This is a genomic window from Thiocapsa rosea (assembly GCF_003634315.1).
Lineage (GTDB): Bacteria > Pseudomonadota > Gammaproteobacteria > Chromatiales > Chromatiaceae > Thiocapsa > Thiocapsa rosea.
Genome location: NZ_RBXL01000002.1, coordinates 112217 through 221345, shown reverse-complemented (window position 1 = coordinate 221345; position 109129 = coordinate 112217). Strand labels below are relative to the sequence as shown.

Below are 109129 nucleotides of genomic sequence, written 5' to 3'. Positions count from 1 at the left end.
GCATCACGGATCTGCAGCATGGCGGCCAGGCCGATCAGACGCCGCATCCAGCCGTTGTTGTCCGTGTTCACCCGCACGAGCGTGCAGAGGTCCAGGGTGCGGCGCGCCGGGTCATAGACCGGGGCGGCCATCCCCGCCGTGCGTAGCGTGACCGCCTGGAGCACCGCCAAGACCTCCTCGCCAAGATCCAGGTCGCGCAGCAGCTCGGTGCGCACCAGCACCAGAGCCGCCGGCGCGCCGTCCGGCCCGGCCTCTCGGCCGATGACCTCCAGCGTCTGCGCCTGCCGATGCGGCCACCAGCGGAACCCGCGCGGGGTCTCCTCCGACCATGCCTCCTCGACCTGGAACAGCTCGGTGCGCAGCCAATTCAGCGTGTTCTGTCCAATGTTCATGCGGATGATCCCACCGTCTGATGTCAACCAACCGCAGCCCGAGCACCGGATGCTTCAGATACTCAAGACTGACGGCATCAGGGACTCGATGCCTTCCAGGCAGTCGCTGTCGCGCTGACTATTCCCGGAAATCACCTTATTCTCGACACTCTTCTACCCTTCTTCCTGTCGCCTGGTATAGGGTAAACGTCAGCCGGTCAGGTCTATGCCGGGTCTTTCAAGATTTCGGCGAGGATTTCGGAAATCTCCTCGTCTGATGCCGGGGATGAAAGGCGCCCGCGGTGCTGCAAGCTCCGCGCTCCTGCGCGATACTGCCGCGATCCATCGGTAACCGAGTTCGGCGCTCGCCACCCGAGAGCGTCGCGACGGAGGGCGATGCCGAGTCCTGTCTACTCTATCCCGACGTGATCCGACATCCGACACCCATGTCCCTACTCAAGCGAAAAACACCAAACAGAAGAAGATCTCCGCCACCTTCCTGGCGTTTGTGACCCCCACCCTCAATCCGATGGGCCTGTCGCCGGAAGACCCCGAAAGCGAGACCCTGATCAGGGCCTGCTGGACGACCTGGAATGCCGTGGTCTTCGCCGATTTCGTCGGCAGGACCGATTTCCTCGACGCCTTGCTTGATCCGACACGCTCGAGCCCTGCCTCGGTGATCCTCGTCAAGACATTGGTCGAGCGCAAACGATCACGCCGCTTCGCGGCGGACGACCGAGTGATCGGCGACTACAAGATCAGACTCGTCGATGGCGAGGTACGACTCTGGGCCGAAGCGCGCAATCCTTACCCCAAGGATCAGACGGCATCGTGACCGGCATGGGGGGCGGTACACCGGAATCCGGCCCACGTGGAACGAGGTTCGCAGTGGCTGAGCAGCATCGGGCAGTCCCTTTCGCGAAACGATTCCAGGTTACAATCCGCCTCCACGAAAACTCCACCGTCCCTCGGGAAACCACGCATGACCGATCTACTCGATACCATCCTCCCGGCGATCCCCGAGACCTTCTTCCGCAGCCTCGAGGAGCGGATGAACGACGGCGCCGCCATCGCCCACCGCCAGGCATTGCGCACCCCGCCGCACCTGCCGGCGCACCGCATGCGTCTGGGCACCACCCGCTATTTCGAGCGCGGCGAAGCGCTGCGCCTGAGTGCGGAGGACGTCGGCCTGAGCCATCGCTTCGTGATGGTCAACACCCACGCCGAGATCCTGGTGACGAGCGGGCCGGTACTGATCTCGCACGCCAAGGCCGACCACTGGGGCGATCCGATCGAGGACAAGGAGTACAAGCTGGAGCTGGCGTGCCACAACCCCGGCGACGGCGAGCAGCTCACCCTGTGGGACGAGCCCGCCGAATCCGGCATCCTCGCGGTCGTCGTGGTGCAGTACGCACGCCCCGGAACCGAACAGGACGAAACCGTGCCGACGCGGATCGGCTTCGGCGTGCCGACGCGTGATCTGAGGGGCTGGCATCTGCTCAAGCCGCTCGACCAGATCTATGCCGCCTATGCCGACCGCACGGGACGCGTGCTCGACCAGGCCAGGCCCGTCCTCAAGCGGAACCGCGACCGACGCGGGACCACGGGTCAGGGCTGAGGCGGACGACAGAGCGACGATCATGACCGCACGCACCCCGGGCTTTCAGGCCCTCCAACTGACCCGCGCGCGTCTCGCCCGCGGTCTGACGCGCATCGCCCTGGGCGAGGCGGTACAGCGCTCGGCGCCGACCCTCAGCAAGTGGGAGAGCGGACAGCAGACACCCGACCCCGCCGCGCTCGCCGCCCTGGCCGAGGTGCTGCGCGTGCCCCGGGACTATTTTCTCGACACCCCGTTCGAGCCCGGCACGCGCCCGCGCTTCTTCCGTTCCATGGCCAACGCCACCAAGCGGGCGCGCGAGCGGATCGAACAGCACCTGCTGTGGCTGCAACACATCGGCCACGCCCTGCAGGAGTGGGTGGACCTGCCGGCGCCGGACGTCCCGGACCTCGGCGCGGACGATTTCCGCCTGCTGCGCGAGTGCGACATCGAGGAGGCTGCCTTTCGTGTGCGCGCGCACTGGGGTCTGGGCCGAGCGCCGATCCCGGACATGCTGCTGGTCCTGGAGAACGCCGGCATCGTCTGCGGCCGCTGCCTCTTCGGGGCGCCGTCCATCGACGGCGTCTCGCACTGGTCGCGCGCCGACGACCGTCCCTACGTGCTGATCGCCTCGGACAAGCGCACCGCGGTGCGCTCGCGCTTCGACGCCGCCCACGAGCTCGGCCACCTGGTCCTGCATCGCCACGTCGACCCGACCGCGCTGACGCACCGCGACGAGTTCAAGGCGCTGGAGAACCAGGCCCATCGCTTCGCCGGCGCCTTCCTGATGCCCGCCGACGGCTTCACCGACGAGCTGCCGGAGGCCTCCCTGGACGCCTTCCGCGTTCTGAAGCCGCGCTGGAAGACCTCCATCGGCGCCATGATCTATCGCTGCAAGGATCTGGGGCTGATCTCCGAGACGCACGCCGGGCGCATGTTCAAATCCAGCAGCGCACGCGGCTGGGTTCGCGGCGAGCCCGACGACGAGGTGCTGCCGATCGAGCAGCCCCGCCTGATGGAGCGCTCCATCCGCTTGCTGCTGACGCAGGGCGGCTTCGGCGTCGAGCGCCTGCTCGCGGAGCTGCGACTGGCGCCCGCCGACATTGAGGCTCTGGCCGGACTGCCCGCCGGGATGCTCTCCAATCGCGGCGCACGGATCGCCCTGCTGCCCACACCCAGGCTCAAGACCGCCAAGCTGCGGGACACGCTCGCCGAAGTGATCCCGATCTAGGGCAAGAGCCATGACGAGCATGCTCACGGATGACCCGACCCTCGCCTACTACGAAGACCAGGCCAAGAGCTTCTTCGCCGAAACCGTCGACGTCGACATGGCCCCGTTGTACGCCCGGTTCCTCGCCCGCGTCACGCCAGGCGGACATATCCTCGACGCGGGCTGTGGGTCGGGGCGCGATGCGCTGGCGTTTCGGCGGCTCGGCTATGCGGTGACTGCGTTCGAGGCATCACCCGCGTTGGCGCTGTTGGCCTCCGAGCACTGCGGCTTACCGGTCGAGGTGCGGCGCTTCCAGGAGATCGACTGGGAGGACGCATTCGATGGGATTTGGGCCTGCGCGAGCCTGCTGCATATACCGATGGTGGAGCTGCCGGAGGTGCTCGGGCGTCTCGGGCGGGCGCTCAAGGCTGGCGGAGTGCTGTATGCCTCGTTCAAGTACGGGGCGGGGGAGCGCGAGCATGGGGGGCGGCGGTTTACGGATCTGGACGAGATGGGGCTCGCGGCGCTGGTTGAGGCGGTGCCGGCGCTCGCGGTGATCGAGACCTGGATCACCGGGGATCGGCGGGAGGGGAGGGAAGGGGAGCGGTGGTTGAACGCTGTTGTCGCGATGGGATCGGCGACACACGCGGTTCCAGGGATGTCCGGACACCCGCATGAGTCGTCGGGGCCAGGCGAGTGGGACCTGAAAACGCGGATTGCCGCCAGTCAAGCCACCGCGCCCAGTGCCGGATTTGCTCATGACTGGTCCATCAAGTCTGGAGGCTATCAGCAAGAACTCGGCTGAATCCCAACGCTCAGCCGAGTCGCCCTTACGGCAGCAAAACACGCCTTGCTTACAGTCGCGTTAGATTTGGCGAGGGGCTCCAACCCGCCGTTCCCCTAAATCGGCATACAGCACCCGGTCGAGTGCTGTCAGTCTACTGCAACTTGTCGATCTCCAGTTCCTGATACCATTCGCCGTATAATGCGACGAACCGCATCACGATGGCCATGACCACGGCTTTGTGATAATCGCGATACTCCCCCATTACCAAGTAACGCCGTTGCTCAACGCGGTTGTCGTTGCCTATCGGAACACTTTTCTCCCACTTTGACCACTGTTTCGTTTCTTCAACGAAGGAGGCGGATCTTATTTCGCTAGCTACTCTCATCCCATAGCGATCTTCTTCCTGAGACACCTCAGAAAGTTTTTGACTGGGGCTAGTATCGCTATCTGAACGATTCGCTTCCAATGGCCAAGCACGCAAATTTCCAATCGACAAGACCCAATCTCTGATTACGCTCGGGAGGTTATGAAGTACCCCTCCGTTGCTACCCCGCAAAAAACTTTGTGGCAAGATGTGGTCGTAGTCCCAAGGCCGATCTTTATCCTCCATGAAGTCTGGTTGTGACGGGTCAAAGTCTGGATACCATGTTCTCAGCCACTTGCGCTGTGCATAGAGCAGCACTGAGCGCGAGTCATACAACGTATCGAGAAAGTAGCGGACGGCTTGCAGCGTCAATGCGGACAGGTCAGGCTTTTCTTCATCTTCCGCATGTTCTTGGGGCATTAGCACCTTAGCCCACCTATTCCTTGCCTCTGAATCTTTAACCAGAAAATCTGTAAATTCGTACCAATCCCACGCCGTCCAGATGGCGCTGTCGCTGCTACTGATGGTCTTTGTGCATCCCTTATGACCAGTCACGCCCCGATCGCAGGCCAACTTAAGATCGTCCACTGACGGCAGAGGGACCATGCGCATATTCAAGCGATTATCCAATCGACAAGCTTCACTGAAGCGCTTTTTATTGAAATAGTTAATAATTCTATTAGGCTCAGTTTCCGCCTGCAATTCCGCCCAGATCGCCGAGCAGGATCGAGCCCTATCCGGGGCGAACCAAGCTAACGCAGTGAGAAATCCAAGGGTACGTCGATGGATCGTTTCGCTGATTTTGTCAGTAACCCCCACATCTCGAAGCCGGTCCATCCAGCGCAACAACAAAAAATAGACGTCAGACGCCTTTCGCGCCAGATCCACTGCCAACACCGGCAGCAAGGCAAATTCTCGCTCCGTCAGAAACTTCCATGTCTCCGTAAATAATACATCGGCATCCTGCTCGATGAACTTTGTGAGGTCTGAATAGAAATTTGGATGTGCTGGATTCTGATCGCGCACCAGCCGCCGAAACTCATTGATACCAGGGATAGATGGCATCGACGGCCTCTTTTGACCATCTGTAGGTATCTGCTGACGAGCCAGAATCAGTCTCGTGCAAAGCGTCGCGATACGAGACGCCTGCGCGGGCTTATGCTTTAGGTTGTCGATGAATTTTGCAGCGTCTGGCCATGCGGCCTTGAGTAAAGAGTATGTAAGTTCCTCACCGCCAAGTGGTTCACCAGCGCTGTTAATACGCACGAATAGGAGTTCGATCGGATCGCGTGCAGGCGTATCGCCAGCCGGACTCAATGTGCCGTGGCCAATCTCGCCGGGATTAGGCTTCTCGGGCACTTCCGCAAGGGTCAACGGCAACGCTGGCACCAAGCAGTTCGTTTCTGGTGCAATTAGACCTCCCAATCGCGTTAAGGCATTATCAAGCGAGGCACTAAGTTGCGAATCATCCCTGCTGAATGCCTCGTGCACCCCTGCGCGCTGCCTCTTGAGACCTATGCGCGCATCGTTTTCGACTTTACCTGCGTCTTCACTGCTCGAATCATCAATTGTGCCCAAAAGCATCGGCAGCCTTTTCACACGCGTCCATGCGTGAGTGCGTGCCCCCTGAAGGTCACCGGGAAATGCGACTACGGCTTCAATGAGCAGAGCGACGGGCACTGGTGCCTCTGCATCCCAAGGCCAGGTCTGCGTGAGTGTGAATTCGGCCGGCCTAGCGCTCCCCATCCCATCATTAACGTTCTGGAAGGCCCATAGCGCCGCACGAATCTGACTGGCAGCGAGCGTGTCACTTGGATTGGTGCGCTTGTACCCCCACGGATGGGATCGCGTGACTACACGAAAGACATGCGCCGAGTCGCTGTTTTCCGGCGGTGCAGCCAAATCGAGCCACAGTGCGCTCGGCGCTTCGGCGATTGGGTGCTGCCAGATGTCAAAGAAGCCAAGTGCAATGCCGGTCGCTCGCTGTTGACCGTCCAGCAAGAGATGGGTGTGATCTTGCGCCATTTCCGCACCGGGCGGAAGCTTATAATCTTTCTGTTTCAATCGGTTGTCGGGCTGCGTAATGACAAATGAGCCGATTGGGAATCGACGCAACAGTGAGTCCCAGAGATCCTCGATCTGCTTCACGTTCCAGACAGCCCCTCGCTGCAACGCAGGCAGTGCGGCAACGATCTTGCCGCGCTTTGCTGGGGGGTATGCGACTTGCCAAGCGGCAATCTCTTGGAGGGTTAGGAGGGCTGCGGGTCCGAACACGTTAGATTCCATTTCTCACTCCTGCGAATAGCGAATCCCGGTGCTGCTTTTTAAATTCAGTACGGCAGCAATCATCAACTCATGGTGAAATAGCAGTGGTATGTCAACTTGTTCTGTAAAGAGGTCAAATGCCGCTTATAGGTTTTGAGGGACCTGCTTACTTCAGACCAATTCGATTAGTCACCCGCAGGCTGTCAAACTCAACTCTGACTCGCCCCCAAGTGGTTAGGATCGCGCGTCTGCATCACAAAAAATGTGACGGGCAGCTCAAGGACGCAGGAGACCCGAAGTGTCTCGTGGTATGTGCTTGCGGAAGAGATCTACGCTGTGCCTGAGCCGCCTAATCCTAGCGACTGCTCATGGCGTGAGTGCGTCACCGAGCCGAACCGGCTCCGGGTCCAGGGGCCGGTTTTTCCTTTCGATTGCATGGACCGACCAGCCCAGTCTCGACGTCTGCTGACATCAGCATAGCGGGCACTCACTTGTACGATGTCACTAATGGCTCTGGATCGACTCCGCAATTTTTCCCCCACCTATCAGCCGAGGTCGTATCGTGAAAAAAAAACCAGCAGCCAGATAGATGTGCGAATCACCAATCCGCATCTTTCTCAAGCCCTCGCCGCATTCGGCCGCACAAGCATCGGGATCTCCTTCGGGTCGATCAAGAGCTGGAAGGAGCGCGCCTTCCCCGGCGTGCGGCTGATCAACCCCTTCTCCGAGAGTGTCACGAGCATCTGATGGATGGTGGGAGGTGAAGTCCCGAAGAAACGCTGCAGATCGGCCTCAGCCGGAGCTTGGCCGAACATCACCGAGTAGTTGTAGATGAAGGCCAGGTACTGGCCCTGTTTCTCGGTGAATTGCTCGGCCATATCGCCCACCTAACGCAGACGCGTGCCTTCCAAGGATGCGCGGCCGATCGACCAGCGCGCCGTCCCCGTCGGGCAGCAACGCGGATCGTCTGGTTTTGGCATAGTCGTCGTCAGCTCGATGCGGTCCGGCAGAAACGCAACGTCGCGCGGCTCCATCCCGTAGACATCACGCACGCGCCCCGCCAGACGATAGTCCGCCCCCGAACGGCTGAAATGGCCCATCTCGATCGTGACGTTGCCGGCCGCCCCTTCGATCTCCCGGTACAGAACCCCGATGGCTTCGGTCGCCCGCGCCGGAGTAGTGCTGTCCGGAAGCCAATAGGCGGAGATGGATTCGCCCCCCAGTGCGTCCTCGAGGAACCTCACGCGCTCGGGATCGAGCTGATCGTCTGCACTGAGCTCACCGCCCACACCAACCATGACGAGGAGCATGAGGACTGCGCCGACGATAGGTTGATTCTTCATGGATACCGGTCTCCTCTAAAAATGAAGGTCGCGGGCCATGCCCATCGATGGCCTGACCATGATGATGACTGAAATGATGGTTGTCTCCCGATCGAGAACCACGATGGGTCGGTGACCTACAAATCCTCCGTGTACTTGCAATCGCTCCCGTAGTAGTTGGTGCAGCCCAGGAAGGGGCCCTTCTTCCCACTCCTCTCGACCAGACGTCCGGTCCCGCAGCGTGGACAAGACCGCTCGCTGTAACCACAGAGCGCATTGTTGCAGGTATGCAGCTCCCCGTAGGGATCGGGCAGGAGAAACCCCCTTTGACAGCGTCGGCAAGCCTGTTCCGTTCGTGTGCACCGTGGATAGTGCGAGCATCCGTAGAAGTTGCCGGATGGGCCGCTGCGCAGCAGCATGATCCCGGTCTTGCATTGGCGGCACTTCACGGGGGCGACCGAAGCCCCGCCGCGCGTCTCGACGTCGACCCCGAAGGCCTGGATCTCCGAGACGAAGACCGACGGAAGCCCTTCGTCGACGATCAGGTGAACCGAGTGCCGGGCTCGCGTCAGGGCCACATAGAACAGACGCCGCTCTTCGGCATGAGGCGCCTCTTCGGGCGCCGCCAGCACCAATCCAAGCAGGGGGTCGTCGGCAATCTGCGACGGAAATCCATACCGTCCGGCCTGCATGCCCAGCACGATGACATGATCGGCTTCCAGTCCCTTCGCGCCATGAGCGGTTTTGAACGACGCGGAGAGGTTCGGATAAGCGCGTCCGATCGTACTCAAAGGCAGACCGTCGCTCTGGAAACCGTAGCGCCCGAGAAGCAAGACGCTGCGTTTCGCTCCATCGGCCCGTCGCGCGATCTCCGAAAACGCGTCGCCGACCGGATCGATGCCGTTCTCCCCCGAGCGATGAACCAGGACACTGGCGCCGGTCGAGGGCCTTTCGGCGGCGACGGTCTTTTTGATCTGCGCCGGATTGGCGAGCACGAAGCGGGTCGCCACCGCGTTGATGCCGGCGTTGCACCGGAAGGTGCGGTCGAGGGGCACAGTCTCCGATGGACCGAAATGCTCCTCGAAGTCGCGCATCAAGGCAATGTCGCTGCCGGCGAAGCGGTAGATCGCCTGCCAGTCATCGCCCACGCAGAAGAGCCGGTGGCCCTGACCCTGATCCTTGAGTGCCTTGATCAGCTTCGCACGACCCGCCGAGATGTCCTGGAACTCGTCGACCAGGATGCACCGGTACTCGGACCGGTAACGACCCGAGGCGACGTGATCCGCCGCGCGCAGGATCATGTCGTTGAAGTCGATCTCGTTCGTTGCTCGCAAGCGGCGCTCGTAGCGATTGTAGACCGCCTCGAACAGATCCAGGAAGGCCGCGACCCGTTGATTCTTGTCGCCTTGTCGGCGAGCCTTAAGGCGCAGATCATCGAGCCGGTAGCCGCCCCCTTTGAAGTGGTTGAGAAAGGTGGCGGCGAGTTTGGTCATCACCCCGATGCGATGCCCCGAATTGAGCCGCTCCAGCGCCTGCTCCGACGAGATCGGATTGAACACGACGCCAGCGGCGCGTAGCTGCCGCTCCAACTCGGTCAGGAGCGTCCCCTCGCTCTTCTGGTAGCTGTAGGTCTCGATCAGGCGGGTGCCGTGCTTGCGGTGGAGCTCGCGTTTCCAATCGATGCCCGCGTGATACTCGGCCCGATCGACATAAGGCGCGGTCGACCAATCCCTCGCGATTCCGAAGTGCTCGATGTATAGATCCGCGTCGGTCAGATAGAAATCAGGCATGTACTGGCGATGTTCCGCATCCGCGGTCGGATGCTTGTAATCCGCCTCGTAGAGGTAAGGGACGCCCGCCAAGCACAGGAAATTCGCGATCTCCGCTTCCTCGAAACTCTTCACCGTCTCGCCGTTGAGGCTCACCATGTCGACGGATCTGAGGTAATCGTAGTACTCGCCTTCGCTCTTGAACTCGAACGGGCTGTGGTACGGCGCAAAGTGACTCTGCGCGTAGGCGCGGGCTGCATCCGAGGTTGCCGGGTCGCAGATCGTCTCGGTCAGCAGCGATTGCAGATGCTCCGTAAACTCACGTTCGTTGCCGGCCCAGGACGCCAACGACGGTTTCGCGCCGGTGGCGCGGGCAATGATGTCGAGACCCAAGGCGTGGAAGGTGCTGACCCGCAGGTCGAGGCCGAAGCGTTCCTTGAGGCGTGTTCTCAGCTCTTCGGCCGCGTCCCGGTTGAAGGCCAGCAACAGCAACTCGCGAGGCTTGCACAGCTCCTTATGGAGGAGGTATCCGGCCTTGGCGACCATGACGCTGGTCTTGCCCGAGCCGGCGCCTGCGATGACACGGGTGTTGTCCTCGTGGACGACCACCGCCCGTCGCTGCGCGCGGGTCAGAGGTCTCGACTCGACCGTGTTGAAGTAACCGTCGTAGCGTTTCAGCTCCGCATCGACAAAGGTCTGGTTCGCCCGGACTCTGAAACCCGATGGGTCGCTCGCAAAGTCCTGCAGGATACTCAACGCCTCTACGAGTCCCGAACTCGAGGTGATCTCTTCAGCAGGAATGCGCAGCACGGGTGCCAGGATCGCCGTGTCCGACTTCGCGCGTGCGACGCGATGGTGGGCAACCCAGAACTCGCCGGCCTCCGCGCGTTGGACCCACTCGGCAACCACGGTGGCGCGGGTCGCTTCGCGCTTGAGCAAACCGACAGACTCTTTGTAGACCTGTCCGGCCCCCGCGAAAGCCTCGACGAAGCGTTTTGCGGCGCTCTTGGGCACGCCGGCGAGACGCAACTCCACCCCCGTTCGAGGCTGAACGATCAAGGTCGACCAGAACAGGCCGGGGTCCACACGGACACCCTCGATCTGAGCGTAAAGGAGTCGATGGGTCCCGGATCGACCGTAGACGGTCAGGGCGCCGGGGCCGATTTCGGCCAATGGCTGCTTGTCGACGCCGCGGGCAAAGAGCCGAGCGAGAAGGCTCGGATGCAGCGTGAGGTTGGTCATCATGCGTTCCCGGATCTGCGGAATGAGTCCGGGGTTCTTCGGAGAAGCGCCGCTGGGCATTCCATGGCAAAAGGCTGACTGACGAGCACGGATGCTCTGCGCAGTCCTGGGTTGGTCCTTGCGGCCGGGAGTGTGCCACGGACAACATCATTCGCCTATGCCGCCCGGATCTGAGGGGTAGTTTCGCAGGCCAACGCCCGCATTGGTCCAGGCGTTACATCCACACTCGGATGCCCGCACCAACGGGAGAACGCCTCGATGAGCCGCCGAAGATCAATCCTTCTCCTCGTCGTCTTGTGCCTGCTCGCAGCCGTGCCGGCGCTTGCGCAATCCGAACCCGTCACCGATAGCCTCTACACCTTCCATGCACCAAGCCGCGACGGGATCGGCAAGACCTATTTCGGCCGCGAGATCTCACAGGTCATGGGTCACCAAGGCGCCGCCTGGCTCGAGCGACGAACCCGTGTCGTCGAGGAGCGGCCCGACCGAGTCGTGGAGGGCATGGGGCTCGCGCCCGATGCGCAGGTCGCCGACATCGGCGCCGGGACCGGGTACTTCACCTTCCGCATCGCCGAGGCCATCCCGACCGGTCGCGTCTACGCGGTCGACGTGCAACCCGAGATGCTCGAGGTCATGCAGAAGCGCATCGAGCGGCGTGCGATTACCAACGTGACCCCGGTCCTCGGCGCCGAGGACGATCCCAAGCTGCCGTCGGAGAGCCTCGATGCCGTGCTGCTCGTGGATGCCTATCACGAGTTCGCCTATCCCTACGAGATGATGCGGGGCATCCGCAGCGCGCTGCGACCGGGCGGACGGGTGTTCCTGATCGAGTACCGCGGCGAGGATCCACGGATCCCCATCAAACCACTGCACAAGATGACCCAAGCGCAGGCGATCACCGAACTCGAAGCCGTCGGACTGCGCTGGGTCGAGGCCCTCGACATCCTGCCCACGCAGCACTTCATGGTGTTCGAGAAACCCGCCGAGGGCTGACCCCGTGCACAAGGTCGACCGCATCATCGAAGCCCCCGCCGGCGTTGCCTGGCGGATCTTGACCGACACGCGTGAGTGGCCGTGCTGGGGGCCGAGCGTGCGCGCGGTGGAGGCACCAGCGGATCTGATCGGCCCGGGCATGCGCGGGCGGATCCAGACCCCGGTCGGACTCTGGCTCCCGTTCGAGGTCACCCGCTGGGAGCCCGAGCGCGCATGGGCTTGGAGCGTCGCCGGCGTCGAGGCAACCGGGCATCGCGTCGATCCGCTCGGACCCGCGCGCTGTCGCGTCACCTTCGAGATCCCGCGCTGGGCACCCTTCTATCGCTTGGTTTGCGATGCGGCCTTGCGCCGGATCGAGGAGCGGGCACGGACTTGAGCTGGAAACGATACTACGCGGAACCGTTGACGGCGTATGAGTTCTCGGAGAAGCGACTCAACCCCAAAAACGGCATCAGCCCACTCCGCGAAACCGGTCCGCGAACGGCGCCAGAAACCGCCGCTCCGGCGACCAATCGGCGACAGCGAAGACCACCTGCGCGAAGGCGCCGGCATGCAGCATCAAGGCGTCGTGGAAATCACCCGCGGTGCGGCGCGGCTCGTTGCCGAATGCACCGCAGCCCCAGGCCCCGAGCACCAGCGCGGTGTAGCCGTGCGCTCGAGCGATGGTCAGGACCCGCCCGATGCGCTGCAGCAGCAGATCGCCGGCCAGCGGTTGGCCGACTCCAGGTGCATAGGGCGCGGCGCAGGTGATGAAGCTCAGCGGCCAGTGCGCATCGAGGGGCGTTCCGTCGTCCGTGCGGAACACCGGAACATCCGGAGAGAGAATCGCCCAGTCGGTGGAGTCCGGTAGAGGCCGTTGGCGATGGGCCTCATACATCGGATCACCGCGCAGAGTCGCGAACAGCGCGCTCGAACGACACAGTACTTCCTCCTGTGCACGGGCGCCGTGCAGGAATCCGCCGCCGGGCTCGATGCCGTTGGCGAAGTTCAGCGCAAGGACCCGCTCGCCGGTCTCGGTCAGGCGCTTGGCTGCGACGAGCGTGGTCTCGTTGGCCACCTGCACGCCGGTCTGGCTCCAGCGCGGCTCGGTCGCGGGTGCCAAGGCCGCATCGGGCGGCAAGCTGCGCTTGGCGGAGACAGCCGCGGCGACCGCCTCGCCCCAGTGGACCGGTTGGCCTGCGCGGTCGATATAGACACCTCGCTCGATGGCCTCCAGTGCGCTGCGTCCGAGTCGGGCGGCAGACTCCCTCGAAACGGCAAGGTCGGCGCGGCAGCGCTGTGCGCGTGCCTCGGAATCGAGATACGGCAGAGCGACCAGGCGGACCGCGGTGACATCCAGATCGGGGTGGTGCCCGACCCCGCCGTGCAGCGACCTTCCAAACTCGTCAGCGAACGGCCCGAAGAACCCCCGCTCCGGTGACCCGTCGGTCACGGAGAACACGACCTCGGCGAAGGCGCCTGCCTGCTCGCGCAGTGCCGCGTGGAAGATCGCGGCGATGCGCGCCGGGTCATTGCCGTAGGTACCGCACCCCCAGGCCCCCAAGACCAGCGCCTCATACCCGAAGGCACGCGCGACGGCCAACACCCGACGGATCCGGCTCTCCATCAGCCTCGCCGAGACCTCGACCCCCAGCGTGGGCGCGTAGGGTGCCGCGCAGGTGATGACGCTCAAGAGCCAGGGCTTCTCCAGCGGCGTACCGTCATCCGTTCGGAACACCGGTACATCCGGGGAGAGGATCGCCCAGTCGGTGGAATCCGGCTGTGATCGGGTCTTGTGGTGCGCGTACATCGCATCCCCCTGGAGGGTCGCGAGAAGCGCGCTGGAGCGGCAGAGCACGCTCTCCTGGCCGCGGTTGCCCTGGAGGAACCCACCGCCCGGCTCGATACCGTTGCCGAAGTTCAGCGCCAGCACCCGCCGGCCCGGCACGCTCAGCCGCCGGGCCGCGGCCAGCGTGGTCTCGTTGGCGACCTGGATCCGCGTGGCCGAAAAGACCGGCGACAGCGGACCGGGCAAAGGCGCATCGGGCGGCAAACTGAGCTTTGCGGCGACGGCCGCTTGGACGGCACCCCGCCAATCGACCGCGCGACCAGCGGCATCGGTATAGAGACCGGTGCCGAGTGCCGTCACCGTCGCCTTGCCCCACATCGCGGTCTGCTGACGCGGGATCGCCCGCAGCCGCGCGCTCGTCTCGGCGCGTTCCGGGCTGTCCACGGCCGGCAGCACCTGAAGACGCGGCGACGGTCGCGACGGCTCGCTACGGAGCCTGCCGCCGTCTTCGGCACGGCCGGACTGCCGGTTCCTGTCGTGATAGAGGCGCTCCTTCAGGGCGCGCGGGGACTGCCGCGTGCGATGCTGCTCGCACTCCCCCTCAAGTGCCTCGGCCAACGCCCGGAGCGCGGGATTGTCCGCCCCGTAGTCGCGAATCGCCGCGGCGCCTTTACGCAGATGCGCCCGTGCTTGCTTGAGATCGCCCGCGCGGTTGGCGGTGGTCGCCGCAAGGCGAGCCCGGCTCGCGAGCATCTCCCCGACCCGCTGCTCGACGGCACCATCGTGCGGCTGTGCCTTGCGTCTGGCACTGTCGACCCAGGTCCAATCGAAGCGGGTCTGCGCCAAAATCGCCTCGCCGTCGCTGACCCGCACCTGGACCGCGCAGTCGGTGTCTTGCGCGCCGGCGGGGAAACGCACCGCCACCAGCAGATCGAGCACCTGATCGCTGACCAGATCGCCGGGCTGGATGGTCAGGGTCCGTTTCCCGGACGTGCTGCGCCAAGGTCCGAGCACCTCCACCTGCAGATCGGCCTCCCAGCCGAGCTGGATCTGCGGCGCGACGCAGACGACCTCGAGCGCATCGCCCAACTCGCGGTTAAGGACCGGCACGATCGTCTCGGCCTGGGCAATGTCGTGGAAGGCGCCGCCCCCGGCATCGGCCAGTGCGCCGAGGAGGGCCTCGTCGTAGTCGTCGCCGACCCCGAAGGTACCGGTGACGACACCGAGCTGGCGCAGTGCTCCAGCATGCCGTGCAAGCTCCGCGGGATCGACGATGCCGTGGTTCGCATGACCACCGGTCAGCAGGAAACAACGGTGCAGGCGCTCGGCTGTGTCCGTGCGCCCGATCAGCCCGCACCCGGTGAGCCACCCCCCGGCCAGATCGGTACCGCCGCGCGGCCCGATCCCGTCCAAGACCTGTGCCGCCGCGGCCTGCGCCTCGTGCGCCCGACACAACGGCAGCAGGGTGTCGACCTGCTCGTCGAACACCACCAGCGCGACCCGGTCTTCGGACCCGAGACGCGCGATGGCCGTCTGCGCCGCCGTGCGGGCTTGCGCCCATTTGCCGCCGCCCATCGATCCCGAGCGGTCGAGCACCAGCGCCAGATCGAGCGGCAGCCGGGTGCCGACCGTACGCGGGACGCGCAGACGCAGATGCAGGTACCGTCGGCTGCCCCCGAGGCGCCGGATCAGGCGTCGATCGGTCGCCATCTCCAGGCCGAGCCGTCCGGGGCGCGCCGCGCCCTCGCCGGGCTCGGCCGTGTCCTCGTCATCCTGATCGACGGCAAAGACACACAGATGCACCGAACGTCCATACTTAACCAGCGCACCGCCCGCCAGACCGCGACCGAAGAGCCGCCAGTCCTCGCCCTCGCCGAGGGCCGCGAAGTGCTCGACATCGGCCGCGGCGATCGCATCGAGCCAGGCCCGCGGCGCGTCCGGCGCCGGATCTGCGATGGCGTCGTTGTCCACATCGAGCGCATCGAGTGCGTAGCTTTCCACGAGAGTGCCCAGGGCCGCGGCGAGGGTCACGGGACTGTCGAACAGATCGAGACCGACCAAGCGGCCGTTGACGGCAAAGAGCGCCCCGCATTGGCTCGGCTGCGGCGTGAAGGCGTTGCGATAGGCTTCGAGCGACGCGCGACGAGACGCATAGATGTCCGCCGCCGCCCCGGTGGCGGAGGCGACCCCGAAGCGCCGCGACTTCTCGGCGATGTCGCGCCAGACCGCACCCTGATCGCTCTCGCGCGATCCACTCCGACGCATTGAACCGGTGACGTCGGCCGCCTTGCGGGCACGTCCGGTCGCAAAATGCGCGCGGCGCGCACTGGTGAAATCGGTCGACTGGGCCTGCCAACGACCCTGCTCGACACAGGAGACCGGAATCACGATGCTCTTGTGAGCCGGGGCCAGGATCGTCAGGTTGAGGATGCGGTTCTGTTTGGCGCCGATCAGCTCCTCGCCATCGAGCAGCAGCACGGGACGATCGCCGTCGTTGACGAAGCACAGCTCCGGCACCGAGCCCGATTCGGAGACCTCGGTCACTCGGGCACTGTCGTCGGCCAGGGCGGCATCGAGCAATCGATAGCCCGGCTCGGCCAGGCCGTCGGCCAAGAGCGGGAACAGGGTCAGACGACCGTGCTGCATCGGCGATCCGATGGTCACGCGGGACAGGTCTTCGGCGATGACGGACATCGTGATATCTCCTTGAGGTGTCGCGGCCGGCGCACGCCATTGATCGCGCGCCGGTGTCCCGGGGTCCCGGTTCAGTCGTTGCCGACGAACAGCCGCTTGGCCTGTTCCAGCAATGCCTCGAGCCGGCGTTGATCGGCGCGGGCCAAGGGCCGGCGCACGTGTAATTCGATGTCGGGATGCAGGGTGATCCGCTCCCAGGTACTGCGGGTCGGCGTCTTGGAAGCCGCCGCCTCATCGGCCCCGTGAGTGGGCGGCGTCTCCGGGATCGTCTCGCCTTGGCTCGACCGAGCCATCACCCGGCGCACATAGTCGGCGGCCGAGCGCGGCTCGTTGGAGACCGCGCCCTCTACCTCGGCGAGCGCTTGCGCCACGCCGGCAGGATCGAGTCCGGCCAGCCGCGACTTGATCAGGGCCAGCGGCTGGTGGGCATCCTGCAGGCGGCGGATCAGCCGGAGCCGATCGAGATGCTCCCGGCTGTAGCTCGCCGCCGGGCCCCGACCGTTGGGCGACGGCAGCAGCCCTTCGGCGAGGTAGTAGCGGATCGTCCGCACCGGGACGTCGGCGGTGCGGCTCAGGCTGTTGATGTCCAGGGTCTCGTTCATGGGAGCTAGTATAGACAGTGACAGCGTCACTGTCTATACAGCGATACGGAGAAGGGAAGCCGCGCAGGTTGAAATGTCGGAGGTCTCTCACCCATACCCCGGCGGAGCATAGTTCGCTCCGGCGCACTTGGCGGATACTTCGGCCGTTGTAACGTATGCTGCCCACCCGCCAAGGCGCCCGCCCGCGGGCAGCCCCATGATGCCGACATCCTCACCATGCATCGTCAGTCGTCGAAGTCACGCACACACCGACTCCTCATCCTGCTGCTCCTCGGGAGCCTTTGGACCTTGGTCTGGAGCCTGGCCTCGGTATTGGCGCCCTCGCTCGCACGCGAGACACTACCGTCGTTGCAGGCACGTTTGAAGCCGATCGGCATCGGCTTGGGCGATGTCGCCTTCTCGGACCTGCGGATCACCGGAGAGTCGTGTGTCGCTCGTGAATCCGTCCGGGGGCTCCTGCGGCCGGACGGACTCGCTCCTTGGCGACGACCTGTTTTGATGCCTACCGGGGGCCGCTCCGCTCTCCTTGCCTCGCGGGAGCGTGCGCGCCGGTCGCTGCCGACACGTCGCACCCGCCGCAAAAGCGTAACCGAACGCGATGAGCCGCCCGGTTGCTATTGAAATTCGCCGGAGCGAGCGCCCCCTGCTCCCGCGCAAACACCCCCTCGCTTCATTCCAGTTTCAATAGCCATTCTTATACGTCCTCCGGCGTCCCATGAATACGCCATGCGGGCCGTACCAATACGCCGAGCCCGTGCTGACGCTCCCGAAACGGTCTCGAGAGTTGCACAACCCGAGCGGGCCTCCCAGAAAACGGTCTCGAGAGTTGCACAACCCGAGCAGGCCTCCCAGAAAACGGTCTCGAGAGTTGCACAACCCGAGCAGGCCTCCCAGAAAACGGTCTCGAGAGTTGCACAACCCGAGCAGGCCTCCCAGAAAACGGTCTCGAGAGTTGCACAACCCGAGCAGGCCTCCCAGAAAACGGTCTCGAGAGTTGCACAACTGGATCCGGCCGGAGGCGCGCTCGGCGCTATATGGACCGATGGCCCTCGCGGTCCATATAGCGCGCGAAACGGAGGGGTGCGGTCCATATAGATAGATTATGGGACGATGCCCCCTGGCGGTCCATATAGACTGCGTTTGCGCATGCGCCCGCAACATCGCGACGCCCCCCCGGGGGCCTGCCCGGCGGCGCCCGCGCCGACCTCCGGCGCTGCGCCGTCGCCGGAGGTCGGCGCGCCCCCGAATGAACGGCGCGCCGGCCGAAATGATAGATGCGCGCATCCCCTATACGCATCCGCCCGCCGGCGTGCCGCCCCGCGGACCCTCCGCGCATTCGGCTTTTCATTCACCTAGAGCTATAGATCGCGCCTCTATTAAATAGCGAGGTCAGCGCTGCCGTCATCGCCGTATTCACCCCTTGCGCACACCCGCACGCTATGCGAATAGCGTCCACAAGCTGTGGATCAGCGCCCGCGCGTCGCCCGACGCGCTTCCCAGACCGCCACGGTGCGAGCCCCGCCTGACAGATCGCTCTCTCCGTGCGCGCCGACCCTCAACGACGAGCCGGACCTTCAAATGGCCGGCTACGCGGCGGCGCTGAAGGTCTTGACCGGCTACACCAGTCTCGGCGGCGAGGACGTGACCGCCTTTGCCCTGCGTCCGCGCCGCAAGGGCGAGACCACGGTGGTCGACGAGATCGTCGAGCAGGAGGCCGAGACCGCCAACGGTTTGCTGGTCCCCGAGGGACTCGAGCGCGAGACCTGCCAGGCCATCGGCGGTATCCAGCGCTTCTATCTGCGCATGCTCGACATGGAGACCACCGGGGCGTCCAAGCTCGACAACTACCAGAACTTCGCCAAGGCGTTTCGGGTCGACGACGATGCGGCGGTGATGGCGAGCACCAAGCCCAATGCGGCGCGGCTCAAAGCGGTCACCGAGTTCAAGCCGCGCGATCTCACCGACCGCACGGAGCTGGGCGCCACCCCGCTTGCGGCCCTGTTCATCGCCATCCAGGAGTTCCTGGCCGACAAGGATCCCGAGATCGTCATGGCCAACCTGCGCGACGCGATCCCGGATGATCTGCACCGCCGCCCGCTGCTGATCGACATGACCGCCTTCATGGCCGCCAAGGCCCGCGGACTCGGGATCCGCCGCGCCGCGGAGGCCATCGCCAAGCCGATGCGCAATCAGCGGTTGCAGTAGATCGGCTCGAACCCGAACCGGCGGAGCACACCCCATGAGCGAGAGTTTCAGCAGTGCGCGATTCGGTAAACGGGTCTGGTTGACCAATCACGCCATCGAGTCGATGGCAAAGCGGCAGGTCACCCTGGTCGAGGTCAAACGCCTCGTCGAGGAAGGACAGTACGAGGTCAAAGCGGGATCCCACGGTTGGATCTTCCATCACTTCACGTCACGATCGGATCATCTCGTCTGTGCGGCCGTGGCGACGGATCAGGCCATCATCATCAAGACCGTCACGGTCAACTGGACACGCCGGGAGGAAGGTTCATGAAGATCGTCTACTACGAAGAGGACGACACCCTGTTCATCGAGTTCTCGAAGGATCCCATCGTGCGTGACGAGACCCTGAGCTGGAACGTGAACATCGGCTACTCGGCGGCCGGTATCGGCGAGATGACCATCCTGGATGCACAGAAAAGCGGGTTTTACCCGTTGCAGATCGAGCGGGTGATCTCCGAAGCCGCCTGAGTGTCGTGATCAACCGCTGCTCCTCGCGCACGCATCGTCTCGACCGGAGCTTTCTGGCCAAGCAACTCCAAGGCGTGCGCAGTTACCGGCGCATTGCCGGCTACTTCACCAGCTCGCTGTTCGAGATCGCCCATGAATGGCTGGAGTCGGTGGCGGACGTGCGCATCGTCTACAACGTCGATCTGCGGGTCGCGCAACTGCGCGAGGCGCGCATGCCGGGACGCTGGAACGAGCGCTCGATCGAGGCCGAATCGCTGCTCAACCGCGAGCGTTATCGGAGTCTCGATGCCTTTCTGGCCCGGCGCGGCCAAGTGATCCTGGTTGCACCCGACAGCCTCTGCGGCTTTCTGCACGGCAAGGCCGGCGTGATCGAGCAGGCCGACGGGCGCAAGGTCGGCTTCATCGGCTCGATGAACGAGACCCGACACGGCTGGCAGAAGCACTACGAGATCCTCCAGGAGGACGATACGCCCGAGGACGTGGCCTGGATCGAGGCCGAGTCGAGCGCTTGTGGAACGCGGCGAGGCCGCTGCCCGAGGCGGTCTGCCAGGAGGTTCGCCGGCGCGGGCGACGCTTCGAGGACGAGCTCGGCGAGATCACGACCGAGGAGACCCTCACCCCGGCGGCGCTGATCGAGTCCCCGCGGTACCGCGAGGCCTGTCGCTGCAACCCTGGCAGCAGGGTTTCGTCACCGAGTGTTGAGTACGGCCACCTTCCCTGATGGTTTCTTCCCCTTAAATCGTCATCTTTCATGAGGGAGAGCGGAGGGCCTCCCTCGGGGTGCTTGAAAAACGGCCCCCGTCGGGAGAGTCTCTTGTTTGCGAAGACAAAGAGACTCCATCAGTGTGCCACGCCTTACTTGAAAGCCCCACGCTTTTCGCCTTGCTGCTGCACAGCGACGAGGACCTCGCCGAGGCCACCCGAGAGGGCGGTTGCCCCGCCTGCGGCGGCACGCTGCATCAGGCCGACTACCCCCGTAACCCCCACGGCTGTCCGGAGCCATGGCGCGAGGCGTTCGCCACGCGTCGCAGCTTTTGCTGTGCGCAGTGTCGGCGACGCCTGACGCCGCGCTCGGTGCGGTTCTTGGGCCGGCGGGTCTATCTGGGCGTGATCGTCGTGGTGGCCTGCCTGCGTCATACCGGGGCAACACCCCAAAGCGCACGCCTTGGCCGCGACGTTGGCGGTCCCGATCCGCACCCTGCGACGCTGGCAGACCTGGTGACGGGAGCAGTTGGCGCAGACCCCGCTCTGGTGCGGTGCGCAGGGCCGCTTTGTCCCGCCGGTGGATCTGCAGCAGGCGCCGGGGAGTCTGCTCGAGCGCTTCCTCGGCGATGCCGCGGCCGCCCTGGCGGGGGTGCTGCGCTTTTTGAGTCCCTTGACGAGTCGTTCGTGCAGGCTGCACGAGGGCGGCTGACGCCACGCAGAGGATGCAACTCGAAGGCATCCGGGTCCCCTGCTAGGCTGATCGCGACGGTGCCGGAACCCCCCGGCACCGTCGCCGGGAGACCCGGATGCCGATTCCCATCGAGGTTCCGCAACGCGAGCGGTGGGCCCGCGTGCGCTTTGCGATCATCGGACCCTTGCTCGCCGCCCCGCCGCCCCGCCGCCGGACGGCGACCTGCAGGCGGCACTCGCCGCCTTGGCAGCCAAGACCTGGCGCCATCCCGTCACCGGCCTGGATGTTCGGTTCGGTGTGTCGACCCTCGAGCGCTGGTATTACGCCGCCCGCGCCGCCCCCGATCCGGTGGCGGTGCTGCGCAATCGCGTGCGCGCCTACCGCGGGGCCTTCCCAAGTGTGCTGCCCGCCGCACGCGAGGCCCTGCAGGCACAGTACCGCGATCATCCCGGCCTGCTGGACCGCCCAGCTGCATCGCGACAACCTGGTCGCGACCCTCGCCGGCACCGTCACCCCGGTGCCGTCCTATCCGAGCGTACGGCGCTACTTGAAGGCCCACGGGATGGTGCGTCGCGCCACCCCCAAGCGCGATACCGCCGGCGCGCTGGCCGCGCGCGATCGCCTGGAACAGCGCGAGGTGCGCAGCTTCGAGGTCGAACATGTCTCGGCGCTGTGGCGTATGCGCAGTACCGCATTATGCGCAGTCGGATTTCATGTGGTCGGACAGGGTACTTGAATACCCTGGGGATTTCGCTAGGGCGGCGCGTCTATCGCAGCACATAACATGACTACTCCACCCCTAGCCCATCTTTAACACGGTCGGGGCCGATTTCGTGCCCGCAGGCGATCTATGCCATTAATTTATATGTACACGGTCGCCAAAATCTGAAAAGTAGTGCCATATTATTTCGGCCTGGCCCTAGGCACCCGGCAGCGCATGGGCTAGCGTACGGGCATGTACATCCGTCGCACCCACACCCGCAACAGCGCCACCGGCGAGCGCTATCACACCCACCGGCTGGTGTGCTCCACGCGGGTCGGCGGCAAGGTCCGGCAGATCACGCTGCTGAACCTCGGGCGCCATTTCGCGGTGCCGCCCCCCGAGTGGCCGACGCTGTGCGTGCGCCTGGAGGAGTTGCTCGGCGGGCAGGGCGTGCTGCTGAAGGTCGAGATCTCGGCGGAATTGGAGCGCACGGCGCAACGCCTGGGCGCCCAACTGCTGGCGCGGCAGCCGGTCACGACCCCCGCGCCGTCGCCGACACCCGAAGCGCCGACACCGGACGCATCGCCGACTCCGGCGGCACCGCCCGAACTCGACACCATCGAGGTGGACTCGCTGATTTTCAGCCGTCCGCGCTCGGTCGGGGTGGAGTCGGTGGGGCTGTGGGCGATGGCGCAGCTGGAGTTTGCCACCCTGCTCGAGACCTTGGGCCTGAACGCGCCCGATCGCACGGCGATCCTCGGGGCGATCATCGCCCGCATGGCCGCGCCGGGCTCCGAGCGGGCCACCCGGCGCTGGTTGGTCGAGACCAGCGGGTTGGGCGAACTGCTGGACGTCGACTTCGAGGCCATGAACCTGATGCGCTTCTACCGCGCTTCCGATGCCCTGCTGCGCCACCGCGCCACCATCGAGAAGACGCTGTTCGCCCGGGTCAGTGAATTCTTCGGGCTGGATTGGACGGTTACGCTCTACGATCTGACCAACACCTTTTTCGAAGGCGAGGCGGCGGGTAATCCCCGAGCCAAGCACGGCCATTCCAAGGAGAAACGCAGCGACTGCCCGCTGGTGACCCTGGGATTGGTGCTCGACAGCAGCGGCTTTGTGCGCCGCTCCGAGGTCTTCGACGGCAACGTGGTCGAGGGCACGACCTTGGAGGGCATGCTCGCCGGGTTGGGCGCCCCCGCCGGCGCTCTGGTGGTGATGGATCGCGGCATCGCCACCGAGGAGAACGTGGTGTGGCTGCGCGCGCAGGGGTATCGCTATCTGGTGGTGAGCCGGGAGCGGCAGCGCCAATTCGATGCGGACGCGGCGATCTCGATCCAGACCGCCGGCGGGGATCCCGTCGCCGTGCAGCGTGTCCTCGACGCCGCGGGCGAGGAGGTTCGCCTCTACTGCTATTCCGAGCGCCGGGCCCACAAGGAAGAAGGCATCGCCGAGCGGTTTTGCACGCGCTTCGAGGCGGCCCTGCAGGCCCTGCACGAGGGACTGGCCCGCCCGCGCACCACCAAGCGCATCACCAAGCTGTGGGAGCGCATCGGGCGGTTGAAGGAGAAGAGTCACGGCGTCGGGCAGCACTACAACATCACCGTCGAGCCGGATGCCGGCGGGGTCAACGCCCAAGCCATCCGCTGGGAGCGCCGGCCGGTCGACGGCACCTTGGTCACGCACCCCGGGGTCTATTGCCTGCGCACCAACGAGCTGACGTGGGATTCGGAGCAGCTGTGGCGGACCTACGTCATGCTCACCGACCTGGAGGCGGTGTTCCGCTCCTTAAAATCGGAGCTGGGTCTGCGCCCGGTCTACCATCAGACGGCGGAGCGCGCCGAGGGACACCTGTTCATCACCGTGCTCGCCTACCAGTTCGTCCAGATCATCCGGCGGCGCCTACAGGCGCACGGCATCACCGACCGGTGGTCCAGCCTGCGCGCGATCCTCGCCGGTCAATGCCGGGTCACCGCCACCTTCCGCCGTCCCGACGGGCGTGCCCTGCATGTGCGCAAGGCCACCCAGCCCGAACCGGCGCAGCTGGCCATCATCCGAGCCCTCGGCAGCGACCCCGTCCCGGGAGGTGTGCACAAAATGATTGTCTGATCCCTCATCCCGAAGAATGGCATGTTTGTAGTGCCACTCGCCCACTTCGTTTGGCGTAAGCCAATGAAAGACAAGGGCGCTTTGGATGGGGTGTTAAACTTGGGCTAACAATTTGGAGTACGTCATGCTCAACGACTACGTCGTCGATCCCAGTGCGCAGGAGCGGCTTCGCCGGGGAAGCGCTTGCAGCCCACCAATACACCGACATGACGATCCGCAGCTATATCGGGGCTGCCGATCGGTTCATGACGTGGTGGGCTGACGTCTCCGCAGGGGCAGCCTTACCCGGACCGGACCATGCGTGCTTGGCCGGGTATCGGGAGCATCTGTCCGCCGCTGAGCACCCAGGCGCGCGAACTCATGAGCGGGGCAACGCCTATTGCGGGGCCCGGCGCTTCTTGGTGTTTCTTCAGCACACCGGCATCATCCCGACGATGCCTCCGGCCGGCCGCCCACGGCAGGAGCTGGAGATCCGGTTTTGCAGTTGGATGCTCCAGCACCGGGGGGTATGCCAGAGCACACTTGACGGCTACGCTCGGGTCGTCGACCGGTTGCTGACAGCCATCGGCACTAAGCCGCGCCTCTACACGGCCGAGCAATTGCGCGCCTTTGTCCTCTCGCAGACGCAGGGTTGGAGCCACAGCAAAGCCGACACGCTGAACCTTGAACTCGCGGAGGTGGAGCGGATCATCGACGCATGCGACCCGAGTACCCCGCTGGGGGCCCGCGATCACGCAATCGTGCTCCTGCTTGCCCGTCTGGGCTTACGCGCCGGCGATGTCGCCGGCTTGCGCTTGAGTGACATCGACTGGATACAGGGTCGCATTCGGGTATCAGGCAAGTCGCGACGCATGACATGGCTCCCATTGCCTGGGAGGCGTGCACAAAATGATTGCCTGATCCCTCATCCCGAAGAATGGCATGTTTGTAGTGCTACTCGCCCACTTCGTTTGTCGTAATCCAATGAAAGACAAGGGCACTTTGGATGGGGTGTTAAACTTGGGCTAACAGATCCTGCAGCGCTATCCAAGCGCGTCTATCGTCGGAACATTATGCCAATATGCCTCGGCCCCGATCCCCCACTGCGGTAGGCAAAGTAGTTCGGCGATTTGGGAGGGCGGCAGTTCTCTCAGCCGCTCAAAAGCGCTGGGATCACCGAACTCACCATTGCGTATGCTCTCAAGCTTGTTCAACATTTTCGTTCGAAGTCGCGCATGTTCCGGGGCGAAACCACCTGAGCGTCCGTGGATCTCTCCCGCCAGGGCGCGTGCGCTGTAGTAGGTCTGCGCCGTGGTTACGCCGAGCGAGAGGTGTTCCAAGAGAGTATCTAGTGCCGAGATCAGGCGGGGGTGAGGTTCCGTCTTCAACGCGAAGCGGCGCTGGCACCAGGTTAGGGCGGCCACGGCCTCGGCGAGGGCGACCTCGCGCCACACAGCCACGATCTCTTCCTTTGGATTCGTGTCATTCCGGTGGTCGATGAGGTCGCTCAACTGCTTTAGATAGCGGAAGTTTTCATCGGCCGTGCGTCCGAGAGCAAGACGCCACTCGATTTCCACCAGGTTTTGCTCGATATAGCTGAGGACGTCTGTCTCCGGAACATCAAGCAGCTGGTCGGGATCAGGCGCGACGAGATCGCTGCGGTAGAGCGCCAGAAGCATCTCCGTTGCATACCGGATGGTTGGTGCGATCGTGGTTCCGATGTTCAGCGGCGCCTGAATCTTAGTTCCGGTGTCATCGAGCCCCGCGATGGACGCCGCGAGATATAGTGCTTGACGGAGGTTAAGCTCCTTTGGCTTTGGGCAGCGGTTGAGAGAATCCTCCCAAGCGCGGCGCAACGACTGCTCGCGAGCAACCACCGTTGGCGACAAATAGCTTGGGGTGGCACCACGTTTCTTCCCTGCCCTGCAGGTATCGCATCGGCAATTCCCCGAATCATTGTGGCCGCAGTTCGGACACTGAGCGACCTTCCGCCTGCCGAGCCGTGTCGCCGGACGCGCACACAACGGCACCCGGCAGTGCGGGCACAGGCGTTGATGATCGGGCTGGGGTGGATAACGCGCGAGGAACGAGGCGGCCGTTCCGGCGATCCCGAACTCCGCCATGATGTCCTTGATCTTGTCCCCGGCGTAGTACCGGGATAGCGCCTCCTTCTGTTCGTGCGGCAACAGGTCGGCGGGCTCGCGCGGCGGCTTGGCTTCGGCTCTCATGCCCTGAATGCTACGATATTCGTAGTATCCGGGGCAACCCATTTGTAAAGATTCTCTTGGCCCATTTGAACATGAGGTTCGAGCGTGGGCGCGCACGAGAGTCCCAACTGTCCGGTAGCCCGCCGGCTCAAAGAAGCCAGGCTGGGTGCAGGGCTGTCCCAACGACGATTGGGAATCGCTGCCGGCATCGATCCCGGCACCGCCAGTACGCGGATCAACCGATACGAACGTGGCGCGCACATCCCGGACTATTCGACGTTGACGGCCATCGCCCATGTGCTCAATGTTCCGGTCGCCTGGTTCTATGCCGACCGGGACGACCTCGCTTCCTGGATCCTTGCCTTCGACTCATCCTTGTCCCCCCGAAACTGAGCATCAAAGAGGCCACGGTGGCGATTTGAGGCTCCGGCGACGAGGCTCGTGTAGATGTAGCAACCTGCAAACATCCGGCGCTCGGCCTGCAAACATCGCCGATTTTGGCCCAGATTCACTGCCAATATCGGGGCATCCGAGCCTACATTAGTTGCCGATAAGCCCACGCTCTTTGCCAACAGCCTGCAAACATCCAGGTGGACTCAGATTGTTTGCCAATGCTTCCGCCCCCCCGGATCTGCGGTGTCGTCACACCGGCAGGCCTGCAGCTGCGCATGCAGCTCCCGGGTCCGACCGGGAGCCAGATAGCCATGGAGAAAGGGGCGGATCTCGGTCGGGCGAACGTTGATCGTGGGCTGGAGACCCGGTCAACCGATTTCACCCTTCGCGAGGGCTTCAAGCGTCTCACCCACTGAGTTCGCTCACGGCGCCCAAGCATTCGGCAACGGCGTCGGGGACATCGCCCTGATGAAGGAGGTTACGAACAAGTATCAGGCTTCGCTGCACCTGTGCGAGGTTGCGGACGGATTCCCAGCTCATGGCATCGTCGATGTGGAACAGAGCGCGCTCCCGGCCCTCGAAGCCCGGGTGCTCGGCGACTTCTTCACGGAGGTACTGCCACGCACCCTGAAGATCGGACAGGATGGCTTTCTCGTAGAAGGTCGGCTCAGTATCGAATCCCATCTTCTCGGTCGGCCGTTTGCAGATAATCCGGGCTGGTTCGGATGTTTGCAGGCTGTTGGCAAAGAGCGTGGGCTTATCGGCAACGAATGTGGGCATGAGCCCCCGGATATTGGCAGTTAATCTGGGCTGAAATTTGCCATGTCTGCAGGCTGGGCGCCCGATGTTTGCAGGTCGCTACAACTACCAGATGACGGAAGCGATCGAGAACCTCTCGGATCGCATCCACGTACGCACGGCCCGCTGTTCGTAGCGGTGCCGGCCGGTGTCGGCCGCTTTGCGGGCGATGTCGAGGGGGCGAAGAACGCCGACATCGAGGGCCGGACCGAGGAGGCAGTCCGTCAGGCGGTGAAACGGGAGTTCGATCCGGTCGAGGGCAGCGCCTTCGTGCGGGAGGATGTGCTCAGTTCCTTCATCCGGGTGCCGGAGGCCCTGCCGATCGAGCTGCCCTCGGCGCGGCTTGCGGAAATCGCGGACGCGGCGAAGACGCTGCACCGGATCATGGGGGACCGGGCCGAGCTCACGGGGATCAGGACCGAGGAGTAGGGCGAAGGACGCCATTCCGAACGCCCTCGAGGCCGCGGCGGGTTGTCCTGATCCTCCCGGAGGGATTGCACCGGAGCCGGGATCTTCATGGAACTAAAAAAATCACAGGAAAATCATAGGAAAAACGTGTAAGACTGGTTAAGTGTCCGGGGGGGAGAGGCCGTGGAACATAAAATGGAATACAAACTCAAGATCGATGCCTACACGCCGGACACGATTCCGATGGCACGGTTGGCCGAATACATGCTCGATCTCGCCGTACTACTCGGCGAGAAAGAACATGTGCACTTCGCGCGCCTGGAAACAGGAAGCACGATGCTTGTGCAAAGGATCGACAAGGAGTCGGTTCCCAAGGTTCGTGCCCGTATCGGCACCTTGAACGTGGCCAAGGGCGAGGGGGCGGAGGATGCTTTGCGCGCCTTCAAAGCCCTGGATCGCCGATTGGCCGAGGACAACGCCGTGGGTCGCCTCTACCGCGAGGACGGTGCGGAGATCATCTTCTTTCCGGGTTGCGAGAAGGTCGGGCCCCTGACTTTCGGGGCCTTTAGCCAGGCGGGTAGCCTGGACGGTATGCTCATCAAGATCGGTGGCAAGGACGATACCGTACCCGTGCATCTTCAGGAGGGTGGCGTTACGCATATCTGCAACGCTACTCGTGATCTGGCTTGCCGCCTCGCTCCCTATCTGTTCACGGCCACGCTGCGAGTGCGCGGCACCGGACGATGGGAACGTGATGCCGAAGGGGTCTGGATTCTCAGGCGCTTCAATATCGCTGATTTCGAGGTTCTGGACGATATGCCGTTACCTGCCGTTGTCGCGCGTCTGCGCGGCCTCCCCGGCAACGGCTGGAAAGCCATGGATGATCCCTATGCCGAGCTGCAACGTCTCCGCCATGGACCGGACGAGGCGCATTGATCGTTGTCTTCGATGCAACGACGCTGCTCTTTCTGTTGGACCCCGAGGCGAAAGTTCCACCGACCCCAAGACCGGCGAGACCGTTGCCGGAGTCAACGAACGAATGGCCTTGCTGGTCTCCGAGCTCGAGAAGCGCAAGGAGAGGACTTTCTGAAGGAGTTGCAGACGTGACATCAGTGACAGTCGTCTTGCCCGACGAGACCTACCGTCGTCTGGACGAGATCGCGCGCTTGCGCGGCACCAGTATCGACCGGCTCTTCGACGATATGGCGGCCCTGATGGTCGCGGAGTCGGACGCCGAGACCCGCTTTCGTGCTCGGACTCGGCGGGGACACGGCAAAGCCGAGAGGGGGCTCGGGTTGCTGAGTATGGCGGCGCCGGACAGAGTGGCGAGGGCTAGTCTCCCTCCGACACGCTGACGGATGATCTGAGGTGACCGGTGTCGCCGTGGCGTGGGCTATCGGATAGCGCCGAAGAGGCGATCCGCGATCGACGCTGCCCGAGGGTTATTCCACATCGTCTTCGGACGCTTCAATCCTTCAGCCCGAAAGCTGCTCCTTGATGTCGGGATTCCCGCCGAGCGCCTGTCACACCAACGCCCGACCCATCCCTTTGCGTGCCGTACAATAAACGACGGGTTAAGTGACGGATTTTGTGCACCCACCAGCGCTCGCCGAAACTGTCACTTATTCGAACGTTTAGGTGACAGGGGAAAGATATGCTGCTCGGGTACACGCGCGTCTCCAAGGCCGACGGCTCGCAAGTCCTGGACCTTCAGAACGATGCTCTAATCGCCGCCGGGGTCGCTCCGGGGAGCCTCTACGAAGACCGTGCTTCGGGGCGGCGCGACGACCGCCCGGGGTTGGCCGCCTGTCTGAAGGCGCTGCGCGAGGGCGACACCCTGGTGCTGTGGAAACTCGACCGTCTGGGACGGGATCTGCGCCACTTGGTCAACACGGTCCATGACCTCACGGCCCGCGGCGTGGGGCTCAAGGTGCTCACCGGCCAGGGCGCGGCTATCGACACCACTACACCGGCCGGTAAGCTCGTCTTCGGGATCTTTGCGGCGCTCGCCGAATTCGAGCGCGAGCTGATCTCCGAGCGCACCTTGGCCGGGCTCGCCTCGGCCCGGGCACGCGGACGCAAAGGCGGGCGGCCCTTCAAAATGACGGCGGCAAAGCTGCGGCTGGCGATGGCCGCAATGGGGCAGCCGGAGACGCAGGTCGGACGACTCTGCGATGAGCTGGGCGTCACCAGGCAGACACTCTACCGGCATGTCTCTCCTCAGGGGGAGCTACGGCCCGACGGGAAGAAGCTCCTGTCTGGGGGGCAGCCGGCAATGGCGGCCCGGCCGTGACTCCAATCGGCCAGTTGCAGACGCTAGCGCTTCGTAGGTCGGCGTCCGCAGTGGCCTGCTCAGCCGGCAGCCGCCGCTTTCATTAGTTACGTGTACTTTCCACAGAAATTTTCTCAGAATTTCGAATCATCGATTATCGCTCGATGCTGGATCCTCAATGATCGTCGAGAGGTTCATAGAATCCATTTCTTACGGAATTTTCGGGAGATGGTTCCGGGTATTCTAATGTTATTGGCGCACCTTTGATGCGAAGCGAACACCTTCGACTACGACATGACCCCCATTTGCTATCCAAAACGACTGAGAACCGCCTCAGCAGGCTGAAAGCAATCCTGCAGGAGGATCTAACATCCGGGGCGTTTGAGAAACTGACGGCGGCGTTGCTCAGCGAACTACTGGGACTGACGATCGCCGTTGCCAAGTCTGGCTTCCAACATGGAGGGGACGCAGGACCAAGCGGTCGTCAAGGACGGCGATTCCGTATCGAGACCAAACGTTACGCCGACACAACCAGCCTCAGCGACCGCGAGTTACTCGGCGAAATCGACCACGCCGTGAAGAGTGATCCCGCTATTGAGGCATGGTTTCTCACAGCCACCCGATCAGTACCGGAACAACTTGAGCAGGATCTGCTATGGAAAAGTGACGCACTCGGTCTTCCCATCGCAGTCATCGACTGGAAATCGGACGGGTTTCCAGCTCTCGCTGCGCTCTGCACCTCCGCTCCCCATGTTATCAAGACGATGGTTTCCAAGGAGGCAGGAGACCTCGCCCAAAGCTTGGCGTCGGAGGGGGAGGACGCCCTCTCATCGCTGAGACGCGATCTCGAGAGCTGGAATCTCGGCTTTGAACGCCTGCGCGCCTTGTCGCTCGAACGGCTGACCACAGTCTGGACCACGCCAAGGACCTCGATGGCGGCGCTCGGTCAGGACGCGGCCGGCGGCCACCATCCCGGGACCATCCGGCGGCAACGGCCCTTCGCCGCCCTTTCCGCATGGTGGAGCGGTCGAGAGATGATCGATGCACCGTCTGCGGTGGTCGGTTGGGAAGGGGTCGGCAAGACTTGGGCGGCACTGGATTGGCTGACCGATCGGCAGGCAGAGATGCCTATCGTCCTGGTGGTTCCATCCAGTGCAGTTGCTGAGATTGCGAGTGTCTCACTTCCCGCCGTCAAACGTTTTGTCGGTGAGCGCTTATACGAGCTGACCGAAGCGCGGGACTCCAGGCATTGGCAGATGCGCTTCGATCGACTCTTGCAACGGCCCCTCGACGAGGGGCCTGTTCTTACCTTCCTGTTCGATGGCATGAACCAGGAGCCGCTTGTGCCCTGGCATGATCTCATTCGGATTTTTCAAGGCACGGTATTCTCGGGTCGAGTCCGACTCATCCTGACGACCCGTCACCTGCACTTCACGGACAAGTTGTCGTCGCTACGTGGCCTGATCACAGCGCCCGAGGTCATCGCCGTCGATCCCTACGACGATGGGGAACTCGACCAGCGCCTTAAGGCGGAAGGCTTGAGCAGAGACGATCTGCATGAAGATCTCGTCCCTCTGGCACGGACACCGCGTCTGTTCAATCTGGTGGTCCGCTTTCGCGATCGTCTGGTGGATGCCGGCCAAGTGACTGTGCATCGGCTTTTATGGGAATACGGACGTGACACGCTGGGAGTTCGCGCGGGCAAATCATTCAGCGAGGAGGCATGGCACGACTGGCTGCAGGAGGTAGCGCGGCGATATTTAGATGGTACGCGGAATTACAATCTGCGTGAACTCGGCGAAACAGTCGGCCGCGCTGATCTGACGCCTACAGACACGTTTCGACGTCTAAGCGACATCGTCGATGCGCAGTTTGCGACAAGCAGAACTGCGCCGCGCATCGAGTTCACTCCCACGCTCGTGACGCACGCGCTGGCTGCTGCCCTGCTCACCGATATCGACGACGTGAGGGCTCACGATCATGCTGCCGTCGAGCGACGTCTTGTGGAATGGCTCGATCCCATCCAGGGCTTGGACGAAAAGGCCGAGATTCTTAGGGCGGCGGTCTCGATCCTGCTCGAACGGGATGCCGAGCCGCCGTCTGCGATAATTTCCAGCTTTGTCTTTGAATGGCTACATTCGCAGAACATCCCCGACGAGCACCGCAGTGAGCTTGTCCACATCGCAGCACCGCTCTGCGACGCCCTGCTTGATACGATCGGGCGGACTGGCGACGGAACGCGCACGTCCGCTAGGCTATGGGCAGTGAACGCACTACGCTCGATCCCTCGCGCCGACATGAACACCCTAACCAAGATTGTGGATCGTGCGATCCGCTGGCTACGCGTCGTGTCGAGGGATGTAGACCCGCCGAATGGAAGGCACGTCGATTCGGAAAGGGCGCGCGCGACCCGTCTTCTGACGCGAATCGGGTCCGATGCAGATGGGGAGCGTACTGTATTAAGAGCACGTTTAGTGTTTGTCGAGCGCCACTCTGACGCCGCAGCCGCGACAATACCATCCTTGCTTGAAGGGTTCCCGCTGGCGATGGCAGTGCCCGTCTTCGAGGCTGCCGCGCTAGCTATGGCGATCCGTGGACGCGAAGATAACTGGGAAGCTCTCAAATGGCTGTGCTTGCTTAATGACGTCGACTTCAATGCGACGGCAAGCGTACTGCGGAGGAGATCAGCCGAGATTGCCGCACTGACTCCCGAAGCCGGCATCCATCCCGAACTACCCCTCCGCATGGCTGCGTTGCTATTGTGGCTGTCGGGGAATGAGGATGACGAGGCGGCTGCGGCGCGCTTGAACCCCCCACTCGACCAAGTCTTGTCTTACGAGCGTGACTATGCGGCGAACCCCGCGGAAAGCTGGTTCATGCTGGAGCGACGCCACGCCGAACAGGTTCTGAGCGATAAGGCTATCGCATTGCACCGGAGGATCGACCGGACCAAGCGCTTCTTTTCCGATCCGAACTTCTTTCCGCCGGCCGACTTCTGCAAGGAGATCCGGGAGCATGCGGCCGGCTTTGACGTTTCGGCGCTGGACAATAGCCGGTCGTATACCATCGAGAATCATGCATTCAGGGCTCTCGCACCCGTACTTGCGCGATGCGCACCGGACGCGCTTGCCCATCTCCTGCGCAGGAAAATGGCAGGGTTCGCGTCGAGGCCGGCCGAGCAACGCTACGCAACTGCGGTACATGCCCCCGAACAGCTTCTGCTGGTGAACGAAGAGTGCGCTGCGGCGGCGCGCGTGCTTCGGGTAAATCACCTGGAGCACGATGAGAACAATGACTTACTCGCCGCCACTCGACTGCTGGTTCTCGAGATTCAAGATCTGGCTGCACCGGATCAAATCATTGCCATCATTGATACGGACCTCAAAGACCTTCTCGAGGATCTCGCCAATGTCCTTAAGCCCCTGTCGAGCGAGGAGGCCGATTCGCTCATTCGGTACTATGCTGCCGGGACAATGAAGCAGATCTCCGACTTGGTTCGGTTGCTCTCTGAATCCGCGACCGACCTGAACCAAGAGGCTTGGCAATGGTTGGCCTCCCTCGCGAGGGTCGAAGGGTTCAAGTACCGGGGCGCCGTGTTCAAGATGCTCAACGCGACCGATCCCCAACGCTTCGGCCGGGCGCTCTCGGATGCAGGCTGGAAATGGCAACCCGACGAGGATATGTGGTGCAATCACTATGGTTCTCTGGCGCTGATTGCCGGCACGTCCGGGCTCCCCTTCGAGCAGAGCATCTCATCGATCGCGCCGTGGCTTCTGCTGAGGGCGGTCGTGGTGCGTGGCGGATCGGCGGCGGATGCGCATCTCGCGGCCGAGCTCTTCGGTGCGATTCTGGGTATTCCTGTGGCGGAGGCCCCCGATCTCGGATCGGACATTTCGGTCAACAGCGAACAGCGCATGATCGACCCGTTCAGTTTTTCAATCACAATCCGGCCGGAGGGCGAAGATGATCCATTCGCCGCATTACGACTTGCAGCGATGGACCCGGAGAAGCTGCACGAAGTCCGTCAGCGGGCCGTCGACACGGCCGTGAGCCGCATCAATGCGGCCCGAACTTCCGGCGCGAGCCTCTACCTTCATAACGTCGATGCATCGGACTTCGTACCGATCATCAAGTATGAGTCGGCAGCGATCACGAGTTGGCTGGAAGGCGCAGAAAGTGTTACCGCCGACTTCAAGCGCCGTGTGTGGCTCGCTGAAGGTGTCTACCTGGCACTCTGCGAGGCGCTCTTGTCTTGGTCAACCGACCAAGCTAAGACCTTATGGAATGGTCTCCGCAAGGCTCTGGTGACCCGCTATCTGGGAAAGGCGCGGGTCGACGAGACGATCAACATGCTCTTCCGTTCATCAAGCGTACCCGAAGTGCTTCGCGAGGAACTGCTCAGCCTGACCCGGACGAACACTGACCAGGGGTTGCTTGAACTCGCCATCGCAGCAAGCACGAACGGAGCGTGGGCGTGGCTCGATCAGGTTATCGCCACCGATTTGGCTTCCGGCGTCGTCTGGCGCGAGCAGCGCGCCGGCAAACTCGCCGGATTTACCACGGGCAACGACCTGCCCGTTTCTGGGGCTTGGCCCGAGGGCCAAGCGGAGGACCTCCGGACCTCCCGGCAGAGGGAGACAGCACACTGGCGGCACAAGGAAGCCTGCGCTCGACACTGGTGGAACGTCTACTGGCATGAAGCGTCCGACGTCGATGCCTATGCTGCCTGGGTGCTTTTCTTGGAAACCGCCGACCGACGGGCGTACAAGTGGATGGCCTTCAAAGAAGGAGTACTGGACCGCGCGGCCACTACCACTCAACGGCGGCTGGCGCATTTCCGTTTGAACGAGGGCAAGTTGAAATCAGTGATGGGCAAGCAGGAAAAGCAGTTGGACCAGCAGTTCCTGGGACGAAAAATCATTGAGGGGATCGGGCCCTGGGGAAAGGAAAGCGATTGACGGCGCCGCGTATGCCCCTTTCGTCACCACGGCTCCGGAGCATGATCGAGTGCGATCCGGATGTTTCAATTTGCAGAGAATCCCGGCAAACCACAAAACCGCGAGCGTTGTTCCCGCTTCGACAGCCTTTCGTCCGCGATGACCGGTTTCCGTCGTTGTGTTGCCAGACGGTGCGGCACAGTGAGTGTCAGCTCTGGGTCGCAACCCTGGTCCTAGCGCTCCGAACCAACCCTACTGGGGTTTGCACTCGGCTTCTGAAATTTGGTGCAGCCCACTTCTGAATGCGACATCGGACATCACGGTCGAGGCGGTTGCCGCACGCCTCGGTGTTGCGCCGGCCACCCTGTACCGCTCTCTGCCAGGGGGAAGGGGAGGGCTGCATGCGTTGGGTGAATGATGCAACGGCGCGCTATTACGAAGCCCATCTGGTCGAGGATCTCTTCGGCTCCTGGACCCTGATCACCGCTTGGGGCAGGCAGGGGTCGCCCCGAGGGAGGATACGCTCGACAGGTGTTGCGTCTTACGACGACGGGCAACAGCAGATCGAGACGATCGGCAAACGCCGACGGCAGCGCGGATATCGCCTTCTCGATGGAGAGTCCGCCGCTGCCGCTCCGAGCAGACGGACGCACGCCAGGAGCGTCGGCAATGCGTGATGAGGAGGTCGCGGATCGGCCTCCGGGCCGAGGATAGGGACGCGGAAAGCGCGCGTTCCGGGAAGCTGCCCTGTATTCACCCCGGGACGGAACACGTAGCATCACAAGACCGCATCGGATGATGCGGCACGCAATCAAAAAAAGAGGATCGACGTGCTCGGAACCGTACGTGACACCTGCAAAATCCATCCGATGGTCCAGGACTACCGGATGACGGAAGCGATCGAGAACCTCTCTGATCTCATTCATGATCAAGGTGACGGCAGCGAATTTTTCGCCCGCAACCACATCACGCAGGGGATGGACACCCTGTTCCGCGAAGGCCTGCTGCGCCTTGCCGGACTGTCCGATCAGGCCGCCTTCGAGCTGGCTCAGGCCATGGGCGGCGGCAAGACGCACCTGATGGTCGCCATCGGACTCCTGGCGAAATACCCGGCGCTTCGAGCCCTTGTGCTCCCCGCCGAGTTCGCGGAGCGCCTGGACTTCGGTCCCGCCCGCATCGCCGCTTTCAACGGCCGCAACGATCCCGAGCACTACATCTGGGGCGAGATCGCCGAGCAGTTGGGCCAGCACGACCTGATCCGTCCCTACTGGATCGACGGTCCCCGCGGGGTCGACGAGGCCAAGTGGCTGCAGATCCTCGGCGACGAGCCGACGCTGATCCTGCTCGACGAGCTGCCGCCGTATCTGCTCAACGCCGACACCCGCGCCGTCGGCAAAGGTTCGCTCGCCGATCTGGTGACCTACAGCCTCGGCAATCTGCTGAGCGCCGCCATCAAACGGCCACGCTGCTGCGTCGTCATCGCCAACCTCTCGGGCAGCTACGATGTGCAGAGCCGCGATCTCGCGCGGGTCATGTCCAACCTGCAGCAAGAGACTCGCCGTCAGGCCCAGACCATCACACCGGTCCAGCTGGCCGGCAACGAGATCTACGCGATCCTCAAGAAGCGCCTCTTCACCGAGCTTCCCGACGCGTCGTTGGTCGAAGCCGTCGCGGAGGCCTTCGCCGAGCAGGTCAAGGCCGCCGAGGACGGCGGTTACATCACCGCCCGCGCGATGGAAGAGGTCGCCGAGGAGGTCCGCGAGACCTATCCCTTCCATCCCTCGTTCAAGAACCTGGTGGCCCTGTTCAAGGAGAACGAAGGCTTTCGCCAGACCCGCGGGCTGATGCAGTTCACCGCCCGGCTGCTGCGCAGCGTGTGGAACCGCAAAGCCAACGATGTCTTCCTCATCGGCACCCAACACCTGGATCTCAACGACACCCAGGTGCGCGACGAGATCCAGCGCGTCAACTCGGCACTGCTGCCCGCGGTGGTCAACGACATTGCCGACCACGGCAATGCGCGCGCCGAGGAGATCGACGGGGACCTGGGCAGCGATGCGGCCGGACAGGTCGCCAAGCTGCTGCTCTCGGCCTCGCTTTCACGCGCGGTGGGCGCCCACACCGGCCTCACCCAAGCCGAGATCATCGAGTACCTGGCCGCACCCAATCGCAAGGCCGACGAGTTCATGGCCGGCCTGGAGCGCCTGCGCGATCGAGCCTGGTACCTGCATCGCGAGGGCGAAGCCTTCTATTTCAAGGAAACCGAGAACCTCGGTCGACGCATCGAGCGCGACGCCAAACAGATCCCGCTGCCGAAGCTCGAGCAGGCGCTGATCAACCGCCTGGAGGGGCTGTTTCAGGCCCAGAGTAAGACCCGCGCGGCCTACCAGGACGTGCAGATCATGCCGCGGCTCGACGACGTGAGGCTCTCGGGTGCGCGCATCCTGCTCGTCGTGCAACCGGACGGGCGCACCCCGCCGGAAGCGATCCGGGCCTTCTATGAATTCCAGCAGGAGAAGAACAACGTCCTCATCCTGTCGGGCCACGACAGCCATCTCGCCAACGAGGTCGAGGCACGCCTGCGCGAGCTCTACGCAGTCGAGCGCATCCATGCCAACCTCAAACCGGGCGACACCCTGTTCGAGGAGGCACGCGACAAGTACGAAGAGCTCGCCGAGCGCTTCACCAAGGCCGTCTCCGGCGCCTACAACCGGTTGTTCTATCCGGGTGGCGACGGCGAGCTGGTGATGGCGACCATCGACAACGGGCTGAGCTTCGGCACCGGCGAGCATGCCGCCGAGGCCCAGATCGAGAAGCTGCTGGCGAGCGGGCGCTGCGACAACAAGCTCGCGCTCGACATGGCCGAGGACCTGCTCAGCTACTGGGCGATGGCCGAGACCTATCTCTGGCCGGGGAAAGACCGGCGCGTGCCCTGGCGCGATCTGGTCATGCGTGCCAAGACCGATCCGACCTGGCCCTGGATGCCGGGTGCACGCGGCCTGGAGGTCCTGCGCGACGAGGCACTCAAACAGGGGCGTTGGCGCCAAACCCCCGAGGGTCACATCGAGAAGGGACCTTTCCCGCCCGAGCACACCTCGGTCAACGTCACGCCCACCGGAACCCTTCGCGAGACCGGCGAGACCACTCTGGTGCTGACCCCGCGCAATGCCGGCGACAGTCCGCGCGTCCATGTCGCCAAAACCGCCGCCGTGTCCGAGCAGGACGAGCAGGTGCAGGATCTCGAGGACTACCGCACCACCGCGGCGACCCTCTACTTTTTGGCGGTCGACAGCACCGGCAAATATTGCATCGGGGAGCCGACCCGCTGGACCGCCGACCTGGTCATCCGCCACGAGATCCATGCGCTCGCCGATACCCGCAAGGTCGAGCTGCGTTGCGCTCCCCCGGCCGAGATGCGCTATACCCTCGACGGCACCAATCCCAAAGAGGGCACCCGTTACGCCGAGCCGTTCGCCGTCCCCGCCAAGGGCTGCACCATCCTGGTTGCGGCCAAGGCCGACGAGGTCGAGAAGAGCGCCAAGATCCAGGTCCCGGCCAACGGCGACGACCGGGTCATCATCGACGACACCAAAGCGGCCCACCTGGTGAAGCCGAAGATCTCCATCGACACCACCGACAAGGCCTTCGCGGTCATTCAGCGCTTCAAGGATCGCCCCGAGACCCTGCTGCGCGGGGTACAGATCCTCATCGGCGAGGGCGAGACCGCGGCTCAGATCCGCTTCAACGATCGCGAGCTGACCGCCGCCGCGATCGAGGCCGCCATCAACGGCATTCGCGCCGCGCTCTGCGATCCGCAAGCCGCCGTGCAGGTGCTGATCAAGGGCGGCATCCGCTTCGGCGACGGCTACGCACTCAAGGAGTTCTCCGAGATCGCCGGGATCGCGCTTGCCGCCGGCGATGTGGTTCAGGATGCCGACGGATGAACGCCGGCCTCCCCAAGACCGTGTCGAGCCCACCGAAGGCACCCGCCAAGCGCGCCGCCTACGCCCATCCCACCCGCGGCTTCGGTGTGCCGGCGACCTCCGACCCGCATCATTTCGTGGTCGCGATTCCCCGCGGCAATACCGCGCCGATCCTGATTCGCGAGCACCTCGGTATGGGCTCGGAGAGTGCGCGCGAGCAGGTCATCGACCGTGTGCTCCTGGAGCGTGCGCGCTGGAGCGCGATCCGTGCCGAGGTGCAGCGCGCCTTCAATGCCCGGCTCGCGGAGCACAACCTCGCCGGCGGAACCTGGAAGGTCGGCGAGACCCCGGTCGACCGGCTGCTCGGCAAGGAGCTGTGCATTCTGGCCTGGGCGGTCGAGCGTCTGGATCCCGAGAAGATCCGGGTGGCGGTGCGCAACTGGCTCGCACTGCGCCCCGAGGAACGCTGGTGGTTGTTCGGGATGACCGCGGTCGCGACCGGCGGCCCACAGGATGCGGAGAAGGGATGGCGCGTCGCGCTGCGTTTCGCCTTGGGGGATGTCGCCCAGAATGCCCAGTTGAAGACCCGGATGCTCCCGGAGCAGGCCGGACCGCAAGAGCATGGAACGCTGCCGCTCTTCCACGACTGATCGGGCGAGGGCCGATCCGAACCGCGTGCCGCGGATTGACGTTCGCCCGAGCCGCAACCAAAATGGTTGCATCTCAGATCGTCGACAACACCCGTTCCATGCCTTCACTCACGTTGAAAGACATCCCCATCCCCTTGATGGAGCGCCTGCGCAGCCGGGCAACCCAAGATCAACGCAGCCTCAACCGCGAAGCCATCTGGCTGCTCGAGCAGGCACTTGAATCGACGGCCGATCCCGCGAGTCGGCTTCGCCAGGAGAGCGACGCCCAGCTCGGAGCCTGGGAGGCGCTGAGCGGACGCTGGGAGGGCAGCGAACGTGACACCGATGATTTGATCGCGGACATCTACCTCTCCCGCACGCTGGGTCGCGAGCACACGCTGTGAAGCTGTTGGATACGGATGTCTGCATCGAGATCCTGCGCGGCAACGCGCAGGTTTTGCAGCGGCGCCGGTCCACCCTCGATCGGGTGGCGACGACCTGGATCACCGCCTGCGAGCTGGCCTACGGAGCCGCCAATTCACGCGCACCGGAGCCGAACCAAACCCTGGTGACCGAATTCCTGTCGACCTTGCCGATCCTCGATTTCACGCTGCCCGCGGCGTTGCTCTTCGGACAGCACAAGGCGCGCCTGCGCGCGGCGGGCACGACGGTCGCCGATGCGGACCTGATGATCGCCGCCATCGCCCTTGCGCACGGGGCCACCCTGGTGACCGGCAATACCCGGCACTACGCGCGGTTCGAGGGTTTGAGGCTCGAAGACTGGATCATCCGGACACCATGATCAAAAAAACCCGTCGGACCTTTGGATTCGCAGCGCGATGATGGTTGAAACACTCACGGATACGGCAGGTGGAGACGCCCGGCTTGAGCCTTTCGCATTGAGGGACGCCCCGGCGCTGATCGAGGCGGTCTTTCCGGCACAGAAGATCTCGTTCGAGGCCCAGCGCGAGCGCAAGGCCGGCGCAGGGCAGACGCTGACCGCGCTCGGCTCCTACTGGAAGGGTCGCAAGCCGCTCATCCTGGTGAGGGCCATCCTGCTCGGCAGCCTGTTGCCCCAGACGGATGATCCCGAGCAGGACCTGGAGATCTTCGAGCAGCTGATGGCCTTCGACACCGCCGGACTCGCCCGGCGCGAGCCCAGACTTGCCCCGGCCGACGTCGCGCGACGGATCACCTTGGAGAATCCCTGGCGCCACTTCAGCACTGTCTTCAAAGGCAATGTCGCGGACGCGCAGGAGATCGAGGGCATCCGGTTCCCGTTCGATCCGGACGACTACCCAGGTCTCGCCCTGCGTTGGCGACGCGATATCGACCCGGCCGAGAAGCTGGAGCTACTGGCCCGCACACTCGCGACCTTCGCCACCTACGAGGAGCGCGCCGGGCTCTGCAAGCGTCCGGAGGAGCTGGACCAGGCGGCTCTCTACGCGCCGATCTGGCCGGCGGTGAACGCCCATCTGGGTCGCTTCGGGATCGAGGCTCGCTCGCATCAGGAGCTGGTCGAGCAGCTCGGCATCCTGCGCTTCGGTCATCGTCCGAAGGTGGGCGACACCTTCTGCGGCGGGGGTTCCATCCCCTTCGAGGCCGCCCGGTTGGGCTGCGATGTCTATGCCTCGGACCTCAACCCCATCGCCTGCATGCTGACCTGGGGGGCGCTCAATATCATCGGAGCGTCGCCCGAGAAGCGCGCAGAGATTGACCAGGCTCAACGCGAGATCGCCGAGGCGGTCGATCGGGAGATCACGGCGCTGGGCATCGAGCACGACAGCCAGGGCAATCGGGCCAAGGCCTATCTGTACTGCCTTGAGACCCGCTGCCCGGAGACCGGCTGGATGGTACCGATGGCGCCGAGCTGGGTGGTTTCGAGGATTCGAGGCGTTATTGCCAAGCTGGTTCCGAACTTCTCCAACCAGCGATTTGATATTGAAATTCTAACCGGTGTTTCGGCTGCCGAGGTAACGGCCGCTGAGCAGGGCACGGTGCGTGAAGGAAATCTTGTTTATGAGCTTGATGGGAAGACCTATCGGACGCCCATCAAGACACTTCGCGGTGACTATCGCGATGCTGACGGCAATATCGCAAACAAGCTTCGCAGCTGGGAGAAGTACGACTTCAAGCCCCGCTCGGACGACATCTTTCAGGAGCGGCTTTACTGCATCCAGTGGATCACGCGCGAAACGTGGGACGTGCCTCGTTCGACGACGTTCTTTGCCGCGGTAAACGAGGAGGATCTGGAACGCGAGCGACAGGTTGAATCAATCGTCGCCCAGAACCTCGCGCGCTGGCAGGATGAGGGATTGGTGCCGGATATGCCGCTCGAAATTGGCGGTGCTCCGCGCTATCAGGGGCGAGATCTCGTTGTTGCAAGGGGTTGGTCATACTGGCATCATTTATTTAATAGCCGCCAGATTTTGATGGTGAGTTATATGATGAGGCTGGGCTATAGTGAGAATCTATGGGTGGGATTGGGTGGAATCCTGAATTTGCAGTCCAAATTATGTTCATGGCACAATGATGGAAGGAAAGGAGGGCTGCAGAATACTTTCTCAAACCAGGCGCTTAACACTATTTATAATTGGGGTTCTCGGGGTTTCATGGATTTGAAATCCTACGTTCGGCTAGAAATTCCTTTGTTTCCTTTAGAAACACGTTCGATTGTTTTGTGTAGTCCCGTGCTTGCTCTTGCGGCTGAAAGTGATATTTGGGTAACAGATCCCCCTTATGCCAATGCGGTGATGTACCACGAAATCACCGAATACTTCATCGCCTGGCTCCGCAAGAACCCGCCGCCGCCCTTCGATGAATGGACCTGGGACTCCCGTCGCGACCTCGCCATCAAGGGTTCGGGCGACGACTTCCGCCGCGGCATGGTCGACGCCTACAAGGCCATGACCGAACACATGCCGGTCAACGGCATGCAATGCGTCATGTTCACCCACCAGGACACCGGCGTCTGGTCCGACATGGTGAGCATCTTCTGGGCCGCGGGTCTGCAAGTGGTCGGGGCCTGGTATATCGCCACCGAGACGACCTCGGAGCTCAAGAAAGGAGGCTACGTCCAGGGCACCGTGATCCTGATGCTGCGCAAGCGCCCCGCCGGCGAGCGCCCCGGTTTCAAGCAGCGCATCCTCCCCGAGGTGAAGCGCGAGGTCGATGCCCAGATCAAACAGATGCTGCATCTCAACACCGAGACCGAGGCCCGCATGGGCGCGCCGGTCTTCAACGACTCGGACCTGCAGATGGCCGGCTACGCGGCGGCGCTCAAGGTCTTGACCGGCTACACCAGTCTCGGCGGCGAGGACGTGACCGCCTTTGCTCTGCGTCCGCGCCGCAAGGGCGAGACCACGGTGGTCGACGAGATCGTCGAGCAGGCGGCCGAGACCGCCAACGGTTTGCTCGTTCCCGAAGGACTCGACCGCGAGACCTGGCAGGCGATCGGCGGCATCCAGCGCTTCTATCTGCGCATGCTCGACATGGAGACCACCGGGGCGTCCAAGCTCGACAACTACCAGAACTTCGCCAAGGCGTTTCGGGTCGACGACTATGCGGCGGTGATGGCGAGCACCAAACCGAACGCGGCGCGGCTGAAATCGGTCACCGAGCTCAAGCCGCGCGATCTCACCGACCGCACCGAACTCGGCGCCACCCCGCTCGCGGCCGTGTTCATCGCCATCCAGGAGTTCCTGGCCGACAAGGACCCCGAGGTCGTCATGGCCAACCTGCGCGACGCGATCCCGGACTATCTGCACCGCCGCCCGCTGCTGATCGACATGACCGCCTTCATCGCCGCCAAGGCCCGCGGACCCGAGATCCGCCGCGCCGCGGAGGCGATCGCCAGTCGGATGCGCAATCAGCGGTTGCAGTAGACGCCGCTCACTACCCGCCCGGAGGACGCGAATGCACGCAATCGAGCTTGAAGCAACCGTCGAACACCATACGATCCGTCTGCCGGAGACCATACCGGACGGTACCCATCTGCGCGTGCTGTTGCTGATGGATGATCCACCTCGCTCCGCCAATGACGGCGGCGATCTGAAGGGCCTGTTGGCGGGCTTGACGGAGGGTCTCACCGCCGAGGATCTGCACCGCGCTCGGGACTTCGGTCGAGGTGATCCGGAATGGGCTTCCTGATCGATACCAATATCCTGTCGGAAGTGCAGAAGGGCGACCGTGCCGATCCGGGCGTGCGCGCCTGGTACGAGGCGGCGGATCCACGCGAGCTCTATCTCTCGGTGTTGGTGCTCGGCGAAGTGCGCCAAGGCATCGATCGCCTGCGTCGCCGTGATCCCGTTCAAGCCGCGCGATTGGAACAACGGCTTGCCTCGGTCAAAGAAGGCTTTGCCGATCGCATCCTGTCCGTTTCAACCGAAGTGGCGGAGCGTTGGGGTCGCAACAATGTCCCGGACGCCCTGCCGGTGATCGATGGCCTGTTGGCTGCCACCGCGCAGGAGTTCGGATTGACCTTGGTGACGCGAAATGTACGGGATGTCGAGCGCAGCGGGGTGTTGCTGCTGAATCCGTTCTCCGACGCCGCATCGCCTTGACCATCCGCCGCTTCTCTTCCCGCACCACGCCGCTGGACCAAGGCTTTCTTGCCGACCAGCTCCAAGGTGCCCGCAGTTACCGGCGCATCGCCGGCTACTTCACCAGTTCCCTGTTCGAGATCGCCCACGAATGGCTGGAGTCGGTGGCGGACGTGCGCATCGTCTGCAACGTCGATCTCTCGCCCGAGGATCTGAAGGTCGCGCAACTGCGCGAGGCGCGCATGCTGGGACGCTGGAACGAGCGCTCGATCGAGGCCGAATCGCTGCTCAACCGCGAGCGTTATCGGCGTCTCGATGCCTTTCTGGCCCGGCGCGGCCAGGTGATCCGGGTTGCACCCGACAGCCTCTGCGGCTTTCTGCACGGCAAGGCCGGCGTGATCGAGCGGGCCGACGGACGCAAGGTCGGCTTCATCGGCTCGATGAACGAGACCCGACACGGTTGGCAGCAGCACTACGAGATCCTCTGGGAGGACGATTCGCCCGAGGGCGTGGCCTGGATCGAGGCCGAGTTCGAGCACCTGTGGAACGCGGCGAAACCACTGCCCGAGGCGGTGTGCCGGGAGGTTCGCCGGCGCGGGCGACGCTTCGAGGTCGAACTCGGCGAGATCACGACCGAGGAGACCCTCGCCCCGGCGGCGCTGATCGAGTCCCCGCTGTACCGCGAGGGCATGTCGCTGCAACCCTGGCAGCAGGGTTTCGTGACCGAATGCCTGCGGCACTCCAACGACCACGGCCAGGTCCGGCTGTTGTTGGCCGACGAGGTGGGTCTGGGCAAGACACTGTCGCTCGGTACCGCCGCCCTGACGTTGTGTCTGCTTGCCGAGAAGACGCGTCGACGTCGCAAGCCGATCGTGATCTTCGCCCCCGCTACGCTCTGCGAGCAGTGGCAGACCGAGATGATCGACAAGCTCGGCATCCCCTGCGCCCGGTGGCACTCCATGCGCAAGGTCTGGCTCGACACCGAGGCGCGGGCGATCTCCCCGAACGGCCCGGAGCACATCGCCCGCTGTCCGCTGCGCATCGGCATCGTCTCCACCGGGCTGATGGTGCAGCCCTCGCGCGAGAAGGCGATCCTGGTCGGGATCGGCTACACGTTGGTGATCCTCGACGAGGCCCATAAGGCGCGCTCGCGCCAGGGCTACGGCGCGGACGCCGGCGAGCCCAACGCGCTGCTTGCCTTCATGCACGCCATCGCCGATCGCACCGATCATCTGTTGCTCGGCACCGCGACCCCGATCCAGACCAAGGCCGAGGATCTGTGGGACCTGGTGCGCGTGCTGCACCGGGGCAGTCAGGGCTTCGTGCTCGGACATGCGCTGTCCGATTGGCACTACCCGGAACGGGTGTTGCCGCTGCTCGGCGGCGCGCAGCGGGTCGAGGACATCGACTACGGCTGGCAGTTGCTGCGCTCGCCGCTGCCGACCCGCGATTCAACCAACGAGCCCAACGCCCGGCGCCTGTTCCACAACCTGCGCGAAGACCTCGGACTGCGCGCGAACGAGCACCTGGCCGGCGCGCTGACCGATCTTCCCCCGGAGTTGCGCGACGACCTGGAAACCGAGCTGGATCGGGTGATCGACGGGGCGAGCTTCTTCCAGCGCGAGAATCCGTTGGTCCGTCATGTCGTCCTGCGCAAACGCACGACCCTCGAAGAGCGCGGCTTGCTGGACAAGATCGCCGTCAATGTCCATCCGGAGCAGGGGTTGGTGAAGGATCCGCATCGCTTCAACGCCCTGTTCCAGGACATCGCCTTGCGCACCACGCCGGATTTCGATCGGGCCTACGCCGAGGCCCTGGAATTCGGCGCTGTGCTGGCCAAACGCGGCAAGGGCGGCGGCTTCATGAAGAACCTGATGCAACAACGCGTTTGCTCCAGCGTCGTGGCCGGGATCAACACCGCAACCAAGCTCCTGGCGGGGCGCACGGTCATCGAGCAGACCGAGGATGGCGAGGAGGAGCTGGCCGTGCAGACCGACGCGGAGCGTGCCGCGCTCGAATCGCTGCTCGCCGCCTTGGCCTGCATGGGCAATGATCCGAAGCTGTGCGCCGTCCGCTACTACCTCAACGAGGAGGGCTGGCTGGATCTCGGCTGCATCATCTTCAGCCAGTATTACGATACCGCCCGCTGGGTCGCCGACGCCCTGGCTGCCGAGCATCCGGCCGAGACCATCGGGCTGTATGCCGGGGCCGATCGCAGCCGACTCTATCGCGAGGGCCAGGCGGTCGGCATCGTCCGCGAGGAGCTCAAACGGATGGTCGCCGATCACGACATCCGCATCATGGTTGCCACCGACGCCGCCTGCGAGGGACTGAACCTGCAAACCCTCGGCACGCTGATCAACGTGGATCTCCCCTGGAATCCGACCCGCTTGGAGCAGCGCATCGGGCGCATCAAGCGCTTCGGGCAGGCGCGCTCCACCGTGGACATGCTCAATCTCGTGCATCAGGGCACGGTCGACGAGACGGTCTATGCCCGTCTGTCCGAGCGCATGCGCAACCGCTACGACCTCTTCGGCGGTCTGCCCGACACCATCAAGGACGACTGGATCAAGGATCTGGAGACCTTGGGCGAGAATATGGATCGCTACATCGAGGAGCGCCGCCAGGCCACGGGGTTCGACCTGCGCTACAACGACAGCATCAAGCCGGCGGATGACGCTTGGCGGGATTGCGCCGCCGTGCTGGCACGAAGGGATTTCGACAACCTGATGCGGCAGGGGTGGAGTGGCTGAGTCGTGAGATCGAAGTCGATGCGGGAAGCGGCAACTTGAGCGACCCTCTGCCATTACCAGCTCTCACGACTCAAACCTGCTGCTCTGCGCTTCATCCCGGGCGATTGCTCTGGACGCATTGCGGACTGTCGCGGACATCATCTCTCGATGAACGATTGAGTCCGAAACGTGGCGTACGCAACCAAAGCCCGCCGCATACGACAATGTGGCCGACTCTCGAAAGAAGTACAAAGGGAATGCCGAGAACGAAAAAACAACACTACGTCCCGCAGTTCCTTCTGCGCAACTTTGCGACGGGATCACGCAAGACTCCTAAACTGTGGACGCTTGATAAATCCACACAGAACATCCGCTACTCATCTGTACGCGAAGTGGGGCATGAGAACCTCTTCTACGAGCACCACGACCAAGACGGCTCTCGAGTGGAACTCGAAGACCTCATGATGCGCATCGATTCAATTGGCGCTGAGATCATTGGCCGCATACTCAAGGAGTCTTCACTGCAACTGTTATCTGAGGACTTCGAGTGGCTATCATACTTCGTCGCCTGCCAGATGCTGCGGACACCTATGGTTCGCAAAGACATGGAAAACATACGGGAGATGGTTATCCGGAAGTGGGGGCCAAACGTCCGTGCAGGAGACGATCTGCGCACAGTCGGAGAATATGGGCCGGAGGATTCCAAACTCAGCTCTCTGCTATTACTCCGCGATGCCCCAGAGTTTGCAAATCTCCTTCAGACCAAAGTCTGGACGCTCGAAAAGGCGCCCAAGGAAAGTACCTTCATCATCGGTGACAACCCAGTATCTCGTTACAACATGATTGATCGCTGCCCGCGCGGAAATCTTGGACTGAACAACACCGGAATCGAGTTGTACATGCCGCTATCGCCGAGATACAGCATTCACATCATATGCCCTGCACTCGCGGAAAACTTTCTCCGCATGGATGGAGTAGCCGAGGCATACAGCAACGCGATTAATAGAGGTATTCCAGTGCAACTACAACCAGAGAACGTTGTTTTTGCAAACTCGCAGCAGGTTATCTGGGCCGAGCGCTTTGTTTTTGGACGTGAGAAAATTGACCTTTCGCTGCCCATCGATATGTTGCTGACGAATCCCGAACTCGTAAGCGGACCTGGCGTAAGGCAATGTCCCGAAGAAGTGTAGGAAGCAGCCAATTCGAAAAAAGATTTGAACTTTACCCAGGGGAGCTATGTTCCCCCGACTTGGGTCGGGTCACTCGTCACGTTGGAGGGTATGGAACGTGCAGTTGACAGATATGCTTACAGACATCGTCCTGCTCGTATTGGGCGGCGTTGGAGCCACTGTATGGTTCTTTTGGCGTCGCAGGGCGGAACAAGCCCCGGTATTCGAGAACATTGAGAAGGCTGAAAAGCTACTTTCACTGCGCAAGGAGCTAGACAACACGAACTACACAGTGGCCGACCTAAAGAACCTTGAAGACACCCTCATGGGTCGTGCTAAGGTTGCCAAGAAACTCAGCATCACCTACGAAAAAGAAGCGCAGCGCGTTCGAGAGGTCGAACAGAACACCGGCCTGACTCAGGCAGAAATGAACATTGCTGCCGCAGATGCCTATCGAATGGCCGAAAGCAAGCTTGATTCCGTAATCGCACAGATCAAGGGCTTCTTTTCGCCTGAAGGGTGTGCGCAATTCGACCAGTCCAACGATGATTGGCGCGCCTATCAGCAAAGTCACGCGGCTTTCGTGGCCTCATGCTACGATGGCGGAACTATTCAGCCTCTTATTCATGCGTCGGTACTTGAAGCCGTCACGATCGCCCGGCTTGTAGAGCTTGAGGCCGAGCTTAAATTTATCAAAGAAACGCAGGTGCCGTATGCCGAACAAGGTGCCCGCCAAACCTGCGGTTCAGGGGGGCTGGTGCATAAAGCCGCGCAAGCCTCTGACTCCTAACTTTGGGAATCATAGGAGGCTATACAGTGGCCGGCGAGCTAATCAGCAAGAAGACGCGCATTGAACTACGCGAGTACTTCGTTGGCACTACGCTATCTGAAATCACCAACGAGTTTGATTCTGTCGATGTCCCATGCGACGGCGATTACATACCAAATACGTCAGGCCAACGACGCTCCCTTGTTGAACAGTACTACCACGCAATTGATTGGACACGATGGAACGATGTTCGTAAGTTCCTCGCCATGTATGAGAATGTCCTCACTAACTTGGAGGATCACATGGAAGACGGCGCGGATTGGGAAGCGAATAATTTCAAAGCTTTAAAGAAGTGGATCGAGAAGGATGGTTTCAGCTACTCTGGCGGGAAACTCACTAAAGTTGGAAAACGCCACGGTTTGGAGCACATAGCAGGCACCGTGGAGCCGCTCGATCTACCCGAACTCCATCGGCAAATACAGCGAATGCAGAATGCGGTTGAAGACGATCCAGCTCTTGCTATTGGAACTGCTAAAGAGCTTGTGGAATCGGTTTGCAAGACCATTTTGGAACAGCGCCAAATCATTTTTAGAGATGACTGCGATATTGGACAGTTAGTTAAAGACGTCAGAAAAGCACTGGGTCTGGTTCCGGAGTCGATCGCTAACTCGGCGAAAGGTGCCGAGTCCATCCGAAGACTCCTTAGCAACCTTGGTAGCATCACTCAAGGTCTTGGTGAACTTCGTAATCTCTATGGCACCGGTCATGGGAAAGCGGGGGCAGTGAAGGGCCTTTCGCCTCGGCACGCGCGCCTTGCTGTTGGTGCCGCTGCAACCCTCTCGACATTCTTGCTGGAAACACACTTTGACCGCAACGTATGAGACCAAACCCCGTAATCCAACAGACCTCGTGCGATAAGCCGCGCGAGGCTGGTAATTTTGGACTGTATCTCCGACACGCGTTTGCCCGACCCGAAAGGGGCTGCTACTTGCGAACCCGGAGCCTAACCGCTAGCGTCAGCAGTGCGTCTACTTGCCGCCGGAGCGGCTCAGTTCGGGGGTGTCTTCTGTCCGACTACGGGCCGTCGCTACAACCGAGTCGGGACCTTTTCCACCGCCTCTCAGTCGGTGTCGTCACGCAGAAACAAGCCAGGAGTCGGGTGAGCGAATCTTGGAATTCATGACGAGATGCGATTGGAAACAACACTTCGGCTTCCAGGTGCACGGTTCTGCCGGCTGGTTGTTCAGGCGATGGCCTGAATACCCTTCTTTTCGATGACAGTGAGGAGCCGAAGCGCTGGACCACCGGGGCGCTTGACGCCGCGTTCCCAGTCCGAGATCAAGTTCTTGCTCACGTTGAGGTAGCGGGCAAAGACCGGCTGAGAGAGATGCTCGCGTTCGCGCAACGCGCGGATGGCCTCGGGAGAGAGGGGCTCGACCGACGTCAGACAGGTGTCGTCGAACTCGCGCATGGTCAGTTTGTCGATGGCGCCTACCTCGTGGAGGGCCGCCATGGTTTCGTGGATCGAGGCCAGCGCGTCGCTGCGGTACTGCTTAGCCATCGTGATCGACCTCCAAAAATTGCCCGTTGCGGATCAGTGCCGCGAGCTGCTCGTCCGTCAGCTCCAGAACGTGCGCCGCCGCCTTCTTGAATGCCGCCTCTTCCTCGGCGTTGATGTTGGGCTGCCGGCTCTTGGCGAATCCATAGACGAAGAAGGCGCGATGCTCCCGGCGGTACAGGATCAGCGTCCGATAGCCGCCCGAGCGACCTTGCCCGGGGCGTGCCACGCGTTGCTTGATGATCCCGCCGCCGAGGTCGGCATCGACCAAGCCTTGCTCTGCTCGCTGGACGGCTTCGCGCAGCGCCGCGTCCCGGATCTTGGGGTAGAACAAGCAGTCGTGTCACCAGCCGCCATTTCGCTCAAAGCAACGCCAGGCGGGTGTTCATGTCCAGTTCGAAGCGACCGTACGGGTTGACGTGCTCCCAGATCAGAGGTGTCAGTGCCGCATAGTCGCGCGGCGTTAGTCTTCCCTGCCAATGCGGCTGCGCGAGCACTCGCTGGATCATCAGCGTGTTGATATAGACCATGCCGTTCTGGATCAGATGGAGCGCGAGCATGCTGATCTCATGGTCCTCTCGACGGTTGCTGGCCATCTCGCCACGCCGGGCGAAGAAGACGAAGTCCGTGGCCCCGTTCCACTGCTCGACCACGTTGAGGCCCTCGTGGATCTCGCGGCGCAGATCCTGCGAGTGCAGGTAACGGCACAGGAAGATGGTCTTGATCGCCTTGCCAAGCTCGGCCAGCGCCTTGTAGGTCGGGTGCAGGACGTTGTTCCTGGTGAAGCGGCGCAGGATCGACTCGGTGTCCGCGGTTCCCAGGCGCAGAGCGGTCGTGTACTTGATGATCTGGTTGTACTGCTGGCGGATCAGCTCCCAGTCGATCGGTCGGGTTAGAATCTGTTGTAGCTTGGCGTAGGCGTCTGCCTGGCCCGTTTTGGGCCGGTACAGCTTCTGCGAGTGGATGGCCTTCAGTCTTGGCAGCAGATCGAAACCGAGCAGGCGGCAGAAGGCAAACGCGACCGTGCTTTGACCGTGCGAATCGACGTACTGGCGGTCGATCTCCATCTCGGTGCAGTGATGGAGGACACCCTCGATCATCGATGCGACCTCCGAGGAGGACGGTGATTTGAGCTGTGAGTGCACACATAGCGACTTGCGCTCGACGTGCCAGTAGATCATGACGCCCCGTCCACCGTAGCGCAGATGCCATTGCGTCATCAGATTCTGATCCCAGGCACCGAAATGCTTGGAATCGGAGGCGCAAGCGGTCGTGCCGCTTCCCCAGATAGCCGGATCGCGGGCGTGCAGGGTCCCATCCGCCACGATGGCGATGGCTCGGCGCAGCGTATCGACGCTGAGGTAGCGCCGCCGCACATAGGCCAAGTCGCGCGGCGTCGTTCCGGAATCCAGCCCGGCCATACGCTGCAAGCCGGCATTGGTGCCCAGGCCGTGCAGACACAACAGCAGGCGTGGCTGCAAGACCGAGCGCTCCATCGTCTCGTAGGAGGTCGGACTGCGTAGGGCCTCGGTGAAATTCAGCCGAAGATCGGCCTCTTTCACCATGTCGAGCAGACTGGTCATCGGCCAGGTCGCGTTGAGCTCGGCCTTGAGTGCGGTCAGGTTGGGCGGCTCGGGCTGCGCATCCAGCGGTGTCAGCGTGATCCAGCCACCCCCCTTGTCGCTCAGCCGAACGCAGTGGTTCTTCTTCAGACCGGCATCGAAGGTCGTCAGGGCCTCGTCCATCTCGGTCCGGATGTCGGCGATGAAGCGCTCGGCGTCCATGGGCAGCTTCAGGGCCTGATAGTAGACCTCCCGGTTGGCTTCGAAGTCGGTCGGTAGATCCTCATCGGGATCGCGGTAGCGGTTGGCCCCGACCACCCAGATCTCCTTGCAGCGCAGGCGCTCGCGCAGGGCCTCCAGCACGGCGATCTCATAGGTGATGCGGTTGACGCGATCTTGACCGGTAGCGTCCTGCTCCAAGACCGCCTCGCGCCACAGACCTCGCACGACGCCATCGAGCGGGACCGTTTCCTCGGCCGGGAAGGTATGCACCTTGGTCATTGCGAAGCGCTTGACCAGGTCGAGCGCCTCCATCACCGGTTGGTGACGGTCATTGTTGGAGCGAAACTCCAGCGCGGCCAGCAAGGCGGGAACCATGCGCCGATAGTGCCCACGGTACGAATTGCGGATGACGGTGCGGAGCGTGACGCGATACGTCGGACCCGTGGCCTTCCATTCCTTGACCAGGTCCTGCAAGGTCTGCTCGCCGACGACGGGGAAAACGACCTCGCGCACCACGCCGTCTGGCTGGGCCAGCGCCGCATCGGCCAGCTCGAACAGCAGGTTCTGTTTGCCGGAGACGCGCTTGAGGTCTTCCAGCAGCTCGCGCTCGACCTTGCGCTCGGCGCGCGCACCGATCTTGTGGATGGTCTCGATCAGCAGATCCACGAGGTCGTCCGTCAGGCTGCGAAGACGCAGGTGGACAAAGGCCGCCAGCCAGGTGAGCCGCGCCGGTTCGGGGTGACGGCGCAGGTCACGCGGCACTTCGACCGAAACACGCTGACGAGACCGCTCCAGATCACGCGACGATACCCCGTCGAACAGACCGGCGGGGAGATCGATGCCACGAAGCAGCTCCAGCTTCGCCAGCGCGTCCTGGAGGCTGGCAAGACTCGGGCGACCGGGATCATCGCGCAGTTTCACCAGCAGCGTCGGCGTGCGGTCCGTCGCCGCCTCTTGATCACCAACGACATCCGCTTCGGTGTCGGTCTGTTCGGGGCGCAGCAAGGCATCAAGACGCTTGCGCGTGGCGGGCGGGAGCCGCTCATGGACGCTGGTGTGGAAGCGGTCCTCGTGGGCACGCAGGGCACTGCGCGCGATCCGCTCCATTCGTTCGGGTGTTGGCGGCTCAATGGCGAGCTCGCGGCAGCGGACTTCCAGCCGCTCGAGCATCGGCTCGAGCTCACCACCCACCTCGGCGGCGACATGATCCCGCAGCCAGATCAACAGCTGCTCGGCATCGGCGACCGTGGCCTCGCGAAAGCCGAAGCGCGTGCGGATCTCGGCGCGGAGACGCTCGGCCGTGCGACCCGTGAGGAAAGCCTCGTCCGCGGTCGGGGCCGGGATGTCGAGTTGGCGGCCGAGGGCAGCGATGCCCTGTGCTTCGATCTCGCTGGGGTCTCGTGGGAAGCGACCCCGCTCGCGGAAGAAGGTCAGCAGGACGGCAAACCCCAGCCGGCTCGCCCGGTACTTGGTCAGCACCAGTGCCCGCTCGGCCGGTGTCAACAGCCAGCGATGGTCAATCCGCTCGGACTCCGTCATGCCGGCTCGTCTCGTGAGGACGACGGTGACGACCAGTCGATTCGTGCCAGCGTCTCGATCAAGGTCGTGCGCTTGACGCCGAAGTTGCGGCACACGGCGGCCTTGGACATGCCGCCGTCCAAGGCCGCGATGATCGCGTCCAGCTTCTCGCCGGTGATCGCCTTGGGCCGTCCACCGACTCGACCACGTCGTCGAGCTGCCGCCAACCCGGCCATGACCCGTTCCTGGACCAATGCCCGCTCGTACTGCGCGAGCGCACCAAACACGTGGAACAGCAGCTCACCGGAAGGCTTGGTTGTATCCATGCCTTCCGTCAGCGAGCGGAACGCGACCTGCCTGTCTTTCAGGGAGTCGATGATGGTCAGTAGGTGGGAGAGTGATCGTCCAAGGCGATCCAGCTTCCAGACAATCAGCACATCGCCAGCCTGCACAAAGTCGAGCGCCTTGGTCAGGCCGGGACGGTCATCCTTGGCACCAGAGGCATGATCCTCGAAGAGATGCCGGGCATCGACGCCCGCTGATAGGAGCGCATCCCGCTGCAGGTCGGTGCTCTGCCGATCGGAGTCCGACGACACGCGCATGTAGCCAACCAACATGGACGGATAACCATCAAAAACTGGTTTCCGTATGCTCGCATAATGCGACAGGGTTTTCCGTCTATTTTTGCGGTCCGCGAAGGCGATTTTTTCGGTCTGCCCGAGGGCAAACCGGGGACTGTCGGAAAACAAGTGTTTTTCGGAAGGGTAACGCCGGCAATTGCGGCTGAGCAGTCACCCGCTGCTGATTGTCCGATTGTCAGCCTCGTCCCATGTCCGGTTACTGGCCCATCTGACCTGAGCGCCCGGTGAACGCGCGTTGCGGTCACCGACCTACGCGAGGAGGGCAAGGAAGTACCGCAGGAAGCGGACATCGACCTGCGGTGGTGGTCGGCGCTACCATCCACCTGGGGAGAACGGAGCCTTCTGGGTGGCGAGCAGGCGGACCCGGCCAATTCCGGACGCTCAGCTGTCACCGAGGAGCGGCCGCAATGACCTATCCAACGGACGCAGGTAGTTCGCGGCCGATCTTGACACTAGGTCCCCTGCTGTAGCCCTAACCGCCAAAATCCTGCCCTTGCCTGCCGTTCGTTTCTTCGAACTGAACAGCGAGAGATCACTGCAGCGAGCTTCCTTTCGACTCGGGGCCAAGCGTTCACGCGATTGCCTGAATCCCCTCTTCTCGATGACGGTCAGGAGCCGAAGCGCTGGCCCGCCGGGACGCGTGACCCCGCGCTCCCAGTCAGCGCGAGGCTACGGCGGTAAGAGTTGGCACGCTGTGGTGTGCGTGCTCACGGCCGCGTGTCGGCATCCGCCCGGGGCCATCAGCATTCCCATGCCGACACGGGTGCCCGGAGGGCGCCCGCCTGCGACGGCTGGCCTTCGATCGGGCGTCGATACCGCCCGCGCGGCTCGGGTAACCACCCTATGAGCTCCCCGGCCGATCAATGCACTTCGCTCACCACGAACCCGATTGTACCCGAAGGCTGGTCCGGCACGTCGGACAGCCGACTAGCGCGCCCCACTCGGCACGGTTACCCTACACGGATCGCGAACACAACAGGGGGTTGGAGATGGGATACATCAACCAAGCGAGGATAATTGGGTTCGTGGCAGCGGTGCTGCTGCTGGGGGCTGGGCCGGTCAAGGCCGCGTTGACGATGCAGGCGAATGGCACGGTTTACGACAGCGTGCAAGACATCAGCTGGGATCAGGACGGCAACGCCGTCAAGACGCTGTGCGATGCGAACGACCCGATCTGGCAGGCGTTCGACCCCTCGGCGGTTGTCAACGGCTCGGGTCGCGCAAAGACCGATATTTGTGACCGGGACGACGGCCGTCTGGACTGGTTCGAGGCCGAGGCCTGGGTGGCGCACCTGAACGCTCAGGTCTACAAGGGCATTACCAACTGGCGGCAATGGACAGTGACGCAGCCCGACCCAACTTGTAGCTTCCACAGCAGCTATACAAGCTATGGCTATCGCTGCACCGGCAGCGAGATGGGGCACCTGTTCTACGCGGCCGCCCCCGACGGTTTGGAAAACCCCAGCATGCTGGACTTTAGCTGTCCTCAAACCTGTCTCATGAACACAGGTCAGTTTGAAAACTTTCGCCCTTCCGTGTACTGGTCTAGTACAGAGTACGCGAATGGGCCAGCCTTGGCGTGGTCTTTTTTTGCCAGCTTCGGCTACCAGAAGGACATCCTCAAGGGCGACCAGGGGTACATCTGGGCGGTTCGCCCCGGACAAGTCGAGCCCCCGCCGGGCCAGCCGGAGCCGATTCCGGCGGTCGGGGCTTGGGGCTTGGGCCTGCTGGGCCTGCTGCTGATGGTGCTGGCGCGGGCTCGACTTCGGTGATTGGGTGCTTTGGCTGATTCGGCCCTTTAGATGTGGGTGCAGGGGGGAGTCTTCCCCCTGCTCGCGCGAAGCGCGATCTCCTTTGGCTGGTGAGGTTCCGTGGCGCGCTCCGGGCATCTGCCGATCTACAAACAGGCGTGGACTTCGCTTTTTACTTCGGAAAGTCGGTGGTTGGCTTCTCGCGCTACAACAAGCACGCTTGGCACCGAGCTTCCCAACGAGAGCTTGGAGATCCGTCCCTCAGATCATCCGCGCCAACGCGGAGCGCGATAAGGAGACTAATCTGTTGGGCCTGCGCGCTCTCGCAATGTCTGCTCCGGGTTGCATTGGTGAGCATGGCCAAGCAATCTGATGGCTCGATGTTCACGATGATTGAGGGGCGCCCCGATTCCAGGTGGCAGGTATCACCTCGATGGGGCTCCGCTTAAACCCCGCACTCGCCGTGAGGCAGCCCGGCTAGGCTTGTTAAACCTGCCCCGGCGTCGATCGCTTGGTTTGCCTCCAAGGCGTCCAGGTAAGGCTTCGCCGTCGGCCGTCGTCGGCCTACGCCCATGCCCTCTCTCCAGTCATTCGATGCCAATGCGCTTGCACGGCGCGTACTTTCGGAACCGACCCAAGAATTTCGCCACACAAAGCGAGGTAAACCCGTTCACCTTCGCTGAGGACAGCCCTGTTTTAGCCCACAAGCACTTGTTTTGTAGAGAATCGCATTTTTCGGCACGAAGTTTTTAGTCGCGCTCAGCAATGGACTTTCGAAAGTCCATCACGGAGCGCGATTACCTCATATATTCAACAGCTCAGCTTTGCAGCCATCATCTTTCGTGAACAGCATTCCGACCAGGAGCATCATTTTCGGTGGCCACACTCAGCATTGGCGCCGTTGTTGTTCGGAGGGCCGATGTCCGTTGTGGGTCGGGAACGGCCTGCTGCCGCAGTCGGAATTGCAGAGCGCCACTGTGCGAAACCGCCTGCGGGAGATCGCCGCGAAACGTCCGCTTTCTGGAAGCTCTTCCGAATCGTTGCTTCGGCGGTCAGTGACGGCATAGCGTCCGAAGCGGTCGCCGAAGACGAGGTGCCAAGAGGCAGATCCGGGTCGCGGTGACTTGTCACTTCAGAAGCAGACCGGACTTTCCGCTACCCGCGTCAGTAGCGCGACTGACCGCTCCAGGCCAAGGCGGATGATCAACACCTCAGATGGACTCAGATGCTGAATCTACGCGGAAATGGCGGCTGGTGACACGACTGCTTGTTCTACCCCATCTTCTGCTTGCGCGCGAAGCGCTCGAACCAAGCATTCTTGAAGATCCGCATGTGGCCCCGATCCACGCTTTTACATCACACTAAGTATGACACCATAACGTCGACTGCGCGAGGTCCTCGAGTCAGATGCCGATGCGCTCGACCTCATCGAGGGAGACGGCATCGCTGCGCCGGTCATAGAGCCGCGTAGTCTTGGGATCCGAGTGGGCGGCCATGCGCTGCGCGTGCTCGAGCTTCGCCTCGGGGTTCTCGAGATAGGCCGTGATGCCGGTGCCCCGGAAGGTGTGATTGCAGATGCCGGCCGCGTCGATCCCGGCCTCGCGCGTCCGGCGCTTGACCATCGCCCAGGCGCGTTGCCGGTCGAGGCGGGTGGAGCCGAGCGTCTTCGTCTTGCGGTCCACGGTACGGAAGAGGGGGCCGCCCGCGTCCTCGCCGATGCTTGCCGCCTCGATGTACTCCCGCAGCCAGTCCTTGAGGTTGTGCTGGCACGGCATCTCGTGACGCTTGCCGCCTTTCTCGTGCAGCCGGACCCAGAGGGCGTCCTGTCGAGGAAAGACATCCTTCACGTTCATGCCGACGGCGGCGGAGACGCGGGCGAAGGTATAGACCATGAGACCGATGAGCGCGCGATCGCGCAGGCCGACGAGCGTGTCGGTCGGGATCGCGCGGATCAGCTGCCGGGTCTCCGCGGGCGAGAGGATCGGCGTCTTGCCGACGGCGCAGGAGAATTTCGGTCCCCGGACGAAGGACGCCGGGTTGATGCTCAGGACCTGGCCCATCACCAGCCAGTCGCAGAAATGCCGCAGTGCGGCGAGCTGCTGCTTGACGCTTTGCGCCTCGTAGTCACGCATCTTGAGCTCGACCCAGGCGGCGACGTGCACCGGCTCGATGTCGAGGAGCTCGCCGACGCCGACGGACTCGGCCCAGTCGAGGAAGTCGCGCACCGCCCGCAGATACGCCTCGCGCGTGTTGCGGTTTCTGATCTGCGCGGCGAAGAACTCCAGGAAGCGTTTTTCGGCCTGACCGCCGGCGCGCACGATCAGCGCCGGCATCCCCGAGGCACCGCCCGCACGTTCCAAAACCCCGGATGTCGCCCTCGTCAGCTCGCCCATGTCCCCGCCCTCCTCAGTAGTACATAACCTCCTTTATGTACTACTAATGCCGCGTCCGCCACAAAACTTCAATCTGCTGTAGATTGAGCGAGGAGCCAAAGCGGCGGATGAAGGCCGCGGTTAATGTCTAACCACAGCGAGACGACAGTCCGGAAGTAGCTGACAATTTAGGGGTTCAGCCCTTACCTAGGTTTCTGTTCCGTTCCACCCGAGACCGAGTCCGCCGTAATACCCATGGCTTATAGCGAATTCGTCAAATAACTGAAATCGAATAAGGTTTTACTAATATTAGCGGTATTTTATGCTTTTTTAAGTAGACATGACGCTTTCCGTAGCCTACTTTTACGTAGCCATCTTGATGTCTAGCAGACATCGCAAGGATATGCATGCCGGCAGCCAGCATCCCTAAATGTGAAACTACCATGCTAGAGGGTTACATCCAATGAATATAATTGCTTGTTCCAGTAGAAACTCTGGTTTAAAGTTAGCATTGCTTCCATTAATAATGACGGCTTTTTTAATATCCCCTATAAGCGCGAACGCCGAAGATGTATCATTTAGCAAAGTAGTTGACCAACAGTCGGGTAAAAAAACAGACCTTGAGAAGCGAAAGACATCAGGTAATGTTTGCGAAGACGTTGATTTTGGTTGGTATATTAAGCAATATAGCTGCAAAGCCGATACGCATGGTAATCATGGCGATAATTTATCCTGCACCCCCGAGGATGCTTTAAAACAAACGACCGCTGATGGTAAAGAGCTTGTCACTCGAGCATGTTGCAATGGGAGTGCCGAAATAAAAAAAGGTCCCGGTGGAATCGGTAAGACGGCTCGTTTCCGATGTGTTCTTGAAGGTGTAAAGACAAATCAACTGTAGAGTGCGAATAACCTGTAAGGGTAAATCGTGAGAGTGAAGAGCGATACGATCTACCCTTATAGGTGAGCATTAAGGTTTGCACACCGGATCGACTGGACGGTAGTGTGAATAAATAGCTGTTGAGATTGTTGAGAAGCACCCGGTAGCGACCGCGACCGAGGGTCTCGTGCTCGTCCATGCGGTTGATGCCGCGGTAGAGGCTGAGGTGGGTCTCCTCGGGGAGGGCCTGGAGCAGCTCGTACTGACAATATGATGGCCCCGCCGCTGGCTCATCACTTGATTTCGCATCCTACCCAGATGCGCTCCCGACTGACCGTAACGCGCCGCTGACTATGATCAGGTCCGGCAGCAGCATGGGAACCAGCGTCGGAATCACCCACATAGGTATCAGTTCGCCGTCCTGGACTCCGAAAGCCCGGATCGCCCAGGGCAGCGAAGCCAAGGACATGGAGATACGGCGCCACCATCAGCCGCCAATATCGGGGCCTAGGATAAACGGCCTGGACTGAAGACGACAGCTGCAACGACCTTCAGTCTGGTCAGACCGAGACCGACCAGGGCCTCGATCTACAAAGCGTCGCGTCAGCCGACGGGGCGAAAGCCATTCCAAAAACGACCGTTTTTGAGACGGACGCGGACCGTGTTCGCCGGCCTCGCCGCGGCCAGCAGCTGCGCATGCAGCTCCCGGGTCCGACCGGGAGCCAGATGGCCATGGAGAAAGGCGCGGATCTCGGTCGGGCAAACGTTGATCGTGGGCTGGAGACCCGTTCAACCGATTTCACCCTTCCCGAGGGCTTCAAGCGTCTCATCCATGAGTTCGCTCACGGCGCCCAAGCATTCGGCAACGGCGTCGGGGACATCGCCCTGATGAAGGAGGTTACGAACGAGTATCAGGCTTCGCTGCATCTGTGCGAGGTTGCGGACGGATTCCCAGCTCATGGCCTCGTCGATGTGGAACAGCGCGCTCTCCCAGCCCTCGAAGCCCGGGTGCTCGGCCACTTCTTCACGGAGGCACTGCCACGCACCCTGAAGATCGGACAGGATGGTTTTCTCGTAGAAGGTCGGCTCGGTATCGAATCCCATCTTCTCGGTCGGCTGTTTGCAGATAATCCGGGCTGGTTCGGATGTTTGCAGGCTGTTGGCAAAGGGCGTGAGCTTATCGGCAACTAATGTGGGCACGAGCCCCCGGATATGGCAGTTAATCTGGGCTGAAATCTGCAATGTTTGCAGGCTGGGCGCCCGATGTTTGCAGGTCGCTACACCTATAAATGCGAGTCCGGGTCCATCCGCACATGCAGTACCCGCACGATCCGGACGACCGACGGCGTCACGAGGTAGAAGACCACGTGTTGGTTAATCCGCAGCGAGCGGTATCCCGCTCTCAGATCATCCCGAGACTTTCCCAGCTCCGGATGTTCCTTGAGCCGGGCGATCCCCGCGTCGATCTCGGCAAGGTACCTGTCCGCCTGTGCTTCGCCCCATTCGGTGAAGCTGTAGCGCCAGATGCCTTTCAGGTCTTCTCTGGCACGCGGGCGTTTGACGATCTCATGCATCCAGCCCCGCGTCTTTCCGCGCCTCGCGTTTGATCTCTTCTATGTCGAGCGGTGAATCTTCGCCGCTTTCTTCGCCTTCGATCAGAGCTTGGCGAAGTGCTTCGAGTTTCTGTTCCCGTTCTTCGAGCAGACGCAGGCTCGCGCGGATCACCTCGCTTGCCGAGCCATAGCGACCGTTTTTGACCTGCTGGGAGATGAATCCCTCGAAGTGGTCGCCCAAGGAAATACTGGTATTTTTGGACATGTGAAAACCTTTAGTCGCATCACCAATAAATACCATATTTTGGTATTACTTGAAAGATCAAGAAGCTTCTCCGAGCGTGTCCTTGAGGCGCTGCGTGATCCGCATGTCGGGGTAGCACAAGCCCAAGGTGGCCGTCTCAGCGCTGGTGAACAGAGCGGCCCAATCTTCGGCGCCGCTACTACAACACAAGGGGTCGTCCTCTTACTTCGCCGTTTCTGGATGGCGCACCGATTGAGGTTCCCCCGAAATTTAGTCTTCCAAGGGTGACGTAGACTGTCTGTCACACTGGAGACGATGATGCAGAAGATTCCGAAGCAAGAGTACACCGCCGAGTTCAAGGAACAGGCGGTGAAGCGGATCAAGGACGGCAAGAGCGTGAGCGCGGTAGCCAAGGAGATGGGGCTGGTCGAGCAGACCCTGCGCAACTGGGTGAAGGCGTTCGATGTCGGCACGCTCAACGGTGCGGGCGCAGCGAAGGTCACGCCGGAGGCGATGGATCTGTCGCGTCTGCGCGCGGAGAACGCGCGGCTCAAGCGCGAGGTCGACATCTTAAAAAAGCGACGGCGTACTTCGCGCGGGATGCGCTGTGAAGTACGCCTGGATCGCTGCACACCGCGACGGCTTAGCCCTGAACGAGCTCTGCGCTGTCTTGGATGTCAGTGTCGGCGGCTACCGGGCCTGGCAGGGTGGCGGCATACCGGATCGCCAAGGGCTGACGGATGCACAGGTGCTTGCACAGGTGCTGGCCCTGATCCGATCCATCCATGCCGAGCTCAAGGGGGCCTACGGCAGCCCGCGGATGGTGCATGAGCTACGTGCACGGGGCTTCTCGGCGAGCAAGACACGGGTGGAGCGCCTGATGCGCGAGCACGGCATCCGGGGGCGCCACAAGCGTCGCTACAAGGCCACGACCGACTCCAAGCACGGCCTGCCGGTGGTCGAGAACCTGCTCGCCCGCGACTTCTCCCCGAGCGGCCCGAATCAGGTCTGGAGCGCCGACATCACCTACCTGTGGACGGATGAAGGCTGGCTCTACTTGGCCATCGTCCCGGACCTGTTCAACCGCGAGGTCGTGGGCTGGTCGCTGAAGCCGCGCATGACGGCCGAGCTGGTCACCGACGCGCTGACCATGGGTTGGTTTCGACGCAAGCCGGCCCCGGGGCTGATCCACCATTCCGATCGGGGGAGCCAGTACGCAAGCCATGCCTTCCAGGCGACGCTGGCGCAGTACGGCATGGTCTGCTCGATGAGCCGCAAGGGGAACTGCCGGGACAACGCCCCGACCGAGAGTTGGTTCAACAGCTTCAAGAACGAGCGCGTCTTCGGGGAGCGCTTCGCCACCCGCGACGCCATGAAGGCCACCGCCTTCGAGTACATCGAGGTGTTCTACAACCGCAAGCGTCTGCATTCCACCCTCGGTTACACTTCACCGATGCAGTTTCCGAAGGACTGGATCGACACTCGGGAGGAAGAAAAACAGGTCGCATGAACCCCTGCCCTTGGAAGACGAAAAACCGAGGGAACCTCGATGATCGAGGCGTATCTGGCGTAGGTCAGCGACCCCTGCCTGAAGGCAGGAGCTTGCGTAAGAACGAGATGGCATTTTAGAGGGATCGCATGACAAGTGACACGTTGGTAGTTGCGCGCAGGCCCTGGCGGATAAGGCGCAGGATAAGGCGCGTGCGAAGAAGATCGGCGAGCTGGCCGAGCAATACGCCGCCGGCCAGTTGACGCTGTGGCCAGAGAGCGAGCGCGGCATCCCCAACGAGTTGGTGCGTTGCGCGGTCTTCGCGGCAAAAAACAGAAAAGAGCCGCGCGCGATGTTTCGCGCCACCGCCCCGCTGGTCGTGCCGGTGATCGGGGGCGGGGAGGTGCGATACACCGGGGAGGAGTTGCGTCAGGACGACGAGAGCGTGTGGATAGAGTTAGTCCACATGGCCAAGGAATCGCGCTCTCCGATAGTAACCTTCACGCCCACCAACCTGACCAGGTCGCTCCAATGGACCGACAGCGGTAAGAGTTACGCACGCCTGCTGACGACGCTCCGGAGGCTGCATTCGGCGTCATTGGAGGTCTACAGCGCCCGACTGGGGCGCGGCGTGAGCACCGGTTTGATTGTCGACTATGCGTTCAGTGATAAGGGCGATGGCAAGCCGTGGTCGGTAACCGTTTTTCGGCCAGAGAGCGAACTGTTGTTTCTGTTCGACAAACTCTATAGCAGGGTGAATCGCGACGCGCGACGCGCGCTCCCGGAAGGGCTCGCGACCTGGCTGCTTGGCTTTCTTTCGTCGCACCGCGAGCCGTTCGCCCACAAGATCGAGACCCTGGCCATCGGTGCTGGCTTAACGCTGGATGTCCCAAACAACGGGGAACTGAGCGAGGCCGAGTTCACCGCGAAGCGCAAGGCCCGAGCCCGCGAGGTCAAGCGGATGTTCAAGAACGCCCTGAACGAACTGGAGCGTGTAGGCTTTCTGGCGGGTTTCCAGATTACGCCCGGCGGGGTGGTGAAGGTTGTTCGCGCCAATGAAAACAGGGAAGAAAGAAACCCTTGATCCACGCCGGCGACGTTCTTTGACCCACGCCGCCGTTCCTTTTTTTGCGTTTTGGCGTTCGGATTTTTGCGTGCCGGCGTTCGGATTTTTGCAGCGCGGAAGCATTGTTCACTCGTTTTTCAATCGGTTACCTTCGAGAAAAGGTCATCGGCTCACCGGTGGCGATTTTTGACCCACGCTCCAACGTTCTTTGACCCACGCTTTTACGGACGAGCACCTCAGCGAACGTTCTTTGACCCACGCTCAACGTTCTTTGACCCACGCCAGTAACGTTCTTTGACCCACGCTACCACGTTCTTTGACCCACGCGACCTTTTCGCAACGACCTGATTTTTATCGGTTTTTAGGCGATTTCCGGACTTGCTAACCTCTTTAACCTTTTTTCTTTAACCTCTTTTTTAACCTTTTATTGGGCGACCCCCGCGCGCGTTGACTTCGTCTGACTTGGCGAGAGACTGGACGAGATCGCGACACACCGCAGCGCTCCTTCCAGTCACCCACCCAAAGGCGCCGATCCATGAACGAGCTCTCCACCTGCACGCCAGGCATGCAGCACCACGACTTCTGGCCCGTCCTCACCCTGGATGGCCGCACGATCGATCGGATGCTGCTGCCGTTCCTCACCCGCCTGGGTGTGGCTGGCGTGATGATGAGCATGCACTACGCCAGCCTGATGGATCGCCGCGCCTTGCCGAACCTCCCGGTCTTCGTGGACTCGGGCGGCTTTGCCTTGCTGGCGCGCCAAGGGCGGATCGAGCGCAACGCCGCGACTTGGGATCTGGTCCTCCCCGCCACGCAAACAGGGGGCGAGGAGGATCGGCTAAACGCCGCCGCGGTGCTGGACTTCTCAGTCCACCTTCGATCGGGGCGCCACCCTGGACGCTCCCATCCCGCCTGGACTGGACCGCGCACAGGTGCGCCAACGCCTGGAGGCCACAATCACCAATGCCGCCTGGGCCAGCGCACAACCGCGGCGTGCGTCGTTCGCCCTGTACGCCAGCGTGCAAGGCGACACCGTGGAGGATTACCGACAGTGCGCCAGGGAGATGGATCGGATGGCGGTTGACGGCATGGCGGTCGGCGGACTGGTGCCGCGGGTCAAGCGCGACCCTCGGCTCGTCATCGACATCCTGGATGGGATCCGTGCCGTGACGGAAAAGCCGCTGCATCTGTTCGGGATGGGCCAGCCCAGCCTGATCCAGACCCTGCGCGAGCATGGCGCCAACAGTTTCGACAGCTCCTCGCCCATGCGCGCCGCCGCCTCGGGGATCACCTGGGGCGGGGCGACCCTTCCCGACGCCGCACCGCTGGAGCGTCTGCGCGCAACGCTGAGCAACATCGCGAGCATCACCGGCGCGACCGTCCCGGCCGCACCGCTGGCGTCATCGGCACGCGCACCGCTGCCTCGTGCGTCCGCCACCAAGAAAGGGAGGGCGCCGGCGCGCCGGGCGGCGCGCGGTTGACGGCATGAGGATCGGCGAGAGAATCGCTTTGAACGCCGGCACCGCAGCAGGGCCCACGCCGGCACCTCGAACCGCACTCCTAGAAAGGGAAGAACCCATGATCACACTGCGCCCCGAACAAGCCGACATCCTCGATCGCGGATTGATGTGGGGTGGACCGGCGTTGGTTTGGAGCAGCCCCACCGGCTCGGGCAAGACCTGGCTGGCGCGCTTCGCCCTGCGCAAGGCGCTCGATCAGGTACTGCGCGCCGTGATGGTCGTTCCGCTGCGCGCGATCGCCACCGAGGTCTCGACCCAGTTGCGCAGCGATCCGCTCTTTGCCGGGGTGAAGATCGCGCGCCTGACCGGGGAGTTGGCCGAGGACGATGGCGCGGCCCCGCTGCCGGCGGGCGCCAGCGAGCTGCTCATCGCGACCTACGAGAAGATGGACTCGATGCTGCGCCGCCCGTCGGCGCACTTCATGCTCTTGGCGACGATCGGGGCCCTGGTCGTGGATGAGGCGCACCTGCTCGGTGAGTCGCGCCGGGGGGCGTTGCTGGAGGGCGCGCTGACACGCCTGCGGGCGATCAACCCGATGGTTCAGCTCGTGCTGATCTCCGCAACGCTGGGCAACGGCCCGGAGCTGGCCAGTTGGCTCGGCGGGATCTTCCACCAAACCCACGAGCGTCCCTGCCCGCTGACTTGGGAGACGGCGCGCTTTCGCAAGGCCAGCGAGAAGACACAGATGGCCGCTCAGGCGTGCCTGGAGACCGTCGCGGACGCAGGACAGGCTGCAGTCACGCAAGCGCGCAGAGGAGCTGGCGCTGGCCTTGCGCACGACCTATGGCCTGGCAGCGGACCATCACCATGCCGGACTGACCCGCGCCCAACGCGAAGCGGTCGAGGGCGGGTTCCGGGCCGGGACCCTCACCGTGATCTGCGCGACCCCGACGCGCGATGAGCCGCCCGGTTGCTATTGAAATTCGCCGGAGCAAGCGCCCCCTGCTCCCGCGCAAACACCCCCTCGCTTCATTCCGGTTTCAATAGCCACTCTCATACGTCGTCTGGCGGCCCTTGAATACGCCATGCGGGCCGCACCAATACGCCAAGCCCTGGCCGACCCGAGAAAAACGGTCTCGAGAGTTGCACAACGCGACCGGGGCTCGCGGAAAACGGTCTCGAGAGTTGCACAACGCGGCCGGGGCTCGCGGAAAACGGTCTCGAGAGTTGCACAACGCGGCCGGGGCTCGCGGAAAACGGTCTCGAGAGTTGCACAACGCGAGCCGGTCGGAGGCACGCTCGACGCTATATGGACCGATGGTCATCGCGGTCCATATAGCGCGCGAAACGGAGGGGTGCGGTCCATATAGATAGATTAGGGACTGTTACCCTCGCGGTCCATATAGACCGCGTTTGCGCGTGCGCTCGCAACGGCGCGACGGCCCCCCGGGGCCTGCCCGGCGGCGCCCGCGCCGACCTCCGGCACGGGCGCCGCGCCGCCCGGCCGAATGAACGTTGCGAGCGCCGAAATGATAGATGCGCGCATCCCCTATACGCATCCGCCCGCCGGCGTGCCGGCGCACGGACCGTCCACGCATTCGTATTTTCATTCATCGCCGGCAATGCGCCGAGCCTCTATTCAATAACGAGGCAAGCGCTGCCGTCGGCGTCGCATTCGAGGCTTGCGCATCCCATGCGCGCTATGCGAATATCGCCTCAAGCTGTAGATCAGCGACCGCGCGTCGCCGACGCGCTCCCCAGACCGCCACGGTGCGCGGCAGCCCCGCCTGACGGATCGCTCTATCCGTGCGCGCCGGCCTTCAACGACTCGGACCTGCAGATGGCCGGCTACGCGGCGGCGCTGAAGGTCTTGACCGGCTACACCAGTCTCGGCGGCGAGGATGTGACCGCCTTTGCCCTGCGTCCGCGCAGCAAGGGCGAGACCACGGTGGTCGACGAGTATTGTCGAGCAGGCGGCCGAGACCGCCGACGGTTTGCCCGTTCCCGAAAGACTCGAGCGCAAGACCTGGCAGGCGATCAGCGGCATCCAGCGTTTCTATCTGCGCATGCTCGACATGGAGACCTCCGGGGCGTCCAAGCTCGACAACGATCAGAGTTTCGCCAAGGCGTTTCGGGTCGACGACGATGCGGCGATGATGGCGAGCACCAACCCCAACGCGGGGCGGCTCAAAGCCGTCACCGAGTTCGAGCCGCGCGATCTCACCGACCGCACCGAGCTGGGCGCCACCCCACTCGCGGCCCTGTTCATCGCCATCCGGGAGTTCCTGGCCGACAAGGACCCCGAGATCGTCATGGCCAATCTGCGCGACGCGATCCCGGATGATCTGCACCGCCGCCCGCTGCTGATCGACATGACCGCCTTCATTGCCGCCAAGGCCCGCGGACTCGGGATCCGCCGCGCCGCGGAGGCCATCGCCAAGCCGATGCGCAATCAGCGGTTGCAGTAGACGCCGCTCACTACCCGCCCGGAGGACGCAAATGCACGCAATCGAGCTTGAAGCAACCGTCGAACATCATTCGATCCGTCTGCCGGAGACCATACCGGACGGTACCCACCTGCGCGTGCTGTTGCTGATGGATGATCCACCTCGCCCCGCCGATGACGGCGGTGATCTGAAGGGCCTGTTGGCGGGCTTGACGGAGGGTCTCACGGCCGAAGATCTGCACCGCGCTCGGGACTTCGGTCGGGGTGATCCGGAATGGGCTTCCTGATCGATACCAATATCCTGTCGGAAGTGCAGAAAGGCGCCCGTGCCGATCCCGGCGTGCGCGCCTGGTATGACGCGGCGGATCCACGCGAGCTCTATCTCTCGGTGTTGGTGCTCGGTGAAGTGCGCCAAGGCATCGATCGCCTGCGTCGCCCGCTACGCGCCATGGAGAGCGAAGCGAAGGCGCGTAGTCCCGGGTAGGCGTGGGCACGAGCGTGTTGCCGCAGTAGCGAAGGGGCGGGGGTCCCGGAGCCGCGGAGGCAATATGCTGAGCGCATCCCATACGCCGTCAAGCCATTTGAGGGCGCTGTCGTGTCAGGCGCACCAACGGGGAGTCGGGCACGGCTGCGACCGCAGGGCGAACCCGGGCACAAAAGGCCGTCGCCAAGGACCGAGTCCTCGCGGCAGCAGGATGCCCCCGCGAAGTATCACGAGGGACACGCGACTCTCCGGGTGATCCCGTTCAAGCCGGGCGATTGGAGCAACGGCTTGCCTCGGTCAAAGAAGGCTTTGCCGATCGCATCCTGTCCGTTTCAACCGAAGTGGCGGAGCGTTGGGGTCGTAACAATGTCCCGGATGCACTGCCGGTAATCGATGGCCTGTTGGCTGCCACCGCGCAGGAGTTCGGATTGACCTTGGTGACGCGAAATGTGCGGGATGTCGAGCGCAGTGGGGTGTTGCTGCTGAATCCGTTCTCCGACGCGGCATCGCCTTGACCGACGTGTAAACGAGATCCCACGGATGTATCTTCCATCATGTCACGATCCGATAATCTCGTCTGTGCGGCCGTGGCGACGGATCAGGCCATCATCATCAAGACCGTCACGGTCAACTGGACACGCCGGGAGGAAGGTTCATGAAGATCGTCTACTACGAAGAGGACGACACCCTGTTCATCGAGTTCTCGAAGGATCCCATCGTGCGTGACGAGACCCTGAGCTGGAACGTGAACATCGGCTACTCGGCGGCCGGTATCGGCGAGATGACCATCCTGGATGCACAGAAAAGCGGGTTTTACCCGTTGCAGATCGAGCGGGTGATCTCCGAAGCCGCCTGAGTGTCGTGATCAACCGCTGCTCCTCGCGCACGCATCGTCTCGACCGGAGCTTTCTGGCCAAGCAACTCCAAGGCGCGCGCAGTTTCCGGCGCATTGCCGGCCACTTCACCAGCTCGCTGTTCGGGATCGTCCATCAATGGCTGGAGTCGGTGGCGAACGTGCGCATCGTCTGCAACGTCGATCCGAGGATCTGAAGGTCGCGCAACTGCGCGAGGCGCGCATGCCGGGACGCTGGAACGAGCGCTCGATCGAGGCCGAATCGCTGCTCAACCGCGAGCGTTATCGGCGTCTCGATGCCTTTCTGGCCCGGCGCGGCCAAGTGATCCGGGTTGCACCCGACAGCCTCTGCGGCTTTCTGCACGGCAAAGCCGGCATGATCGAACGGGCCGACGGGCGCAAGGTCGGCTTCATCGGCTCGATGAACGAGACCCGACACGGTTGGCAGAAGCACTACGAGATCCTCCAGGAGGACGATACGCCCGAGGACGTGGCCTGGATCGAGGCCGAGTCGAGCGCTTGTGGAACGCGGCGAGGCCGCTGCCCGAGGCGGTCTGCCAGGAGGTTCGCCGGCGCGGGCGACGCTTCGAGGACGAGCTCGGCGAGATCACGACCGAGGAGACCCTCACCCCGGCGGCGCTGATCGAGTCCCCGCGGTACCGCGAGGCATGTCGCTGCAACCCTGGCAGCAGGTTTCGTCACCGAGTGTCTGCGACACTCCAACGACCACAGGGAAGGGGAGCGGTGGCTCAATGCTGTTGTCGCGAGGGGATAAGCAACGCCGGCGGCTCACTGGATATCTGGATGTCTGGACAACCTCAAGTCATGGGCGCCGGCCGAATAAAGGTTCGGATTGGCATCAGTCGAGCCTCCTCACTTCGTACCCTGAAGACGCACATGCTCATCAGCATATCGTGGGTTCTCCATCACGCGGGTGACCGGTGATGAGCAGCGCGGCTGGATCAGTGAATGCGACACCATGCTTGACCGCGATAGATCCGCACTGCGTTGCCGCGCTCAAGCTGGGTGTGCTGCCGCCAGCGCTGGTTCTCGGCGGCGCGCGTCTTATCATCGGAGCGTTCGGCGAGCAGGGCCATAAGCCGAGCGAGCGCGAGTCGGCGGTTGAGGTGCTGCGAGCGCTCTTCCCGAGCCAGCACATTGATCCCGGTTGGCACATGGGTGATGCGCACTGCACTCTCGGTGCGGTTGACGTGCTGGCCTCCGGGACCGGAGGCGCGCAAGGTTTCGATGCGCAGATCCCGCTCGTTGCAAGCGTCGGGATCGGGCTCTTCAAAGGCTGCGACGCTGACAAACCAATTCTGCCGTTTGTGGTGTGGTCGATAGGGACTGGTGCCGATCCACTGAATAGTGCCAAGCCAGGTGCGGACGGACGTCACGGCGTCCGGGCCATTGATCCGCAATAGGATGGAGCGCGCCGTACCGCCATGTTCGCCGGGCGTGCGGGCGATCTCCTCCACGGAGAGCCCCCGGTCCTCCAAGTCGCGGCTCAGGAGCGGCGCCAAACGCCCCACTACCCATTCACATTCGGCCGGACAGCGCCCGGCGGAGATTTGCAGCCATAGGGTCGCGGCGCTCATGATCGGCGATGCTCCTGCTTGCGCATGCCCGGTTGCCGATGGGCCGGGCGGCGCACCTTGTAGGTCAGCAGCGGGCGCAGGGCAGCAATGATCGTGCAGAGACCGGCCGCGACCAGATCCCCGACAACTCTCTCGATCCCCTTGTAGTTCTCCGGGGCCTCGTCATAGAGGAGTTCCTTGTCCTCGCAGATCACACGTCCGCCGAGTGCGGTCTTGATCAGATCCTCGGGGCGTTGTCGGCCGCTCAGCCGGCCGCGCGCCTCGCCGCGTTTCCATTTGCGCCCGGCGCCGTGGGCCAGCGAGTACAGGCTCTGTTTACAATCGACGCAAGGCTTGACCAGATAGGACAGAGTGCCCCGTGAACCGGGAATCACCAACGCTCCACGATCGGACGGAGCGGCACCCTTGCGATGCAGCCACAACCGCTCGCCTTGCCAATCCATCGGCTGGACCAGGTTGTGCCAGACATCGAGCCGGCGCGCGCCGTCCGCGTTCAGGGCATCCAGAATCCGCCGTGCGATGAGGGCGCGATTGGCTTCGGCCCAACGCAGGGCCTGCTCGTGTTGGCGCAGATAGTCCAGGGATTCCGGGGTTTCCGGATCCAAACCAGCATGCCCCTTGGCGGCGATCAACGCATGCAGGATGGCCTCGCCGAGTCCGCGCGAGCCACTGTGGACCAGGAGCAGCGCCTGATCAGGATCGATCCCCAGCGTCAGTAATGCTGGCGGGTCCAACACCGATTCGATGCATTGCATCTCCGCGAAGTGATTGCCACCGCCGATGGTGCCGAGGGCGGTATCAAAGGCGGTCGGCTCAAGGGCGAAGTCAGCACGCCAGTCGGCCAGCGCGCCTTCCCATGGATCTTCGAGTCCCTGCAAACGCTCGGCGGCCCGTTCCGGCTTGAACTTACGCACCAACAGATCCGTCTGCCAGAGCGTCATGCCGCAGCCGATGTCGTTGCCGACCAGCGCAGGGTAGATCAGGTCACTGAGAAAGGCTGCGCCGATAGGATAGCCATTACCGGGATGCAGATCGGGTAGCCCGACGGCCTGACGCATCCCCGGAAGCTGTGCGGTCTGTTCCAGTTGGCGAAGCGCTTCGCCCTCGATCCAGCTCTCGGCGGACGCGATGAGGTGGTAGGGATGGTTCATCGGCAGCTTGGCGTATCATTATAGTTGAAGCTGTCGCGAGGTGATTGGAAGGTTGGTGACTGTCACCGAACCTCGTATCACCCTGCTGATGCCTGTCGCCGCGACTCCAAGGCCGAGGGGTAGGTTTTGGCCAACTCCAGGCTGGCTATCGGCATACGTAGGTCGATGCCGTACATTTACCCCACCTCTCGGCAGAAGTCGCAATTCTAAACGAAACCAAGAGTTTGATGTTCGGGTCACGACCCGCCACTTTCTCAAGCCCTCGCAGCATACGGCCGCACAAGGCGCGGAATCTCCTCGGGGTCGACCATGAGCAGGATGGAGCGCGCCTTCCCCGGCGTGCGGCTGATCAACCCCTTCTCCGAGAGCGTGACGAGCATCTGATGGATGGTAGAGGGTGACGTCCCGAAGAAGCGCTGCAGATCGGCCTCAGCCGGGGGTTGATCGAACATCACGGAGTAGTTGTAGATGAAGGCCAGGTATTGGCCCTGCTTTTCGGTGAACGGCTCGGCCATATCGCCCCTACCGCAGACGAGTGCCCGCCAGGGATGCGCGGTCGATCGACCAGCGCGCCGTCCCCGTCGGGCAACAGCGTTGATCTTCCGGCTTCGGCATGGTCGTCGTCAGCTCGATGCGGTCCGACAGGAACGCGACGTCGCGCGGCTCCATCCCGTAGACATCAAGCACGCGCCCGGTCAGACGATTGTCCGCCCCCGAACGACTGAAATGACCCATTTCGATCGTGACGTTGCCGGCCGCCCCTTGGATCTCCCGGTACAGGATACCGATCGCCTCGGTCGCCCGCGCCGGAGTCGTGCTGTCAGGAAGCCAAGAAGGAGAGAATGTGCCGCCCTGCCACGTCGCGTCGCGTCGCGTCGCGTTGCGTCCGACGGGATACGGTCATCATTCGCCACCCCGAAGTGGTCGAGCACTTCGGCGAGGATCGGCTGCTACGCTGAACCAACGAAGACCTCCGCCGAGGTTCAACCAAAACCGTTCGATGGGGTCGCGTAAAACCAAGCCGCGTGTGCTTGAACGGGTCGCTGCAACCATGAGTCGGGTATATTACCCTCAGTCATGACGTCGGTTCCCCTGATCGACCCACCACGCGACGAGGATGTCCGCAGCCCCTGATCGTCCACCCGTCGCCTGTCTGTGCCTCGACATCGAGACGGCCAAGCAGGATGCGCTCTGTCTGCGCGAGATCGGGCTCTACCGCCCTGATCTGGACGCCCGTGCGCGGATCTCGGCTCGGGCGCCCGATTTGGTGTCGCGTGTCGACGCGCTCACCGAGGGCGCGGGCTTCGCGTTGGGCCACAACATCGTTGCCTTCGATGGACCGACGCTCGCCGTGTTGCACCCCGGCCTGGCCCTGCATCGGCTGCCGCTGATCGACACGCTTGAGTTCTCGCCGATCGCCTTCCCGCAGAACCCGTATCACCGTCTGGTCAAAGACTACCGTCTCTGTACAACCACGCGGAACGATCCGGTACGCGATGCCGAGATGGCCTACCGGTTGTTCCTCGACCAATGGGAGATCTTTCGAACACGCACGGTCGAGCACCCGGATGAGATGTTGTGCCTGCATTTCCTCCTGGCTCCGCAGAACGGCATCGGTGTGGCGAGTTTCTTTGCCACCCTGCGCCGTGCCCTGCGTCCCTCGCTCGAAGAGGCAGCTGCGGCCTGGTCGCGGGCCACCGCCGGCAAGGTCTGCATCACGGGGCTTCGGCGGATCATCGAGCAGTGGTTGCCCGATCCGCAGTGGCATAAGCCGTTGGCCTATACCCTGGCTTGGCTGCGGGTGGCGGGCGGTAACTCGGTGCTGCCGCCCTGGGTGAAGCTGAGCTTTCCCAAGACCGGGGAAGCCATCGCCGCGCTGCGCGACGTACCCTGTACCGATCCGGCCTGCGCCTGGTGCCGCGAACAGCACGATCTGGAGCGGATGCTCCCGCACTATTTCCCTGGCATCACCGAGTTCAGGCCATCGCCCGCAACACCCGACGGACGCTCGTTGCAGCGGGCGATCGTGGAGAACGGCTTTGCCGGACGCTCAACCCTGGCCATTCTGCCCACCGGCGGGGGCAAATCGCTGTGCTTCCAGTTGCCGGCACTGGCGCGCTACTACCGCACCGGCAGCCTCACGGTGGTGATCTCGCCGCTGCAATCGCTGATGAAGGATCAGGTGGACAACCTGGAGGCGCGAGGCGTGACCTGCGCGGGCTATCTCAACAGCCTGCTCACTCCGCTCGAGCGTCAGGCGATGCTGGAGAAACTGCGCCTCGGCGACCTGGGGCTGATCTTCGTCGCCCCCGAGCAGTTTCGCGGCACCGCCTTCGGCAACGCCCTGCAGCACCGCGAGATCGGCGCCTGGGTCTTCGACGAGGCGCACTGTCTGTCCAAGTGGGGGCATGACTTCCGACCGGACTATCTCTACGTCTCGCGCTTTATCCAGCGGCGCCGCAAAGCGCTTCCCGAGCCGGTGTTCTGTTTCACGGCCACAGCCAAACCCGATGTGGTCCAGGATATTCGGACGCACTTCGAGCAGCGGCTCGGCCTGGCGATCGAGCTGATCGAAGGCGGTGTCAGCCGCGGAAACCTGATCTACGAGGTGCGAGCCGTCCCGGCACAGGTGAAGTACGGCGAGGTTCTGTCGCTGTTGCGCGAGACCTTGCGCGAGGAGGGTGGGGCGATCGTGTTCTGTGCCCGCCAGAAGACGGTCGAGGAAGTCGCCGCATTCCTCAAACAGGCCGGCCTGGAGTGCGGCTATTTCCACGGCGGCATGCCGCCGGGCGACAAGCGCGCGGTCCAGGAAGCCTTCATCGGCGGCACGCTGCGGGTCATCGCCGCGACCAATGCCTTCGGGATGGGTGTGGACAAGCCCGACGTGCGTCTGGTGATCCATCTGGATACGCCCGGATCACTGGAGAACTACTTACAGGAAGCCGGCCGGGCCGGGCGTGATCAGGCGCCGGCGCGGTGTGTTCTGCTCTATGACGAAGCGGATCTCGATGTGCAGTTCCGCCTGCTGCGAAACTCGCGCCTGACTCAGCACGACATCCACTCCATCTTAAAGGCCCTGCGCGTCATCGAGCGCAAGGATCGCAGCGAGGGGGAGGTGGTGGTCACCAGCGGAGAGATCCTCCTGGAGATCCCCGAGCAGCACCGCATCGACCCGGACGCCAAGGATGCCGAGACCAAGGTCCGCATCGCAGTGGCCTGGCTGGAGGAGGCACGTCTGCTGGAGCGCCACGAGAATCATACCCGCGTCTTTCCGGGCAGCCTGTTGGTCGGGAGCTTGGACGAGGCACGCGTCGCGCTGCGTAAGAAGCTCGGACCCACGGCCGACATCGATCCCTATCTGGCCGTTCTCGCGGAACTGCTTGCCGCGGACGACGACGAAAGCCGCTCGACCGACGATCTGATGCGCGCCACCGGCAAAGACTCGCGCACGCTGCAAGCCATGCTGCGCGAGCTGGACCAATGGCAGCTGCTGTCCAACGAGACCGAGATCGGTGTCACCCTGTACCGCGACCCCGATACCGCCGAGCGGCTGGCGGAGCTGACACGGATCGAGGCGGCGCTCCTCGGGCACCTGCGCGAAGCGGCGCCGGACGCCGATACGGAAAGCTGGCAGCTCCTGAATGTGCGCCGACTCTGCGACACCCTACGGCGCGATACCGGCGTGGAGATCGATCCGCATCGCCTGTCGCGTCTGCTCAAGTCCTATGCCGAACCGTTCGGTGAAGGCGTCGAACATCGGGGCTTTTTTGCGCTGCGCCCTGCCGGAATGGATAACCGCGCCATCAAAGTCCTGCGTTCTTGGCGCGACATCGCGCACATCGGTGAGCGGCGTCTGCGCGTGGCGCACGCCCTGGTGGCCATATTCCTCGCGGCACGACAGGGCAACAACCTGCTCGTCGTCCTCAAGCTCGGGGAGCTGGAACGCACGTTGCGCGCCGACCTGACACTCCAGGATCTGGAGATCCAACGCTGGAACACAGCCCTCTCCGCGGCACTGCTTTACCTCGATGCCAATGAGGTGCTGCATCTGGCGCGAGGCAAGGCAGTGTTTCGTGCAGCGATGCGCATCGAACTGAACCCCGAAGCGCGACGACGCCAGTTCAAGAAGTCCGACTATGCCGAGCTGGCCCTGCACTACAAGGACAAAATCGTTCAGGTCCACGTCATGGCCGAGTACGCCAAGCTCGCACTCGGCAAGGTTCAGGCGGCGATGCGATTCATCGTCGACTATTTCAGACTCGATCGCGACGAGCTCATCCGGCGCTACTTCGCCGGCCGCCAAGAATTGCTCGAGAACGCCACCACCGAGGAGGCACATCGACGCATCCTCATCGACCTGCGCAATCCCGACCAACAGGCCATTGTCGCGGCACCCCTCGAAGGCAATCACCTGGTCCTGGCAGGGCCCGGCTCGGGCAAGACCCGGGTGATCGTGCATCGGGTCGCCTGGTTGTTGCGCGAATGCATGGTGCTGCCGCAGACCATCATGGTCCTGGCCTACAACCGCTCGGCTGCCGCCGAGATCCGGCACCGCCTATGGGCACTGGCCGGTCCGGATGCCGCCGGCGTTACCGTGCAGACCCTGCACGGGCTGGCGATGCGCCTCACCGGCACCAGCTATGCCGTGGCGATCGAACGGGGCGATACACTGGATTTCGGGGCCGTGATTCGCCAGGCCACCGCCGACCTGAACCGGAGCGATGAGGGTAACGGAATCGGCGCGTCCGTTGCGCGCGATCGCATGCTCGCCGGACTGCGCTTCCTGCTCGTGGACGAGTACCAGGATATCAACGGCGACCACTACGAGCTGATCAGCGCCCTTGCCGGCCGCACCCTGCAGGCCGAGGAAGACCGCCTGTCGCTGCTCGTGGTGGGCGACGACGACCAGAACATCTACGCCTTCGACGGCGCAAGCGTGCGCTACATCCGCCGGTTCGAGGAGGACTATCAAGCGCGACGCTACCAGCTGATCGAGAACTACCGATCAACTGCTCACATCGTCCACTGTGCCAACCGGATCATCGCGCGTTCACGCGACCGCATGAAGGCAGGACAGGAGATCCGCATCGACCATGCCCGCCGCGAGCAGCCCGAGGGCGGCGACAATGCCGCATGCGATCCGGTCGCCGAAGGCCGGGTGCATGTCCTCGAAGTGCCCCGCGACGCGCGCTTGGAAGCTCAGTTGGCCCTCGCCGAGATCCAACGCCTGCACGCTCTCGCGCATGCCGGCGGGGCAGGGCAGTGGGGCCGCTTCGCCGTCATCGCACGGCGCTGGGGCGATTTGGAGCCGTTGGCCGCGCTGTGTCGCCGCCGGCGCATCCCCGTCCGCGTGCTGCGGGATCAGCATCAACCCAATCTGCATGTGACGCGCGAAGGCCGTGCGCTGCTCGATCTGCTGCGCGGACAGCGTCGCCGCAACCCGCACACGCGTCTACTGCTGCGCACCGGTGTGCTGTCGCGCTGGTTTCGTCGCCGCTACGGCATCCCGGTCGACGGCCTGATCGAACACCCGTTTCAAGCTGCACTGGCCCGCTTTATTTCAGACACCGAGGGCGCGGTCTCCGCCGGCGAGCAGGTGATCGGCGATCTGGTGGAGTCTATCTACGAGATCGGGACAGGCATCAAGGCGCTCGCACAGGGCGGCGCCAATGGCCCGCTGGTGCTGATGACGGCACACCGGGCCAAGGGGCTGGAGTTCGATCATGTCCTGATCCTCGACAGCGGGGGCTGGCAATCCGGCAGCGACGACGAGCGCCGCCTCTTCTACGTGGCGATGACCCGAGCACGCAAGACGCTGACCCTGTGCGAGGAGCATGGTGGTAAGCACCCCTTCATCGCCGCTACCGACGGGCTGACACTGCGCTCGCGAGCGGCCCGACCCGAGCCCGAGCCGGGCCTGGGGAACCGAACGCTGATCGCCGCCCCGGAGAAGATCGTGCTGTCCTGGCCGGGCTACTTCCCGGCGGGTGCCCAGCTGCATCGCGCACTGGCTGCGCTCGACGTCGGCAGCGAGCTCGTACTGCGCGAGCGCGCCGACGGCAAAGCCGGATGGGAGATCGCCGACACGCAAGGGTTTGCCGTGACGCGCATGTCCTCGAAGTTCCGGCCCCCGGTCGGACGGATCGTCGCGGTCCGCGTCGCGGCAATCCTGGTCCGTGACGCCAAGGCCGAGGAGCAACAGAACGTGCGCTGCGCACGCTGGGAGTTGGTGTTGCCGGAGATTGAGTATGAGCCGGACCCACACTCGGTTTCATCGAGCCGCATTCCGGCATAACGGCTTAGCGTGTACACTTCGAGATCGGGGGTACGACTGCCCCCAACTGCGCACATCGGAGGAACAGGATGAAACGCAGGATGCTATTGCTGCTTGTCGGGGGATGCCTCACAGTGTCGGCCTTCGCGGATACGGCTGCCGTGAACACGCCGGGCGACGGCTTTTTGGCCCTTCGCAGCGAACCGAGCACGAAGCAAGGTGTGCGTCTCGGGAAGATCCCGCACGGGACCCTGTTGGAGTTGGGCGAGTGTGTTCGTCCCTCGGCAACGCATCGCTGGTGCAAAACCACCTATCAGGGGCAAATCGGCTGGATCTTGGACACCTACGTCATTCGGGACACTGCACGCGTGCGGGAAGGTCAAACCGCGGTCGATCCATCGGTGGAGCGCGCAATCCTGCGGGCGGTCGCCGAGGACTGCACGCCCGATTGGTGTCGAGCGAGCGTCGAGCAGGTTATGGGCCGCTATGCGACGGTCTTTATGATGTGCACCTTGCAGGCGTGCGAAAACGCCACCGCGTATCTGAAAAAAGAGGGCAACACCTGGGTGCTGGTCGATCACGGCACGGGCATCACACATGAGGATTTGATCGGGTATGGGTTTCCGTCCTCTGTCGTGGATGCCCTGATGCAGTGAGGCGGGCGGTTCCGCCTTTTGCGAGGCCCGATCGACGAAGGCATGGAGAGACCCGGACTTCTCGCTCGCCGGCGGCAGGAGGCTCACCTCAGCTGCACCTCGGCGACGTGGATCTGTCTGCACAAGTCCAGGACCTGCCCCGCCAGCGCACGCTCAGCCCGATCGGTCTCCTCGAAAGCCAAGCTCGCGTTGCCATCCTCCAGGCTTTCGATCACGGTCTCGGGATCAAAACGGGTCAGACGGATACCGGCCCTGACGCGCTCCAAAGCGGCGAGCAGGGCAGGGAGGTGGACGCGGTTGCGTCGGCGGATTTCTTCCAGCAATGCATTGCGATCCATGGCGTCACCTCGTCGGAATTGCGTTATGTCGGCGAAGACGTCGACTCGGTCGGCAGAGCGTCTGCGCATTAAACTCCTGAACGAAACCCGCAACCGCGCCAACGAGAGGTTCCCAATGCCCATCCTCCTACAGATCGACTTCCCCTTCCAAGGCCCTTGGGGCGCCGAGATGAGCGCCACCATGCGGGGCCTCGCCCAATCCATCGCGCAAGAGCCCGGCTTGCTCTGGAAGATCTGGACCGAGAACCCCGAGACGGGCGAAGCCGGCGGCATCTACCTCTTCACCGACCGGCCCAGCGCCGAAACCTATCTGGCGATGCACGCCGAGCGACTCGTCGGCTTCGGGATCCCGCACGTCAACGCCAAGCTCTTCGAGGTGAACAGGGAGCTTTCCGCGATCGACCGGGCGCCGCTCGAGGCGTGAAGAACAAGGATCCGGCACGTGAAAATCAATGGGCAGGCCCACCGCAAGATCCAACGAACGACTCCGCGGATCGCGCGGACCATGGGATGACATGATGGTCAAGGCAGAGCGAATCGCAGTCATCGGCTTCGGTATTACCGGGCTCGCCTGTGCACGACGCCTGACCGATGCCGAGACCCGGCCCGGACATGCTTTAACTGCCGCAAGTTGGCAACTTGCTTGAGCAAACGACTCTCTGGGACCGCCGCTCGATTTCAACTTCACCTACCATAATGCCTGCGACTGTCTCGCCATGCCCTACAACGAATTCCTCAGCGCTGCAGCAATCACGCTTACGCTCGTGGCGTTCTACCCGTATCTGCGCGGCATCATCCAAGGACAAGTGAAGCCCCACGTCTTCTCTTGGATCATCTGGGGAAGTACAACTTTCGTGGTCTTCCTCGCTCAGCTCCAAGCCGGCGGGGGAGTAGGAGCCTGGCCCATCGGGGTTTCCGGTGCAATCACGCTCCTGATTGCCGTACTTGCCTACGTCAAGCGAGCGGATCTCACCATCACGGGAGCGGACTGGTTTTTCCTCGTTGCGGCTTTCTCCTCTCTTCCACTGTGGTATGCGACCTCCGATCCCATGTGGGCAGTGGTTGTGCTCACCGCCGTCGACCTCTTGGGCTTCGGACCAACGATCAGAAAAGCCTATGCGGCACCTCACTCAGAATCATTGACGTTCTTCGGTCTCTTTGCGGCGCGCAACATCATCGTGGTCATGGCACTGGAGCGCATTTCCGTCGCGACGGTCTTGTTTCCTGCCGCCATCGCAGTAGCCTGTATTTTTCTCATGACCCTGATCGCCTATAGAAGAAGGGTTCTGGCCGCAACGTCGCCTTAAAGCTTGGACCACCCAGTCGGATCAGGAACTCGACTCGAACAGGCTCCCGGATCTCGGGGAACTCTTCCAAGAACTCTGAAGTGTAGGACGTCGACATGCCGGTGCCTGCGGAATATGAGCGCGCTTCAGCGCAGTTTTATGATTATCTGGTGGACGCACGGGATACGGCCGGGCTTTGGAGCACCCACGTCGCCTATACCATGACACAGGGGGTCTTTCAGGTCTTCCGGCGAAGGTTATCGACGAACGATGCGATTGCATTCGCCAATGTCCTGCCAATTTGCCTCAGGGCACTGTTCGTGACCGATTGGAATCTCGACGAGGAAAGAAAGCCATTCGAGGATCGCGAGTCCATGACACGTGAAGTCAAGTTGCTGCGCGCGGAACATAATTTCTCCCCGGAAACCGCGATCCGGGATGTCGCGCAGTCGTTGAGGCGGCACGTGGATGAAGAAGCCTTCGATCGATTGCTCGCTCGCTTTCCTGAGGGTGCAAGGGGATTCTGGGAGCCATGAACCACACTCGGCCCGGACGCCTCGCAAGACGTCAGCCGGCGTCGGAGTGAGCCGTCGCGGCCCCTCGGCTGAGATTTCCACTCGGCTCGGATGGACCCGCCATTGCCCTATCAAACCCTCGGCTATGCCATCTTCGCGCCCGCCTATGCTGGCTTCGGACTGCTGGTGGCGTGGGCCTGATGGCGCTACCCGCCGAGAGTCGGGTTTGCCAGAATTTGCGGTGCTTTGCCCGCTACGAGGACGGGTGATCAATAGGTGGGGTGATGTGCACGCTGAAGTGGATCTGCTGGATGTCGTGCGAAGCGGCCTTGCGCCGGATCGAGAAGCGGGCGAGGAATGGAGCGTGAACCGGGCTGGATGAATCCAGGTGGGCAGGTGATCCATCCGCACCGAAAGTCTCGATCCCGAGAGTGGCTCGCACCCGACCGACATGAGCGTTGACGGCGGCATGCGTCGAGCGACTTGGCGAGGACTCATCACTTAGAATCCACCTCGCCTGCTAAGGAATCCCCTCTAACAACAGGAGACAGCACCGTGAACGACTACAGCAACCGCGTCACCGTCGTCGACATCCAGATGCCCTTTTGGTCCATGGTTGTCTTCATGGTGAAGGCGGCCATCGCGTCCATACCGGCCATCATCATCCTCTCCATCTTGTTTGCGATCGTCATGGCGATCTTCACGGCCATGTTCGGCGGCATGGGCATGATGTAGGTCCGCGTCTCTGCCTCGCGCCGCCGTCGGCGGCGAGAGGCTCACTTGAGCTGCGCCTCGGTGACGTGGATCTGCCTGCACAGATCCAGAACCCGCGCCGCCAGCGCACGCTCGGCCCGATCGGACTCCTCGAAGGCCAGGCTCGCGTTGCCATCCTCCAGGCTGTCGATCACGGCCTCGTGATCCGCTTGGGTCAGGCGGATGCCGGCCCTGACGCGCTCCAACGCGGCGAGCAGGGCAGGGAGGTGGGCGCGGTTGCGTCGGCGGATTTCTTCCAGCAGTGCCTTGCGGTTCATGGCGTCGCCTCGTCGCTGCGTTGATGTCGACGGCGGATGCCGCAACTTCCGGTAGATCGGCAGAACGGCCGAGCGTGTGCGTCGCGCGCTCCGGTCCGATGCATTCTCCTCGACCCGACCACCAACCCGCCATGATCGAAGTCCCGTCTACATCGATATCGCCGCCCCCTACGACCCTTGCCGACGTCCATGCCGACCTTGCCCGACGCGAGGTCGTCGACACTGCCGCGATGTCATGGGAACCCAGCCCGAGCGGCACCGTTTGGCGCAAGCCGCTGTTCCGTCAAGGCGGTGAATCCGGCCCGGTGACCAGTATGGTGCGCTATGCCCCCGGCGGGGCCTTCCCCGAGCATACTCATCCCGAGGGCGAGGAGATCCTGGTTCTCGACGGGGTCTTCTCCGACGAACACGGCGACTATCCGGCCGGCACCTTCCTGATGAACCCCCACGGTAGCCGGCATTCCCCGCGGTCCGCTCCGGGATGCACGCTCTTCGTGCGACTGCGTCAGTATCCTGGCGCGGATCGCCCGCGGTTGGTCGAGGACACGCACGCCGGGGAAGGCTGGCGCCCCGGCCTGGTGGAAGGTCTCGCCGTACGCCCCCTCTACGCGCAGTCCGGCTACCCTGAGAGCGTCGCCCTGGTGCGCTGGGCGCCGGGGACGCGGTTTCAGTCCCACACGCATTGGGGCGGCGAGGAGATCCTGGTCCTTGAGGGCGAGTTCGCCGACGAGTACGGGCGCTATCCCGAGGGCACCTGGATCCGCAGTCCGCATCTGAGCCGGCATACCCCGTTCTCGGATACCGGATGCCTGATCTACGTGCGGGTCGGGGGGCTGTGAAGCCAGGCTATCGCTTTTTCTCGACGATCCGGGTCGGGATGCCGTCGATACTGACTTGGTTCTTCTGCTCCCAGTAGTCGCGCACGCCCTCGTCGCCTTTCTTAACCGCCCAGTCGACGAGCTGCTCGCGATCACCGCGATAGGCGAAGTAGGGCACGCCCATTCCGCAGGAGGTCTGCACTAAGTGCACGGCGAGGTCGAAGATCTGACGCGCTCCCGGTAACGGCTTGAACAACGACAGGAGATCGGCCCAGTCGGGATCACCTGGATGGACTACACGCGCCGCGCCGTAGACCCGCAGAATCATCGGCGGATCCTCGAAGGCGCAGAACATCAGCGTCATCCGCGGATCGCGCTGCACGTGTGCCGAGGTCTCGTTGCCGCTGCCGGTCAGGTTCAGCCACAAGACACGACCGACGTCGACGACCCGCAGGGCGTCCATACCCTTCGGAGAGAGGTTGATGCGACTGTCCTTGGTCGCCGTGGCGACGAAGAAGATCTTCTGCTCGGCGATGAAGCGGATGTGCCGTTCGGAGAGTTCATCGAATTTCCGGCCCATTGTCATGCTCTCCCGTGCGAACCAAGTCGATGTGTCGTCGGCCGAAGCCTCCGCTGGCAGACCGCCGTTGCAGTAGACTCCAGGGCCTTACCCTCCACCGCACCAACGAGAGGTCCAGATGTCCATCCTCCTACAGATCGACTTCCCCTTCCAAGGCCCTTGGGGTGCCGAGATGAGCGCCACCATGCTGGGGCTCGCCGAATCCATCGCGCAAGAGCCCGGCTTGCTCTGGAAGATCTGGACCGAGAACCCGCAGACGGGCGAGGCCGGCGGCATCTACCTCTTCGCCGATCGAATCAGCGCCAATGCCTATCTGACGATGCACACCGAGCGGCTTGTCGGCTTCGGTGTGCCGCACGTCAACGCCAAGTTATTCGAGGTGAATCGGGAGCTCTCGGCGATCGACGGGGCGCCGCTGGAGTCTTGAAGCACGGCCGTCGGATGACGCCTCCGGTGCCGCTTCACCGATCCCGGAGCAACCACCGCCCCGACCCGTAATCCGGTGTGTTGGTCCCGGGGATAGCATCGTAGACCTTGCCGTCGCGGATGATCCGACGGTCAGCGGAACCATAATCCGGGGTGCGGGTGCCGGGGATCGCCGGATAGATGACCCCGTCCCGCTCGATCAAGAGCGGCCCGCCGTAGTCGGGGGTGTTGGTGCCGGGGATCGGGCGCCAGATCTCGGTATCGGCCCGGGCCGGCATGGCGGACCCGACACCGACGCCCAGCAGCGTCACCCACAGGATCGATCGCACGGACAGGTTCATCGGTTCACCTCCATCATCGCCACCATGTTGCCGGGGTGACGGCGAAAATCGACGGTTTCGCGTGGCGCATGGACGACCGCGCCCCAATGGCAGAGGTCGGGATCACGCGTGTCCCAGGATGGCATCGTGATGCGACACGGCCTGTCGGATCGCGCTTTCGGTCCACACGCGCCCTTGGTCCATGGTGCCGCTCCGACGTTTCGTCACGACGGAACGGCCGATGGATCTAGACGATCACACCCGTTTCTCCGGGCAACAGGATCGGTGCATCGTCCGAACAAGGTTTAATGTAAAGACCCAAACGATAGAGTCGATTCCAAACCTGATCCCGCCTTTTCGGCGACAAACGCCGATCGATCAACTCTTGGATGACGGAAATAAAGAGAAAATCGTCGGTGTCCATCACCATGCGTTTTTGATTCCCGAGGTCCAAGTGGGCTTCGTAATCGTTCTGCTCGTGTTCGTAGAGCTTCCAACACTGACCGCTGCGCTTGTCGCGAATCTTCAGCCCGGCCGGCCATGCCAAACTCTGCTCACCGCATTCCCTCAGTACCTCGGCCTGTTGCTCCGCATGCGCGAGGGCCTTGGGATCCCCCCGGACACGCAGCCGCCGGAGTCGATCATCGAATGTCATGCAGTCGGAGAGCATGACGAGCTCGAGCTCGAAGGAGGGCGTTTCCCGCGCCATCGCGATGTAGATCAACTCGACATTCGCCAGCATGTCGTAGATGACATGGGCGACAAGCAATGTGAGGAGCACGGACCGCCACAGTGGGTCGCCATGCAGCAACTCCTGCGCGACCAGCAGGGTGAGCAAGAGAACGTAGACCAGCAGGATCGTGTTGATCCCGAGAGGACTGATCAGATTACGAAGGTGATGCATGCCCACATAGCCACCCACAACGACCCTCGGGTAGAAGCGAGTGAAGATGAAGGTCCGAAGTCCTTCGATCGATGAATCCTTGTATTTACGCTTCAGCGTGAACATACGTGCCTTCCATAAGAGTACGATTCGGATCATCTCGCGTGGTGTGATCTGCTCCCGAGAGCCGGTCGTGACCCACGCGCCCTGACCCAAGCCTCTCACACCGGTGCGTCACGGCATGTCGGATCAACCTCGCCCGGACCGCAACGCGGACCCTCGGCCGCGATCACCGACCCGCACACCTCCTCAACTCGCCTTGGAGGGCCTCGGTGAAGGTCTGCTTCACCTCCAGCCAGGATCGGCTGGCGATGGTGATCGGTGCCGGCGCCGGAAAGTCCTTGAACCAGGGACCGTAGGAGGGGCGCAACACCTGCTCACGCTCGGCGGCGAGCACCGCGAGGTCCGCGCGCTTGACCTCGGGCGGCTCGGGATGAATGAGGCCGAAGACCTCCGCCACCACGGCGGTGATGCGCACCTCCACGGCTTTGTACTCCGGCAGCACCTGTTTCAGCGGGCTCACCATATCGCCGATGTACGCCTCGGCGGCATCGTGCAGCAGCCCGTCCAGACGAAGGTCCGGGGGCAGCAGCTCGGCGACGTGGAGCGAATGCTGGGCGACGCTGTAGGGGAACAGCGCAGCGCCGTTGAAGCGGTTCATCAGCGACAGGGAATGGACAATGTCCTCCAGGCACACCATCTCGGGTTGCGGATCGCGCAGGTCGAACGCGATGCCGCTATAGGTGTGGATGTCGACGGGTCGGGTGGTCATGAGCAGCGCGCGGGCCTCGGTTCAGGGGTGGTCTCGGCATCTTGCCACCGACCGCCTCCCGACGCGGCGATGCGTGCCCGTCGCGAGTGCGACGGTCGGTACCGCACACATGAAATCATCCCGCCATCGTGTCGGGATCGCCGTCCTTGCGGTGAATAGCCGCCTCGATCACCGCACGAAATGCGGCGAATCGATCCATCCATCTGGCCGTCCCGCGTCACGTCACCGTCCCGAACCGAACCGATCCAGCCGGCTCAAGTCACCGCCGGGCATTGGTGCAGGTAGATCGTGTCCGACAGCTGGCGCAGGACGAAGTCGGCCACGTCCGCCCGGCTGACGAGACCGGCCATCAGGGAAGGGTCAGTGCCGCTGAGATAGTCGCCGGTGCACGGTCCGTCACCGAGCCCGCCGGGACGCACAATGGTCCAGTCCAGGCCGCTCGCCCGAATGAGGCGTTCCTGTTCCGTCTTGGCCGCGATGATGGGTTTCAACACCGTGTCCATGGCCTGCTGAAACTGCGCACTGACCTGCTCGCGACTGTCGCCGACCCCGAGCGAGGTCACGGCAACGAGCCGACGCACACCGTGGGTCTGCATGGCCTCGATGATACGTTGCGTACCCTGCGCCTCGACCGGTTCGGCTCCGACCCCGGAGCCCAGTACGCAGATCACGGCATCCGATCCCTGAACACAACGGCTGGTCGCCTCCTCATCGAGCACATCACCCTGGATGAGGCTCACCCCGCTGCGCGCCTCGATCTTGGCGGGGTCGCGCACCAGTGCCGTCAGGGTGTGCCCCGCCGCGAGAGCCTGCTCCAGAACCTGTCGGCCGGTTCCACCGGTCGCGCCGAAGAGTGCGATCTGCATGCTCGGATGTCCTCGAGGAATGTGGTTGATCGAGACGGTCACCGGAGCGGAGCGCCCGGCGACCTAGGGCATGATGACGGCTGGATCGGCAATCAACCGTGCCACCCCGATCAATCCCGCGGGAAATACTTCTTCGACCCGCTCTCCCGCACGCAGTAAATCCCGCCCTTCGGCCCCGTGCAGAGCCGCCCGGAATCGCACGGACAAGCGCCCGAGCTCGGCTTTGGGGGCACCGCGTTCCCGCCGCCGCGCCAATCCCAGGGCGCGATCGGCCTCGGGTCGGCCCAGAGTCCGACCCCATCCCTTCGCGCCGCCTTCTCGGCCGCCTCGTAGAGACGGCGGTCGCTCGGGGATTGCTCGCCCGCGTAAGAGCGATACCACCAAGCGTAGCCGGCTCGCACCAGGGCCAGGTTCACGTCGGCCCCGTCGAGCATGAGCTTACCGACCAGTCGATCGTAGCGATCGCGCTTGTGCCAAACGACGGTCAGGGTCTCGCCGCCGACTAGCTCAGAGAGCACCCGCTTGGCCTTGGCCCCGAAGGGTTGCTTGCTCTCGGGGGCATCGATACCGGCGAGGCGCACTCGGTGGGTGCGCTGGTTGGCATCGAGCACCTCGACGGTATCGCCGTCGAGAATTCGAACGACTTTGCCGTTGAGGGTGTAGGCATGGGCTGGAGGGAAGAACGGGAGGGTCAGGACGAGGAGGGCAGGGAGCAAACGCAGGAGCGAAAGAGACACGAGGTACCCCGGACAGCGGACATGGGTACCTTGGAGGGTAGACCAGTCCGCCGCCCGAGAGCGGCTGAGATGACCCGTGTTGTTTCCAACATCATCTCGTCACGGATTTCTAAGATTCGCTCATCTGACTTCTGCCGATCTATCCGTACTGCAGCACCTCTGGCCGAGAGGCGGCGGAAGGGCCCGTTCTCGACCCGGACCGGCCACCGAGCCGAGCTAGCCGACCGATCACTTTGCCCCAGAGGACTAAACCGCTCGCGCGGTAGGGGAGCGGGGATCGGATCTTGGAGCAAAAAGGCGGCGGACCAGCGGCTTGCGGTCTAGAGGTTGGAGGTGCAGTCAACCTCAACCTCCAGACAGGAGCACCGCCATGTCCGCCACACCGAATCCCATCAGCCCGTTGCGTCAGCGCATGCTCGAAGACATGCGCATGCGCAAGCTCGGCGAGAAGACGCAGGCCGGATATCTGCGAGCCGTGCGTGACTTCAACGTCTTTCTCGAGCGCTCCCCGGCGAACGCCACGGCGGAGGACGTGCGTCGCTACCAGCTGCACCTGGCCGACCGGGGGGTTTCGGCGATCTCGATCAACGCCGCCTTGACGGGTCTGCGGTTCTTCTTCGACATCACGCTCGATCGCGTCGCGGTGATGGCGAAGGTGGCGCATGTCCACCAGCCACGCACGCTGCCGGTGATTCTCAGCGTCGAGGAGGTCACCCGGTTGCTGGAGGCGGCGCCGGGGCTGAAGTACCGCGCGGCCCTCTCGGTCGCCTATGGCGCAGGGCTGCGTGCCTCGGAGGTGGTGTCGCTGAAGGTCGGCGACATCGACAGCGAGCGCATGAGCATCCGGGTGGAGCAAGGCAAGGGGCACCGGGATCGCTATGCGATGCTCTCCCCGACCTTGTTGGAGGTATTGCGGGCATGGTGGCGCGAAGGACATGCTCGGGGCAGGATGCTGCCGGGCGGATGGCTGTTCCCGGGGCAAAACCCGGTGGATCCGATGTCGACCCGTCAGCTCAATCGGGCCTGTCATGCCGCGGCCGACGAGGCGGGGATCACCAAGCGGGTCTCTCTGCACACGCTCAGGCACAGCTTCGCGACGCATCTGCTGGAGCAGAAGGTCGACATCCGGGTGATCCAGGTCCTGCTCGGGCACCGCAAGCTCGAGAACACCGCGCTCTACAGCCAGGTGGCGACCCGCACCTTGCGCGAGGTCACCGGTCCGCTGGAGCGCTTGGGCGGGGGCAACCCGGCGCCCGCCTGACCCGCGCACGCCGCTGCTCGGCGGTCATGTGGAGCAGTGCGACGCCTGCGGGCACATCCAAATCGCCTACAACTCCTGCCGCAACCGTCACTGCCCGAAGTGTCAAGGCGCGGCGGCGCAGCAGTGGCTGGCCGCCCGCGAGGCCGATCTATTGCCCGTGGAGTACTACCATGTGGTCTTCACCCTGCCGGCGCCGATTGCCGACATCGCCTATGACAACAAGCGCGTCGTTTACGGCCTGCTCATGCAGGTCGCCGCCGAGACGTTGCTGAGTATCGCCGCGGATCCCAAGCACCTCGGTGCCCGCATCGGCTTGACCGCCGTGCTCCATACTTGGGGCTCGGCGATGACGCATCACCCGCACGTGCACTGTATCGTCACCGGGGGTGGTCTTTCGCCCGACGGCGAACGCTGGGTGGCCTGTCGCCCCGGATTCTTTCTGCCCGTGCGCGTGCTCTCGCGGTTGTTTCGTCGGCGCTTCCTCGAACAGCTCGGTGCTGCACAGCAGGCCGGAGACTTGGCGTTCTTCGGCGAGCACGCGCACCTGGCCGCGCCCGAGGCCTTCGCCGCCTGGCTGGCCCCGCTGCGCCGGCAGGAGTGGGTGGTCTATGCCAAGGCACCGTTTGCCGGACCCGAAGCGGTGCTCGCCTATCTGTCGCGCTATACCCACCGCGTGGCGATCTCCAACACGCGTCTGATCGCCGATGATGCGCAGGGCATTACCTTTACCTGGAAGGACTACCGTACCAGCGGGCGCCACCGCCACAAGCGCATGACCCTTGCGCCGGAGGAGTTCATGCGCCGCTTCCTGCTGCACGTCCTGCCCTGCGGCTTGCATCGCATTCGCCATTACGGGCTGCTGGCCAATACGGCACGCGTGCGGAACTTGGAGCGTGCCCGCGCGCTGTTGACCGCCCCGGTCAACCCGATCCTCGCCATCCCGGTCGCGATGGAACCGGCCGCGTCGTCGGATCCGAGCACCACCACGGCCCGGCCCTGTCCGTGTTGTGGCGCCCCGCTGCGTATCATCGAGACCTTCATGCGAGGCCAAGTCCCACGTGCCGTCCCTTCACCGCGCAGTGCTTCGCCATGAGCCCCGCCCACGACCCCACGACGGCGGCGCTGCATCCGCGCCCGATGCGCCGGCTCGGCACCGGTCACGGACGGGCTGTGCCTCAAGCCCCGATCAGGAACAAAGCGAAGGTGACAGCCAAGCTGCCGATGGCCAACGCTCGCGCCATGACCCGCGCCGGGGAGACTCGACCAGCCCGCCCGCGCAGACCCGATCCGCTTTCCGGACCGCTCGCTCCGAGGCCGCGCCCCTCAAATCCCCATAGCCCGGAGCCAACCTCCCGCGGTTTCCTCCCTCGAGGCTTATCAGACGCCTACCGCCGCTCGCGCTCCGAGTCTTAGTCGTTAGCCCGCTTCAATGCCGTACCAGCCTCCACCGTCATCCTGCGGCGGCAGGCATCTGATAACCCTTAACAATAGCCGTCACCGAGGAAACACTCATCAGCGTCCCTTGAATGTCTCGTTCCGGTCACCGCCCCCTAAGAAATCCAGCACCGCCAACATAGTGCTCGACCGAAAACCCCGTTTTTTCCCGTCCCCGCACCCCGTCCTGAATGGCGGCCGGGGGCGAGTGTATTCAATCGAGCCTCATTCGATGCCCATTCGCGCAATCAAGCCGCTTAAATGAGAACGACTCGCATCGCCACCATGCGGCAGGCGCACCACTCCCGTCGGAGGAGGCGTCCGGCCCGATCGACAGGGTCAAGCCGCGCGTCGTCGGCGCTGTCGTTCCCGCTCGCGTCGCGCGTCCTCGGCCTCCCGCGCCAACAGCAGCGCGCCGATGCGCTGGATGTTGCGCGCCACCACTGCCAAGGCGACATAGCGCTTGAAGCCGTCGATCCCGTGATCGCGACAGCGGTCGAGCCCGTGGACCTCCAGCGCGTTGATGGCGGACTCCACGGCGGAGTGTTTCCGGCGCAGGTGGATGAAGCGCGGATCGCCTTCGCGTTCGCGCTCCACCGCCGAGCACTTGCCCTTCTTCGGCAGCACCGGAAAGTCGATCACCTCGGCCAACCCGCGTTGGTTGGCGGGGCTGTGAAAGCCCTTGTCCATGCTCGCGCTGGCGACCGTCGGGAAGCGCTCCACGGTCTCCTCCACCAAGGGAACGGCGACCTGATCGTCGGTGATGCGCTCCATGACCCGATGGTGCAGGATGAAGCCGTGCTGGTCTTCGACGATCGCCACGCGCAGACCCAGCTCCACCGGCACGCCGGCCTTGCCTTTGCTGATCCACTCGGTGTGGGGCTGGAAGATCGAGAAGACCTTCTCGGCATGCGGGATGGTCTGTCCGCACAGCACGCGGCGGCGGATCTGGTCGATCTGCCGCTCGCCGTGGGCGATGAAGGCATCCAGCGGCGCGAGCTGGACGTCCGGCAGCGCCGCGATCAGGTGCAGGCGGATGCGCGTCTCGCGCGCCCGCATCAGAAAGCCGCCGGCCAACTCCAGATAGGCGGCATGGGCCGCTTCGATCTCGACACGTCGTGCGGCCCGTTTGTCCGGATCCTGCGCGGTGGAGCGCTTGAGGGCTTGCGCCCGCCGATAGGCTTTCTTCAGGCAGCGCACGTTGTAGGCGCTTTGCCGCCAATCGCTCAGGCCGGCGTCCTCGCACAGCCCGGCGCTGGTTTCGATGGCCTTGCGCACGGCGTCGCAGAGCAGGTTGATGTCGGTGGGGTAATGCACGTGGGTCTCGACCACGAAGGAGTCACACCGCACCGCGAGGGGCTCGTCCGGACGGGTTTCGACCAGCGTATGGCCGGCATCCACGACCGCTTGGTTGATGCGGTCGAGCAGCTCGGGCGTGAACAGGCTCAGGTTGTCCTTGAGCGTCTGCAGGCTGTAGGTCGTGTCGTCGGCCCAGTCGGCATGACCGAGCATCTTGCGCAGGGTGGTGTGCTGGTTGGCCAGCTCGAGAATCCGATCGTAGTCGGTATTGAGCCCCAAGCGCAGCACCCCGAGCACCAGGATCGCCCACTGCGACAGACCGGGTCGGCCGGTCTCGGGGCGCGCCTTGCCGTCCTCGCCGCCGCCCGGCGGGCGCACCTCGGCGAGGATCGCGAACACGGGTTCGCGCAGTTGCGGGAGGGTGTAGATGTGCTGCAGTCCGCGCAGCAATTGCGGGATGTCGTCGCGCGAGCGCAGATCCAGCGCGATGGCGGCGATATCCTCCTCGCCGAGTTTCAATTGCGGATCGATGACGTTGCGCATAGCGGTTCGAATCACGAAGTTGATGAAGGCTCATGGCGCGCCCCGGCGAAAGTAGGCCGAGATCGCTGCCGAGTCATCGTAAAATCAATAGCTTGTGGCCTTACCTGTCCCTCTCGATCGAAAATCGGCGAGATCTTCGATCATGGGGACATATTATAACCGACTGTTTGAGAATAGGAAAGTTGGTTTCTGTTCGGGCACAACATAGGAATAGGCCCTACCGACGTATCGAAATCCGCCATCTCGCCAAATTGGTACATTTCGGTCCCAAGCGAGCACGGTGACGCCTGCGTCTGCGGCACGACTCAAGAACACCGGCGCCGTGAGATGCGGGACGCACCGGGACACCATCTTGCATGCCCTTTGAACCGCCCCCGGTTTTCCAGAGGATCCAACTTACGAGGGGATGGAGGACCGACGACAGGATCGAGTTTCACCCGAAGTGCGCGAGCGCGCCGTTGGCCTGGTGCATGAGCCTGCTCGATGCCTGGGCCCTGAACAAGATCTAAGGGGGTCAGCTCAAACCGCGGTCGAGCATGAAGCACTGGTCTCGGGTCCTACAATGCCGGCGTCGCGTAGATCGAAGAGGTCGCCCTGCGCCGGGCGCGTCGATGCTTAACGCCCGCGGAAATGCACCGCCCCGTCAATTGCCGGTCGCGCCCGAAGCAGCAAAGATCACCCGGATATCAGTCGGCGACGCGTTTCCGCTCTCCGAGAGGATCAGTCCCATAGCTCTGTCGACCTCAGTAAAGCCCAAGAGAGGAAATTCCTCGGCGTTCGCCCTGTCCGGATGACACCAGTGAGATGTCTGCGTCAGAACCGTGTGACGCCGGCACAGGAACGGCCTTGCTTCGTAGATCGAGCAAACATTTTCCATGAGGAATGGACACGGCTGTCTTGGGCCCGGTGTTGGGCCTAGCGTAGCCTGTCGGCGATGTGGCGTTTCCTGTTCAATGAACGCGATCTCCAACTCCGTGACATCAATCGCCTGGTTGTGGCAACATAACGAACAGCCTTTCTTGCACGGCAGATATGGACGGATGGCTCCGTGGAGTTCGTCCATGAACTCGAAGAGTAGTTCCAGCTTTCTCAATGGCTTACGCTTGCTCTTCTGGAATATCGGCAGCAGACCTTCCTCTTTCGCTACCAACTTTGGCGGCAACCGACGGATGATCCGCGCACGATTCTGCTCCGCGTACTTCTGTTCAGAAAGCAGATCAGTCGACACCATGAGATCCTCCATTGCACCGCAAACCGTGCAAACACAGCATCGAGCTGCGGATTCGATTTCGCCGGTTATGCAAAGTGGTGCAGCATCACCAGCTCGTCCAGGGGACTTTCCCGAGATTCATCTCCACTCGGCGACTCCCCAGTCGTTGCATGAGTGAACTTCTGGGTGCTTCCCCACCCTGCTGGCGCTCACATCTAACGATTGAGTAACTTGTCATATCGAGCAGAAACATCTTCTTCCGCTTCTTCGTCCTGCTCAAGACTGTCCACTGTATCACTGAAGTGCAGCAATGAAATGGTGAAGTCGTACTGATCCGAAAACAGAACGAGTTCCTCGCAGTCTTCGGGAAACCAGACACCTGGCGCATGTCTCGTGGACCCTCTGCACGCATCCAGCTCATGCTGGCGAGCAGCCAGCGCCGATGGTGGTACAGGAACAGGAGGACGATCCGCTGTCTTGATGTACAAGCGCGTTCGAAACGCGCGCTTGCTAGACCGTGCCCACAACACGAACTCATCCCGTGAGAGAACGAGCATTGCTCTCCGCCGCGTGTATTGAATCCAACGCAGGGCGGCCGCGATCAGAGAAACCTCGTATCTTCTGGCACACTCGCCAAGTTCTTCAAACCCCGGCTTGTCCTGGTCGCCGATACTCCGTCTAAAATCGTCGAGCGGCATCAACAAGTTGGCAGCAAAAACATTCGCCTGATGCTCGATCTGCCGGTACTCCGATTCCCAGCGTACGATGTCCCGCGCGTTGCAATCGATTCCATCTGGATGCGCAAGGCGATGGAGCAGGTAGTGCCCAAACTCGTGCGCCAGCGTGAAGTTGATCCGGCCGGGAGAAGTGATGTCCGAGTTATAAAAGATGCCCCACCCTTTCTTACCCGGCGGAGCCTTGTGGAGCGATCCCTCAAATCCGGGTAACGAGGCCCCTTTGACACGGGTTACAGGATCGTCCGGAAAAAGCTGATTGGAAATCTCCTTGGCTACAGCCTTCACATCTACTGGGAAACGGTCTCGGCCATCGCCGTGGACCGCGTTCAGGATGTGGGTCAGCTTGAACGCCCACCGTTCAGGGCTGAGGGCCTCGTCACTCATCGTCTTCCCAGATATCGACCAAGCTGCGGAGCTTCGCCTTTGTAGCAGGGTCCATACGGCGATACTTCCGATAAAAAGCGGCGTCTTCCGCGTTCTCCTCGCTGACCGTCGCCTCCTTGTCCAGCAGGTATTCGATGGTTACGCCCAACTTTTCGGCGATCCTGGACAGTTTCTCCGCTGAGGGTCTTGGTGGCGTCTTGTTCTCGAGCTCCCAGATGTAGCTTTTGCTCGAGCCGGTCAGTTCTGCCAGCTGATCCAAGGTCAATCTCTTCTCCTTGCGAAGGCTTCGAATCTTGTCCCCCAGTGTGGTGACCATTCCCCCGGACCTCTGACGACAAACATGAAATATTGTTCGGTAGTCTGAACAATAGCCACTTGACTTCCGAAAAACAAATGCTAATCTTTCGGATGTTCGGAGTGGCGAACTTTTTGTACCACTACCTGAAACAGGAGCTCGTTCAGATGCCACGCGGTCCGAAAACACACCACGTCGTGCCGAGCCCTAACGGGGGCTGGGCCGTGAAGCGCGGCGGCAGCAACCGCGCAAGCAGCCACCACGAGACCAAGCAGTAAGCAATCAACGCAGGCCGAACCACGAGTCGCACCCAAGGGACGGAGTTGCGCATCCACAACAAAGACACGGATCGGTAGCAGCGACAGCCACGGAAACGATCCGCATCCCCCAAAGGGCTAACGACAAGGTTGGCGCTGATGGCTTACCCGAGAGAGCGGACAAATTGATTGAAGCGTTTACGGACACGCTGCCGATTCCACCAGGCCGCACCCGGATGCACGCATCACGAGCCTGTCCGGACAATGGGGCTGCCCAGGTCGTTGGCGTTCATCTGCGCCGAAAAAACACAATACGGTGCCCCTTGATCGTCGATGAAATGGACAAATTGTGTTCTCCCGCTTTATTTCTTCGCTTAGAGGCAAAACCAGATGGTTTCGGTAACCTATTTCCCTGTCGACAACGGAGACATGACGCTGCTCGAGCTGGACAGCGGCAGGAAGATTCTCATCGACATCAACATCAGGGAAGCAGCAGATGATCCCGAAGATGAAACGCCAGACGCCGCGAGAATGCTGCGTGAACGGCTGAACAAGGACCCGAAGACCGGCAACTACTACGTAGACGCCTTCCTCCTTAGCCATCCGGACCAGGACCACTGCCGAGGCTTGGAGCGACACTTCCACCTCGGTCCACCGGAAGAGCATGCCGGGGACGACAAGATCATCATCCGTGAGATGTGGTCCTCCCCGATGGTGTTTCGCCGGGCTTCACGGCGCCACACCCTTTGCGCCGATGCGAAAGCTTGGAACAGCGAGGCCAAACGAAGGGTTCAGTATTTCCGCGACGACAAGCCCGTCAACAGCGGGAACAGAATCTTGATCCTCGGCGCTGACGAGAACGGGAAGACCGACGACTTGACACCTATTCTCATCACGCTAGACCAAGAGTTCCGCAGCGTTGACGGCGTTAGGGACAGCAGCTTCTCGGCTCGACTGCTGGCACCAATGTCCAAATCTGACGACGAAGCCGAGGAGGAGTTGCTCACCAAGAATAACTCCAGCGTTGTCCTTCGATTCAAACTCTCGGCAGAAGGAAATGCAGATGCCTGCCGCTACCTAACAGGCGGCGATGCTGAAGTAGCGATTTGGGAGCGGCTCTGGACCCGGCACAAGAATCGCCCCGATTGGCTTGACTACGATCTGTTGCTCACCCCTCACCATTGTTCTTGGCACTCCCTCTCCTACGACAGCTGGAGTGATCTCGGCGACGACGCGGAAGTGTCCCCCGACGCTCGAAATGCGCTTTCGCAGGCACGCGGTGGCGCGTACCTCGTGTCAAGTTCAAAGGAGATCTTGGACGACAACAACGATCCGCCCTGCATTCGCGCAAAGCGCGAGTACGAGGCCATCGCAAAAGAGGCCAGTGGACTGTTCAAGCGAGTCACAGGACCCAAGCCTTCAAAGTACATAATCTCCAGCGATGGTCCGCGATTCGAAACGCAGTTGTCATCGAGGGTCGCAGTCACGGGAGGCGGCGCAGTTGGAGGACAGGCTTTGCCACATGGATGAGCAAATTCCAGGGGTTGTCGCGCGCGCCGTAGAAACACTGCGCGCGCACGAGGCTGTAGAGCGCGTCACCGTGCATATTGCGGGCTCCGAAGTCCTTGTGAATGCCGACTTTCGAGTCAGCATGGCCTCTCGATGGTTGGAGAAAGGATGCTCTCCTACAGGCGTGCTGTCGTTAGAGCCCGTCCGACTATCTTTCGGGCGTGATTTTCCCGTGCGGGCGCCCCGAATTTCCCTTCGAGCAGACTTCAACCGTGCGCATCCACACATCAACCCCGGTTCACCAACGGAGCCGCCAGTCCCGTGTCTTGTCGACGGATCGTTGTCCGAGTACATGCATGTCGCCGGATTTGTCGGCATCGTCAACCAGATTTCCGTGTGGTTAGACAACGCCGCAAGCGGAACACTGATCGACCCCGCACAAGGATGGGAACCCATCCGGCGCGATGAGGTTCCACACGCGATTGCGGCCAATGCAGATTGCTTTCGAAGTTGGGTCGATGGTCGAGAACGATTTTGCTTCGTTCGTTGCGAGTACGTCCTCGTGCCGTCGAAAGGCGGCAACAGCATTTATGCGACCTTGCACTCACAGCCGACCTCAGCGGGCGTGGCGGAATTCTCAAAATACTTCGCCCACCGCATGGTTAATGCGGGATATATCAGGGGTCAGACGCTAGCCCTGATCGTGCTTCCAGGGAAACGTCCCGACGGTGGACTGGTCAAGGCCGACAAGTACCATCCGGAGACCGCTTCTGTGCTCGCCGACCTCCCAGCAAGAGCGTCGGATTACGGTAGTGCCAAAGCCCTGAAGGACGGTCTGGATCTTCTCCGATCCCGCATGCGGGTAAATGCAAGACTGAAATACCAAATCGTACTTCCGGTGATTCTTTTAGCGGTGCGGCCGATCAACATTATCAGAACCGCTAGCCCGATCGAGCTGATACCCTACGTTGCTCAGGGCACTGTGCAAGACTTTATTTCCGATTCCGATTCGCTACCCCTCTCCGCCGCGAGCCATGTCCAATCTCTCTCGCCGCAACTCTTAAGGCGTTTGTCGGGCGTATCGGAGTCGTTTAGCCCGGCACCTTGGATCCTGCTAGGAGCCGGCAGTCTTGGATCACATATCGGCATCGCAATGGCACGGATGGGCGACGGGCCGAGCACAGTCATCGACAAGGACTATTTGTCTCCTCACAACGCCGCACGACACGCGCTCATTCCCGGGGATGTTGATGTTCCCGTTATGAATCCGAAGGCCATGGCCATGCAAGGCGCCTTGGCATGCTTGGCCCAGAAACCAAAGGCGCTCATTGAGGATGCAATCGAACTCTTCGCTGATACCCGCTCACTCCGTTCCGCGTTACCGAAGGGCGCTTGGGGCCTTGTGAATACAACCGCGTCTCTCGCTGCACGCGAAGCGATTCTTGCCGCGCCTGGTAACTTTGACCTTCCAGTGCTGGAGGCAGGGTTATACGGTCGCGGTGCCGCGGGTACGCTGGCCGTGGAATCTGCCGATGGTAATCCAAACATCGGAGACATCGAGGGCGACCTCTACGAGCTAGCTCGGTTGAATGAGACCCTCAAGATCGCCGTGTTCCCTGACCGCCCAGCCCACGAGGGCGTTGACATTGGCCAAGGCTGCAACTCGGTCACTATGACCATGACCGATGCGCAAGTATCTCAATTTGCCTCGACAATGGTGCAGGTAATCGCTGACCTGAGGCAGACCGGTCTCCCTCGTGCTGGAGGTCGACTTTGGATTGGGCTACGGGAAGGGATCCAGGTCAGTTGGCAAGAACATGTCATCGATCCCTGTAAGGTGGTTGAAGCCGAAGGGAGCCCATGGAGTATTCGCATTGCTGCCACTGTGGCACAAGCGATCAGTGACCAGGCCACCGATCATCCGAATGTTGAAACCGGTGGAATACTCATGGGAAGAATTTCTGAAGCAGCTCGTTGTTTCTTCGTGACCGGAACGATCCCAGCGCCAGCAGACAGTGTTCAGAGTCCCGGACAATTCGTCCTAGGTACCGCGGGCGTGACGCAGGCCATCCAGAACTACACTGAGAGTGCAGGTGGCAGCTTGTATTGCCTCGGCACTTGGCACAGTCACCTTACTCCTTCCGGCCCATCCATGATCGACCGTCAAACCGCTGCCATTCTGGGATGGGCTCGTATTGCTCCTTCGGTGATGCTCATCCGAAGCCCCAGTGCGTTTCGTGCGATCGTTACGGAGAGACATTAGTCATGTCCAAGAACAGCATATTCGATGAGTATGGCCGCAAGGCTCAGCTTTACCCTGCGCTACTTATCCTGGTAACGCCCTTGGTGACGGCGGTCGTGTTGTTTCCGGAGCTGATGTCCGTCAAGGGGTCTTTGACCACATTGCTCGTTGGCTGCGGACTATTTTATCTTCTGGCAAATATTGCGCGGGAAGCAGGCAAGCGCAGTCAGAAACGGCTTTTCCCCAAGGGGATGCCAACACCACAATGGCTGGGGCATAGAGATCCAACATTAGAGGCGCCGACTAAGCGTCGATACAAGGCATTCCTAGCAAAGAAAATCCCTGGCCTTCGGTTCCCCTCCACAACAGAAGAGGCGGAAGATCCAGAGGCTGCGGACCAACTATATCAATCGGCGGTGCGCTGGCTAGTAGACAATACACGAAACAACCAACGGGTTCGCCAAGAGCTCACTGCCTATGGGTTCCGTCGGAACCTTTACGGTCTGAGGACTTGGGGCCTTATAGCGGCGATTGCATCCGCAACGATTGCAGTTTGGATACTGTCGCATCGCCACGGATTAGTCATCACTGCCGTACCAGTGGGAGCGCAGATTATTGCGATCTTGGCGGGTATAGTGTTTCCAGCGTTGTGGATATTTGCTGTTACCCCCTCTTGGGTGAGGTCGGCGGCGGATTGCTATGCCATGGCGTTATTCGGATCTTGTGATCTTCCTGAAGACGGTCGTAGATCTGAGCCAGCACCGGCATGCGTTACGCCAGAGTAGCGATCGTCCCCAACTCAGGTTCTCTCACGATAACTGCATCTGTTTTGAACTCTTTCGCGAATTCGTGGGTGCCTTTCGTGTAGTCATCTTCCACCTCAGCTGCGGGAATCGTCCTTTACCAGGGTGTCCATGGAATAAGATCAACTTATAATCTTGTTCAGAAACGGAAAGCAACGTGCTTAACATCTGCTGCGCACGGAAACGGCACTGGCCGCTTTGGGTCGAACTTGTCGCTTGACAGCGCGTCAGGGACTTTCCGCAAACAGGATCGAAGAGTCACCGCCTTTAGGACGCTGGGTGACCGGTCAGGGCCGGTTGCTGCCGTTAGGGTCGCCTGAACCGACCCAAGACTAGCTGGACCGCAAGCAGCCGCAAGAGCGGTGGACGAATCCAGTAGGGTCAGCGCGGATTACTCTGAAGAATTCCCGTGGAATAAACTGACCGACACCCCCAACGCACCGCCCCTGGCTCACTCCGCATAGATCATGGTCCGGGTCATACCGCCATCGACGACTAGGTTCTGGCCGGTGATGAACCCGGCACTCGGGCCGGCGAGGAAGCGGACCGCCGCCACGATATCGGCAGGCTCGCCGACGCGCCCGGCCGCATGCTGGGCCTGGTCGATCGGGCGGTGGTCCGAGGCGCGCCGGTGAGCCGATTTCTGGAGGGGACCCGTCTCGATCCAGCCGGGGCTGACCGCATTGACGCGGATCAGCGGCCCGAGACTGACCGCCGCGGCATGGGTGAAGGCCAGTAGCCCGCCCTTGGCCGCGGCATACGCTTCACACTGGGGCTCCGATTGCAGGGCACGGGTCGAGGCGATGTTGACGATGGCGCCCCGGCGCGCGCGCAGCCCCGGAATGGCCGCGCGGGTGCTGAGGAAGGCCCCGGTCAGGTGACCGTCCAGCCAGCGCCGCCACCCCGCGAGCGACAACGCTTCGAGCGGGCCGCTCACGGGGTCCGCGAGACCGGCGTTGTTCACCAGCAGGTTCAGCCCGGCGGGCTCACCCGCTTGGTCCTGCCAAGCCTCGAGCGCGGCGAAGGCAGCGGCGACCGCCGTCTCCTCACCCACGTCGGACGCCAGCCCGAGCAGGGAGGGACTCCCCAGATCGGCGGTCAGCTCGTCAAGGGCCTCGGCATCGCGGTCGAGCACCACCACCCGCCACCCTTCGGCCAGGAACGACTGCGCCAGGGCGCGTCCGATGCCTTGTGCACCGCCGGTGATGAGGGCGAGGGAAGCAGTCATAATCGAACGAACTCCTCGATGAGCTCCGCCGCGCGCCGATCCAGCAGGCGGCCGGGCAACGGTGGTGCGCTCAGCCGGCGGCACTCCGAAAGAAGCAATCGATCGGTTGATGCTCCCATCTGCGTCCGGCCTCTGGCCCCGACCATGATCGAGATCGCTTACATCGTCAAGGAACGCCGGGCGTGCCGCCGGCGGTCTGCTGGATCTCATCCGCCGGGGCTTCTTCCCGAGCGATGCACGCGTCCTGTTCTGGCACACCGGCGGACAGCCGGCGTTGTTTGCCGAGCCGTACCGCAATGCGCTGAGCGAGACGCCCACCGGGCATGCCTCGGGGATGGGTTGAGAGCACGCCCGCAATCGTCGGTGTCAGAGTGCTCAAACCATCCGATTCAACAAGCCCGTCACAACCTCCGATAGTTCTCGACATAGCGGTTTCCCTTGCCCTGCAACTGCCGGATCCGCCGGTTTCGCTCGATCTCCCAGGCATCGGGCGGATCGGCGTTGTTCCAGACCGCATAGAGCTTCTCGTCCTGCCGACTCAGGCGAAAGCCATAGGTATCGCGCATGTAGAACATCGTCCGGGCAATCTCGCCCCGCACCGCGTCGGGGGGTTGAACCCTGCGTAGGATCGGATCGAAGCGGATCGCGCAGTCGCCCAGACGCTGCCCGGAGCGCAGCTCGCCCCAATTGAAGTTCGAGCGTGCCGCGTTGATCGCGCCGACCGCCGGGACGAGGTTGTGCAGATCGTTGTGGGCCGTGACGAACGTCGGGTCGACGCGCTCGCAGCATGCGCGTCCCGACAGGGTGTTCCCGCCGTCGCTCCGGCACTTGGCAAAAGCGGCAGGCTCCCGCCAACACCGTCGGAAGTTGCCGAACTGTGATGCTGGGAAGACATGCTCGGCCTCGACCCGTTGCGCACGGATGCTGCCGTCCAAGGCGCCGAGCCCGCATCCATCGAGATCGGTTCGACGATCGCGATCGTATCGGCAGCCGCAGTAGAAGGTGACCCGATGGCCGCTGTAGACGGTGTCGTAGAGCGCCGTTCTCACCGCACTGAAGTTCAGCGCAATTCCCGTCTGATCGGTGTTCGATGCACCGGGCAGCTCGAACGGCCAGAGATCCCGAGGCAACCACCCCGGCATATGTTCGGCCACGACGCGCCCAAGCCCCTCGATGTCGACCCCGTCCAGATCGGACAGCCAGGAGCCAACGCCGGCGGTCGTATCACGCACGACATCCAACAGCAGCGTTCGGATATCCCGCGTGATCGCGATCGCGCGCTGCGCATGACCAGGCCACGTCTGTACCAGCGACTCCGGCAGGAGCGAGACCGAGCCGATGAGGGCCAGCCCGATACCGAGGTTGCGCAATCCGGTCAGACTGCCATGAAGGACCGGAACGAGACGGGTGAGACCCGAGAGCCGTGGAGATTGGCGCGGTGAAGGGCGTTTCGGAGACGGGCGGCGGGGCATCGGGGGCGGATCTTCGTTACAACACGGCGGCCGGGCACTCTAGCAGAGCGAGCCGATTGCAGGCAGACCAACCAGACCGCAGCCCCTTTCACCCGAGCGGCTGCATCACTCGGCACCTCGGATAGGTCGAACATCCCCAGAACTGATCCCCGGCCCTCGGCCCCTTCTTCACGGTGCGCAGGACAAGCGCGCTGCCGCACTTCGGACAGCGACGCTCCGCCAGCGGATCGGCTCGCGTCTCGAGGCTGCGCACATGTGCCCGATGGGTGGCCAAGCCCGGCTTCAACCGGCCGCCTGCGATGCGGCGCAGGATGGCCTCGACCGCCGCCTCGGAGAACACCGGATCGCGGAAAGACTTGATGTGGCCGATGAAGCGGGCGCCTTGGGTCACGTTCTCCGGCATCGGTGTCTTGAAGGTACTGTCCCCGACGAAGCTTATGACCGAGTGGATGGTCTCCGGCGGCACGTCGAGCAGGGCCTGCAGGGCTTTCACATGCTTGTAGTTCTGGAGCAAGGGATTCTGAAACCGGCTCGTGTGTCGGTAAATCTTCTGCGTCCACTGCGCCTGACGCTCGCCGCCGAAGATCCAGCCCTTCATATTCTTGGTCTCGATCACGAAGATCCCGTAGCGCGAGACGACGACATGATCGATCTGAGTGGTGCCGTCGGGGGTCGGCAGGGTGAGATCGTGGACGGCTCGATAGGTCGCGCGATCCAGGCGAAGCCCGAGTGCCTACCGCACGAGATGCTCGCCCACGATGCCTTTCACCCGCGGCGACTTGAGCAGGGCGCCGAGGAGCGCCAGCGGGATCAGCCACCAGAGGGCGTTCACGAGTGGCGCGAGGACGAGCGTCGGATCCATGACCGGTGGGTTTCCTGGTGGGGGCTTGCGGTTTCAACAGCGCGAAAAGTGTAAGCCATTCCCGGCCGTCATGCGAGCTTGGGGACAAACTCGGCAGGAGGGGCAGTCGCGAGATGCCGACGACTCCAACCTCGACGAACCGTTGAGGTTGGTAAACTGACCGTACGCGAGGTGCATCGACTGCACCTCGGCCGTCCAACACGGAGAAGCCGATGGATCCGCTTTCCGCCGCCTTTGCGGCCTGCTCGCTCGCGCGCGTCGCGGTGCTCGGGGAAAACACCGCCGAGCAACGGCGACGCAAGGCCGACGCCTGTGGTCGTTACGAGATGCTGAAAGGACAGCCGTCGATCGCGGATCACGAGTGACCCGGCATGCGGCCTCCGCGAGGATCGATGCGTCGTCCCGTCGGCATGCAGGCAACCAAAGACCGACCCGGAGGGAGAGACATCCGTGTGCGGACGCTACGCCCAATTCACCCCGCCCGAAGCCATCGCAGAACTCTTCGGCGCGACCCTCGACATCGCCGACGTCGGCCCGCGCTACAACGCCGCCCCGATGCAATGGTTGCCGGTCATCCGCCAACGCCCGAGCGGGGAGCGGGTCGTGCAGGCGCTGCGCTGGGGTCTGCTCCCGAGCTGGGCGAAAGACGAAACGATCGCCAACCGCCTGATCAACGCTCGTGCCGAGACCCTGGCCGAGAAGCCGTCATTCCGCACGGCCTACCGCAAGCGTCGCTGTATCGTCCCGGCCGACGGCTTCTACGAATGGGCCAAGCGCCCGGACGGCAAGCAGCCCTATTACATCCACGCCTCGGACGGCAGCCTCCTGGCGTTCGCCGGGCTTTGGGAGCGCTGGACCCGACCCGAGGACGGGGAGAGCATCGACAGCTTCACCATCGTCACCACCGCAGCCAACGGACGGGTTCAGCCGCTGCATGACCGCATGCCGTTGATTCTCGACCCCGAGGCCGTGGCCCGCTGGCTGGATCCGGCGAGCGATCCGGGCGCGCTCGGAGACCTGCTCGGCCCCTGTCCGGACGTGCGGCTCGCGCTTCACCCGGTCACGCGGGCGGTCGGCAACGTGCGCAACGCTGGGCCGGAGCTGATCGCGGCGATCGTCGACGAGGCCGCGCGCACGCCCTGAGGAGGAACGCCGCAACGACCACACTCACCCCGCCCGCACCACCCCCGACACCACCCCGAGGATCTCCACCTCGCCCTCCTCGAACACCAAGGGGTCCATGGCGTCGTTCGCCGGTTGCAGCCGGATCCCCTCGGGCTCCCGGTAGAAGCGCTTGAGGGTGACCTGATAGCCGTCGATCCGGGCCACCACCGTCTCGCCGTTCTCGGCGGTCGGGCGTTGCTCCACGACCACCAGATCGCCGGTGTCGATGCCGTCGTCGGTCATGGAGTCGCCGCGCACGTACAGGGCAAAGCTGCGATCCGCGGCATGACGCTTCACGAGACGGGCCGGGACCGTCAGCGTCTCGCGCTCCTCGACCGCGACCACCGGCTGACCCGCACTCACCAGGCCGAGCAGCGGCAGCTCGACGGTGAGTTCCTCGCGCGGGTCGAGCGGCTCCAAGTCGGGGTGCCAGGTGGGACGCACATGTCTACGAATCGGTTGCAACACATCGTCCATGTCGATCTCCTGGAGGTGATGGACTATTCGGCGAGTTTAGTCTCGGATCGCGCGTGTTGCGCGCCGAATACGCACGGGATCTGGCAATCCGCGGTCGGATGCATCGCCACTTCAAGGACCGGGGCATGCAGCCGGCCACGGGAGTCATGCACTTTTGGTCTACGGCCGATTCCGTGGGATCGAGCCCAGACGTCGCCCGTCGCGCAGATTCAAGCCAAGCAGCACGAGATTCACGGCCCCGGCAAGCAGCTCCAGCGCCTGCACGCCAAAAAAGACGCCGTCGAGCTCGCCCGCTTGGGCCTTGAAGGACAAGAAGAGCGCGCTCGGGACCAGAACCAGCAGTCCGTTCGCGGCGATGAAGGCCATTCGTCGACGCTTGCGCTCGACCAACGCGCCGGAGCGCTCGCGGGCCAGCACTACGCCGGACCCGCCGGTCGCCGCGAGGGCCGGAATCAGGATCAGAAAGCCCCAAGGGATGGCGGTCTTGACCGCGATGACGGTCGCCGTCTCGCCAAACGTCTCGGACAGGACCGTGGCCATCCAGAACGCCGGAATGGTCAACAGCGCGAGGGTCCCGGCCAAGGGGTGAATGCGGTTCAGCATCGTCAGCCTCTGATCGCTCGCTACAAAGATAGCATGCTATCTATCATTGCATAGCTTGCTATGCAAGTGGTAACAAGCGGGATGCGCTTCAGCAAAGACGACTCCGCCGGTTATCTCGTCAACCATCTGGCAAGGCTGTTCGCTCGCGATCTTCAAGTGCGGATCAAGCCGCTGGGGCTGAGCACGGGGACCTTTCCGGCGCTGCTGGTGCTGTGGGAGAGCGACGGGCTGACCCAACGCGAGCTGATCGCGCGCCTGGACGTCGAACAGCCGACCATGACCAATACCCTGGCTCGCATGGAGCGCGACGGGCTGATCCGGCGCGCCAAGGATCCCGCCGACGGACGGGCGCAGCGCATCTGGCTGACGGAGACGGCACGCGCACTCGAAGGGCCGGCAACGGCAGCGGCGGAGGCGGTGAATGCCCGGGCATTGGAACGGCTCACGCCCGAGGAACGCGCGGCCTTTCTCGGACTCGTCCGCAAGGTCATCGCCGGCCTGCACGCGGAGACGGCCGCGCATGGACAGGACGGCCTGATCTGATTCACGGCTCCGTCGGCATCCCCGAGGTCCCCGGGCTTACGCTCGGCTTGCGGGTCGCCTGCTCCGCCGACGCCATCGCGAGGACCGGTTATGCTCGCGTAGGAGATCGAGAGACGCGACCGAGCCGCACGATCTCCCCGAGCGCCGGAAAAACCCTTTCAACAAGCCCCGCTTGCGTGTTCACGATGACGTCGCACGCCATCTCGACCATCGCATTGACGATCGCATGCTCGGATTCACCCGCGCGCCGAAAATCAGTGCGGATCCCGACGATCGTCGCCTCCGCCGCCTTGGTCGCGAAGAAATACCCGATCTCCCACGCGGTCCCGTCGTCGACCTGGGTGCCGTCGAGTAGGGCGATCAGAACATGGGCACGGTCGAGCCCGGCCTTGCAGCGCCGGAAGATCTCCGCGCGTGACCCGACCCCCAAGGCGGTGATCTCCTCGGCCGTAATCAACTCATAGGGCCAAAGGATTTCGATGGGCTCGCCCCGGCGTGACGCCTGCTCGAGCAGGAGACCTTTGGTCTTGCGGTGCCAGTCGCGTTCGGCTTCGGTGAAGAGCGGTCCTGCCAGGTAAATGACGCGCATGATCATCCCTCGACTTCCGGTGTATTCGTCCTCGCACGCCGCGTCGGGATCACCCCGCGCGAACCGACGCCAACCCCGCCCAGCGTGTCGTCGAGACCCCGGAGCCGCGCTCCGAGCGACGCCGCCAGCCGGACCCCGACAGCTGACCCGCGAATCGCAAGGTCTCGCGCCCGTACTTGCGATTGACCGCATCCAGCACCGCCATGCGCCGCCGCGCACGGTCGTCCTCTCCGACCTCGGCGAACAGGTCCGCCGGCGCCTGCTCCGCCGGGACCACATCCGGCAACAGCACCCCGGCCTTGCGGTAGGCGTCGCCCGCGCGAAACAACCGATCGACCCCGCGCGTCGCGGCCCGCACCAGCGCCGTGCTGTCCTGCGTCGGCACCGGGAAACCCAGGGTCACGGCGTTCGCGTAGAACGCCCGGCCGGTATCGAAGGGGTTGGTCTGCACGAACACCGTCAGCGCCGGAGCGGCGAGCCCATGTGCGCGCAGCTTCTCGCCGGCCCGGCTCGCGAAGGCCGTGACCGCCGCCCGCAGCTCGGCCGGCGTGATCACCGCGGCACCGAAGCTGCGCGAGACCATGACCTGACGCCGCGGCGGCGCCACCTCCTCCAGCGCCAGACAGGCTTGCCCGCGCAGCTCCCGGGCGATGCGCTCGACCACCACCCCGAAGGAGGCGCGCAATCGCTGCGGATGCGCCTCGCGCAACGCCAGAGCATCCGCGATGCCGAGCGCGCGTAGACGTGCCCCCATGCGTGCCGCGATGCCCCAGAGGTCTTCCACCGGAACCGCCCCCAGCACGGCGTCCCGATCCGGCAGCTCAGACCAATCGAGCACCGGACCGGCCGGCCCATAGCCCTTCTTGGCCAGCCGATTGGCGAGCTTGGCGAGCGTCTTGGTCGGGGCGATCCCGACCGCCACCGGGATGCCGGTCCAGCGCCGCACGGTGCGGGTGATCTCCAAGCCGAGGGCGGTGGGATCCCGGACCCCGGCCAGATCCAGAAAACACTCGTCGATCGAGTAGACCTCGATACGCGGGGAGAACCCCGCCAGCACCTGCATCACCCGCCGCGACAGATCCCCGTAGAGGGCGTAGTTCGAGGAGAAGACCGCGGCGTCGGCCCGGCGCAAGACCTCGGCGTACCTGAAGTAGGGCGCCCCCATCGGGATGCCGAGCGCCTTCGCCTCGTTGCTGCGCGCCACGACACAGCCGTCGTTGTTGGAGAGCACCACCACCGGACGGCCCTCCAGGCTCGGCCGGAAGAGCCGCTCGCAGGAGGCGTAGAAGTTGTTGCAGTCGACCAGGGCGAACATGCCGAGAGCCTCACGGGCCCTCCTCGTCGGCGAGGGTCTCCACCGCCGCCCACTCGCGCCGCAGCGCCTGTTCGAGCGCCGCCGGCAGACGCCCTGCAAAGGTCTCGACCAAGGCCCCGTAGTACCAGAGCGTGCCCGCGCGCCCGGCGCTGAAGCGCGACCAGACCACCGCGCCACACTCCAGCCGATCCAGGTGGATCGCCTGCAGGTTGGCGAGCTTGTCGCAGGCCGACACCAGCAGCCCCGGCCCCATGGCCCGCGCCAGATGCGCCAGATAGGCCTCCTTGCGCACCCGCCAGGGGGCCTTGTGCCCCGACGCATCCGGCACCCCGTCGGTGCAGAAGCGCACCAGCGCCAGCACCTCGGGACCGAACCCCGCCGCGATCGGCTCCGCCCAGTGCGCGCCGCCGTCCTCCAGCACATCGTGCAGCAGCGCGGCGATGATCTGCTCGGCGTCCCCGCCGTGACGCTGCACCAGCGTCGCGACCGCCACCGGATGGGTGATGTAGGGCAGCGCCAGCCCCGAGGCGTTGGCCGTGCCCTTGCGCGACTGCCCCCGGTGAGCCTGCGCGGCGAGGCAGAGCGCGGCTTCGAAACGAGACTCGAAGGATGTCATGGGTGATTCCTCGGCAAAGACACCAGACTAGCACTGCCCCGCGACAGTGACTGTCGCACCCGCGCGCGGCTCAGAACGAATGCACCACGTGGGCGACCACGCCCCAGACCACCAGCCCCATCTCGCCCTGAATCTCCAGCGGCGCATAGTCCGGATGCTCGGGCACCAGCCAGACCCGTTCACCCTCGATCTTCAGGCGCTTCAAGGTCAGCTCACCGTCGACAGCGGCCACCACGATCGACCCGGACTTGGCCTCGCGCGCGCGATCCACCACCAGCAGATCGCCGTCGCGGATCCCCGCACCGGTCATGGAATCCCCCTGCACCCGCAGGAAGAAGGTCGCCGCCGGATGCCGGATCAACTGCTCGTTCAGATCGATGGTGCCTTCCAGATCGTCGTCGGCCGGGGAGGGGAAACCGGCCGGGATACGCGCGCCGAAGAGCGGAAGCGGGCAGGGGAGCGGAGCGAGGGTGCAGGCGTGCATGATCATCGGCATGCCGAACGCACCGGATCAAACCGCGCTGAGCTTACGGCACGGACGACAACATCGGATCGAGGCATGACGGATGACCGGAGCTGTATAAACGTCCAGTCATGATAGCGCATGCGGGGGTGGTCGGACCAAGCCGAGACGGACGGGCTTTAGGGGTCGCGATGCAGGTGACCTGCACGATAGGTGATTCGACCCGCGACCGGGTCCAAGATCGACTCAATGTCACCCTGGCTGATGGTGCGCAAAAGCGCGAAGCAATGGATCGGGGTGCCCGGAAAAGTCGCGGTCAGGTGGGGCAGGACACCGACAAAGGACGACCCGCGGGTCACGATGTCGTCAACGAGCACCAGGGCAGTCGGGGAATCAAGCGGCCTGACCGACTCGACTCGGATCGTGCGGTAATGATCGGGAGGGTCGGGTCGTCGATCCGAAGCCGCAAATGCCGCTTTGCCGATTGCCTCGGCCCGGCTCAAGCACGGCAAGATCTCATCACCGATTCCGCAGGCTCGCAGCGCCTCGCAGATCACCCGTGCGGGCCATAACGAGCCTTCCTTGATCAGTGAACTTCGGGGCATCGGCACCAGGGTCACATCCGGCCCCAGAAGCCGGGAGAGACAACCGTCGGCTTCGAGGTTCTCCTTGGCGCGCACTGCGGCATGCGCGATCACCGCCACGCTACCGAGGACGCCATTGGTCTTGATCGCCGTACGCACATCCCGAGAGCG

The 109129-nt window shown here is 63.1% G+C and carries 105 protein-coding genes and 3 pseudogenes (1 of these 108 only partly in view); 63 read left to right on the top strand and 45 right to left on the bottom strand.

What is annotated here, in order from left to right:
• A partial coding sequence (locus tag BDD21_RS27300; protein WP_147431256.1) for a hypothetical protein occupies positions 1-392 on the bottom strand: 392 nt, incomplete at its 3' end.
• Between the two features lie 487 nt (positions 393-879).
• Between BDD21_RS27300 and BDD21_RS27295 the strand changes: the two genes are divergently transcribed.
• The 4 genes from BDD21_RS27295 (at position 880) to BDD21_RS27280 (ending at position 3983) form a co-directional block, all read left to right on the top strand.
• Positions 880-1206, top strand: coding sequence for a hypothetical protein (locus tag BDD21_RS27295; RefSeq protein WP_147431125.1), 327 nt, complete (start codon positions 880-882; stop codon positions 1204-1206).
• 147 nt (positions 1207-1353) lie between these two features.
• A complete protein-coding gene (locus tag BDD21_RS27290) occupies positions 1354-1989 on the top strand; it encodes a hypothetical protein (RefSeq protein ID WP_120800330.1) in 636 nt (211 codons plus the stop codon).
• A 22-nt stretch (positions 1990-2011) separates the two neighbouring features.
• Positions 2012-3199: a helix-turn-helix domain-containing protein gene (locus BDD21_RS27285; RefSeq protein ID WP_170164982.1), complete on the top strand. Its 1188-nt coding sequence runs from the start codon at positions 2012-2014 to the stop codon at positions 3197-3199.
• 10 nt (positions 3200-3209) lie between these two features.
• Complete coding sequence (locus BDD21_RS27280) at positions 3210-3983, top strand: class I SAM-dependent methyltransferase (protein WP_120800328.1); 774 nt, start codon at positions 3210-3212, stop codon at positions 3981-3983.
• A 133-nt stretch (positions 3984-4116) separates the two neighbouring features.
• Here BDD21_RS27280 and BDD21_RS27275 read toward each other — a convergent pair whose 3' ends face one another.
• The 4 genes from BDD21_RS27275 to BDD21_RS27260 all read right to left on the bottom strand — a co-directional run bounded on the left by BDD21_RS27275 (position 4117) and on the right by BDD21_RS27260 (position 10930).
• On the bottom strand, positions 4117-6615 hold the full coding sequence (locus tag BDD21_RS27275; protein WP_120800327.1) for a DUF262 domain-containing protein: 2499 nt from the start codon (positions 6613-6615) through the stop codon (positions 4117-4119).
• A 596-nt stretch (positions 6616-7211) separates the two neighbouring features.
• Positions 7212-7472 (bottom strand): LexA family protein, encoded by a 261-nt coding sequence (locus tag BDD21_RS27270; protein ID WP_120800326.1) that lies wholly within the window; start codon positions 7470-7472, stop codon positions 7212-7214.
• A gap of 9 nt (positions 7473-7481) precedes the next feature.
• A complete protein-coding gene (locus BDD21_RS27265; RefSeq protein WP_120800325.1) occupies positions 7482-7937 on the bottom strand; it encodes a hypothetical protein in 456 nt (151 codons plus the stop codon).
• 116 nt (positions 7938-8053) lie between these two features.
• Positions 8054-10930 (bottom strand): UvrD-helicase domain-containing protein, encoded by a 2877-nt coding sequence (locus BDD21_RS27260; RefSeq protein ID WP_211335244.1) that lies wholly within the window; start codon positions 10928-10930, stop codon positions 8054-8056.
• A gap of 255 nt (positions 10931-11185) precedes the next feature.
• Between BDD21_RS27260 and BDD21_RS27255 the strand changes: the two genes are divergently transcribed.
• Entirely contained in the window at positions 11186-11920 is a 735-nt protein-coding gene (locus tag BDD21_RS27255) for a class I SAM-dependent methyltransferase (protein WP_120800323.1), read from the top strand.
• Between the two features lie 4 nt (positions 11921-11924).
• On the top strand, positions 11925-12296 hold the full coding sequence (locus tag BDD21_RS27250) for an SRPBCC family protein (protein ID WP_120800322.1): 372 nt from the start codon (positions 11925-11927) through the stop codon (positions 12294-12296).
• Positions 12297-12371: 75 nt separating this feature from the next.
• Here the strand turns inward: BDD21_RS27250 and BDD21_RS27245 are convergent, their stop codons facing one another.
• Together BDD21_RS27245 and BDD21_RS27240 are read right to left on the bottom strand one after the other, a co-directional pair.
• Positions 12372-16382, bottom strand: coding sequence for a TIGR02452 family protein (locus BDD21_RS27245; RefSeq protein ID WP_245970049.1), 4011 nt, complete (start codon positions 16380-16382; stop codon positions 12372-12374).
• A 71-nt stretch (positions 16383-16453) separates the two neighbouring features.
• Positions 16454-16984, bottom strand: a complete 531-nt coding sequence (locus BDD21_RS27240; protein ID WP_120800321.1) for a MerR family transcriptional regulator — start codon at positions 16982-16984, stop codon at positions 16454-16456.
• 1578 nt (positions 16985-18562) lie between these two features.
• On the opposite strand from BDD21_RS27240, the gene BDD21_RS27230 reads away from it, so the two are divergent.
• The 8 genes and pseudogenes from BDD21_RS27230 (at position 18563) to BDD21_RS27195 (ending at position 24863) form a co-directional block, all read left to right on the top strand.
• Positions 18563-19189: a hypothetical protein gene (locus BDD21_RS27230; RefSeq protein WP_245970048.1), complete on the top strand. Its 627-nt coding sequence runs from the start codon at positions 18563-18565 to the stop codon at positions 19187-19189.
• Between the two features lie 34 nt (positions 19190-19223).
• Positions 19224-19499, top strand: a complete 276-nt coding sequence (locus BDD21_RS27225) for a DUF4258 domain-containing protein (protein ID WP_120800319.1) — start codon at positions 19224-19226, stop codon at positions 19497-19499.
• On the top strand, positions 19496-19696 hold the full coding sequence (locus BDD21_RS27220; RefSeq protein WP_120800283.1) for a DUF2283 domain-containing protein: 201 nt from the start codon (positions 19496-19498) through the stop codon (positions 19694-19696). The genes BDD21_RS27225 and BDD21_RS27220 overlap by 4 nt, the downstream gene beginning before the upstream one ends.
• A gap of 5 nt (positions 19697-19701) precedes the next feature.
• Positions 19702-20328 (top strand): phospholipase D-like domain-containing protein, encoded by a 627-nt coding sequence (locus BDD21_RS27215; protein ID WP_245970047.1) that lies wholly within the window; start codon positions 19702-19704, stop codon positions 20326-20328.
• Between the two features lie 599 nt (positions 20329-20927).
• Positions 20928-21110: a hypothetical protein gene (locus BDD21_RS28970; protein ID WP_245970046.1), complete on the top strand. Its 183-nt coding sequence runs from the start codon at positions 20928-20930 to the stop codon at positions 21108-21110.
• 97 nt (positions 21111-21207) lie between these two features.
• A pseudogene (locus tag BDD21_RS27205) lies at positions 21208-21774 on the top strand (transposase); the annotation flags it as partial.
• A gap of 273 nt (positions 21775-22047) precedes the next feature.
• Positions 22048-23904, top strand: coding sequence for an IS1634 family transposase (locus tag BDD21_RS27200; protein ID WP_120800318.1), 1857 nt, complete (start codon positions 22048-22050; stop codon positions 23902-23904).
• Between the two features lie 206 nt (positions 23905-24110).
• A complete protein-coding gene (locus BDD21_RS27195; protein WP_147431255.1) occupies positions 24111-24863 on the top strand; it encodes a tyrosine-type recombinase/integrase in 753 nt (250 codons plus the stop codon).
• Positions 24864-24926: 63 nt separating this feature from the next.
• Here BDD21_RS27195 and BDD21_RS27190 read toward each other — a convergent pair whose 3' ends face one another.
• The gene (locus BDD21_RS27190) at positions 24927-26111 is read right to left on the bottom strand and encodes a hypothetical protein (protein WP_120800316.1); all 1185 of its coding nucleotides are present in this window, start codon (positions 26109-26111) and stop codon (positions 24927-24929) included.
• Between the two features lie 84 nt (positions 26112-26195).
• Between BDD21_RS27190 and BDD21_RS27185 the strand changes: the two genes are divergently transcribed.
• The gene (locus BDD21_RS27185) at positions 26196-26483 is read left to right on the top strand and encodes a helix-turn-helix domain-containing protein (protein WP_120800315.1); all 288 of its coding nucleotides are present in this window, start codon (positions 26196-26198) and stop codon (positions 26481-26483) included.
• A 405-nt stretch (positions 26484-26888) separates the two neighbouring features.
• Here the strand turns inward: BDD21_RS27185 and BDD21_RS27175 are convergent, their stop codons facing one another.
• Positions 26889-27167, bottom strand: coding sequence for a hypothetical protein (locus BDD21_RS27175; protein WP_120800313.1), 279 nt, complete (start codon positions 27165-27167; stop codon positions 26889-26891).
• 252 nt (positions 27168-27419) lie between these two features.
• Between BDD21_RS27175 and BDD21_RS27170 the strand changes: the two genes are divergently transcribed.
• The 17 genes from BDD21_RS27170 (at position 27420) to BDD21_RS27090 (ending at position 49542) form a co-directional block, all read left to right on the top strand.
• Positions 27420-27710, top strand: a complete 291-nt coding sequence (locus BDD21_RS27170) for a hypothetical protein (RefSeq protein WP_120800312.1) — start codon at positions 27420-27422, stop codon at positions 27708-27710.
• 174 nt (positions 27711-27884) lie between these two features.
• Positions 27885-28625 (top strand): hypothetical protein, encoded by a 741-nt coding sequence (locus tag BDD21_RS27165; protein WP_120800311.1) that lies wholly within the window; start codon positions 27885-27887, stop codon positions 28623-28625.
• Between the two features lie 188 nt (positions 28626-28813).
• Entirely contained in the window at positions 28814-29044 is a 231-nt protein-coding gene (locus BDD21_RS27160) for a toxin-antitoxin system HicB family antitoxin (RefSeq protein ID WP_120800343.1), read from the top strand.
• 299 nt (positions 29045-29343) lie between these two features.
• Positions 29344-29982 carry a recombinase family protein gene (locus BDD21_RS27155; protein ID WP_120800310.1) on the top strand — a complete coding sequence of 213 codons (639 nt, stop codon included), beginning with the start codon at positions 29344-29346 and terminating at the stop codon, positions 29980-29982.
• A 284-nt stretch (positions 29983-30266) separates the two neighbouring features.
• On the top strand, positions 30267-34919 hold the full coding sequence (locus BDD21_RS27150) for a hypothetical protein (RefSeq protein WP_120800309.1): 4653 nt from the start codon (positions 30267-30269) through the stop codon (positions 34917-34919).
• Between the two features lie 380 nt (positions 34920-35299).
• Positions 35300-35575: a WGR domain-containing protein gene (locus BDD21_RS27145; RefSeq protein WP_120800308.1), complete on the top strand. Its 276-nt coding sequence runs from the start codon at positions 35300-35302 to the stop codon at positions 35573-35575.
• Between the two features lie 153 nt (positions 35576-35728).
• Positions 35729-38842 carry an anti-phage-associated DUF499 domain-containing protein gene (locus tag BDD21_RS27140; RefSeq protein ID WP_342769628.1) on the top strand — a complete coding sequence of 1038 codons (3114 nt, stop codon included), beginning with the start codon at positions 35729-35731 and terminating at the stop codon, positions 38840-38842.
• Complete coding sequence (locus BDD21_RS27135; protein WP_120800306.1) at positions 38839-39471, top strand: anti-phage-associated DUF3780 domain-containing protein; 633 nt, start codon at positions 38839-38841, stop codon at positions 39469-39471. Before BDD21_RS27140 ends, BDD21_RS27135 begins: the two co-directional genes overlap by 4 nt.
• A 62-nt stretch (positions 39472-39533) precedes the next feature.
• Positions 39534-39854 carry a hypothetical protein gene (locus tag BDD21_RS27130; protein WP_120800305.1) on the top strand — a complete coding sequence of 107 codons (321 nt, stop codon included), beginning with the start codon at positions 39534-39536 and terminating at the stop codon, positions 39852-39854.
• Positions 39851-40252, top strand: coding sequence for a type II toxin-antitoxin system VapC family toxin (locus BDD21_RS27125; RefSeq protein WP_120800304.1), 402 nt, complete (start codon positions 39851-39853; stop codon positions 40250-40252). The genes BDD21_RS27130 and BDD21_RS27125 overlap by 4 nt, the downstream gene beginning before the upstream one ends.
• 37 nt (positions 40253-40289) lie before the next feature.
• On the top strand, positions 40290-43334 hold the full coding sequence (locus BDD21_RS27120) for an anti-phage-associated DUF1156 domain-containing protein (RefSeq protein WP_245970044.1): 3045 nt from the start codon (positions 40290-40292) through the stop codon (positions 43332-43334).
• A gap of 31 nt (positions 43335-43365) precedes the next feature.
• Positions 43366-43599 (top strand): hypothetical protein, encoded by a 234-nt coding sequence (locus BDD21_RS27115; protein WP_120800303.1) that lies wholly within the window; start codon positions 43366-43368, stop codon positions 43597-43599.
• The gene (locus BDD21_RS27110) at positions 43587-44012 is read left to right on the top strand and encodes a type II toxin-antitoxin system VapC family toxin (protein WP_120800302.1); all 426 of its coding nucleotides are present in this window, start codon (positions 43587-43589) and stop codon (positions 44010-44012) included. Before BDD21_RS27115 ends, BDD21_RS27110 begins: the two co-directional genes overlap by 13 nt.
• Positions 44009-46744, top strand: coding sequence for a phospholipase D-like domain-containing anti-phage protein (locus tag BDD21_RS27105; protein ID WP_120800301.1), 2736 nt, complete (start codon positions 44009-44011; stop codon positions 46742-46744). Before BDD21_RS27110 ends, BDD21_RS27105 begins: the two co-directional genes overlap by 4 nt.
• Positions 46745-46980: 236 nt before the next feature.
• Positions 46981-47913, top strand: coding sequence for a DUF4238 domain-containing protein (locus tag BDD21_RS27100; RefSeq protein ID WP_170164979.1), 933 nt, complete (start codon positions 46981-46983; stop codon positions 47911-47913).
• A 97-nt stretch (positions 47914-48010) separates the two neighbouring features.
• The gene (locus BDD21_RS27095) at positions 48011-48682 is read left to right on the top strand and encodes a lysozyme inhibitor LprI family protein (RefSeq protein WP_120800299.1); all 672 of its coding nucleotides are present in this window, start codon (positions 48011-48013) and stop codon (positions 48680-48682) included.
• A 26-nt stretch (positions 48683-48708) separates the two neighbouring features.
• On the top strand, positions 48709-49542 hold the full coding sequence (locus tag BDD21_RS27090) for an abortive infection family protein (RefSeq protein WP_211335243.1): 834 nt from the start codon (positions 48709-48711) through the stop codon (positions 49540-49542).
• A gap of 362 nt (positions 49543-49904) precedes the next feature.
• On the opposite strand, the gene BDD21_RS27085 is transcribed toward BDD21_RS27090, so the two are convergent.
• From BDD21_RS27085 to BDD21_RS27070, 4 genes are read right to left on the bottom strand one after another with little or no spacing between them, the layout of a single operon-like run.
• Positions 49905-50222, bottom strand: a complete 318-nt coding sequence (locus tag BDD21_RS27085) for a helix-turn-helix domain-containing protein (RefSeq protein ID WP_120800298.1) — start codon at positions 50220-50222, stop codon at positions 49905-49907.
• A complete protein-coding gene (locus BDD21_RS27080; protein WP_120800297.1) occupies positions 50215-50553 on the bottom strand; it encodes a type II toxin-antitoxin system RelE/ParE family toxin in 339 nt (112 codons plus the stop codon). Before BDD21_RS27080 ends, BDD21_RS27085 begins: the two co-directional genes overlap by 8 nt.
• 28 nt (positions 50554-50581) lie before the next feature.
• Positions 50582-53542 carry a Tn3 family transposase gene (locus BDD21_RS27075; RefSeq protein WP_120800296.1) on the bottom strand — a complete coding sequence of 987 codons (2961 nt, stop codon included), beginning with the start codon at positions 53540-53542 and terminating at the stop codon, positions 50582-50584.
• The gene (locus BDD21_RS27070) at positions 53539-54270 is read right to left on the bottom strand and encodes a recombinase family protein (RefSeq protein WP_281269202.1); all 732 of its coding nucleotides are present in this window, start codon (positions 54268-54270) and stop codon (positions 53539-53541) included. Before BDD21_RS27070 ends, BDD21_RS27075 begins: the two co-directional genes overlap by 4 nt.
• 881 nt (positions 54271-55151) lie before the next feature.
• On the opposite strand from BDD21_RS27070, the gene BDD21_RS27060 reads away from it, so the two are divergent.
• Positions 55152-55934 (top strand): Lcl C-terminal domain-containing protein, encoded by a 783-nt coding sequence (locus BDD21_RS27060; RefSeq protein WP_170164978.1) that lies wholly within the window; start codon positions 55152-55154, stop codon positions 55932-55934.
• A gap of 1382 nt (positions 55935-57316) precedes the next feature.
• Here the strand turns inward: BDD21_RS27060 and BDD21_RS27055 are convergent.
• On the bottom strand, positions 57317-58306 hold the full coding sequence (locus BDD21_RS27055; RefSeq protein ID WP_120800293.1) for a tyrosine-type recombinase/integrase: 990 nt from the start codon (positions 58304-58306) through the stop codon (positions 57317-57319).
• Between the two features lie 442 nt (positions 58307-58748).
• Between BDD21_RS27055 and BDD21_RS27645 the strand changes: the two genes are divergently transcribed.
• Positions 58749-59183 carry a hypothetical protein gene (locus BDD21_RS27645; RefSeq protein ID WP_147431253.1) on the top strand — a complete coding sequence of 145 codons (435 nt, stop codon included), beginning with the start codon at positions 58749-58751 and terminating at the stop codon, positions 59181-59183.
• Positions 59184-59295: 112 nt separating this feature from the next.
• Here BDD21_RS27645 and BDD21_RS27050 read toward each other — a convergent pair.
• Positions 59296-59436 (bottom strand): annotated as a pseudogene (locus BDD21_RS27050) (NAD(+)--dinitrogen-reductase ADP-D-ribosyltransferase); the annotation flags it as partial.
• A gap of 458 nt (positions 59437-59894) precedes the next feature.
• Between BDD21_RS27050 and BDD21_RS28165 the strand changes: the two are divergent.
• Positions 59895-60353: a hypothetical protein gene (locus BDD21_RS28165; RefSeq protein ID WP_170164977.1), complete on the top strand. Its 459-nt coding sequence runs from the start codon at positions 59895-59897 to the stop codon at positions 60351-60353.
• Positions 60354-60445: 92 nt separating this feature from the next.
• On the opposite strand, the gene BDD21_RS27040 is transcribed toward BDD21_RS28165, so the two are convergent.
• Together BDD21_RS27040 and BDD21_RS27035 are read right to left on the bottom strand one after the other, a co-directional pair.
• On the bottom strand, positions 60446-60736 hold the full coding sequence (locus BDD21_RS27040; RefSeq protein WP_120800292.1) for a type II toxin-antitoxin system RelE/ParE family toxin: 291 nt from the start codon (positions 60734-60736) through the stop codon (positions 60446-60448).
• Positions 60729-60980 carry a type II toxin-antitoxin system ParD family antitoxin gene (locus BDD21_RS27035; RefSeq protein WP_120800291.1) on the bottom strand — a complete coding sequence of 84 codons (252 nt, stop codon included), beginning with the start codon at positions 60978-60980 and terminating at the stop codon, positions 60729-60731. Before BDD21_RS27035 ends, BDD21_RS27040 begins: the two co-directional genes overlap by 8 nt.
• 297 nt (positions 60981-61277) lie before the next feature.
• Here BDD21_RS27035 and BDD21_RS27030 point away from each other — a divergent pair.
• The 11 genes from BDD21_RS27030 (at position 61278) to BDD21_RS26985 (ending at position 69400) form a co-directional block, all read left to right on the top strand.
• A protein-coding gene (locus tag BDD21_RS27030; RefSeq protein ID WP_120800290.1) for an IS3 family transposase occupies positions 61278-62469 on the top strand; the annotation gives its coding sequence in 2 pieces (ribosomal slippage) (positions 61278-61540 and positions 61539-62469; 1194 coding nt in all).
• A gap of 163 nt (positions 62470-62632) precedes the next feature.
• Positions 62633-63532 carry a plasmid replication initiator TrfA gene (gene trfA, locus BDD21_RS27025; RefSeq protein WP_120800289.1) on the top strand — a complete coding sequence of 300 codons (900 nt, stop codon included), beginning with the start codon at positions 62633-62635 and terminating at the stop codon, positions 63530-63532.
• A 914-nt stretch (positions 63533-64446) separates the two neighbouring features.
• Positions 64447-64995 (top strand): queuine tRNA-ribosyltransferase family protein, encoded by a 549-nt coding sequence (locus BDD21_RS27020; RefSeq protein WP_245970043.1) that lies wholly within the window; start codon positions 64447-64449, stop codon positions 64993-64995.
• Between the two features lie 97 nt (positions 64996-65092).
• A complete protein-coding gene (locus BDD21_RS27015; protein WP_170164975.1) occupies positions 65093-65935 on the top strand; it encodes a DEAD/DEAH box helicase in 843 nt (280 codons plus the stop codon).
• A gap of 1033 nt (positions 65936-66968) precedes the next feature.
• On the top strand, positions 66969-67442 hold the full coding sequence (locus BDD21_RS27010; RefSeq protein WP_245970042.1) for a hypothetical protein: 474 nt from the start codon (positions 66969-66971) through the stop codon (positions 67440-67442).
• A 31-nt stretch (positions 67443-67473) separates the two neighbouring features.
• Positions 67474-67707, top strand: a complete 234-nt coding sequence (locus BDD21_RS27005; RefSeq protein WP_120800286.1) for a hypothetical protein — start codon at positions 67474-67476, stop codon at positions 67705-67707.
• A complete protein-coding gene (locus BDD21_RS27000) occupies positions 67695-67904 on the top strand; it encodes a PIN domain-containing protein (protein WP_120800285.1) in 210 nt (69 codons plus the stop codon). The genes BDD21_RS27005 and BDD21_RS27000 overlap by 13 nt, the downstream gene beginning before the upstream one ends.
• A gap of 275 nt (positions 67905-68179) precedes the next feature.
• A complete protein-coding gene (locus BDD21_RS26995) occupies positions 68180-68419 on the top strand; it encodes a PIN domain-containing protein (RefSeq protein WP_120800284.1) in 240 nt (79 codons plus the stop codon).
• 140 nt (positions 68420-68559) lie between these two features.
• Positions 68560-68760, top strand: a complete 201-nt coding sequence (locus tag BDD21_RS26990) for a DUF2283 domain-containing protein (protein ID WP_120800283.1) — start codon at positions 68560-68562, stop codon at positions 68758-68760.
• Between the two features lie 5 nt (positions 68761-68765).
• Positions 68766-68954 carry a phospholipase D-like domain-containing protein gene (locus tag BDD21_RS28965; RefSeq protein WP_245970041.1) on the top strand — a complete coding sequence of 63 codons (189 nt, stop codon included), beginning with the start codon at positions 68766-68768 and terminating at the stop codon, positions 68952-68954.
• Positions 68897-69400: a phospholipase D-like domain-containing protein gene (locus tag BDD21_RS26985; RefSeq protein ID WP_245970040.1), complete on the top strand. Its 504-nt coding sequence runs from the start codon at positions 68897-68899 to the stop codon at positions 69398-69400. The genes BDD21_RS28965 and BDD21_RS26985 overlap by 58 nt, the downstream gene beginning before the upstream one ends.
• Positions 69401-69719: 319 nt before the next feature.
• Here the strand turns inward: BDD21_RS26985 and prfH are convergent, their stop codons facing one another.
• The 4 genes from prfH to BDD21_RS28160 all read right to left on the bottom strand — a co-directional run bounded on the left by prfH (position 69720) and on the right by BDD21_RS28160 (position 72193).
• Positions 69720-70355: a peptide chain release factor H gene (gene prfH / locus BDD21_RS26980; protein WP_120800282.1), complete on the bottom strand. Its 636-nt coding sequence runs from the start codon at positions 70353-70355 to the stop codon at positions 69720-69722.
• Positions 70352-71506, bottom strand: a complete 1155-nt coding sequence (locus BDD21_RS26975) for an RNA ligase RtcB family protein (RefSeq protein WP_120800281.1) — start codon at positions 71504-71506, stop codon at positions 70352-70354. The genes prfH and BDD21_RS26975 overlap by 4 nt, the downstream gene beginning before the upstream one ends.
• A gap of 254 nt (positions 71507-71760) precedes the next feature.
• Entirely contained in the window at positions 71761-72021 is a 261-nt protein-coding gene (locus BDD21_RS26970; protein ID WP_120800280.1) for a LexA family protein, read from the bottom strand.
• Between the two features lie 7 nt (positions 72022-72028).
• Complete coding sequence (locus tag BDD21_RS28160; protein ID WP_170164974.1) at positions 72029-72193, bottom strand: hypothetical protein; 165 nt, start codon at positions 72191-72193, stop codon at positions 72029-72031.
• Positions 72194-72623: 430 nt separating this feature from the next.
• On the opposite strand from BDD21_RS28160, the gene BDD21_RS26960 reads away from it, so the two are divergent.
• Together BDD21_RS26960 and BDD21_RS26955 are read left to right on the top strand one after the other, a co-directional pair.
• Positions 72624-77801, top strand: coding sequence for a RecQ family ATP-dependent DNA helicase (locus BDD21_RS26960; RefSeq protein ID WP_120800278.1), 5178 nt, complete (start codon positions 72624-72626; stop codon positions 77799-77801).
• Positions 77802-77869: 68 nt separating this feature from the next.
• Positions 77870-78436: an SH3 domain-containing protein gene (locus BDD21_RS26955; RefSeq protein ID WP_120800277.1), complete on the top strand. Its 567-nt coding sequence runs from the start codon at positions 77870-77872 to the stop codon at positions 78434-78436.
• An 83-nt stretch (positions 78437-78519) separates the two neighbouring features.
• Here BDD21_RS26955 and BDD21_RS26950 read toward each other — a convergent pair whose 3' ends face one another.
• On the bottom strand, positions 78520-78774 hold the full coding sequence (locus BDD21_RS26950; protein WP_120800276.1) for a hypothetical protein: 255 nt from the start codon (positions 78772-78774) through the stop codon (positions 78520-78522).
• A gap of 115 nt (positions 78775-78889) precedes the next feature.
• Here BDD21_RS26950 and BDD21_RS26945 point away from each other — a divergent pair, with 115 nt between their 5' ends.
• From BDD21_RS26945 to BDD21_RS26930, 4 genes are all read left to right on the top strand, one after another.
• Positions 78890-79198 carry a monooxygenase gene (locus BDD21_RS26945; RefSeq protein ID WP_120800275.1) on the top strand — a complete coding sequence of 103 codons (309 nt, stop codon included), beginning with the start codon at positions 78890-78892 and terminating at the stop codon, positions 79196-79198.
• A gap of 292 nt (positions 79199-79490) precedes the next feature.
• Positions 79491-80081, top strand: a complete 591-nt coding sequence (locus BDD21_RS26940) for a hypothetical protein (protein ID WP_120800274.1) — start codon at positions 79491-79493, stop codon at positions 80079-80081.
• Between the two features lie 95 nt (positions 80082-80176).
• A complete protein-coding gene (locus BDD21_RS26935; protein WP_120800273.1) occupies positions 80177-80596 on the top strand; it encodes a DUF2267 domain-containing protein in 420 nt (139 codons plus the stop codon).
• Positions 80597-81130: 534 nt separating this feature from the next.
• Complete coding sequence (locus tag BDD21_RS26930) at positions 81131-81310, top strand: hypothetical protein (protein WP_120800272.1); 180 nt, start codon at positions 81131-81133, stop codon at positions 81308-81310.
• Between the two features lie 41 nt (positions 81311-81351).
• Here the strand turns inward: BDD21_RS26930 and BDD21_RS26925 are convergent, their stop codons facing one another.
• Complete coding sequence (locus BDD21_RS26925; RefSeq protein WP_120800271.1) at positions 81352-81606, bottom strand: hypothetical protein; 255 nt, start codon at positions 81604-81606, stop codon at positions 81352-81354.
• A gap of 131 nt (positions 81607-81737) precedes the next feature.
• Between BDD21_RS26925 and BDD21_RS26920 the strand changes: the two genes are divergently transcribed.
• A complete protein-coding gene (locus BDD21_RS26920; protein ID WP_120800270.1) occupies positions 81738-82445 on the top strand; it encodes a cupin domain-containing protein in 708 nt (235 codons plus the stop codon).
• Between the two features lie 7 nt (positions 82446-82452).
• Here the strand turns inward: BDD21_RS26920 and BDD21_RS26915 are convergent, their stop codons facing one another.
• Entirely contained in the window at positions 82453-83004 is a 552-nt protein-coding gene (locus BDD21_RS26915) for a pyridoxamine 5'-phosphate oxidase family protein (RefSeq protein ID WP_120800269.1), read from the bottom strand.
• Positions 83005-83122: 118 nt separating this feature from the next.
• Between BDD21_RS26915 and BDD21_RS26910 the strand changes: the two genes are divergently transcribed.
• Positions 83123-83431 (top strand): monooxygenase, encoded by a 309-nt coding sequence (locus tag BDD21_RS26910; RefSeq protein WP_120800268.1) that lies wholly within the window; start codon positions 83123-83125, stop codon positions 83429-83431.
• A 34-nt stretch (positions 83432-83465) separates the two neighbouring features.
• On the opposite strand, the gene BDD21_RS26905 is transcribed toward BDD21_RS26910, so the two are convergent.
• From BDD21_RS26905 to BDD21_RS26885, 5 genes are all read right to left on the bottom strand, one after another.
• On the bottom strand, positions 83466-83771 hold the full coding sequence (locus tag BDD21_RS26905; protein WP_120800267.1) for a hypothetical protein: 306 nt from the start codon (positions 83769-83771) through the stop codon (positions 83466-83468).
• A gap of 226 nt (positions 83772-83997) precedes the next feature.
• On the bottom strand, positions 83998-84759 hold the full coding sequence (locus BDD21_RS26900; protein ID WP_120800266.1) for a hypothetical protein: 762 nt from the start codon (positions 84757-84759) through the stop codon (positions 83998-84000).
• 163 nt (positions 84760-84922) lie between these two features.
• The gene (locus tag BDD21_RS26895; protein ID WP_120800265.1) at positions 84923-85465 is read right to left on the bottom strand and encodes a hypothetical protein; all 543 of its coding nucleotides are present in this window, start codon (positions 85463-85465) and stop codon (positions 84923-84925) included.
• Positions 85466-85719: 254 nt separating this feature from the next.
• A complete protein-coding gene (locus tag BDD21_RS26890) occupies positions 85720-86331 on the bottom strand; it encodes an NAD(P)-dependent oxidoreductase (RefSeq protein WP_120800264.1) in 612 nt (203 codons plus the stop codon).
• A gap of 110 nt (positions 86332-86441) precedes the next feature.
• Positions 86442-87068 carry a thermonuclease family protein gene (locus BDD21_RS26885; protein WP_211335242.1) on the bottom strand — a complete coding sequence of 209 codons (627 nt, stop codon included), beginning with the start codon at positions 87066-87068 and terminating at the stop codon, positions 86442-86444.
• Positions 87069-87438: 370 nt separating this feature from the next.
• Between BDD21_RS26885 and BDD21_RS26880 the strand changes: the two genes are divergently transcribed.
• Both BDD21_RS26880 and BDD21_RS26875 read left to right on the top strand, forming a co-directional pair.
• On the top strand, positions 87439-88329 hold the full coding sequence (locus tag BDD21_RS26880) for a tyrosine-type recombinase/integrase (RefSeq protein ID WP_120800230.1): 891 nt from the start codon (positions 87439-87441) through the stop codon (positions 88327-88329).
• A 4-nt stretch (positions 88330-88333) separates the two neighbouring features.
• Positions 88334-89422 (top strand): annotated as a pseudogene (locus BDD21_RS26875) (IS91 family transposase); the annotation flags it as partial.
• Positions 89423-90102: 680 nt separating this feature from the next.
• Here the strand turns inward: BDD21_RS26875 and BDD21_RS26870 are convergent.
• From BDD21_RS26870 to BDD21_RS26855, 4 genes are all read right to left on the bottom strand, one after another.
• Positions 90103-91605 carry an ISNCY family transposase gene (locus BDD21_RS26870; RefSeq protein WP_170164973.1) on the bottom strand — a complete coding sequence of 501 codons (1503 nt, stop codon included), beginning with the start codon at positions 91603-91605 and terminating at the stop codon, positions 90103-90105.
• A gap of 643 nt (positions 91606-92248) precedes the next feature.
• On the bottom strand, positions 92249-92848 hold the full coding sequence (locus BDD21_RS26865; RefSeq protein WP_120800262.1) for a YkgJ family cysteine cluster protein: 600 nt from the start codon (positions 92846-92848) through the stop codon (positions 92249-92251).
• A gap of 182 nt (positions 92849-93030) precedes the next feature.
• Entirely contained in the window at positions 93031-93936 is a 906-nt protein-coding gene (locus BDD21_RS26860; RefSeq protein WP_120800261.1) for an ImmA/IrrE family metallo-endopeptidase, read from the bottom strand.
• Positions 93929-94252 (bottom strand): helix-turn-helix domain-containing protein, encoded by a 324-nt coding sequence (locus tag BDD21_RS26855; protein WP_120800260.1) that lies wholly within the window; start codon positions 94250-94252, stop codon positions 93929-93931. The genes BDD21_RS26860 and BDD21_RS26855 overlap by 8 nt, the downstream gene beginning before the upstream one ends.
• Before the next feature lie 77 nt (positions 94253-94329).
• Between BDD21_RS26855 and BDD21_RS29350 the strand changes: the two genes are divergently transcribed.
• The 4 genes from BDD21_RS29350 (at position 94330) to BDD21_RS27640 (ending at position 99024) form a co-directional block, all read left to right on the top strand.
• Positions 94330-94509 carry a DUF2188 domain-containing protein gene (locus tag BDD21_RS29350; protein ID WP_425470288.1) on the top strand — a complete coding sequence of 60 codons (180 nt, stop codon included), beginning with the start codon at positions 94330-94332 and terminating at the stop codon, positions 94507-94509.
• 408 nt (positions 94510-94917) lie between these two features.
• Complete coding sequence (locus tag BDD21_RS26845) at positions 94918-96018, top strand: anti-phage 6A-MBL system MBL-fold protein (protein ID WP_120800259.1); 1101 nt, start codon at positions 94918-94920, stop codon at positions 96016-96018.
• Positions 96011-98260, top strand: coding sequence for an anti-phage 6A-MBL system cap2_3 protein (locus BDD21_RS26840; protein WP_170164972.1), 2250 nt, complete (start codon positions 96011-96013; stop codon positions 98258-98260). The genes BDD21_RS26845 and BDD21_RS26840 overlap by 8 nt, the downstream gene beginning before the upstream one ends.
• Before the next feature lie 2 nt (positions 98261-98262).
• Positions 98263-99024: a hypothetical protein gene (locus BDD21_RS27640; protein ID WP_147431252.1), complete on the top strand. Its 762-nt coding sequence runs from the start codon at positions 98263-98265 to the stop codon at positions 99022-99024.
• A 469-nt stretch (positions 99025-99493) separates the two neighbouring features.
• Here BDD21_RS27640 and BDD21_RS26835 read toward each other — a convergent pair whose 3' ends face one another.
• From BDD21_RS26835 to BDD21_RS29100, 5 genes are all read right to left on the bottom strand, one after another.
• Positions 99494-100270, bottom strand: a complete 777-nt coding sequence (locus BDD21_RS26835) for an SDR family oxidoreductase (RefSeq protein ID WP_120800257.1) — start codon at positions 100268-100270, stop codon at positions 99494-99496.
• 166 nt (positions 100271-100436) lie between these two features.
• Positions 100437-100649 (bottom strand): hypothetical protein, encoded by a 213-nt coding sequence (locus tag BDD21_RS28155; protein ID WP_170164971.1) that lies wholly within the window; start codon positions 100647-100649, stop codon positions 100437-100439.
• A gap of 22 nt (positions 100650-100671) precedes the next feature.
• Positions 100672-101742: an endonuclease gene (locus BDD21_RS26825; RefSeq protein WP_120800256.1), complete on the bottom strand. Its 1071-nt coding sequence runs from the start codon at positions 101740-101742 to the stop codon at positions 100672-100674.
• Between the two features lie 88 nt (positions 101743-101830).
• Positions 101831-102460 (bottom strand): nuclease-related domain-containing protein, encoded by a 630-nt coding sequence (locus BDD21_RS26820; protein WP_281269204.1) that lies wholly within the window; start codon positions 102458-102460, stop codon positions 101831-101833.
• A gap of 15 nt (positions 102461-102475) precedes the next feature.
• Entirely contained in the window at positions 102476-102604 is a 129-nt protein-coding gene (locus tag BDD21_RS29100) for a hypothetical protein (protein ID WP_281269201.1), read from the bottom strand.
• A 212-nt stretch (positions 102605-102816) separates the two neighbouring features.
• Between BDD21_RS29100 and BDD21_RS28150 the strand changes: the two genes are divergently transcribed.
• Both BDD21_RS28150 and BDD21_RS26815 read left to right on the top strand, forming a co-directional pair.
• Positions 102817-102969, top strand: a complete 153-nt coding sequence (locus BDD21_RS28150; protein WP_170164970.1) for a hypothetical protein — start codon at positions 102817-102819, stop codon at positions 102967-102969.
• Between the two features lie 85 nt (positions 102970-103054).
• Positions 103055-103747 (top strand): SOS response-associated peptidase, encoded by a 693-nt coding sequence (locus BDD21_RS26815; RefSeq protein ID WP_120800255.1) that lies wholly within the window; start codon positions 103055-103057, stop codon positions 103745-103747.
• 24 nt (positions 103748-103771) lie between these two features.
• Here BDD21_RS26815 and lexA read toward each other — a convergent pair whose 3' ends face one another.
• Both lexA and BDD21_RS26805 read right to left on the bottom strand, forming a co-directional pair.
• The gene (lexA, locus tag BDD21_RS26810) at positions 103772-104245 is read right to left on the bottom strand and encodes a transcriptional repressor LexA (RefSeq protein WP_120800254.1); all 474 of its coding nucleotides are present in this window, start codon (positions 104243-104245) and stop codon (positions 103772-103774) included.
• Positions 104246-104404: 159 nt separating this feature from the next.
• Entirely contained in the window at positions 104405-104848 is a 444-nt protein-coding gene (locus BDD21_RS26805; protein WP_120800253.1) for a hypothetical protein, read from the bottom strand.
• 81 nt (positions 104849-104929) lie between these two features.
• Between BDD21_RS26805 and BDD21_RS26800 the strand changes: the two genes are divergently transcribed.
• The gene (locus BDD21_RS26800; protein ID WP_120800252.1) at positions 104930-105391 is read left to right on the top strand and encodes a MarR family winged helix-turn-helix transcriptional regulator; all 462 of its coding nucleotides are present in this window, start codon (positions 104930-104932) and stop codon (positions 105389-105391) included.
• An 88-nt stretch (positions 105392-105479) separates the two neighbouring features.
• Here the strand turns inward: BDD21_RS26800 and BDD21_RS26795 are convergent, their stop codons facing one another.
• The 5 genes from BDD21_RS26795 to BDD21_RS26775 all read right to left on the bottom strand — a co-directional run.
• Positions 105480-105980 (bottom strand): nucleoside 2-deoxyribosyltransferase, encoded by a 501-nt coding sequence (locus BDD21_RS26795; protein WP_120800338.1) that lies wholly within the window; start codon positions 105978-105980, stop codon positions 105480-105482.
• Positions 105981-106029: 49 nt separating this feature from the next.
• Complete coding sequence (locus tag BDD21_RS26790; RefSeq protein ID WP_120800251.1) at positions 106030-107295, bottom strand: Y-family DNA polymerase; 1266 nt, start codon at positions 107293-107295, stop codon at positions 106030-106032.
• 10 nt (positions 107296-107305) lie between these two features.
• A complete protein-coding gene (locus tag BDD21_RS26785; protein ID WP_120800250.1) occupies positions 107306-107911 on the bottom strand; it encodes an HD domain-containing protein in 606 nt (201 codons plus the stop codon).
• Positions 107912-107981: 70 nt separating this feature from the next.
• The gene (locus BDD21_RS26780; RefSeq protein ID WP_245970038.1) at positions 107982-108407 is read right to left on the bottom strand and encodes a LexA family protein; all 426 of its coding nucleotides are present in this window, start codon (positions 108405-108407) and stop codon (positions 107982-107984) included.
• A gap of 146 nt (positions 108408-108553) precedes the next feature.
• On the bottom strand, positions 108554-109129 hold the 3' portion of the coding sequence (locus tag BDD21_RS26775; protein ID WP_120800249.1) for a hypothetical protein. It continues 78 nt past the right edge of the window; the window shows 576 of its 654 coding nt (coding positions 79-654); its start codon lies beyond the right edge, outside the window; its stop codon occupies positions 108554-108556.

What these genes read in the sequence shown, in the direction of transcription:
- BDD21_RS27290 (WP_120800330.1), top strand. Translation starts at nt 1,354, where the DNA reads ATGACCGATCTACTCGATACCATCCTCCCGGCGATCCCCGAGACCTTC.
- BDD21_RS27285 (WP_170164982.1), top strand. Translation starts at nt 2,012, where the DNA reads ATGACCGCACGCACCCCGGGCTTTCAGGCCCTCCAACTGACCCGCGCG.
- BDD21_RS27280 (WP_120800328.1), top strand. Translation starts at nt 3,210, where the DNA reads ATGACGAGCATGCTCACGGATGACCCGACCCTCGCCTACTACGAAGAC.
- BDD21_RS27275 (WP_120800327.1), bottom strand. Translation starts at nt 6,615, where the DNA reads ATGGAATCTAACGTGTTCGGACCCGCAGCCCTCCTAACCCTCCAAGAG.
- BDD21_RS27270 (WP_120800326.1), bottom strand. Translation starts at nt 7,472, where the DNA reads ATGGCCGAGCAATTCACCGAGAAACAGGGCCAGTACCTGGCCTTCATC.
- BDD21_RS27265 (WP_120800325.1), bottom strand. Translation starts at nt 7,937, where the DNA reads ATGAAGAATCAACCTATCGTCGGCGCAGTCCTCATGCTCCTCGTCATG.
- BDD21_RS27260 (WP_211335244.1), bottom strand. Translation starts at nt 10,930, where the DNA reads ATGATGACCAACCTCACGCTGCATCCGAGCCTTCTCGCTCGGCTCTTT.
- BDD21_RS27255 (WP_120800323.1), top strand. Translation starts at nt 11,186, where the DNA reads ATGAGCCGCCGAAGATCAATCCTTCTCCTCGTCGTCTTGTGCCTGCTC.
- BDD21_RS27245 (WP_245970049.1), bottom strand. Translation starts at nt 16,382, where the DNA reads ATGTCCGTCATCGCCGAAGACCTGTCCCGCGTGACCATCGGATCGCCG.
- BDD21_RS27240 (WP_120800321.1), bottom strand. Translation starts at nt 16,984, where the DNA reads ATGAACGAGACCCTGGACATCAACAGCCTGAGCCGCACCGCCGACGTC.
- BDD21_RS27230 (WP_245970048.1), top strand. Translation starts at nt 18,563, where the DNA reads ATGGCCGGCTACGCGGCGGCGCTGAAGGTCTTGACCGGCTACACCAGT.
- BDD21_RS27225 (WP_120800319.1), top strand. Translation starts at nt 19,224, where the DNA reads ATGAGCGAGAGTTTCAGCAGTGCGCGATTCGGTAAACGGGTCTGGTTG.
- BDD21_RS27220 (WP_120800283.1), top strand. Translation starts at nt 19,496, where the DNA reads ATGAAGATCGTCTACTACGAAGAGGACGACACCCTGTTCATCGAGTTC.
- BDD21_RS27200 (WP_120800318.1), top strand. Translation starts at nt 22,048, where the DNA reads ATGTACATCCGTCGCACCCACACCCGCAACAGCGCCACCGGCGAGCGC.
- BDD21_RS27195 (WP_147431255.1), top strand. Translation starts at nt 24,111, where the DNA reads ATGACGATCCGCAGCTATATCGGGGCTGCCGATCGGTTCATGACGTGG.
- BDD21_RS27190 (WP_120800316.1), bottom strand. Translation starts at nt 26,111, where the DNA reads ATGAGAGCCGAAGCCAAGCCGCCGCGCGAGCCCGCCGACCTGTTGCCG.
- BDD21_RS27175 (WP_120800313.1), bottom strand. Translation starts at nt 27,167, where the DNA reads ATGGGATTCGATACTGAGCCGACCTTCTACGAGAAAGCCATCCTGTCC.
- BDD21_RS27165 (WP_120800311.1), top strand. Translation starts at nt 27,885, where the DNA reads ATGGAATACAAACTCAAGATCGATGCCTACACGCCGGACACGATTCCG.
- BDD21_RS27155 (WP_120800310.1), top strand. Translation starts at nt 29,344, where the DNA reads ATGCTGCTCGGGTACACGCGCGTCTCCAAGGCCGACGGCTCGCAAGTC.
- BDD21_RS27145 (WP_120800308.1), top strand. Translation starts at nt 35,300, where the DNA reads ATGCGTTGGGTGAATGATGCAACGGCGCGCTATTACGAAGCCCATCTG.
- BDD21_RS27135 (WP_120800306.1), top strand. Translation starts at nt 38,839, where the DNA reads ATGAACGCCGGCCTCCCCAAGACCGTGTCGAGCCCACCGAAGGCACCC.
- BDD21_RS27130 (WP_120800305.1), top strand. Translation starts at nt 39,534, where the DNA reads ATGGTTGCATCTCAGATCGTCGACAACACCCGTTCCATGCCTTCACTC.
- BDD21_RS27120 (WP_245970044.1), top strand. Translation starts at nt 40,290, where the DNA reads ATGATGGTTGAAACACTCACGGATACGGCAGGTGGAGACGCCCGGCTT.
- BDD21_RS27115 (WP_120800303.1), top strand. Translation starts at nt 43,366, where the DNA reads ATGCACGCAATCGAGCTTGAAGCAACCGTCGAACACCATACGATCCGT.
- BDD21_RS27110 (WP_120800302.1), top strand. Translation starts at nt 43,587, where the DNA reads ATGGGCTTCCTGATCGATACCAATATCCTGTCGGAAGTGCAGAAGGGC.
- BDD21_RS27100 (WP_170164979.1), top strand. Translation starts at nt 46,981, where the DNA reads ATGCCGAGAACGAAAAAACAACACTACGTCCCGCAGTTCCTTCTGCGC.
- BDD21_RS27085 (WP_120800298.1), bottom strand. Translation starts at nt 50,222, where the DNA reads ATGGCTAAGCAGTACCGCAGCGACGCGCTGGCCTCGATCCACGAAACC.
- BDD21_RS27075 (WP_120800296.1), bottom strand. Translation starts at nt 53,542, where the DNA reads ATGACGGAGTCCGAGCGGATTGACCATCGCTGGCTGTTGACACCGGCC.
- BDD21_RS27060 (WP_170164978.1), top strand. Translation starts at nt 55,152, where the DNA reads ATGGGATACATCAACCAAGCGAGGATAATTGGGTTCGTGGCAGCGGTG.
- BDD21_RS27055 (WP_120800293.1), bottom strand. Translation starts at nt 58,306, where the DNA reads ATGGGCGAGCTGACGAGGGCGACATCCGGGGTTTTGGAACGTGCGGGC.
- BDD21_RS27645 (WP_147431253.1), top strand. Translation starts at nt 58,749, where the DNA reads ATGAATATAATTGCTTGTTCCAGTAGAAACTCTGGTTTAAAGTTAGCA.
- BDD21_RS28165 (WP_170164977.1), top strand. Translation starts at nt 59,895, where the DNA reads ATGGAGAAAGGCGCGGATCTCGGTCGGGCAAACGTTGATCGTGGGCTG.
- BDD21_RS27040 (WP_120800292.1), bottom strand. Translation starts at nt 60,736, where the DNA reads ATGCATGAGATCGTCAAACGCCCGCGTGCCAGAGAAGACCTGAAAGGC.
- BDD21_RS27035 (WP_120800291.1), bottom strand. Translation starts at nt 60,980, where the DNA reads ATGTCCAAAAATACCAGTATTTCCTTGGGCGACCACTTCGAGGGATTC.
- BDD21_RS27015 (WP_170164975.1), top strand. Translation starts at nt 65,093, where the DNA reads ATGATCACACTGCGCCCCGAACAAGCCGACATCCTCGATCGCGGATTG.
- BDD21_RS27005 (WP_120800286.1), top strand. Translation starts at nt 67,474, where the DNA reads ATGCACGCAATCGAGCTTGAAGCAACCGTCGAACATCATTCGATCCGT.
- BDD21_RS27000 (WP_120800285.1), top strand. Translation starts at nt 67,695, where the DNA reads ATGGGCTTCCTGATCGATACCAATATCCTGTCGGAAGTGCAGAAAGGC.
- BDD21_RS26990 (WP_120800283.1), top strand. Translation starts at nt 68,560, where the DNA reads ATGAAGATCGTCTACTACGAAGAGGACGACACCCTGTTCATCGAGTTC.
- BDD21_RS26985 (WP_245970040.1), top strand. Translation starts at nt 68,897, where the DNA reads ATGGCTGGAGTCGGTGGCGAACGTGCGCATCGTCTGCAACGTCGATCC.
- prfH (WP_120800282.1), bottom strand. Translation starts at nt 70,355, where the DNA reads ATGAGCGCCGCGACCCTATGGCTGCAAATCTCCGCCGGGCGCTGTCCG.
- BDD21_RS26975 (WP_120800281.1), bottom strand. Translation starts at nt 71,506, where the DNA reads ATGAACCATCCCTACCACCTCATCGCGTCCGCCGAGAGCTGGATCGAG.
- BDD21_RS26970 (WP_120800280.1), bottom strand. Translation starts at nt 72,021, where the DNA reads ATGGCCGAGCCGTTCACCGAAAAGCAGGGCCAATACCTGGCCTTCATC.
- BDD21_RS26960 (WP_120800278.1), top strand. Translation starts at nt 72,624, where the DNA reads ATGTCCGCAGCCCCTGATCGTCCACCCGTCGCCTGTCTGTGCCTCGAC.
- BDD21_RS26955 (WP_120800277.1), top strand. Translation starts at nt 77,870, where the DNA reads ATGAAACGCAGGATGCTATTGCTGCTTGTCGGGGGATGCCTCACAGTG.
- BDD21_RS26950 (WP_120800276.1), bottom strand. Translation starts at nt 78,774, where the DNA reads ATGGATCGCAATGCATTGCTGGAAGAAATCCGCCGACGCAACCGCGTC.
- BDD21_RS26945 (WP_120800275.1), top strand. Translation starts at nt 78,890, where the DNA reads ATGCCCATCCTCCTACAGATCGACTTCCCCTTCCAAGGCCCTTGGGGC.
- BDD21_RS26940 (WP_120800274.1), top strand. Translation starts at nt 79,491, where the DNA reads ATGCCCTACAACGAATTCCTCAGCGCTGCAGCAATCACGCTTACGCTC.
- BDD21_RS26935 (WP_120800273.1), top strand. Translation starts at nt 80,177, where the DNA reads ATGCCGGTGCCTGCGGAATATGAGCGCGCTTCAGCGCAGTTTTATGAT.
- BDD21_RS26925 (WP_120800271.1), bottom strand. Translation starts at nt 81,606, where the DNA reads ATGAACCGCAAGGCACTGCTGGAAGAAATCCGCCGACGCAACCGCGCC.
- BDD21_RS26920 (WP_120800270.1), top strand. Translation starts at nt 81,738, where the DNA reads ATGATCGAAGTCCCGTCTACATCGATATCGCCGCCCCCTACGACCCTT.
- BDD21_RS26915 (WP_120800269.1), bottom strand. Translation starts at nt 83,004, where the DNA reads ATGGGCCGGAAATTCGATGAACTCTCCGAACGGCACATCCGCTTCATC.
- BDD21_RS26910 (WP_120800268.1), top strand. Translation starts at nt 83,123, where the DNA reads ATGTCCATCCTCCTACAGATCGACTTCCCCTTCCAAGGCCCTTGGGGT.
- BDD21_RS26905 (WP_120800267.1), bottom strand. Translation starts at nt 83,771, where the DNA reads ATGAACCTGTCCGTGCGATCGATCCTGTGGGTGACGCTGCTGGGCGTC.
- BDD21_RS26900 (WP_120800266.1), bottom strand. Translation starts at nt 84,759, where the DNA reads ATGTTCACGCTGAAGCGTAAATACAAGGATTCATCGATCGAAGGACTT.
- BDD21_RS26895 (WP_120800265.1), bottom strand. Translation starts at nt 85,465, where the DNA reads ATGACCACCCGACCCGTCGACATCCACACCTATAGCGGCATCGCGTTC.
- BDD21_RS26890 (WP_120800264.1), bottom strand. Translation starts at nt 86,331, where the DNA reads ATGCAGATCGCACTCTTCGGCGCGACCGGTGGAACCGGCCGACAGGTT.
- BDD21_RS26880 (WP_120800230.1), top strand. Translation starts at nt 87,439, where the DNA reads ATGTCCGCCACACCGAATCCCATCAGCCCGTTGCGTCAGCGCATGCTC.
- BDD21_RS26870 (WP_170164973.1), bottom strand. Translation starts at nt 91,605, where the DNA reads ATGCGCAACGTCATCGATCCGCAATTGAAACTCGGCGAGGAGGATATC.
- BDD21_RS26865 (WP_120800262.1), bottom strand. Translation starts at nt 92,848, where the DNA reads ATGGAGGATCTCATGGTGTCGACTGATCTGCTTTCTGAACAGAAGTAC.
- BDD21_RS26860 (WP_120800261.1), bottom strand. Translation starts at nt 93,936, where the DNA reads ATGAGTGACGAGGCCCTCAGCCCTGAACGGTGGGCGTTCAAGCTGACC.
- BDD21_RS26855 (WP_120800260.1), bottom strand. Translation starts at nt 94,252, where the DNA reads ATGGTCACCACACTGGGGGACAAGATTCGAAGCCTTCGCAAGGAGAAG.
- BDD21_RS29350 (WP_425470288.1), top strand. Translation starts at nt 94,330, where the DNA reads ATGCTAATCTTTCGGATGTTCGGAGTGGCGAACTTTTTGTACCACTAC.
- BDD21_RS26845 (WP_120800259.1), top strand. Translation starts at nt 94,918, where the DNA reads ATGACGCTGCTCGAGCTGGACAGCGGCAGGAAGATTCTCATCGACATC.
- BDD21_RS26840 (WP_170164972.1), top strand. Translation starts at nt 96,011, where the DNA reads ATGGATGAGCAAATTCCAGGGGTTGTCGCGCGCGCCGTAGAAACACTG.
- BDD21_RS27640 (WP_147431252.1), top strand. Translation starts at nt 98,263, where the DNA reads ATGTCCAAGAACAGCATATTCGATGAGTATGGCCGCAAGGCTCAGCTT.
- BDD21_RS26835 (WP_120800257.1), bottom strand. Translation starts at nt 100,270, where the DNA reads ATGACTGCTTCCCTCGCCCTCATCACCGGCGGTGCACAAGGCATCGGA.
- BDD21_RS26825 (WP_120800256.1), bottom strand. Translation starts at nt 101,742, where the DNA reads ATGCCCCGCCGCCCGTCTCCGAAACGCCCTTCACCGCGCCAATCTCCA.
- BDD21_RS29100 (WP_281269201.1), bottom strand. Translation starts at nt 102,604, where the DNA reads ATGGATCCGACGCTCGTCCTCGCGCCACTCGTGAACGCCCTCTGGTGG.
- BDD21_RS28150 (WP_170164970.1), top strand. Translation starts at nt 102,817, where the DNA reads ATGGATCCGCTTTCCGCCGCCTTTGCGGCCTGCTCGCTCGCGCGCGTC.
- lexA (WP_120800254.1), bottom strand. Translation starts at nt 104,245, where the DNA reads ATGGACGATGTGTTGCAACCGATTCGTAGACATGTGCGTCCCACCTGG.
- BDD21_RS26805 (WP_120800253.1), bottom strand. Translation starts at nt 104,848, where the DNA reads ATGCTGAACCGCATTCACCCCTTGGCCGGGACCCTCGCGCTGTTGACC.
- BDD21_RS26800 (WP_120800252.1), top strand. Translation starts at nt 104,930, where the DNA reads ATGCGCTTCAGCAAAGACGACTCCGCCGGTTATCTCGTCAACCATCTG.
- BDD21_RS26795 (WP_120800338.1), bottom strand. Translation starts at nt 105,980, where the DNA reads ATGCGCGTCATTTACCTGGCAGGACCGCTCTTCACCGAAGCCGAACGC.
- BDD21_RS26790 (WP_120800251.1), bottom strand. Translation starts at nt 107,295, where the DNA reads ATGTTCGCCCTGGTCGACTGCAACAACTTCTACGCCTCCTGCGAGCGG.
- BDD21_RS26785 (WP_120800250.1), bottom strand. Translation starts at nt 107,911, where the DNA reads ATGACATCCTTCGAGTCTCGTTTCGAAGCCGCGCTCTGCCTCGCCGCG.
- BDD21_RS26780 (WP_245970038.1), bottom strand. Translation starts at nt 108,407, where the DNA reads ATGCCGATGATCATGCACGCCTGCACCCTCGCTCCGCTCCCCTGCCCG.